Below are 109,755 nucleotides of genomic sequence, written 5' to 3'. Positions count from 1 at the left end.
AAAGCACCCTCATGACCAAAAGCCCGAAAAAATCGGTCAAGAAAAGTTTGTGCTTCTTTACGTTCCTGTCCGGTAATATATTGGTTGCAAAATTGGACGAATTTAGATAAACTCTCTGGTGTTGATGATGTCATAGGTTTTTTCTGAACAACAAGATACTCGACTTGTCAATAATTACAAAAATAACAGATCGTAGGGTGCATTAGCGAAGCGTAACGCACCTGATAATATCCTTCATGACCTCGTGGTTAATTTATCTCCTCATCAAATCCCGCGAAAAAAGCAGAATTAAGGCTTGACAATTAATTTTAAAAATGTTATCCTGGACTCGATAAGGAAGAACCATCATCAAATAATTAAGAAAACATCGTAGCGTAACGCACCTGATAATATCCTTCATGACCTCGTGGTTAATTTATCTCTTCATCAAATCCCGCGAAAAAAGTAGAATTAGGGCTTGACAATTAATTTTAAAAATGTTATCATAGAACAGACGAGGAAGAACTATCATCAAATAACTAGAAAACATCGTAGGGTGTGTTAGCGAAGCGTAACGCACCTAACTATCATTTCCTTCATGACCTCGTGGTTAATTTATCTCTTCATCAAATCCCGCGAAAAAAGTAGAATTAGGGCTTGACAATTAATTTTAAAAATGTTATCATAGAACCGATGAGGAAGAACTATCATTAAATAATTAAAAGATTGTGGTATAGGTTCATTAAACCAAAGACAAAATGCGATCGCTATTTAGGAATCGCTGTAATGAAGCTATTGGTTGTGAAGTTAAACCAATTAATAAAAGACTTAAACCCAGTAGCTAACAGAAATGGTCGTAAATATGGATTTACAAGAAACCCAACTCCAAATTTATCAACTAAAGCAACAAATGACTTTAACTTTAGATCATCCAAAATCAGTGAAATTACAAGTCAAAAATATCAGCTTAATTCAAAAACAACTACGAGCTATTAAAAAAGAGGTGAATTTAGCTATTCGAGAAATTAATCAACAAGCTACACAAACTACCCCTGATAGCATCGTCTCTGTTGCTTTAGATTTATTTGGTAAACGTAAATTAGCAGGTCAATTAAGACAAAGTACCAGAAGGGCTATTCAGTCAGAAAAAATTAGCTTGAGACAACCTTACATGGATATTAAAGATTATATTGACCAGTTGCTTTTGGAAGGAGATAAATTGAAGCTAGAAGCAGAACAATACTTATCGTAGCACCTAACCGTCATCTCCTTCATGACCTCATGGTTAATTTACCTCCTCATCAAATCCCGCAAAAAAGCAGAATTAAGGCTTGACAATTAATTTTAAAAATGTTATCATAGAACCGACGAGGAAGAACTATCATCAAATAATTAAAAAAGATCCTAGGGTGTGTTAGCAAAGCGTAACGCACCTAACTATCATGTCCTTCATTGCTTCGTGGTTAATTTACCTCCCCATCAAATCCCGCGAAAAAAGCAGAATTAGGGCTTGACAATTGATTAAAAAAATGTTATCATAAAAACGACGAGGAAGAACTATCATCAAATAATTAGAAAACATCCTAGGGTGTGTTAGCATTGCGTAACGCACCTAACCATCATCTCCTTCATCACTTCATAGTGACAGCAGTTCCCGATATTCACAAAATACAGATATTAATAATAAAACTCTTGTGGTGCGGGCATACTTCGACCAATCTCAGTACAAGTCTTGCCCGCACAAAATGTACTTCACTCAAAGCTACTTGCTGTAATTTATCTCCTCATCAAATCCCGCGAAAAAAGTAGAATTAGGGCTTGACAATTGATTAAAAAAATGTTATAATAAAAACGACGAGGAAGAACTATCATCAAATAATCAGTGAAACCGAACAAACAGTAGTCTCCCCGAGTGCGAATTACCGTACCCACTTTTTTGCCCAGGAAGATTACAATAGTTTGTGCTATTATTTGCCCTTGATGAAACAAACAACTTGTAGTTGAAATACTCCAAGTAAATTTATACAAAACCACTAAATGGAACTAAGTAAGCCGTGATGAATGCTGTATTACCTCGTTTTTTAAAGTCAGCCTACCGCAAAGAACCTATAGTTAGTGTATTGTTAACTGTAGGTGTAATAGATGCTCTAATTGGTGGGTTGGATGATAGTTGGTCACTCTTCACCTTTGGTTTAGCAACAGCAGGGTTGGCTTTTGCTTTTAAATTATGGCGTATGCAGCAGCGTCCGTCTTTACCAGAAGAGCTAGTTGTTCAACATTATTTACCACCTCAGTCTTCTACTGCTCCTTTACCTGTACTCAAGGTTTCCAAGAAAAAACCACGTCAGTAGTTAAGCGATGCGCTCCCTAGGAAGCGCTTGTGGGGAGATGTGAAGGTGCGATCGCGCCAGTCCTGACTTGTCAGTTCGCTCTCAATGGAGAAATTTTTGCAAGTTAATTTGTTAAAATTTGTTCAGGTAAACAACTACAAATGTAAAAGCAATGAAAATTAAAGCTATTATTTATCCTGCCCAAGAAGGGGGTTACTGGGCTGAAGTACCTGCACTTCCTGGTTGTATAACAGAAGGGGATACAATGGAAGAAGTAATTAATAATCTTCAAGATGCTATACAAGGTTGGCTAGAAGTAGCGAATGAAATTCAAAAACCAGATCCAATCTCACAAGTGATTGAAATTGCAGTATGAAATCAATTTCTGGGAAAAAACTATGTAAACTTGTTGAGAAAAAAGGCTGGATTCTCAAAAAAATTACAGGTAGTCACTATATTTATGAAAAACCTGATGAAAGTAAAATTATTTCTATTCCTGTACATAGAAATCAAGATTTAAAACTTGGGACTTGAAAATCAATCATGAAGATAGCTGAATTGGTAGAAGATGATTTGTAATTATTTGTAATTATTTGTAATTAATGTTTGTTCTGTAGGCTACAGCATAGGTTAGCCTTAGCTTATTCTAGATATCGCTTTTAGGAATGTGTTCAGGGCGATCATATTTTTAGAGGTATTATAGAAGATAAAATATCAAGAACCATTCATTACAGAAAACAAAAATGATATCTATCAAGCTAGAACGAGAAACGGAAACCTACAAAGAATAATGTTCAAGTGAACTGATTACAACTATTCACTGCGTGCAAGATTTTGATAACAAGATTTTGATAATTTTATTCACCTTATTCACCTTATTCACCTTATTCACCACAACTATTATTAGTTTTGTTTATTTTGTTGTTGACTTAGGAAAGCTCTTTTTAGAATTATGAGAATTATTGGCAGTCCGCTGTGGATTATCCCCACGTAATTGTTTACGACCATTAGTAATAATTTGTAACATTTCTTGAATATCCTGTTCCATATTACTCAAAACATGATCAGCATATTTATCAGCACCATCTTCAATCTCTTGAGCTTGAGCAATTGCAGTTTGGCGCATTTCTTCTAACTCTTGCTGACAAGCGCGACGCTTACGCTCAACCTCTGCGATAGTTTCTTGCATCATCGCTTCACAATCTTGTTGGACTTGTCGCCGCAGTTGGTCAGCTTCCCTTTGTGCTTGCTTGATAATATCACTTTCAGCCAAAATTTGCGCCCTTTTGGCTTGGGCCACGTCTACAACCTGTTGTCCATATTCTTCGGCTTCTAAGAGAATTTCATCCTTTTGTGCCAAAATATCTAATGCTTCCTGGAAAACCGCCGGCAAAGATATGCGGATAAAATCAAGTTGTTCGAGTAATTTATCTTCATCTACTAGGGTACGTCCCGTTAAAGGAATCCTCATGCTAGAGAGAATTATGTCCTCTAAGCGGTTGAGTTCTTGCTGAATATCTACCCCAGGTGTTGGCAGTGTCCCGTCTTGAGGGATTGCCTTTACGTACTCCCGTGGGGTAGGATTTTTTCCGTTTTGGTTGGACTCATGGGCAGAGATTGAACTTGGTTGTAGCATTGGTATATATCTCGGGCAACGTGTGAGGGAACAAGATGATCAACAGAGCCACCAAACCGGGCAATCTCTCTTACCACACTACTACTTAAAAAACTATACTCATTTGATGTCGCTAGAAAAACTGTCTCAATCTGAGTAGACAGTGTTTTATTGGTATGAGCCATTTGTAGCTCAATTTCAAAATCAGATACCGCTCTTAACCCCCGCAACAAAATTTGTGCTTGTTGCATTTGAGCATATTCTACAGTTAAACCATCAAAACTGTCTACTCCTACATTTGGTAAATGTTTTGTAGCTATACAAATTTGTTCTAATCTTTGCTCGACTGTAAATAATGGTATCTTATTTGGATTGCGAAGGACGGCAACTATCACCTGTTCAAACAGGCGACTACTACGCTGAATTAGGTCTAAGTGTCCCAAGGTGATGGGATCAAAACTACCAGGATAAATAGCAATCACAATGTTATTTTAGGTCTAAATATTAAATAAACTAACAGCTTTTTTCCATAACTTAGTTAAGTCTAACATCTCATGCTTCATGATTGGCAATTAGTGACTAAGTAGGTGAATGGAAAAAAACCGACATAAGTAACGAAAAGTAAAGTTGCCCAAAACCTCTTCCCAGTTAAGAGTTCCCTGTTCCCTTGTCATAACGACAATTTTTAACGCTAACCTACTTAAGTAAGTTAACACAATAAAACCAAACTGTGTAAAGAAAGGTAAAATCGCTGAAAACCTCTTGCAAGATTGCCTATTGCAAGATTGCTTTATTATTGTCTTTGTCTTTGTAGATTTCATATTCCTATAGATAATTTTCCATGGTAGTAGATTTTTCGATTTTGCCCTTGGGGTTTCAATTTACTTCTCCCGGTCCGATTATAGTTAAACTCGGACCAATTGTTATTCGCTGGTATGGGTTATTAATTGCCACTGCTGTCTTAATTGGTGTCACCCTTTCCCAATATCTGGCCAAACGTCGTCACGTTAACCCAGATTTACTCAATGATTTATCAATTTGGCTGGTAATTGCCTCTATTCCCGCAGCTAGGCTCTATTATGTCTTATTTCAATGGTCAGAATATTCTCAACACCCAGAAAAGATCATTGCCATTTGGGAAGGAGGTATTGCTATTCATGGGGCAATTCTTGGCGGTGTCGTCGCGGCGTTGATTTTTGCTAAACTTAATCAAATATCTTTTTGGCAATTAACTGATTTAGTCGCACCTTCTTTGATTTTAGGGCAAGCAATTGGCCGGTGGGGGAATTTTTTCAACTCGGAAGCCTTTGGCCGTCCCACTAATTTGCCTTGGAAGTTGTATATTCCCCCAGAACGTCGTCCTTTGGATTTAGTTAATTTTGAATATTTTCATCCCACTTTTCTCTATGAATCTTTGTGGAATTTCATGGTTTTTGCACTATTGCTAACTTTGTTTTTTCGGGCTTTATCTCAAAAACCACGTTTGAAAGTAGGGACTTTATTTTTAGTTTACTCGGTAGCCTACAGCTTCGGGCGGTTTTGGATTGAAGGTTTACGCATGGATAGCTTAATGCTAGGACCTTTACGAATGGCACAAATGGTCAGTTTAGGAGGAATGTTTTTAGGACTGGTTGGTTTAGCTTGGCTGTATGTACTCAAGCGTCCTTTACCTGATGTTGTTTCCTCTTTCAAAGGAGATTAACTAAAAATAAAAAATGCCCCAGAGTAATTAATCTCCAGGGCTTAACCAGGGTGCATCTACCATCTATTTCTACAACTCAAAAGTAGTGAATCCGGAAGGGTACTGAAGGATTTGCCAAAAGTTTTTTGTCGGAGTTTTTCAGAGCAAAGTTAATGAAGGAATATACGAGTAATTTAAGTGTTAATGACTACCAAAATCCCCTAAATCCAGCAGTTTATATTGTGGGGGCAGGACCGGGAGATCCCGATTTATTAACGGTTAGAGCGCAAAAGTTGTTGGCTAGGGCTGATGTGATTTTATTTGCAGATTCTTTGATTCCTGAACAGATTTTAGCTGTTTGTCGTCCAGATGCGGAAATTATCAAAACGGCAAATCGGACTCTAGAAGAAATTTTACCACTGATGATTGATGCCGTAGTAGCCCATAAATCCGTCGTGAGACTGCATTCTGGTGATCCTAGTCTCTATAGCGCTATTCATGAACAAATGCAGCTATTAGCAGCAGCTAATATTCCTTTTGAAGTTATTCCCGGTATCAGCGCTTTTCAAGCAGCCGCAGCTAAATTGAAAATTGAGTTAACTGTTCCTGGTTTGGTACAAACTATTATCCTCACTCGTATTAGTGGCCGCACTTATGTTCCTGCTAGGGAAGAATTAGCCAGTTTAGCAGCACATCAGGCCAGCTTATGTTTATATCTGAGTGTCCATCATATCACTGAAGCACAAACTCAGTTGTTAGAACATTATAATCCAGAGACTCCCGTAGCAATTTGCTATCGCTTAGGCTGGCCGGATGAAAAAATCCGCGTTGTTACTTTAGCACAAATGACCGCTTGTACTCATGAAGAAAAATTACAAAGAACTACACTTTATGTAATCAGTCCAGCACTTTTACCAGTAACCGGACGCTCCCGTTTATATCATCCTCAACATGACCATTTATTCCGTTCATCACATCGGGATTCTGGATTTTAGATTTTGTTGATTCTCTACACAAATTTGGAGGTTTGTCAAATAGCAAATTTTTATCCATCTTGCTACAGATTATTAATCATTTTTCTAGCACTTTTGCCCCAAAACTGCTGTAAATTAAGGATTTAAAAACGAACTCTGGTAGGGCTAACATCCGTCGCCAACGCCAAGGTTCTTGATATAATCTATATAGCCATTCTAAGTTATTATTTGCTAACCAGTTGGGAGCGCGTGTTTTTGTTCCTGACCAAATATCAAAACTACCACCAATACCTATCCAAATTGAGTTAGGACATAAATGGCGATTTTTAGAAATCCATAATTCTTGACGCGGAACTCCTAAACCAACAAATATTATTTGTGGCTGTAGTTGACTGAGGCTTTGCAATAATTCTTGTTCTTCTTCTGGTGAATGATAACCAGAATGTGTTCCTGATATAGTTAGTGTCGGAAGTTTTTGTTTCCATAAATCTGCTGCTTTTACGGCTACTCCTGGTGCGCCTCCATAGAAAAATATTGACGCAGATATTTGTTTTTGCGCAACTGTTTGTAACAGTTTTTCTGCTAATTCAATTCCCGGAATACGTTGTATTTTTTTCCCTAATAAATACTGTAAATACAGCACAACTCCCGCACCGTCAGGAATTACTAATTCAGCATTTTGAATAATATTTGCTAGGGTGGGATTTTTTTCTGCTTGTATGGTCATTTCTGAATTAAGGGTAACTACATGAGTTCCTTTACCTGCTTTTAAAGAATATAATAACCAGTCTGGATAATCATCCATAACATGAACTGGTAAACCTAATACTGAAAATGCTGGAGGGATTTCAAACATGGTTTCTTGAAAATTAAACGGGGTTGATATTTTCTCTAGGTTATTTTATCAAATTTTTCCCTCAATGCATAATAATATAATCATAATTTTCTCCTCTAATCATTTACTTTTTGGCTGAAACTAATCATACTCACTTTCAAGATCCTCTGGACGATCAATATCTGCTAAAGATGGCAAATAACCTATTGATAAATTCAATTTCTCCGCAATTTCTAGTGTTTTTGCAAATACTTCAGCCGTACCCCACTGGATATTTGTAAATAATTCCGCTGCTGGTTTTTGTAACCCAATTAAATAGTAACCACCGTCAATGGCTGGACCTAGAACAAGATTAAAAACTTGCAATTTCTCAAAAGCAGTTAGTAAAATTTGTGAGTTTAAATCGGGACAATCAGTACCAATGATAATTACTTGTTTTGCTGTTTGATTAAACGCATTTACAAGCGATCGCTCCATTCTTTGACCTAAATCTCCCTCACCCTGAAATTGATATAACCAGTCATTTCCTAACCAATTTCGCATTTTTTCTAAATTACCACCAGTAAAACGTATTTCTACAGATAATTTGATCAGATTTTGTAATTCTTTAACTTGCAAAATGGTCTGTTCAGTCATCTGTCTTTGCAAGTTAGCAGCGCCAATATCACCCAAAACTGGTATTAACCGGGTTTTTGTTTTTCCTGGTTCTGGATAACGAGTAAAAATAATTAGGTGTTGAATTAGATGTTGTTTTGCTGATTTCAAGGGCTTAATTCAAAATTTGCTGCTATTAAGGATATCGCAACTATGGGCGCTGTAACTGCGCGGAGAATACGACAACCCAGAGAAGTGGCTACAAATCCCGATCTTACAGCTATTTCTAGCTCTTGATCTGTCCACCCCCCTTCTGGTCCAATAGCAATAATGATCTCACTTGCAGTGTTAGCATTATTTATCACCTGCTTTAAGTGAGGATAATCACCACGGGCTTCACAGATATAACTATGACTGGCTGTATTTTCATTTATAGCAGTCTTAAAAGCTACTGGTTCTAGAATAGTAGGAATCACTGCTCTTTCTGACTGTTCAGCGGACTCTGATGCTATGCGCCGCCAACGTTCTAGCTTTTGGGGACTGGGATTTAATAAACTGCGATCGCTTAAAAGTGGAGCAATATAAGTTACACCTAATTCCGTACAACAGCGGATAACCTCATCAAATCCATTCCCTTTTGGTAAGGCCATCATTAAAGTAATAGATACAGGTAATTCCGTTTTTACCTCTAGTATTTCTACAATCTCTCCTTGTGTTCCTTGTAACTTAGTTAACCACCATTTACCCATACCATTCATAGCAATAAATTTATCACCATCTCGTAACCGCAACACCCGCAGCAAATAATGTTGCTGTTGAGGTGTTAATAAAAGTTGGTTTTCTTGAAGTTGTTGGGGATTAATGGTAATACGCTGAAGTTGTGACATGATTAAGATGAATTTTTAGACTACATTGTATGTAAAATCCGTAAAAGTAGCAATCTCTAAATAGCAATTTGAGTTAGTAGCTTAAATGTGCCTCTGTCGTACAGAATAAATAACCCCAAGGCCATTAATATAAAGGGAATAATAGCCCGACCATAGCGACTTAAAATATAACCAATAGTAACTTGACTGGTCAATAGATAAGCAATACCACAGCCAACTCCTACCATAGCTAAAAATACAGCTATAATTATGCCTAAACTAACAAAATCTTGACCCGCGAATAGAGGTATATAAACACTAATATTGTCACCGCTATTAGCAATGGTAATAGCCGCAACCTGATAAGTATTTGGGTGTAAAATGCTCAAGAAAAAAGAGAATACAGGGTTAGGGTGTAATAACCGTCGAAAATCAGGATTAACTGTCTGAACTTCCGTACTTTCTGTTTGTTGATTAATCAGTTGTTTCATACCAATAGCTATGGGTAATATTCCTAATAATCCCAACCATTCTCGCTGTATGAATAAACCGCCAAAAAATCCTGGTAAACTCAACATAATAATGGCAAAAAAACCGAGGTATTGACCAATGAAAATATGACGTTTACGAAAATTACTATCTATTTGCGAAAACAATAGTAGTAGAATCATCATATCGTCAATATTAGTCACAGTAAAAGCAATTATCCCCTCGATAAAAACATTAGCCAGCTTATTCATTATTAATTAAAGGAAATTTCCTCAGTTACCTGTATCTGTTATATGTCAATACTATAGCATTTCCCATGGTTATAATTACAGAAATCGGACATCAAACACAGATAAGTTTGTACCCCAGTTGTCATATTTATTGTAATAACTCCTGAAACCGTTTTTCATTCCGAACTTTATCAAAATCTCTATCATTTTTCGCCAATTGTTGATATTTTTTGGGGAAAAGTTCGATAGCTTTCTTGAGGTTTTCAATTGTCAGTTCTAAATTATTTTGTAAGGCATAATTGCAAGCTTTATTATAGTAAACTTGATGCAAATTAGGACGAATAGTAGTTGCTTGGTTGTAAGATGCTAAAGCCTCTTTGTAGCGCTGTAATTTTGTCAACGCAATTCCTCTATTAATCCAAGCTTCATGTTTATTGTGGTCAATAGCGATCGCTTCATCATAAGATTTTACGGCTTCTTCGTAATGTTGTAAAGCTGTTAAAGCATTACCACGATTATACCAGGCTTCATCTTTATTTGGGCGAATTGCGATGGCTTTATCATAGGATTCTACAGCTTCTGGGTACTGTTGTAAAGCAATCAAAGCATTTCCCCGATTTACCCATGTTTCCGCACTATCATTTTTAATAGCTATCACCCGATTATAGAATACTAAAGCTTCTTGATAACGACGGGCATCTAATAAACCATTAGCTTGTATTAGTAAATTTTCTGCCTTTTGACTGTCTTGTACTTCTGTAATCAGTTGATTAACATTGCTTTCTTGAACAACTTGTTTAGCATTTTCAGATGAATAATTTGCCGGGTCACTACAGCCAATTATCATCAAACTGATTAAACTAGAGGCAATTAAGCTTCGCCAAATTACCATACTGCTCCTACAAAACTCATATAATGATCCTAGAACTGATTGTAATTTAAAAGCAGTATCAAAATCAACTAATTATTATCAATTATTTTTTGATTCTGCAAATTTAAAATTAAGATTTCGATAAACTTTTCAAAAACTACCCATACAATACCATAATCATCCTCCATAAATCAATTATCTTTTTATGATTCCTCTTTCCTCTTTCTGCTTTCTGCTTTCTTCTACTGACTTGAATCCTACTTTTCACTAAAAAACTTTTTTACGCTTGCTCCAAGTATCAGCAGTTTTACAAATATCAAAGAGTGATGCTACAGAAAAATTCTCAAGGATCTGTGATCAAATCACCTATTTGTTGCTTTTGCAGCCAGGAAATTTTCTCACTAACTCATTTAGCCAAGGTCGGGAGTGTATAATACTGTTAATACAAGTGTTTTCGCGGCGTTTCAATTTATGTTTCAATTTATGTTTCAATTTATGGTGAGTTAATTGGAGGAAAAAAATATGACTATTAATGAATCTGATTCATCCCACCTACCTTCCCCACAGATAAATCAAGAAGATGAATTGGAAATTACTGAAAGTAATCAATCATTAACAAAAGTAGAACCGGAGAAAAAACAAGTATCGGCACAATCTTCCGTGAAAACAAATATTTTCAAAGAAATTTCTGCTTTTTTTAGTGACAATTCCCGTATTCAAGTCCTGATTACCCCAAGGATTTTATTATTTACTAGCTTGTCCATGGCCATAACTTTAATTAGTATTGTCATTAATAACTCATGGCTGGGGATTTTGGGAACTTTGGCAACTTTGCTGTTATCACTATTGATACTTTACCCTTGGTGGCAAGATATCATTCAACAATGGTTTTCACCTCAAGATAGAAATGTGTTTGTTGGTTTTATAGGAGTAATAGTAGCAATAATTGGCTTATTCAGATTTACTAATTTGGGTCATAGTCTACTACTTTGGGGAAAGAGAATTAATTGGGAAGCCTCTGGTACTTTAGCAGAATGGTTTGGGGCTTTAGGACAAATTGCCATTGCCATTATCGCCGTTTATGTAGCATGGCGACAATATGTAATTTCTAAAGACCTAACTATTCAACAAAACCTACTAACTGTACAGCAAAACGTCATTACCCAACAACAAACCATAGACTCCTACTTTCAAGGAGTTTCTGACCTAATATTGGACGAAGAAGGATTATTAGAAGACTGGCCGCAAGAAAGAGCGATCGCCGAAGGACGTACTGCTGCTATATTCAGTAGTGTAGATGGTAGTGGTAAAGCCAAAATTCTGCGATTTCTCTCCCGTTCTAAATTACTTACCCCCCTACAACGCGATCGCCGTTTAGGAAGAGCTATTCTAGATGGTAGTGGTGGTTATGCTGAAGATCGTTTGGAAGGAGTGCGCGTCATAGACTTAGGTGTGATGTTAGCAGGTGCCGATCTAGCCGATAATGATTTACGCTGGACAGATTTAAGTGAAGCCAATCTCGTCCGTGCTAATCTTAGTAATTGTGACTTAGTAAAAGCTAACCTTTCCCGAACAATACTATATGAAGCCAATCTCAGTAATACCGATTTAAACGGAGTTCGTCTATTTTATGGTTTAGTAGAACAAGCATCTCCCCGCAGTCGCACTCAACCACCCAACTACGAAACCGGGGAACACACTGGTGCAGTTATTGAAAATGCTGACTTCACTAATGCACAAAGAATGTCCCCAGCTACTCATTACTACTGTTGTGCTTGGTGTGGAGAAAAAACCAGAAATACCATTCCGGGAGGTTGTGAAGGAATTCCCAATAAATTAGGTAGATAAGAGGACATTGACAATTAATAGGTTGAAATCATGACTGTAACTAAACGAGTTTTTTTAATTCTTTCCTTATTAACTACCTTGGGTATTATTTCCCAAGTTAGCACCACAGCCAAAAATCCGCCCTCTAAATCAGAAATAACCATCAACGATAGCAACAATCACAAACAAATCAACCTAGAAAAAGGTAAAATTTTGATAATTAAATTATCAGCCAATCCATCAACAGGTTATAATTGGCAAATCATTAAAAATGATCCTCAAAAACTCAAACCCTTGGGAGATTCAGTATTTGAACCATTACCAACAGCAGCAGGAGAATCCAAAGTCAAATTAGTAGGATCACCTGAAAATCAAGTTTTTCGGTTTTTAGCCCAAAACTCCGGTTCAACCCAGCTAAAACTCCAATATTCACGGGCTTGGGAAAAAAATATTCCCCCCATCAAAACCTATCAAATTACAGTCAAAATCCGTTAACAGAAAAAATTGGACTTGGTAAATTGACCTATAAAAACCAAAAAATTTCTCAAACTCCTCTCTTTGGTCTTCTGCGGCTCTGCGTGAGAAAAATCATCAATTTTCTGGTAAAGTCAGAATTTCCACCCCAGACTCCGTCACAGCAATAGTATGTTCAAATTGGGCAGAAAGCAAGCGATCCTTGGTTACCGCAGTCCAACCGTCACTAAGCATTTCCGGCTCATAAGTTCCTTCATTAATCATTGGTTCAATAGTAAACACCATACCGGGTCTAAGTTTTTTACCTCTACCCCTAATGCCATAATGAGGAATATCGGGTGCTGTATGGAAAACATTACTAATTCCATGACCGACAAAATCCCGCACCACGGAAAAGCCGAAAGACTCAGCATATTCTTGAATAGCCGCCCCAATATCCCCAATTTTCGCCCCTGGTTTCACCTCTGCGATTCCCAATTCTAGACACTTTTGTGTCACTTCTACTAATTTTTGGGCTTTTGGAGAAGGACTACCAACCAGAAATGTTTTTGATGTATCACCATGATAACCGTCCAGAATGGGTGTCACGTCTATATTAATAATGTCCCCATCTTTGAGAATTTGTTTAGCATTGGGAATACCGTGACAAATTACCTCATTTACACTAGTACAAATTGACTTAGGATAACCCTTATAACCCAAAGGAGCGCTTTTTGCTCCATGCTTTTGCGTCCATCTTTCCGCCTCATCATTCAATTCTAGGGTACTTACTCCTGGTTTCACCAAAGGTTCTAAATATTGTAACAATTTAGCGGCCAAGCGGCCAGCGCGACGCATTTTTTCTATTTCCCGCTGGGATAAAATGACTATAGTTTCTGTTTTCATCAAATTTTAATTTACTCTTTTAAAAATACAGTTAACCCAGTCGTTGCTGCTCTATAAGTAGCATCTGCTACCTTGAGGGCATACAAGCTTTGTTCTGGAGTGATATATAAAGGACTAGCATCAAATAAATAGTCTAATACCATAGTTGTATCTTTGGCAAATAAACCCCGACGTGTACCCACCTCAATTAACTGCGTTCCTTGGCCTAATATTAACATTGCCGTATCACCATCGAGAATTATCCCCCCATTTTCACCATGAACCTCTAATTTACGTTCTGATTGCCACAAAGTTTCACCCTTGCCATAAACTACCTGTGCCAATAAACCACTGTCAAAGCACAACTGGGCTGAACAGAAACAGGTTTGGTAATAATTTGGTTCAATTTGCCAATATCGTTGATGACAGTTAACGCTAAAAACTTCACCAAACAAATCAATCAGACGATTTAATCGAGATAAAGCCCCAATTAAGGGAAAACCAAACATTTCATGATTATAAGTCCATTTGCGCGGCGCTGGCTGTTGGGGATTCAGGGTACTATGGCGAACATAAAACAAATCACCCAGTTGATATAAGTGTTGTTTTAACGTTTGATGCCAACCCCCCAATAATTCAATGTGTTCAACGTGCAATAGCTTATTGACTGTTTTTGCTAAAATAATTAGTTCTTCGGCTTCCTTGACATCTAAAGCCAGGGGATATTCAACAATTACGTGCTTACCCCTCTCCAAAGCAGCGCGGGCAATTTTGCCATGATCTTGATTAATAGTGCATAAGACCACCAAATCCAAATCTTCCCGTTCTACTAGCTGTTGCCAAGAACTCATAGCCTCAATTGCGTATTCTGTGGCTAAAATGGCTGTTCTTTGGGGATTACCAGCTATAGCTATTAAATCACTGCGCGGATCTTGTCGCAATGCCTCAGCCCTAAGTTTAGCAGCATAGCCGGTACCGACTAAACCCACCCGCAGACTATTTGTGGATAAAGGTGGTCTATGATTATACATGATTTATCACCAGTTTTCAATGTTTGGGTTTAATGCCATGAGTATTTTATCAACAGGTCAGCATTAGGAAATGTCTGACACCTCCATTTTATAAGTATCATAATTCCTGACTCGTCAAGTCCAGTTTGACATCTATCCAGGTCAAGACTTTATATAACAAAAACTTATTAGTCTTCTGTAAATAAATTTCATTTCTAATCGGGGTTGATTTTCCGTCATAAATTGTAACTTTTCCCTTAGTATCAGAATTGAAGCAAATTTAAACCAGCGGCTACTTCTATCAAAATAGCCCTATTGTTTGCATCAGAATAACTTATAGAGCCGATTTCACAAGAGAGGATAATTAAATGGCTACTTACAAAGTGACACTTATCAACGAACAGGAAGGTTTAAACAAAACTATTGATGTTGACGATGATGTATATATTTTAGATGCAGCAGAAGAAGCTGGTCTAGACTTACCCTACTCCTGTCGCGCTGGCGCTTGTTCAACCTGTGCGGGTAAAATCGTTTCCGGTAAAGTTGACCAATCTGATCAGTCTTTCTTAGATGATGATCAAATCGAAGCTGGATATGTTCTGACTTGTGTTGCTTATCCTGCTTCTGATGTTACTATCCAAACCCACAAAGAAGAAGACCTTTACTAAGCCTTAGCTATCTGGCTATTAGCAACAAGAATTGAGTCCGGGGATTGGGAGCTACTGAGTCAGAGTTACTACCAATTCCCCAATTTCTTGCTACCTTTAATTTTAGTCAGTTGTTAGCTATAGCAGCAACTTCATTCACAAATATCGTCTCATTCTATCAGTACCGCGCATTTTCATCAGTCCCACTCACCAAGATGTAATTTGACATCTATCTAAAACAGGATTTTAGATAATAAAAACTTATTAGTCTTCTGTAAATAAATTTCATTTCTAATCGGGTGCGATTTTCTGTTATAAATTGTAACTTTTCCCTTAGTATCAGAATTGAAGCAAATTTAAACCAGCGGCTGGTTCTATGAGAATAGCCCTATGATTTGCATCAAAATAACTTATACTGCCGATTTCACAAGAGAGGATAATTAAATGGCTACTTACAAAGTGAGACTTATCAACGAAGCCGAAGGTTTAGACACAACTATTGAAGTTCCCGAAGATGAATATATTCTAGATATTGCTGAAGATCAAGGATTAGACTTACCCTACTCCTGTCGCGCTGGCGCTTGTTCAACCTGTGCGGGTAAAATCAAATCCGGTACTGTTGACCAATCTGATCAATCTTTCTTAGATGATGATCAAATCGAAGCTGGATATGTTTTGACTTGTGTTGCTAGACCTACTTCTGATGTTGAAATCTATACCCATAAAGAAGAAGACATCTACTAAGCTTTAGCTATCAGCTATTTGCAATAATAATTCAGTCCGGGGATTGGGGATGGGCTACTGAGTCAGATTTTCTACCAATTCCCCAATTACTTATTGCCTTTAATTTTAGTGCCAGGATAATAAAATTCTAGAATCTTGGCGCTAGACCAACCTAACTTGGCTAAATTCTGAGCGCCTGTTTGACTCAAACCCACGCCATGTCCTAAGCCACCACCGATAAAAGCATATCCCCAAATATTCCTTTGTCCTTTGTTAAGAGGTTCAATATAGAAAAGCGTGCTAATGGGTGCTGCAAAAGCACTGCGAACTTCATCTTTTTGTAAAGTAAAAATACCGATATCTGTTTTCACAGCTAATTTTAAAATTCTGCCGCTGGGACTGCGTTGAACGATAGACATGGCCTGAATTGTTTGGAATTTGCTGTCAGGGCTTTTTTTAGCACGTAAAAATTTTTGCAAGTCTTTGGTAATTGTATTGATATCAGTTTCTCTGCGCCAACGGAATACATCCCATGTACTCTCATTAAATCCGTCCTTCAGGGCGATAAATTTCTGGAAATTCTGATCATCTGCTAAATTCTGATTAGACAAGTTCCAAATATTACTATTAGCAGCGTCTATAACTGGTTTTAAATACGGACGGTCTTCACCATTCCAAATATCGCTAAAGTTAGCAGTTACACCACCTGTAGTGGAAGAATACAAAGCATCAACTATTTCATTCTTATAAGTAAGAACCTGACCTCTAGTAGAGGCAATGGCTTGATCTGTATTCTTAGCAACTCCGCTGAGTCCTTGATAAACTTGACAGTGAGTATCAGCACATAACTGATAGTTATCTACTGCAAATCTGCGGACATTGCGTAAGGCATAAGTGCGAGCAATAATGGCTTGTGCTTCTAGGGCTGCTTTTGGCGCGTTTGTACCAATTTCATGGGGTAAAACTCCACGGATATAGGTTTCTAATGGTACTGTATTGACTAAGGTGTAATTCCCGTAAGCATTGGGCTGTAAAGTCATTCTTCCCCCATAGTTCAAGTTTTTTTGGGGGGTTGTTTCGGTTTGATTACCTGCCTTGACCTTAATTATATCTTTACTTGTACTTACTTCTAGATAATTTGGACTGTACTTTTTACCATTGACATTCCAAGTAATTTTTGGTACTTGTTGGCGAATATTTGTGGCTAAATAAGCATTTTGATCACCAGATGTTTTTATACTTTGTAATAGCAAACGGCGAATTAAGGGAGTGCTGTAAACGTCCCGTTTTGCCCATACTTGCCAGCGTTCTGGCTGGGCTATTTCTACTTCTATACCTTGGGAACGCCAGTAGTTGGCGCTATCTTCGGCTGTTTCAAAGGTACGGAAGTCACCCAAAACTAATACCTCCTTAATCTCCCGCTGGATCAAGGTTCTCATGACTGTTGTTAACTGGATGGGTTGGTCGGTAGTTAAGGTTTGCTGCTGATTACCGACGGCAAATTTCAATGTTAAGCGATCGCCTTTTGTGGGGGCTAATTCTAATTTGTCGGTGGGTTTAGCCCCAAATCGCTGCACAATGCCAATTTTTAATTCTACATCCTGATTCTTGCTTACTGGTTCTGATGCAGCAGTCAATCCCAATAAACACAGGGTTGTGATTAATCTGTAGGAAGAATGCCAAAAAAATATTTTCATGAAGACTAATTCTAATTACCCTTATGCTATCGGCAAGATTTTGAATAATTAACCGTTTCAAACCCTTTTGCCTATTACCTAATTATATGTTTTTATATGTTTTTCGCTTATACGCTTCTAGAATACAATTACGCCTTTTGTAAAAGTCATTATGCTCAAAGGATGCAGGTAGATGAAAAAAACTACTTGGATGCTCGGAAGTTGACTAGAAGAATAAAGTCATATAAAGGTTATAATGGCTATCAATGCCTTATCCCTTGTCATCCATGTCCCAAGCTGACTTCACCCAGAATTTGCAAAATTTAATGCAAAAGGTCGGTTTTGCCAGTTTTAAATCCTTGAGTCTGGCTGCCGGTGTTTCCCAGTGGCAAATTTTGCAGTTACGGAGGGGAAAAATTCGGCAGATGCGGGTGGAGGTATTACTAAAAATATCACAGGTTTTGCAAATATCTGGGGGTGAATTAGCAGAAACTTTTGGTGTTCAGGGTTTATCATTGAAAACAGCAAAAACTCAGCGTGAAGACTATAATATAGACTTATTACAACAAATAACAGAATTACAAAATGAGCATAAAAGAATATCGTTGTCAATGTTACAACAAAGGGAATTATTACAAGAGGAATTTCAGCGGTCAAGTTTACAAATATTAGAATCACTGCTGCTACAATGGCCAACAGCGGCCTATAGAGCTAGGGAGGATCACCAGTTAGCAGCAGTAAAAATATTACCTTTGGTAGATAAGCCTTTAGAGGCATTATTACAGGCCTGGGGTGTGAGGGCGATCGCTTCTGTGGGTGATCAAATCCCCTATAATCCGCAATTGCATCAATTACTGGAGGGAACAGCACAACCAGGAGAGATCGTTAAGGTACGTTATACAGGCTATACGCAATATGATCAGTTGCTATATCGAGCTAGGGTAAGTCCGATGTAAAGTTTATTTTCTGTTGATAAATAGATCAGAAAATATTGAAGTTTCTTGTTTTATTTTTCAGAAACTTTCATGTATTCTTAATTAAATAACACTTGATGTTTTTGTTGAATAAATAGACTAAATATTTTTTATATTATCTAAATATTTAGTATATAATAACAACATCACAATCAGAACATTCTTAAATTAAATCAAGATTAGGATATTATGAATCAGCAGGTAAAAGTGGTTGTCATCAGCGGTAACTTTAATGCTAGTACCTCATCAGAATTTCATGAAAATATTCAAGAGGTGATTGCTAGTGGCATCAAAATTGTGTTGATTGATTGTCATAGTGTCACCTTTATGGATAGTTTTGGTTTAGGGACTCTAGTTGTCACATTTAAAATGTTGGAAGCAGCTGGGATCAAGATGGTTATTTGTTCAACTAATGAGCAAGTTAAGATGCTATTTGAATTAACTGGTATGGATAATAAATTTACAATTGTTCCCAGTCAAGAAGCATTTGAAAATCTTTTAGTTTCTGCCAGTTAATTAATCAAATTTGACTTGGAGAATAGATAAATCATCCTCAAATGTCTCTTTGGAGTTTAAGTTAATTAAATAATCCAGTATATAATCAAGTTGGTTCTCAACAGAATACTGTAAGCTAATGAAAATCTGAATTAAACCTTCTAAACTCCAAAGAGTACCATCTGGTTGAGTAATTTCATAAGCACCATCACTAAAAATATAAAGGATGCTAGATTTTTCAATATAACAAGAAGCATCAACATACTTGGCTTCAGGAAACATCCCCACCGGCATTCCCGGAGTTTTTAATCTTTTTACTTCTGTGTTAATAGGGGAGTTCCCAGCAACAATAATTGCTGGTGGATGGCCAGCACTAGAGTATGTTAACTGACGACTAACTCGATTATAAACTCCATACCAAATTGTCAAATACTTATCATTTTGATAATTCATTTGAAAGGTATTGTTTAAAGCCGCTAAAACCTGGCTAGGTTGATAGTAATTTAAATCCTTGAGAGCGCGGGAACGTAATAGATTTAATACAGAAATAGAGGGTAAAGTTGCTTTCAGTCCATGGCCAGCAGCATCTAACAAATAGATGGCCAAAGAATCAGGATCAAGCCAATTATAGTCAAAACAATCCCCACCAAGTTGCCGCGATGGCAAAAATTTAAACTTGACCCGCAAAGGGTTATTTATAGGTAGAGGTAAAAGGGATTTTACATATTCTGTGGCCTCGGCTAATTCTGTTTCTAAAAGTAGCTTTTGGCTATGTAAATCCTGACTTAATTGATGTAGACGTAAACCGGCTCTGACCCTTGCTTGTAGCTCATTTTGTTCAATAGGTTTGGTGATGAAATCATCAGCACCAGCATCTAATCCCCTGACTCGATTAGCGACTGAATCTAAAGATGTTAATAAAATAAAAAATGTGGTAGATAATCTGGGATCTTTTTTAACGCGATCGCACACTTCTAAACCACTCAACCCGGGCATAATCCAATCACATATAATTAGGGATGGAGGTGAATCCAAGGTTTTTAAAATTCCTTCTTCTCCGGTACTAGCAGTAATCACTTCATAACCTTGTTTTTCTAATATTCTTTTGAGAAATATTTGTACGGAGCGATCATCATCAATTACTAATATTTCAAACATTGGATATTACTGAATAAAATTATGTATTTGTCTCACATAGGACGACACCCATGAGTTACGGAATAAACGAACCACTCCAGACACAGAGAACACAGAGAAATGGGGGTTTAGGGAGAGATATTTTGCGTAAGTCCTGTCACAGTCTAGTCCCTTCAGACACAGAGAGTAGGAATTTTAAATCTTTCCTTAACTTAAATTTAGGGTAATTTATATGGCAATAACCTGAGATATAATGACAGTTTAAATAAATATCAATTACAATAACTTTGCCTTTTTTGGAGCTGGGTTTGAGGGGAGTAAAACCCAACGCATTTCTGAGGGTGAGGCACGAAATCTCAGCTAGGAATCAAGGCTTTTTACAAGCTGAAAACATTGAATCAGACTCATGAAAGGGGATTTAACCAGAATAGCATAACTTGTTTTAATTGATTTAAATCTCGATAAACTTCTTGTTTTAACCATTGTCCTAAAGCATCAAAAGGACTGAAAGAACTTCCAGGTTGCCATTTAATATCTTGTCCTAAAGGTGTAGTATGATTTCCTGATAAAGTTTGTGTTGTTATCATATCGGGAAAGAGTTTTTGTAAAATTTTTGTTAAGTCTGCCGATTGATCTAGAGTATCTTTATTAAATCTTATTAATAAATTCCGCCGAATTTGATAACTTTCCTGTACTATTTGGTTAGTTTCTGCGGGTGTAGGTGTAAATTCAATGTCTAATTGAGAATTTAATTGAGAATTTAACTGTTCTACTAAGGGTATAGCTTCATTCGCAGTAAAGTTATTAAAGGATATTAAAATATTACCAGCACGTTGCACTGAAAAAAGACTACCAATAAGTAAATGGAGTTTACAACCCATACTATGTCCTATTCCATAGGTAGGAAGGTAAATCTTCCGTATTTCTCCTGATTCTTGTAACCTTTCTAGGGTGTGTTCAAAGTTAATTAATACATTTTTGGCGATCGCTATATGATCCAATGTGTTTACAAAAGGTGTCGCAATCACTACATATCCTTTAGCAGCGAGATGTTCCAGTAACCAACGATAGGTCAAATGTGGTAAAGTAGCTACAAATGCACCACCTAAAAAGTGGATAATCCCCACGGGGTGACGCGGAATAAGTACCCAATTACCTCTAATTTCTTGCCAGTTCATTGCCAAAATTTATTAATTGTCTAATGATTGTATTTTGATTTTAACTCTTATTCTGTAACTTTTTCATTTCCTGTTGCACATCTAAGGAAATTTGTAAAGCTTCATTTAATAATTTACCATGTTCTGTGGCTTCCTCTGTAATTTGCATTGAGGCTAAAGCTGCTAAATTATTAGCAAATAAATCAGAATTGGTAATAATAAAACTTTTATTCTCTCGCAAAATTCTCTCAGTCTTTAAAGCGCGGATTAAATCATTCCTCGTTAGTTCTAGTGCTGCTAATACTTTTTCTCTTTCTTGTATACTCACTCCTAAATTACCAGCATCCTCGATTTGGTCATTAATATCTATAGCTTTAATCACGGAATTATATCTTTCTACATCATTTAATAAAATCCGTAAAGAATTTGTCTGATGTTGTTTGAGAAACCTACTTTTTCCTTTCCATAGTAAATACAATATAGTTTGTATACTTCCCCCCGTCCATAAGGTAAATACAATCAATGGTATCCAAAATGATGATTTTACCAAGAGATATATAAAAACGCAAATAGAAAGTCCTGCAAAAACTAAAGTTGGATTTTCTGTTCCTTTAACTTTTTTTAGCAATTGTCTACTTAATTCCTGAATAATATCGGTAATAATTATTAATTTATTATTAACAGGTAAGTTAGTCAATTTTTGCAGTTCCTCATGACTAATATCCAATTCCTCTAAATCATCTCGCACAGTTACTAAATCCTTAACATACTAGTGATTTAGTTTAATATAACAATTGAATTTCTCTAATGGCTATAGATAACTCTTAATTCTGTTGATGATAACTATCTATATATCATTTCCTAGTCCACCGAATCATTTTGACCTCTATTTTAATTAAGATCTAATTAAGAAATTTGTAACAAATAGCTCATACAGTGTCCCATTAGAAAATAGACCACCAGCATTGCTACTGCGGCTAATGCCACTATCATACCAGCTAACATGAAAGAAAATTCTTTATGCTCAAAAGCTTTTTCCATCAGGTGTAGGGACCATGCTACAAGCGCCACATCAAAGATTAAAATAGGAATCAACATATTTCTTAATATTTCTTCATAGTAGTACCATTATCTTAACACTCTTTCAGAAAACTGTGTTTGATGTTCGACGGCGGTAGTTGGTCGCTATGATCTGATATCAAGCAGGAAGACGAACAGGAACATTACGTTCTTGCAAATAATTCTTAATTTGTGCTACGCTGAGTTGTCCAAAATGTAACAATGATGCTAACAGTGCGGCTTCCGCTTTACCTTGAGTTAAAGCAGTGTGAATGTGTTCACAGTTTCCAGCACCACCAGAAGCAATGATGGGAATTTCCACAGCATCAGCGATCGCTTTTGTCAAGTCCAAATCATAACCAGCTTGAGTACCATCAGCGTCCATACTTGTGACTAATAATTCTCCAGCCCCCCTTTTTGTTACTTCTTTAGCCCACTCTAAAGCATCTATACCAGTATTTTCTCTACCACCGCGAACATATACATCCCAGCCCGGATTCTCCGTATCAGGTCTGCATCTAGCGTCAATAGCTACAACAATACACTGATTTCCAAAGCGATCGCTGGCTTGATTAATTAAATCTGGGTTTCTGACCGCCGCCGAATTAATACTAACCTTGTCAGCCCCAGCTCGTAATAAATCTTTAACATTTTCTAAGGTTTGAATTCCTCCACCCACGGTCAAGGGAATGAAGACCTGTTCAGCAGTCCGGTAAACCACATCAATAATCGTGTTTCTGTCTTCATGAGTGGCTGTAATATCTAGAAATACTAACTCATCAGCACCAGCTTCATTATAAACCCTGGCCAGTTCTACCGGATCACCCGCATCCTTGAGATCAACAAAGTTAATTCCTTTGACAACTCTGCCAGCTTTGACATCTAGACAAGGTAAGATTCTTTTAGACAACATAATACTTTTTTGCTCCTGGTAATTGCTAGGAATTTTAATTGTAAAGGCAATTGGGGAATAGATGACAAGAGTGGATCAAGATCCAATGGGTTTTGTCCAGACTCAAATATACTAAAGGAGGTATGGGTGTAATTGCAAAATAGGACTGAATAATTATCAATTACTCTTTTAGTGTTCCGGGTTAAAACTGCAAATTTTCAGAATTACTAACTATCAACCCTGTAAGTAGTGATGCAAAATAAATTGTATATTTAAAATAGAGAAACCACCAATAGAGAATAAAGAAACCACCAATAGAGAACAGACAATAAATCCAGATACTTTATGATATTTTTTGTTTCTAAAATAGAGAATTAATTTGACTCAAATACTTATCTACTAAGTCAGATAAATTACCTTAAAAAGTAAATACAAATGTTTATGTAAACATTTATATTTTTTGGCATTGTCACTGGATTGAAAGTAACCGTAAATATCCTATACTGGTGTTAGATCCTGACTGCTGTAAAGGTTTAGCGGTGCTAAATCCCGATTTCTGAACTTCTGAATTAGCGAAAATTATGGCAATTATCTCCTCCAAAAAACAGCCTCCAGAACCCAACAAAGAAGTAAAACAGCCACAGAAATCAGCCAAAGTACCTGCTGCTGAAAATCTGTTACAGTCAGAAGCTGCTATTAATGAACAAGGTAAACCAGAAGAAAGTATACGTCCCCAGCGTTTTGCTGACTACATAGGACAACAGGATTTAAAGGATGTTTTAGATATAGCCATTAAAGCAGCCAAGTCGAGAAGTGAGGTCTTGGATCATTTGTTATTGTATGGACCTCCGGGTTTAGGTAAAACCACAATGGCCATGATTTTAGCATCAGAAATGGGAGTAAACTACAAAATTACCAGCGCCCCAGCTTTGGAAAGACCACGGGACATTGTGGGGTTATTGGTCAACCTCAAACCGGGAGATGTGTTATTTATAGATGAGATTCATCGTCTATCCCGGATGACAGAGGAGATCTTGTATCCAGCGATGGAAGATTACCGCCTAGATATTACCATAGGTAAGGGTTCTAGCGCCAGAATTAGAAGTATACCTTTATCTAAATTTACCTTAGTAGGTGCGACAACTCGCGTCGGAGCTTTAACTTCACCATTACGCGATCGCTTTGGCTTAATTCAAAAGTTACGCTTTTATGAAGTTGAAGAACTAACTCAGATTGTTCTCCGCACTGCTGAATTATTAGAGACCGCAGTTAGTTTAGATGGGGCTACGGAAATAGCTAAACGTTCACGGGGAACACCAAGAATTGCTAACAGACTCTTAAAAAGAGTCCGTGATTATGCGGAAGTAAAACTCTTAATAGAAATTAACGAAGCTGTAGCAGCAGAAGCATTACAGTTATTTCAAGTTGATCCTTGTGGCTTAGATTGGACAGACAGAAAAATGCTCAGTGTAATAATTGAAAACTTTAATGGTGGTCCAGTGGGTTTAGAAACCATTGCTGCTACTACCGGGGAAGACACCCAAACCATTGAAGAAGTTTATGAACCGTATCTAATGCAAATAGGTTATTTAAGCCGAACACAAAGGGGTAGAATAGCGACAAAAGCAGCTTATCAACACATGGGTTTTAAGCCATCTAAGGAGCAGTTATCATTATTGTAAGTGGATTCAAAGTAAAAATCTAAAAATCTAGATCCCTCACTTCTTAAATAATTCGGGTATATGCTATAATCACTACTTGACAAGTAACACCAGCAAAGATGAATAATCACCAGTGGCTAAAAGTTAGCGAGTATGTATGCTTAGGGTTGTCAATATTAGGAATAATAGTAGCTACAGTGACGCAACAAGTAGCTTATGGGTTTATTCCCTTGTGTTTAAGTGTGACTTTAAATTTAGTTAATCGTCCTCAGTTTCATTATTCCCAATTACAATCACTTGAGCAATTACAGACAAATTTGCAAAATACAGATGAAGAATTTGATCAACTAAATAAAACCATGAATACATATAATCAACGACTAGAACAAATCGAAACTTGGAGACAACAATTAAGTCAAATTATTGACCAGAAGATTGAAATTGCAATTAATCAAAGTTTGGGGAAAATCGAGACTTATAAACAAGAAATTAGTCAAATTATTGACGAGAAAATTCAAATCCCAATCCAAAAATTGAGTACAGAATTTAACGCAGTTAATCAAGAAATTCAAATTGTCAATAATCGTTTACAGCAATTAGATACTTCCCTAGAAAACTTGAGTTCCCATCTTGAAAAAGATGAATATTTAAACAATATTGCTGAATTGAAAACTGAATTATCATCACTTAATCAACAGATACAAGTCTTTAATTCCCGATTTACAGAAATTGAAACCTTTATGGACACTTTCCATAGTGACCATCAAAACAATTTACAGCAATTAACAGAATTAAATAATAATCAACAAAATCAAAATAGGGAACTTTCCCAGATTAATCAACAAATTGCAGTGATTGATTCCCGATTTACAGAAATTGAAACCTTTATGGACACTTTCCATAGTGACCATCAAAACAATTTACAGCAATTAACAGAATTAAATAATAATCAACAAAATCAAAATAGGGAACTTTCCCAGATTAATCAACAAATTGCAGTGATTGATTCCCGATTTACAGAAATTGAAACCTTTATGGAAAGTGACCATCAAAACAATTTACAGCAATTAACAGAATTAAATAATAATCAACAAAATCAAAATAGGGAACTTTCCCAGATTAATCAACAAATTGCAGTGATTGATTCCCGATTTACAGAAATTGACAACTCAACAGAGAAATTACATCAAACAATTTCAGAAAACAACCAAGAAATAAGTGAAATTAAACAAAAGCAAGAAATTGAAACTTCCCAAAATCATCACATCCTTGATGTGATTACCCAACAATTAACAAAATTAGATGCGTTAACAGAATTAGATAATTTATTTACAGCTTTGGTACAACCGTTACAGGTAGAAAATAAATCAAATTTACAACCAAAGCCAATCATGGAAGAAACAAGCCAAAAAATAGAGGATATTTCCCAAATTAATAACTTGGATTCCATTGAAAATTCTCTTAACAAATCCTGGGAAAAATTGGATGTATTAGGGGGATTAAATACTTTGTTCAACCCGTTACAGATAGAAAATGAATCAAATTTACAACCAAAAGATAATGATCAAGAAACAGCAGAAACACTAGAACTAACCCCTCCCAAATCTCTAATAGATGAGAAAACTGGAAAATTAGTATTTTTTAGTAATCTCAAAACACATAAAAATAAAGTTCTCTCCGTAGCCTTTAGTCCAAATGGTAAACTTTTAGCAAGTGGAAGTGATGATAAAATCATTATATTGTGGGATTTAGCAACCAAGAAACATTCTATTTTAGAAGGACATGGAGATGGAGAATATGGTTGGTCTAGGGGAATTAATTCAATAGCTTTTAGTCCAGATAGTCAGTTTTTGATCAGTGGAAGTGATGACAAAACAATTAAATTATGGGACATAAATCTAGGACTAGCAATTTTCACATTTATCGGACATGAAGAGAAAGTGTATGCTGTCGCATTTAGTCCCTTAGGAAAACTGATAGCTAGTGGTAGTAAAGATAAAACCGTAAGAATGTGGTCACTAGAAACAAGAAAAGAAATTTACTCTTTTCAAGGTCATACAGATGAAGTTTTATGTGTAGCTTTCAGTCCCGACGGTAAACTATTAGCTAGTGGTGCGGGTGGTCATGATAAAACCATCAAAATTTTAGTATTAGCTGAAAATCAAGTCAAAACATTAAGAGGACATTCTGATTGGTTTGGAGGAATTACTTCCCTTGCGTTTAGTCCAGACGGGAAAACTTTAATTAGCGGTAGTCAAGATAAAACTATTAAACTTTGGGATGTAGAAACTAGTCAAGAAATAAGAACCTTATCGGGACATTCTGATCATATTTCTTCCCTAGCTTTTAGTCCCAATGGTCAAATATTGGCTAGTGCGAGTAAAGATAAAACACTGAAAATATGGACAATAGACAGTGGAGAAGAAATTTCCAGTATCAAGTACCATGATTCAGTAATTAACTCAATTGCTTTTAGTCCAGATGGTAAAGTATTGGCTGCGGGGAGTGAAGATAGAACAATTGCTTTGTTTCCTTTAGAGTAAATTCTCAGTAATTATAAAGGAGATATTAACACCTTTTTTATTTTTTTTATAATTACATCTGGTTTATAATTACATCTGGGTACTCTCGATCTGGAGTGGTTTGTAAAAAAAAACCGCCATTTGCCACTCTTTGTTATATTATTAATATAAATATTGTTGCATATCACTTACTTAGATGATTAAATTAATTAGCATTTTCCTGAGTTTGTTAATGGTTTTTAGTTGGAATACACCCGTTATGGCACAAACTCAAACTATAACCGCAGAAGAGTTACAAATAGGAGACGAATTAGCTACTAAGGCCTTTATAGCCACAAATAAAGGTGATTTTGTCACAGCAGAAACTTATTGGACACAAATCATTGAAAAATTTCCCAGCAATGCAGGAGCATGGAGTAATCGTGGTAATTCTCGTGTTAGTCAAAATAAATTAACAGCAGCATTAGCTGATTATAATAAAGCCGTAGAACTTGCTCCCAATGTGACAGATCCTTATTTAAATCGCGGCACAGCATTGGAAGGTTTAGGGAGATGGGAAGAAGCGATCGCCGATTATAATCGTGTGTTAGAATTAGATCCCCAAGATGCCATGGGCTATAATAATCGCGGTAATGCTAAAGCAGGTTTAGGACAATGGCCAGCAGCCATTTTAGATTACCAAAAAGCCACAGAAATCAACCCCAATTTTGCCTTTGCTAGAGCCAATTACGCCCTAGCTTTATATGAAACTAATCAAATAGAAAAAGCAATTCGGGAAATGCGAAATATAGTCCGTAAATATCCCCGGTTTGCTGATATGCGAGCCGCGTTAACAGCAGCCTATTGGGTGACAGGAAATAGAGGTGAAGCCGAAAGTAATTGGGTAGCAGCCTATGGATTAGATATTCGTTATAAAGATATAAATTGGGTGACAAATATCCGCCGTTGGCCGCCAAGTATGGTATTAGCCTTAGATAAATTTTTGAAATTAAAATAAGAGCATTTCCCAAATTAAGAACCGGAAAACTGAGGTGGACTGATGACGCAAGTAGAACTGAAGCAAAGTATTATACTGCATAAATATCGCTATCCTCCTGATATGGAAGCTCTAGCAACGGAACTGGTTTTAGAACAAGCCAAAGTTTTTACTGAATTTGAGGTTTCCACACAACATTGATTACAGCATTTTGGGACATGATGTAAAATTATGATTCTAATTTGGAAATTGTCTTAATTGTTAGTTCTTGTACATTATTAAATACGATATTTGCCCCAGATTTCATCAGCATTTCTGCATAATGCTCACGTCCCGCTGCTGTTTCCTGAACGTGAGGAGGTAACACTCCCACACTCAACCAAGTCCGTGAATTATCTATAGCTTTGGCTTTGGCCACGGTATACATATCTGCTACTGTGTCTCCCACATACACAACTGTTGATTTTTGATCATTACCATTTGTTAACAGGTCAATACTAGCAAAAAGTCCCGTAGGATCTGGTTTACCGGGTGCATCTTCCATTGCAATTAATACAGGAGCTTTTAAACCCAACCGTTTTTCTAAGACATATTTAGCACTCAACCGAGTCGCACCACTAAAAAAACCCCAAGCAATACCACTTTGCGTTAATTCTTGAAAATAACTAGGCTCTACTAATAAAGACTCATGACAAATATAACCATTCCAATTTTCAGGATCTGTACCTCGATAACGGCTTTGAAAATAAGTAACAATCTCTTTATAATCTAATGATAGTTGTTCCCGCTCCTGTCCTTGACTGACAAAATGACGGCAAATTAACTCCCAGGAGGCTTCCCAATCATTATTCCAGATTCCCTCAGATTTGAGGTGGTCAATGTCCATTGCTGTGGGACGATAAGCTTGTCCGGTAAAATATTCTACCGTATCTGATAGCGCTCGACGATAGGACCCACTCACATCACGGATAACGCCATCTATATCAAATATAACGATAGTTCTTGTGTTTACGGTCATGGCAGTTACAGCAAAAGTAATATCTACAAAATTTTACAGTAGTCCAATTTGATTAGGGCGTGTTACGACTATATAATATGGTAAATCAGTGGCAAACAACATAAAAAATGGTAACTCTCGTTGTCCTGATTAACATTCTTATTTCCCTCCTACTTCTTTGTCTAGCTCAAAAATTATGGCAAGCCAAGGATGCTCTAACACTGATAGCAGATTTATTTAATGAATATGAACGCGCTAGTTATGCAGTGCTACATACAGCAGTAGATAATATTTATCTAGTTCAAGAAGATATTCAGAACCTCAACTTAAAAAATCAGATACTTCAACAGCAAATCCAACAAATACAGCAAATTATCAGCCTGATCATTCTCATTAGGCAAATTTCCGCAGGATATTGGTTAAAAAATAAAAATCATCCTAAATTCAAAAATCCGAGTAAACTGGGATAGAATCTCCAGAGTCGTCAATTATGCTTAAGCGTTCTAAATTCGAGGCAACTCAGTCTCAAATCATGCACCGTGCTGAAGAACTAATTAGTGCGGCCTCAAATCGCTACCGCATTACGGTGCGAGTTGCAAACCGTGCTAAACGCCGACGTTATGAAGATTTTGAAAATAACGAAGATTCAATAATGAAGCCCGTATTGAGAGCAATTATTGAAATGTCTGATGAATTAAATCAGCCGGAAATTATCGGTGAACTATAATTTAAACCTCATTCTCTGCTAGGGAATAACGGTTTGACCAGCCTTTCTCCGACCAGGAGAGAGGTGAGGAAGTTCACCGCAGATAAATCTGTACTTTGGTGGAGTAGGAAATGGTATAAATAAATTGAATTTCACTCAATATGGCGGATAAAAACTTAGAAACTCTAATTATCAAAATTGTCAAAAAGGTAATTAGAAAAGAGATAAAAAATCAAAATCAGGATCATCAGCCAATCATCGTTACTGGATCTAATTCTACATTAGATAATTGGCAAAATCCAGAGCCAACAGAAGAGATTATTGATGATTTAGAAATTAGTCCTTACATTAGATTACCTGAGAAAGAAGATATAGAACTGGAGCGGAAATTACGAGAACTCAAGTTTAAACAAGAATTGAGAAAAGATTGGATTTCCTTTCTGGTGAAAGATGTAATTGTCTACTCAGCAACTATGATTTTTATTTTGGTACTTGCTGGTTTTTATCTATTTCGTATTCATGATTAGTTTGAAAATCGAGATTTCACAACCCCGGACTTGTGAGAGAATTCCGGGATATTGTTGTGGAGATTTATTGAGGGTTTGTGACAGTTTAGTGTTTATTCATCCAATCCACTAAATCAGTGATTACCTCAAGATAATTAATATCATCATGTAAATTATGATAACCACCAGGGTATTCAATTCTTAACTTATCTGGATAATTCACCTTTTCATAAAAGATTTTACTTCCTGCTGGTAAAGCGATTCTATCAGCACCACCATGTAAAATTAACAGTGGTACTTGCCATTTTTCCGCGTGAGTGTGAATCCAATCTACTGTAGCAAAAAACTCTGTAGATAACCTAGCAGTAGCGAGGGTATGACGTAATTTATCTTGAGTATAGGAATCTAAAATTTTCTGATTTCGTGAACCCGCGCTAAAATCTAAGCCAATATGCAAGGAAAAACGCGGCCAGACGCGGGAAAATAACTTACCTAAAACTACGCGACTCAGTGGTACTCCTACTTGACCAATACTAGGTGAAAAACCAATCACACCCGCTAATATAGATTGATCTTTGACATAATGGAGAGTATAATCTAATGCAATTACTCCCCCCAAGCTATGTCCCAACAGGAAAATCGGGTATCCTGGTTGTTGCTGTTGAATTAACTTGAGAAAAGCTTGTAAATCATCACGAAATTCAGCCCAAGTATTAATGTAACCTCTTTGACCGGATGAACGTCCATGACCACGTAAATCGAAGGCATAAACCGCATATTCTTTGGGTAACAAATGCTCAACTATGGTTTTGTAAAGTCCGCTGTGTCCTCCCAACCCATGTACAATGGCCAATATTCCCCTGACTTCCCCCCCAGGATGCCAGCTTTGGTAATATAAGTCAAGCCCACCCACACCTGAAAATTTGCCTTCTTGGCGAGATGCAATCGCGTCGCTGTGGTAAATCATATAGTTAATTGGTTATTTCCTTGGCTAGTAAGCTACTAGCTGATTAAAATACATTGTAGAGAAAATTGCTTCTAACTGTAGAAAGAAATACAGATAATTTTTCTCAAAACTCTCATGTTTTTAAAATCCCCGATTTATTTGAGGAGTCGGGGATCTGGATATGTTAAAAGTGGTGACATAGATAACAGTATTTTATATTCCCATAGATTACCATTAAATATTTAGTTATTTAGTCATTTAGTCCTTGTTTATTGGTCATACAAATTATTAAGTTCGGTTCGGCGTTTTCTCCTTGAGAATTTATAGCAGTTCTTTTGTTAATTCCAGATATAAAAACTCGTCGGAGGAAAATATTTTCTCATGTAAGTGCATACCGTTATAGTTTTATAAGCCTTAGATAAAATTGGGATAACTCAATAAAAAACAACTAACAAACCCCAGCAATTATGAATATGAAATTTTCCCTAGCTGCAAATGCTGTACAAGCGCGTCAGACAAAAGAGCGATTTGCTAAACCAGAAGAAAAATTGTCTTATGAATTGGGTAAAGCTGTACAGGAATTACCACCACTTTACACAAGATTGTTAGCGGGAACAATTAGTGTTGTCATATTTGGCGCAATTTCCTGGGCGCATTTTTCAGAAATTGATGAAGTAGCCACAGCAACAGGAGAATTAATTGCTTCTACCCAAGTTAGACCAGTGACAGCTTTGGGCAATGGTTCTATTTTAGCAGTAAAAGTCAAAGAAGGCGATCGCGTTACTAAAGATCAAATTTTAATTCAACGTGATCCCAATTTTCAACAAACAGATGTTAACCGTTTAGCTAAATCTAGTCAATTAATCGAAGACGATTTACAACGATTACAAGCCGAACGTTCTGGAGGAAAAACTGCGGGAACAATCATCCAAGATGAACTTTTAAACTCCCGTTTATTAGACTATAAAGCCAAGCAAGCAGCAGCAGAATCAGAAGCCAAACGACAACAATCAATTATGAATCAAGCCCAAGTTAGATTAAGTCGTTTACAGGAAAATTTGGCCAATGCTAAAATCACTTTTAGCAATGTTCAAAAAAACTTAGAAAATACAAAAAGCCTACGCTCTATGTTAGATAATAATTTACAAATTGCCCAACAAAGAGAAGAAAATCTGCGGACTTTAATGCAACCAGGCGCTTTACCCAGAGTTGATTACCTAGAGGCTCAGGAAAGATTAAATCGTGCCAAGACAGAGATGATCAGAAGTGCAGATGAAATCACAAAAACTCAAAATAATCTCACAGAAGCCAAAGATAAAATTATATCTTTAGAAAAAGACATTGCTGCTCAAATTCAAGAAATTAATCAAGCAGAACAAGCCTATCAAACAGCACGTAATCAAAATATCCGTTTAACCTCAGAACGTCAAAGTGAAATTCTCACCCAAATCAACAAACGCAAAGAAGAATTAACCACTGTTGCTGGTCAATTAGAACAAGCTAGAAAACAAAAAGACGGAGAAACTATTAAAGCCCCATTTGCTGGTACAATTTACAAAATTAAAGCTACTAAAGGTCCAGTACAATCTGGAGAAGAACTATTATCAATTTTACCAGAAGGAGAAGAAATGCTCCTAGAGGTAAAAGTTCTTAACCGTGATATTGGCTTTATTAATCAGGGAATGAAAGCGAAAGTTAAAATCGCTACTTTTCCCTTTCAAGAATTTGGTGTAGTTGAAGGTCAAGTATTACAAATTAGTCCTAATGCGACAATTGATAAAGAATTAGGTTTGGTTTTTCCCACCAGAATTAAGTTAAGTAAACATTCTTTAAATGTGCGCGGAAAAGAAGTAGAATTTAATCCCGGAATGGTTGCTAACGCCGAAATTGTCACTCGCAAAAAATCGGTTTTGACCTTCATTGTTGAACCTATCACTCGACGTTTCAGCGAGGCATTTTCCGTGAGATAATCATCGCAGGGAACTTTAACTTTAGTTAGTTCCTTGCTAATAGCTTAACTTTTTCAGATTATCTATTAGAGACTGGAGAAAACTGGAAAAAATTTCAATTTTTGTTATATAATGTAGATAATAAATCAAGGTTTACAAGAGGTTTAATAATGCAAGTTTGTCTAGTTACAGGTGGTAATTCTGGTGTAGGTTTAATGACGGCTGTAGGTTTAGCCAAATTAGGTAATCATGTATTTATTGCTTGTCGTTTAGCAACTAAAGCAGCAAAAGCTATAGAATACATTCAGCAAACGACAGGGAATCAAAACGTGGAATTTTTACCCCTTGATCTAGCTTCCTTAGATTCAGTTCGCAACTGTGTTACAATATTCAATAGTAAAAACTTACCCCTGCATATATTGGTCAATAATGCCGGCATATTTAACCGCAGAGGTACAACAAAAGAAGGTTTTGAACTTATTTGGGGAACTAATTATTTAGGTCACTTCTTATTGACTTATTTATTATTAGAAAAAATGCAAAAATCAGCGCCAGGTCGCATTATTATGATATCCTCAGATTTAGCATTATCTCCAACTAGTATTAACTGGGATTTATTAGTTAAAAAAACACCATTAAATTTTCTCAACCTCTATGCCATTTCTAAACTCTGCTTATTGCTATTAACCCAAGAACTTTCTCAACGATTAAATAATTCTCAAATTACTGTTAACGCAATTCATCCAGGTTTTGTGCAATCAAATATTACTATCTGGCATCATTTTAGTAAATATTTAGGTTTAGGCATTTCCCCAGCAGCTGGAGCATATAGTACCCTAATTTGTACTACTTCTCCAGATTATCAAGATATTACCGGAAAGTTCTTAGACCGTCATAACCAAGAAATTCCATTACCCAAAATAGCGCGAAATCAAGCAATATTACAGCAATTATGGCAACGTAGTTTATTATGGACTGGTTGCAATCAACAGCAGAATTTACAAACAATTAATTATCATGAAAATGATGGTATTTGGGGACCTAGTTCCCTGAATTTAGATAACAACGAACTAGAGGAAATTACAAAACATATTTTAAATAAAGTCTTGCCCAGATTTCCAAAGAAAATATTATTTACTCAACTATTATTATCATTAATCAAATTTGATTTTGGATCTTTTTTGCTGATCATACTTCAAGGTTTTAAAAAATCTTTTTACATGGAAAGACATTTAGATTCACCCATAATCATGCAATTATGTCACAATGAAAGCTTATTAGAAAAGCTGACTGAATATTTAGGAGAAAATTTGGTATTATGGCGCTCAGAATTGTGGGTAAATTATCCTTCCCAACAATTAATTCCTTTGTGGCACCAAGATTCTTATCCCAAATTACTCAAAGGAAATGGTAAAACTATTCATGCTTATATAGCTTTGACAGAAGTTAATGAACATAATGGTTTTGAATATATACCTCATAATGATTCTCAAAAGTGTCAGATAAAAATGACAGATCCTTTTAGTGGTAATCACTTTTTTGATATCCCTCATGAAATTGAAAAAAAAGCTATTCCTGTAGTCCTAAAACCTGGAGAATTTGTCTTATTTACCGACAACCTTATACATCGTTCTATCCGTAATCAGAGCGGTAAATTACGGCTTTCTTTAACATTGAGGTTAACTCAGCTTGGGGTAGAAATTTTACCTGGTTATACGTCTAATGATCACAAACCGATAATTTTACAATCTCAAAAAAAAGGTAAGACTAACTTAACCTCACCCTTACCTTAGTGAATATTTCATAATTAGTTAAAAAGTTAAAAACCTTCCTGTTGCTATCCTCCTAATAGGATATCCAGGTACCATGAAATCCATAGGGTACACGCTGAGGAATAATTACCCGCGCTATCGGTTCGCTGGTCATATCTTCAGCATTAATAACTAAGAGTTCCGACCTTTGGGAATTTTCATCATAAACAAATGTCATCAACCATCCTGCATCTTCAGCAGTAGCATTAGGAGATGGTACAAATACTGATTCTCCACCATGACGATTTTTACCAAATTCATGGGTTTGGGATGTACCCTTTTCCAAGTCGTATTTAATGACACCCTCAAATAAAGGATTTTGAGAATATACTATTTTTCCCACGTAGCCATACTGAGTTTTTCTACCTAACAGGTTTTCATTAACACGGGGAAATTCTCCAGGTACATCATCTAATTGTTCTTCCGTGACTCTACCCGTGGAAAGGTTAAAGCGCCAACGGTGTAAAAAAGGGATACCTTCTAGGGGATCACTGTATGTATCATTAGAAATAAGGACATTAGTAGAATTCATGCGACAAGCAATAAGTACCACCTCGTCTCCAGCTTCGTAAGCGTTGAGGGTGTGGAAGACATAGCAAGAAGGACATTCAAACCAGCGAATATTGCTGTTGTCACCATGACGAGGTATGATACCAAAGCGACTGGGGCGATCTTTTTCAAACATTAACATTGGTTCTCCCCGCTGCATTCGTTCCACGCTAAATGTGAGAGGTAAATCCATGAAAATGCTATAATTTTCCGTAATGGCGAAATCGTGCATCATTACAGCCATTGGTATTTCTATTGGTACTGTTGATAATAGCTCACCTTGGGCAGAAACTATGCCATATTGTAGATAAGGCGGTCTAAAACCGTAACCAAAAAACATCATTTCCCCTGTCACTGGATCTACCTTGGGATGGGCAGTAAAAGCAGAAACTAGTTTATCATTATAAGTGTATTCTCCAATAGTCTCTAAATCAGGAATACTAATATGATGGGGCGCACCTCCTTCCCATAATGCTAAAAGTTGTTTATTATGCCATACAAGGGCTGTATTAGCAGTATTTTTACTAATACCGTGGGGGTTGTCTAATTGTGGTGGTTCTAACATTCCAGTCCATATAGCCTTACCCGCTTCATGTTCAATATTCCATCCCTTCGTTCTCACATAACGATTTTTGTAAGTAGCTTTACCATGATGAAGCTGTACACCATGCAACATTCCATCACCATCAAACCAGTGATATTGACCAATGGGATTTCGTTGGGGGTTGGGACCATTACGGACAAACATCCCTGATAATTCTGGAGGTAATTCTCCAATTACTTCTAAGGTATCAGTGGTAATTTCCGTGTTTATGGGTGCAAAATTCCCTTGTAAATAGGGATTTGCTGCTGCTAATGTGGTCATAATCAGTCCATTAAATAAGAGAACTGTAATTAATATAATTATGTTTTGCTATTTCTGCCAGAAAAAACCGTAACATCTTGACTGTTAAAGTCAGAATGAAAGATTAGTGAGTAATGGCATTTCTCATTTTTAGCGCGTAGAATGTTACAAACCTTCCCTTACTGCACTGCATAAGGTGTAAATTGCCGTTTAAAAGCAGAATGAAAACCAAGAACAATATCTGAATTTGGTACACCCATTTGCACTAATCTTTCAGCTATAGATTCCTCAGTTCCGTTGTACTGAATCCAAATTTTGCCGTCTTCAATGTCAAAGTGCATCACTGGTCCAAACACTCGTTTATCCCCTTGCCATCCGATATAATTGAGTTGGTAATGGTCATGTTCACTATCAAATATTAGTTGTGCTTTGACTGTATCATTGGTGGTACAAATCTGGGCGTGTTCTGTTAAAATTTGGGTGATAAATTGTCTATACTTTTCTATTTTATCCATTGTCGAACTTCCTCCTGTTTGGGATCATAAATTATCAGCTTGACTTGATATCGCTGTAGCATTCGTTGGATAAATGGAAGTTGAAAAAAGTCGTAATAAGTCTCAAAAGGAATGGCTAAGTAAACAATTCGGTTTGGTTCTTGTTCTTCAAGTGCTTGGCTATAGTTAAGATATTGACCTAATGCTGTATGGAAACTACTGATATCTGAATCTCCAATAAAGCTTTTAATTTCTACAGCAATTTTTTCTGAGTCCCTTTCTGCGGCTATGGTGGTTTCTGCGGCTAAATCAATTTGGAGTTTGACTGCTTCACTAATGCGAATCGTCAAGGGGTCATGGGTAATATTCCATCCTTCTTTTATTAAAGCATTTTTTACCTGTTGGTGAAAAACATCTTTTGCCATTGTTTTTGTGTGAATATGAGTTAAAAATCATTTGTATTTCAAGATTTAGTTTTTTTTCTTCTCCTAGTTTATCATAATTTTATGATACAGCACTTCCCGGTGTTATGAGGTACATATATTAATGATAAAAATCTTGTAGTGCGGGCATCTTGCCCGCACAAAGTGTACCTCACTCAAGTTAAACTTGCTGTATCATTTGAATGTGAGATATCATCAAAGATATTGTTTCAAAACCTCAACTGTGGCCAGTCCCGTTTTTTCCCAACTAAATTGATTTACTCTTTTTAAACCTTGTTCTGAAAGTTGTTCTCTAGTTTCTGAATCATTAATGATCATTTTCATTGCTGCTGTAATTTCTTCTATATGATAGGGATTAATTAAAATAGCCCCATCTCCCGCAACTTCTGGAAGCGAGGAAATATTAGAAGTAATAACCGGAGTACCACAAGCCATAGCTTCTAAAACAGGTAAACCAAAACCTTCCCAAAGTGTGGGGAAAACTAGCGCAATTGCTTGATTAATTATTATTGGTAATTCGTCGTAAGGTACATAGTTAAGGAATTTTACTAAATGATTTATGCCTAATTCTTGAGTTTGGATTTCTAACAATGGGGAATAACGTTTATCGTAGGGACCAGCTAACCATAGTTGATAGTCATTTCTCTTAGGTAATGCGGAAAAAGCGGTAATTAATCTTTGCAGGTTTTTGTAAGGATCTTGACGACCGATATATAGAAAGTAATTGCGGGTGGGAAGATTAAGAAATTGGAAATGTGAGGAATCATAAGCTAGGGGAATTGGTGTGATTTTATTACTAGGAATATGGAAAAAATCAACTAAATCTTTAGCTGTTGCGTGGGAATTACAAATAATGTGTTGTGCTTGGTTAAGAACTTGGGGAACATAGTAAAGATGATATGGTGTCAGCGGTGAAAAGCGTTTCGGAAAGCGTAATGGGATCATATCGTGGGACATGACGATAAAACGACAGTTAGTATATAAAGGTGCTTCGGGGATAGGGGAAAATAAAAGTTGCGATTTCAGCTTTTGATAGATTTTTGGGAGTTGGAATTGTGTCCAAATTAAGCGGTTTAAATGTCCTTTTGTACCCTCAGCAGGGGTAAGATTATTGGGGACTGAATAGCAGTTATAATTAGGGTATTTTTCTGATGTTAATAGTGTAGGATTGAGAGATGTTAAATGAGGTATAAGATTAAACGCATAAGTGCTAATACCTGTAGGTTTGGTCAGTAAAAATGAAAGATTAATCAGTAATTGCATTTTCTTATAATATCAACTATTATTCTTTCGGTTATTTCTAACATAATCATATATACCATAAATTTTGCCAAATGCTATTTTAGGCTGAGTTGGAAAAAGGATAATAGCAAAAAGAATCAGTCTGCTAAGTCTTAATATTATAATTTGTATATTAGTATATTTTTCTAATGTTAATAAATAACTATAGGTACTATACCTAATTTTATTAAACATATTTCTATTAGTGATTGATGATGGTTGATGTATGACACTAAACTTTTTAGTAATGCCTATTAAATGTCCTTGATTAGCATAATGTCTGCAAAAATCAAAATCCTCATAATATAGGAAATAAGCATAATCAAATAAAGGACATTCAGAAAAATTCTTTAAATTAATTATTAAACTACAACCTGAAACCCAATCACAATTAGTATAATCTGTATCTGTATTAGTTAATAAATCTACTTCTAAAATCGCGCCATTTTCAGGAATAAACTGACCACCAGCAAACCATATTTTGTTTTCAGGAGTATAAATAATTGTCCCTAAAATTGATAATTCTGGATGTGAATCGAAAAATAATTGAGCTTGTTCTAAAGTATTTCCTGGTAAATAAGCATCTGGATTAATTATCCAAACAATTGCTTGTTTATCTTGATTGTAAATCCATTGTAGACCTAAATTACAAGCACTAGCAAAACCAAGATTTTTTTCTGCTTCAATAATTATTGTTGATTGATTTTTAAGTTTATTAATTGAATTATCATCAGGTGAATTATTAATGATAATAACTTGATAGTTACTATCTGAACAAGATGGCAGAGAACCTATTAATTTAGTTATTAGATTGGTCGAGTAATAGTTAACTGTTAAAAAATATATCATAATAAGTTTCTTTTAAAATAATTATTTTAGAACAAATATTTAAACGTTGTGTAATGAGGATATTAATTACCAAGTCTTACCAAGTTTACCTATGAAGCCATGATAAGTTCCTAATAGACAAGCCCATATTTTTAATTGTTTATCTTCAGAATCATATAGCATTATTTTTAAAATAGTAAAATTCATATATTTGATTCTTTTAAAGAAACTAGTCAAACGATAATAACCTTGTGAAAATCTGGTTTCTAAATAAGTATGATTCCGACATATATAATAATGGCGTAAAGCTGAGTATTTTTGTAGATAACGTTTTTTATGAAAAAATTTTACTTCTACAGGATTGCCAAAATTATGGTACATAATTGCTTGAGTGACAATCAAATTATGAAAACCTTTTTTTGTAAGTCTTAAACCATAATCAAAATCAACACCATCAATAAACAAGTCAGCACAAGGAGGAGAAATAGTTTGAGCAGCCGCTAAAGAAATTAAAGATCCAGAAGTTATTGGTGAATCACATTCATAAAAATCAACATTACTATCATGTTTAACTCCTATGAAATGATCATAATCAAAAATTGCACCTTCTATAATTTTACAGGATCTAGCGTCACAAGGAGTAGGAGCGATAATACCAATTTTGTAATTATGTTTTTGAAATAATTGATAATAGGTTTTGAGTAAAATCTCTAAGCAATTTGGTGTAGGAATACTATCTTGATCAAATGTCCATAGAAAATCATATTTTTGATCAATAGCCCATGCTAATGCTTTTACTAAACCTTCGGAAATTCCAATATTCTGGGGATAGTGATGAATTAATAATAGATTCCTATTACTATGAAGTAGTAATGGTTTTTCAGAGTTATCTACTATATATATAGCTATAACTTTAATTGATTGGGCTTCAATAGCTTGAATACACCTATTAGCGGATTCTTGATCTTGATAACAAGTTATATAAGCGGCTACTTTTGATTGCATAGCTTTAATATGATAGTTAAATAGAAAATTCTTCTGCTTTCTGAATAAGTTCAGCTAGTAATCCACTAGAAGCAGAAAATTGAGGATAGTTTGTAGTCAGCTCCTGAGTACAAGCAGAGAAATTGATTAGATCGCGATCGCGTAGAAAGATCACAGACTTTTGTAAAAGACAATCGGGTATCAGTCTAGAATCAATCTCCAAAGAATCCTGAGCAATCATAACTAATAATTGTTCCAAGATAGCTAAAGCTTCTGCTCCTCTATTTGCGTGTATGTGTAAGATTGCTAATCCAAAGCAAAATCGCGGATATAATCGAAAATACTCGCAAAACCATGTCAGAGCTAAGGGATTATCTTTTAAACTGACAAATAAAGATGCTAAAATGGCAGTGGCTTTTTTTCCAGCGTCTATCAATAACAAAAGATTACTCTGTAGATCTTCTTTACCATCATTGAGAGTAAGATTAGTCTTATAAAATAAAAACGCGTAAAGATTAAAACTGACTTTTCGTTGTGTAAACAGTTCTAAAATAGATAGTGGGTTGGCACATTCAAGGATATCATGAGGATCAATAGAAGCTAAAGCCTGATTAACAGTAATATCAAAACATTCTTGATAAAGAAGTTCATACTTTTGTTGAATTTCCTTAGCATTTTTAAAATCACCATCATTAGTTAGTTCTCTCATCAAACGATAAGCAGTACCTAACTGAAAACGAGTGATAAGTTTGTCCCGATAATTGTGATTATTATTTTTTATAAAACCAGGTAAAATTTTATTTATAATAGTTACTAGCTGGTTTTTTGTATGATTTTTATCATTTTTAAGTAGAAGAAATAGAAATTTTAAATAACAGCTTCTAGCTTCATCATTAGTAACAAAATTAAAGTTTTTTAAATCTCTATGATGACTAAAATAAATAATTAAACTAGCATCTTCTTCAAAAATTTTATATTGAGAAATACCACATTTTTTTAATAAAAATATTATCGATTCTCGATTAAATAAACAAAGATGCTGTCCAGGATTTAGTAAAGCCATAGCTTTGATATCTGAATTATCTTTTTTATCTAAACACTCATGTAAATATTGATTATTAGGTGTAGTTAAAACAGCAATCCCTTCAGGTTGTAAATTATTACATAAAGTCTGAAGATAATCATAGGGATATGGAATATGCTCAATCACTTCTGATGAAAAAATTACAGTATATTTTTCTGGGGATGAGTTTGATGAGAAATATTCATTAATAATGTTCACATCCATCACTTTTGAACCGATTTTTCCGTATTCCCCTGGTTCGTAGCCGATAGCATTTGCGCCCATTAAACTACTAGCAAATTTGACAGAATAGCCAAAACCACAACCCACATCCAAAAAATTATCTAGGTTAGGAATAGAATTAGTAAGTAATGCAATTAAAGGACGAATCATGGATTCTATCCCCGCACCGATATCTACATAAGATTGATAGCCATAATAACCAGCAAGATCACTAGAGTGACTATCAGTATAATCTGGGACGGTGAGTGGATGGGAAAAAACTAATCCGCAAGAACTACACTTAATGTAGTCTTTATGTAATTGATTACCTGAGTAGCTGACTAAATGTTCAAAAATATGTTCATATCCACAGACTGGACATTTAAGAACAGAATTATATTGTTGTTGAATAATTGTATATAGTTCCATTATTTTTACCTCGGTTTGATTTTGACTAGGATTAGTTATATCATCCTCTACTTTACCAGAAAGTTGCCCCTAATTCCATTCATTTTCCTTAGTCTGTCAGTCTTGATTTTCCTAAAGAGATTGATATTTAATATGCAAGAGAGAGGACTGCAACAACTCTTTAGTCTGATCATTGTCAATAAATTTTTCCATAAAATACATAAAATACTTCATAGAAAGCAGTCCATCTGGATTTTTTTCAATTAGATCCCTTTTCAAAACTGGACAACCAGCTAATACAATTAATGGCCACAAACGGTGAGAAGGATTAATATCGTTAAAATCCAGTAAAAATAATTCATCAAATAACCTTTCCCTAGTTTCGCTAAATTCTGGGAGAGGTAAATCCTCAACAATAGATAAAAACCTTTCTAAATTTTCTGTTTTTAATATATCTGATAATGGATATAAACTTTTTAATTTATATCCATTTTTTAACACCATTTGTGTCAGTCCAATCTCACCATTTTCAATAGAAAATCTGCGCGAGTTAATTAAATAATAATTGTCCCAATAATTAGAAAAACATTCAGATTGGGTAACTTTTTGATTAAATTTGAGGCAATAAGATTGCAAATGATAGGCCTTTTGCCAGGATTCAGTTAAACCAATCATATCACTATTATTATCATCCACAAATTCAGCTTGAAAGTGACCATTTCGCAGGTTATTTTCAAGTAATAAAATACTATCATTAATTAAATATAACTGAGAACAGTTACTAAATAAAGCCCTTTTCTTTAAAAAGGAAATACTATCTTTCCAAGCTCCAAAATCCCGACCGAAATTTTTTCTGATGATGAGGGCTGAGAGATTTTTCTCTAGCCACAGTCTAGCTTCTGAAGATACTTTAGTGGTGACAAATATTACATCTATTCTTTGAGATTGAAAAAATAAACAAAGTTCTTTTACTTGTTCTAAAATTAAGCCATGTTTATTATAATGACAAAACAAAACACAGGAGGTAAATCCATGAGTATTTTTATCATAAATCACCTCTTCAACAATCGCTGAATCTATGGCAAAATATTGTATTTTACAGGGGATAATCAGCTTTTTTTCTAAAGTTATTAAAGCTTTTATTACTATTTTTTTTACTGTTTCCAAAAAAATACCCATAGTTTTTATAAACCTAAAAATACTGCTTAATTAAAGATTGAAGACCATCCGCTGTAATAAACTCCCGAAACTCGTCTTCCCAGTGAGGTAAAACTAGACCTGTTTCTTGTTCTAATTTTTGGGAAAGAAGCAAACAGTTGCGAGGACGTTTGACTGTAGTAGAATAACTCTCAATACTTACCGGAGAAATTGACTTGTCAGAAAGCTGTAAAGCACTAACTATAGTGTTAGCAAAATCAAACCAGGAGGAGCTACCTTTTGGTGTTAAATGATAAATACCTCTGAGAGAAAATAATTTCTGATTATTAATCAATTCTGTAATTAATTTTGCTACTAATCTACTAGGAGTAGGCGCGACTATAATATCATTTACCACTTCTAACTGCTTTTGTGTAGCTAGACGATGGAGAAAAGATGTAAAAAAGTTTTTTCGGTTCTGGGAATAAATACCAGAAATTCGGAAAATGGTTGAATGATGGGGAAAATACTGTAATAAAAGCAGGTCAGTGTGAGCTTTTGTCCAACCATAGTAATTAATCGGTGATAATTGATCCTCTTCGATATAGTAACTATTTTTCGCACCATCAAAAACATTGTCTGACGAAAAATGAATCAATTGGATAGAGTGGCGATCACAAAACTCTCCCAATATATGGGGAAGCAGACAATTGAGAAAAAAACCTTTATTTTGGTGATTAGCGATTGCGTCAATGTTGGTAAAACCAACTGCATTAATGATGATTTGTGGTTGAATTTCCCTTAATACAGTTTCTAATTCTTGTAAATAAGAATATAGGTCTAAATCAGAAGAAGATAAAGACACTAATTCCACTGTGGACAGGTGGGATAACTGCAAAGCTAAATCACTACCAATTATACCTGTACTTCCTAAAAGGCAAATTTTCATAAATAACTTCAATAACTTCATCTATAAGTAGTTAAAACTGCATTAAATCAAAATATCCACCTATTTTAAATTCCATCCCAGTATTGATAGATTTAGCACTCACATCATCATTATAATGGCGGTAAGGTATGACTCTAAAATCAAAACTTACATGAGTTGTCCCTTCTTTATTAATCTCATTACCATGAGTACATCCGGTATGATCAAAATGTAATATCTGACCATATTTAATATCCTGAGGTTGAAAATCTCCCTTAGAAGATTCTGATTCAATATATAGAGATTTTGAACCATACATATCAGTAAAAGGTACTAAAAAATTTAGTTCTTCATGGGGATGTCCATACCAACTATCTCGATGATATTCACCTACCCAGACATTATTAGGAAAACCTACCCTAAAGGTGGGTACTTTTTGATAAGCTAAATCATCACCTACATAAGGATGAATCACATTTTGAAGAAATGATAAATACATATCTTTTAAACTACTATTAAAAGCATCATAAAATTTGCGATGAAAAACTGTTAATTGATCGCTTGCACGAGTAAAAAGAGGGTATTCTTCTAACTCATGTAGTTTTTCTAAGGGTAAACCGAATATTTCCTGAATAATCTTAGCAAAGGGAAATTCAATAGTATTATAGTTTATTATGTCCAAGTGCTTTATTGCTGCCATTTTTTATACCTCAAATCGAGTATGGATTTCTTTGTAAAAAAGCGAGAAAATAGGATATAGCGTTTTCCAGTCTAATGAAGTACAAAATTATCTGCGTTTATCTGCGTCCATCTGCGTTCAATTATTACTGCTTGTACCTCACTCGAATGGGAACGGCTATAATTAAGTAAGGCGACACAATAAAATCGAGATATGTTTAGTTTTGTAAAAATCGGGAAGTACCCTGTTGTTGCACAAATTAATCTTTAATTGTTTATCTTTTCTAATCTTCACCTTGACTAAAATCAATGTACTGATAAAGTGCTTTTAAACTCATCTCAAAATCCACAGATTCCAACTTTAAAACTTCTGATTCTCCTCGATAATCAGTTAATAGCCATTTACCTTGTTCATTTTTCACAAACTGTTTAATATAATATTCAGTCTGGGAAATTAAAACATATTCTTGAAAACTGGGAATCGTCCGATAAGCATCAAATTTATCCCCTTGATCATAGTTAGCTGTGGATTTTGATAAGACTTCAATAATCACAAGCGGATTAGTAATAACATTTTGAGTTTTACCTTGATAACTCGCTTTACCTTCCACTACCATCACATCAGGATAAGTATAACGATTAGATGCTTCAATCCATAATTTTACATCTCCTATATATACTTCATAACCTTTATTACCTAAATTAAACAAAAGAAAAGCATAAATTTGTCCTGCTAATTTATTATGATTTGTTGTTCCCCCAGTCATGGCGATAATTTGCCCATTTAAGTATTCATTTTTGCTTTCAGATTCACTTTCTAACTCCAGATATTCTTCTGGGGTATAATAGGTTTTTTCTGTTTGAATAGGAGTGGCTAGAGTCATATTTTTCTCCTTAATTACTTTGTATGATAACTGGTTATTGCCTATTATGTCAAATAATTTAATCAAATCAGAAATTTCTATAGTTTCCAAATTGGTTTATCTTCCTCCTTTTTATAATCAATAATCATTTTAAAAACATCAATACAATTAAACATAGCATCTTCAAGAGTATCCTCTTCCGCAAAAGCACCTAGAATACCAGGTATTCTAGCTAAATAACCATCTTCATTGTTTTCAATAACAACGGAAATTAGTTGGGGGTTGTTTTTTCTGCAAGTTGTCCACAGACTCCATTGTGAATTTTCTCCTGTTGAGTCATATCATTGTGTTTTCTCTAATCCAGAAAATAATATCATTATTAGTGATCATTATTCATAAACTATCAGGGTCAATATTTAACTCTCTCAACTTTTGAGCTAATATAGACAGTTTAGCTTCCGCTTCATTAGCCCTTTGACGTTCTATATCAGTAGATTCACGCTGTGCTTCTAACTCCTTTCTTAATTGTACAGGAGTTAAAAACCTTTCTCCGTCAGGACGATAAATAATTAATTCTCCTTGAGATGTATCAAATTTTATTCCTAACCGGGGACTAATCCAACCATTAATCTGTTCAAGTTGTACCAAAGAGCCATTATTATTGATCCAACCTTCAATTTCATAGGATTCAGGCTCATATATGTAATACTCCTGTACTCCATATTGCTGATAAAATTCTAGCTTACGCTGCATTTCATCATCGTTGTTACTAGTTGAAAGAATTTCAAACACTACTTGGGGTGGTATATTCTCCTCTCTCCATTGACGATAAGATCTACGTTTACCTTTAGGTCTGCCAAATACTACCATAACATCTGGTGCAGTTGGTGTAATCACTTTAGAACGCACTGGATACCATAATAAATCAGCAGCTATAAAAACATTATTTACATCAGCAAACAAAATTTCTAAATTTTCCTTAATAATAACAATCCATTTATATTGTTCCGTATTATCCGCCATTGGTTTACCATCACTGTCAGGGTAGAGTACATCTTCATCTAGTTGTGCTGTAATCATTGTCATATATCCTATTTAAGTGATAATTCCTAGCAGCTGACAATTTTTATAAATGATAATTAACTATATCTATACTCTTGTAATTGGCGATCGCTCAATAATCTAACATTCTCCTCTAACCACAATAAATAATCTCGTTCATACAGTTCTTTTAAGTTTATAGCCTTAGCTTCCATCTTTAAACCTCTCCATATCTACCCTCAATAAGTCACCATTTCAGATTGTTTAACAGTTTCTAAATAGAAATCTACCACCTCCTGTGAATCACCAGCAAATTTAATATTTCCTTGACTTAAATAAATCGCTTTTTTACAGGATGTGCTGACAAACTCTAAATCATGAGAAACAACTAAAACCGTAGCATCATCATCCCAAAACTGATCCATCCTTTGCTTGCACTTGTTCTTAAAACCCTCATCTCCCACCGACAATACCTCATCTAAAATCAAAATATCCGGCTGGACATCAGTTGCAATAGCAAAACCCAAACGAGCCACCATACCCGAAGATAAACCCTTAACTGGAACTAAAGCATAATCTTCTAATTCAGCAAACTCCAAAATAGAACGCGCTCTTGCTTTCATTTCAGTCCTAGAAAAACCCAATAATACGCCATAGAGAAGTATATTGTCCATCACCGAAATATCTGGATCAAAACCTGCTCCCAGTTCAATTAAAGGTGCGACCTGACCCCTAACCCTGACATTACCAACTGTAGGCTTAAGAATACCAGAAATTATCTTTAACAGCGTGGACTTACCAGAACCATTCGCACCAATTATACCTATTTTTTCGCCCTTGTCAACTACTAGGTTAACATTATTTAACACTAACTTTTTCGCAGGTTGGCGATATTTACCCTCTACCACAGATAGGAGCGTTTTTTTCAAATCATAGGAAAATTCCTCTTGAGTCCTTCTCCACAGCGAAACACTATCTAAACGTATTACTTCCATTGACAGCAAATCCATAAACTGATGTCGCTACAGATGAAACAAGTCCATCCCAGAATATAATAATTATGCCACTAGGAGATTGTTTTCAAGATATATGATAGTGGCTACGCCAACCTGGCTATCGGCGATTATAAATCGCTAATACACAAACAAAGTCCATCTGCGTGGATTTAAAACATAGAAGATGGTTTTTGTCTGTATAGCCAGGAATTATCGTTCCCAAGACAAGTATTAAATTAAACCTTTCAAACAACCTCCTGTAGACAATCAAATTCCTCCATTAATCCTGATTATCCTACTAAATCAATCGCTAAATCATACATTGTCGTCATGGTTTATTTTGACAATGCTGAATAATTTTAATACATATTATTGATTTTTGCTTAAGTTTAATTTATACTATCAGGATCTACACCGAGCGATCGCAAATATTCTGCTAATTTATTTGCTCTTTCCCGTTCAGTCTCAGCCCTTTGTCGTTCAGTCTCAGCCCTTTGTCGTTCAGTCTCAGCCCTTTGTCGTTCAGTTTCAGCCCTTTCCCGTTCAGTTTCAGCTTTTCTCATTTCCTCTAAATTTGCTTCTTCCGGTGTGAGTACCAATTTTCCCGCAACGGTAAAATACCTCAATCTATTTTCCCAAACTCCTAAGTATAATCCCAGTTCTTGACTCCAATACCAGCCATTTTCCGATACGGGAATAATTTTATATTCACTGTCTGTTAATCTCCACCCTACCAATTCTAAGGTATTTGGTGAAAACCAAAAATACTCAGGAGTGCGGAATTGATTTTGATATAACTGTTTTTTCAATCCCTTATCTACTTTCGCAGTAGAATCAGAAAGTAGTTCAATGATCACATTAGGATATTTACCGTCTTCTTCCCAAATTACCCAAGACAGACGGGGACGTTTTTCTGTGTCTTTGACTAGAAAAAAATCAGGTCCTCTAAAGTCTCGATTTTTTAACTGTTGTCGGCTATAATAGATGCTGAGATTTGCGCCAATGAAAAAATCCTCTCTATCACGCCATAACCATTCTAAGCAAGTTACTAAGATTAATAGTTGTGTATAATGCAAAGAGCTTTCCATCTCTGGTTCGTCGCTGAGTAGTTCCGTACAATCTGGCATTAATGCTTCTATTTCTTGTGCGGTTAAAGCCATAAATTTTATGGGGATAATTTACTATCTTTTGTTAATGATAAAATATCAGGACCTACCCAGTCTAATTATCAACTCTTCACCATGTTACAGTAAATCCATAAACTGATGTCGCCACAGATGAAAACAAGTCCATCCCAAAGCTAAAATAATTATACCACTCAGCAAAGCCCCCCAAATCAAACCTAAATCAGGTGATGCACCTGATAATGTAATCTGACGTAGACTTTCAATAATTGGGGATAAGGGATTTAAACCTAAAAATGGCTTAACCTGCTTTGGTACAATAGCTGCTGGATAAAATATAGGACTACTAATCCAAATTACAAATACCACTAATTCATAAAAATAAGGTAAATCTCTAAAAAATACATACAAAGCACTAACTAAAAACCCCACCCCTGTAGAAACTAAAATCAGTGCGATAAATGGAAATATCAACGCTAGGACATTGACTAGACTTTTGGCATTAACTAAAGTCATAATTGCCAGTAACGGAAATGCTCCCACTGAAAATTGAAAGACATTAGCTGCAATCATTGATACCGGGAAAACACTAACTGGCAACTGAATTTTATTTAATAATGCACCATTACCGACTACACTACTTAAAGCCTGGGACGTGCAAGCGGAGAAAAAATTAATGACTAACAGCCCTGTCAGCGCCGCCAGCATATAGTTAAGAATAGAGTTACCATAATAAGATGCAAAGGTAGCACCAAAAATAGCAGTATATAACCCCGTCATAATCAATGGGTTCAATAGCGACCAATAAACCCCTAGAAAAGAACCCCGGTAGCGTACTTTCAGAGTTCGCACTACTAAAACATACAGCAGTTCCCAATAACGCTGTACTTGTGACCAATGTAAATTATTTTTCAGGGAAAGTGTCATTTTTCAAGCACCGTCGTTACACACAGGAAAAAACTCATTTGGCTATTTTACACCATTAATTACGATTAATTTCGAGATACAGCAGTTTCCGATATTATCAGGTATAGATATTAATGATAAAAATCTTGTGGTGCGGGCATCTTGCCCGCTACAATTGTACCTCATGAGGCACTGACCCTACATTTTTCGCGCCTCTTACCTTCAAAAACCTGGCACCTATTTTCTTTCTTATCAACCCCAACCCTTTGATTTATATAGGTTTAGAGTTTATTTAGTATCCCCTCCATATTTAGTTACTTCAAACTATCAGCGTCTATTCCCAGAGACAATAAATGCGCTGCTAAAAGTTGTACTTTGTCTTTTTCATGCGCTAATTGTTGTTCAGCTTGCAAAGCTTTTTGCTGGGATGCTTGAGCTTCTTGTTCAGCTTGCAAAGCTTTTTGCTGGGATGCTTGAGCTTCCTGTTCAGCTTGCAAAGCTTTTTGCTGGGATGCTTGAGCTTCCTGTTCAGCTTGCAGAGCTTGGTTTTTAAGTTGCAGAGCTTCTTTTTGGATTTTTGTAGCTGTTTCTTCCGGTGTTGGTACTAATTCGCCTGTAGCTGTAAAATAGCGAAGTTGACCATTTGCCACACCTAAATATAAATCTAGGACTTCACTCCAAAGTAATCCTTGTTCATTGGGAACAATTTCTTCATATTGATTGCCTACGAGCCTTAAACCTGTAAATTCTAAAGTTTCGGGACTAAACCAGAAATATTCTGGAGTACGAAAGCGGGTTTCATAGAGAGCTTTTTTTAAATTGCGGTCAATTTTGGCTGTACTATTTGACAGTAATTCAATAATCAAATCTGGATAACGGCCATCTTCTTCCCATACAACCCAAGAAGTGCGAGGAACTTTTTCCGTATTTTTCACTAAAAAGAAATCAGGTCCGCGAAATTCTCGATTTTTTAACTGTTGACGACTAAAGTAAATAGTGAGATTTGCACCAATAAAAAAATCATTTTGATCGCGCCACAACCATTCTAAACTAGTTACTAGTATTAGTAACTGCATATAATGTAAAGAACTTTCCATTTCCGGTTCATCACTTAACAAACGAGTGGCATCCGGCATTTGTTGTTCTAGCTGCTGGGCTGTAACAAACATAAGAGTATACCTACTTGCTTACTGATTTAATTTTAAACTATAGAGGGTGAAAATAGAGTGCCAGATTCCGCTACACTGAGATTGAGATTATTGGATGTTAACTAGATCATGGAAATTGGACAAAAAGTTAAAGTGATTCGTTTGCGCGACCGGGTATCCTCTACTATCGCTCAAAAACTGGGAAAAATCGGCATTATCGAAGGCTACAAAGTCACTGACGGGGCAGGAATTGGCGTGGTGGTGAAGTTTGACGATAACTTCTCTACCTGGTTTTTTGCCGATGAAATCAAACCAGCTTAATCAAAATAACTCACAGCAGAAGCTAAAAAGATTGGTTGAGTGCTAAGTTGTAATTGACAAGATAGGCGATTTGGAAATTGAGTAATGGCCTTGATACTGACATTTTTGGGCAAAAACGGCATCTATCGCAGTAAGATAGCGATCGCCGCAGCCATTAGTTTGGCAACACAAGGTAAAAGGGTACTCTTAGCAGGACTAGCAGATCCAACATTGCCAATTCTACTCAATACGGCTCTGACTCCTGACCCCCAGGAAATCTCTCCCAATCTCCAAGCAGTACAGTTTACAGCATCTGTACTGCTAGAACGCAATTGGGACGAGATGAAAAAACTAGAGGCTCAATACCTGCGTACACCGATTTTTAAAGAAGTTTACGGGCAAGAATTAGTAGCATTACCAGGTATGGATCACGCTCTCGCGCTCAATGCCCTGCGTGAATATGATGCCAGTGGCAAATATGACGCGATTATCTATGATGGCACCGGAGATGATTCCACCTTGCGAATGTTAGGAATGCCAGAATCTTTGAGTTGGTACGTGAGACGATTTCGGCAATTGTTTATTAACTCTGATTTGGGGAAAACAATTACAGAATCTCCCTTTCTTCAACCTTTAATTAGTAGTCTTTTTAATGTTAATTGGACTGCTGATAATTTCGCTCAACCTACTAACCAAGTTAATGGTTTTCTCGAACAAGGTAAAGCCGCTGTGGCTAATCCCCAGCGTGTCGCTGCTTTTCTGGTGACAACATCAGACTCAATTGATGTGGCAAATTCGCGCTATCTTTGGGGAAGCGCTCAACAAGTTGGTCTAACTATTGGTGGGTTAATTTTAGTAGCTGGAGGGGAAAATACTCATCTAACCTCGGAATTTGCACCTCTACCTGTGAGTATAGTTCCTGATGTATCTAATGGTGAATGGCAACCTCTAATTAATGCTTTACCCAATTTTGTTGAGCAAGCATTACAAGCTAATCAACCAATAGAAATTGATGTACATAATCGCCAAGTACGTCTCTTTTTACCTGGTTTTGACAAAAAACAAGTTAAACTTACTCAGTACGGTCCAGAAGTCACGGTAGAAGCCGGAGATCAAAGACGCAATATCTTCCTCCCTCCTGCTTTAAGTGGTAAACCTGTGACTGGGGCAAAGTTTCAAAACAGTTATTTGATAATTTCTTTTTAGGTTATGGGTAATAGGTAAAAGAAATTGATACAACCAATTTTGCCTATTACCAATTACCAATTACCAATTACCAATTACCATTACACCTTATGTCCGAATCAAATTCTATTAATCCAAATCCTCAAGCAAATGGGGTAGTTGGAGAATCTACAAATCAAGAAGTAACAACAACGGAAGACCGTAATGCCAAAACTCGGCAATTACTAGGAATGAAAGGTGCAAGTCCAGGGGAAACTTCTATTTGGAAAATTCGCTTACAATTGATGAAACCGATTACTTGGATTCCCCTAATTTGGGGTGTGGTCTGTGGTGCGGCTTCTGCTGGTAATTACACTTGGACTCTAGAAAATGTTCTCAAATCAGCCCTTTGTATGCTGCTTTCTGGTCCTTTATTAACCGGTTATACTCAAACTATCAATGATTATTATGACCGGGACATTGACGCTATTAATGAACCTTACAGACCTATTCCTTCCGGGGCAATTTCCGAAAAGCAAGTAATTAGCCAAATCATTGTTTTACTATTATTAGGATATGGGGTAGCTTATACTTTGGATTTATGGGCAAATCATCCATTTCCTACTGTTTTAATGTTGTCTGTTTTTGGTACTTTCATTGCTTATATCTATTCTGCACCTCCATTAAAGTTAAAACAAAATGGTTGGTTAGGAAATTATGCTTTAGGCGCTAGTTATATCGCTTTACCTTGGTGGGCCGGTCATGCTTTATTTGGTGAATTGAATTGGAAAATTGTCGTTCTGACTCTGTTCTATAGTTTGGCAGGTTTGGGTATTGCCATTGTTAATGATTTTAAAAGTGTGGAAGGCGATCGCCAATTAGGTTTACAATCATTACCAGTTATGTTTGGGGTACAAACTGCGGCCTTAATTTGTGTGGTCATGATTGATTTATTTCAAGGTTTGGTTGCTGGTTATTTGGTCAGTATTCACGAGAATTTATATGCAGCTATTCTCGTATTATTAATTATCCCCCAAATCACTTTCCAAGATATGTATTTCCTCCGTGACCCCATAGCTAATGATGTCAAATATCAAGCCAGCGCCCAACCTTTCTTAGTTTTGGGAATGTTGGTAACAGGTATTGCATTAGGTCATGCTGGAGTTTAACATTTATTAATTCCAAATCCCCCGATTTTTTCAGAAGTCGGGGATTTAACTCCTCAGTTTACCAAGTTTAGCAATTGTCATGTTAAATTTTATCTCTTTCCTCACTCACGGGATACAACCTTTCTTAGTTCCGATTTGCTTTTTCATAGCTTGGACCATGATTATTATGGTGTTTTTGAATTTATGGACAGCTACAAAGGAAACTGTTAAAATTGCCCAAGAAATGCACAAAATCCCCTGTCATAATTGCCAATTTTTCACCAATAATTACCGTCTTAAATGTACAGTAAATCCATATATTGCTAGTACAGAAGCAGCAATTGGTTGTAAAGATTATCAATCACATTCATGATTTTTTCTCCTTCTAAATCCTTATTTAATATGTAGGTTGGGTTGACATAATGTTACCCAACATTATCAAATACAGCACTTACAGCAATTCCCGATATTATCAAGTACAGATATTAATTATTAATGATAAAACTCTTGTGGTGCGGGCATCTTGCCCGCATAAAGTATACCTTACTCAAGCTGAACCTACTGGATCATAGAAATAATGAACATTATCAAATACAGCACTTACAGCAATTCCCGATATTATCAAGTACAGATATTAATTATTAATGATAAAACTCTTGTGGTGCGGGCATCTTGCCCGCATAAAGTATACCTCACTCAAGCTGAACCTACTGGATCATAGAAATAATGAACATTATCAAATACAGCACTTACAGCAATTCCCGATATTATCAAGTACAGATATTAATTATTAATGATAAAACTCTTGTGGTGCGGGCATCTTGCCCGCATAAAGTATACCTTACTCAAGCTGAACCTACTGGATCATAGAAATAATGAACATTATCAAATACAGCTACAAAATAACTGACAATTATCTATCAAATCATCTCTAACAACACTTTTAAAACCCCTTTAGTTTTAGCTTTTTCAACAGCTTCTAAACCAAGAGATAGGGGATAAATACCCTGAATTAAAGATTGTACATTTACCTTTTTGGTCCCTAATAATTCTAACGCTGGCACAAAAGGACCGCAACGAGAACCAATGAGAGTAATTTCATCTACCACCAAAGCAGAAGCATCTAAACTGAGATTTCCTGCATAGGTGCTTTTTAATATCAATGTACCACGAGGACGTAAAGCCCGTCGGGCAGTATTAAAACCTTCTGGATTTCCTGTACAATCAATAGAAACATCAAAATATCTATCCTTGACACTATTAGCCAAAGCGGTTTTAATTCCTCTCGCTGCTAAATTTAGTAATTTATCTTCATGTCTTCCCACTACTAATAAATCACAACCAGTTAAAGCTAAAGTTTGGGCTATTAATTGACCCAGTTTACCATCTCCAACTACTAATACTCGATCATCTTCACATAATGTTATTTGTTGTTGAATTTCCAAAGCTGCGGCCAGGGGTTCTGTAAAAGTTGCAGCTGCTGTAGAGACATTTTCCGGTACAATATGCAAATTTTCAATAGGTAAAGATAGATATTCTGCAAAAGCACCATTACGGTTCACAATACCTAAAACCGTCCGATTTTCGCAATGGGTAGGTTGTCCACTGCGACAAAAGCGACAATAACCACAAGCAGCATTAATTTCCCCCACTACTCTTTGATTAATTAAATGTTCTGGACCTTGTTCTACAACACCAACAAATTCATGGCCAATAATGCCAGTATAGGGATAATAACCTTTAATTAATTCCAAATCAGTATTACAAATACCCGCACACAAAACCCGCACTAAAGCCTCCCCCGCTGGTGGTTCAGGAATAGGAATATCAGTACGTAATTGTAATTGATTACTTTCTAGCCAAAGTCCTTTCATAATTTTGTTAGTTGTTATTTGTTATTTGTTATTTCTATACTTCTACTCCTTCTAAAATTCCCATAATAACAAGCTATAATATCTATTGTCCTGTAAAATTTTGATTTTAGCCATAGTAGCTACCATGATTGTACTAAATTCCAGAAATCTCCAAAAATCAAACTAGACATTTTAGAGTTTGAGATGAGAGAGAAATGGTGTAAAAATGGGGACTAAACCTAAATTACTCACAACCATGGTCGGAAAAGAGCGATCGCTATAATCCATTCCCGGCGATAATGGAAAAGACACAGAATTGAGAGATAACCATGTACCACCAGCAGCTTGAACAATTACCCAAGCAGCTGCAATATCCCATACCTTTGGTGTGGCTTCAATTCCCCCCAAAACCGCACCGGTTGCGACTGTCAGAAAGTTATAACTAGCAACCCCTAACATCCGAATTTTACAGGGAAAATCCGGTTTAATAATGCCGGTACTGCGAGAACAAAGATTAAAAAAGTGGTTTTTACTAGGAATATCTTTACTTGTATGGATAGGATGATGATTTAAAAATGCTCCCGTTGGCGTTGTTAAGCCCGATGAACCCGCCCAAAACCCGTAAAAGGCTTGATTTAATGGTGGCACATAAACATAGCCAAAAATCGGCGTTCCTCGATAAAGTAAACCCAGAGAAATTGACCAAATAGGAAGTCCTCTGGTGAAATTAGTTGTACCATCTAAAGGATCAATTACCCAACACCATTCTTTATCAGGAAAACTTTGACCTGCTTGCAGCACGTTATCACTTTCTTCGCTCAAAATGCCGTAACCTGAGAAAGTAGAAACAATAGCATCTCTAATTTCTTGATCTGCCCATTTATCGGATTTTGTCACTAAACTACCATCAGGTTTTTGTGTAGCTTGAACTTTGCCAAAATCCTGCATTAACTGTTTTCCTACTCTGATAGTAGTGGTTTCAGCAAATTCTAAAATCGTATTCCAAAAGTCGTTCATTTGTTATTAGTCAGTTGTCCGTTGTCCGTTGTCAGTTGGTTTTCAATTACCAATTACCAATTACCAATTACCCATTACCATTAATCTAAATCACTTTCGAGAACAGAAGCTAAAGCCTTTTTGGTATTAGTTTGAAATTCTGCCACATTGACACGATTCAAAAAAGCAATTGATACCAACATTCCCAAAGCTTCTAAAGCAAATACCAAACCATAAGCTAATACTAAGTTATCTGGTAACAACTTGCGCCCCACATCTAAAATAGTACCACCAATGACAATGGCAATTCCTCTAGATATAGACTGAGCAAGTCCCCAAGCACCTATAAATGTACCGGCAGCTTCAGCAATTGTCAAATCTAACATCAGACTAACTGCCGCAGTGGTGACAACACCAGTCGCTAAACCAAATAAAACTAAAGTTGATTTCAGTTCCAAGGGATTGGCAGATAATCCCGAAAAACCCAGTAATAAAGCCGCAAATGCGACTAAAACACAGCCTAATTTTATAGTTTTGCGTTTACCCAACCGAGGCACAATCAAAAAACCTGTGATACCATAGGAGATTAATATGCCCGTTCCATAAAAAACGTTGAGTTTGGTACTTTCCGCTAAAGGCATTTTAAACACTTCCCCTGCGTAAGGTTCTAGAATAGGATCTTGCATAAACAAGCTAATAGTCATCACTAATAAAAAAGTGAAAAACAAACCTGTTTGGGGACTAGCTGTTAAAATTTTCCAAGCACCACCTAAGGTAATACTATCTTCCCGGTTTTCTGGAGTAGAACGATGGAAAAAACGAGAATATTTTTTTTCTACCCCCAAAGTAGCGACAATTGCTAAACAAAAAACCATACCGGGAACAATCTGGAATAAGCGATTTATTGCAGCTTGTAAAGTTTCTATGGGTGCATTAGCGTTTAATTGGTTTAATAAGCTAGAACTGATAATAGCTCCAACTATAATCCCTACCATCAACATTGACCAAACAATACCGACAACTTGAGAACGGTTGTCGGCTTCGGAAATATCAACTAATAAAGCCGCAAAAGCCGTACCACTAGCACAAATGGCCAGTCCGTAGACTAGGAAAACTAAACCTAAAACCGCTGTCCAAGCCATTGTTTGGCTAGTCCATACCCAACTTTCGCCCATATTAGCAGAATTTAACCGCCATATTACTTGTACCGCACAAAAGGCAGCGATCGCAAATATTCCTGCTCCCAACCATACATAACTTGTGCGATGATATCCCCATAATGGTCTAGCATCGGACATTTGCCCAAATAAAATTCGGGTTGGGGCCACAAACAAAGGCAATGCTAACACAAAAGCCACCAATGTAGCCGGAATGGCAATTTCCTGAATCATGACTCGGTTGAGTACCCCCAAAGTCAAAATAGACATCATACTCAACCCCATTTGAAACAATCCTAGCCGGAACATGGTGAAAATATTCACCCGGGGTAAAACCAGAGATTGGTTTTGGTTATGATATGTATTATCGTCCATAGGTAATTTTTTCTATTCCTGACAAAATATAGCATTTTCCCAATCAAAATCTTCAACTTCGCGCCTTTGCGTCTTAGCGCGAAACATAATTCATACTGCCATTATCCAACGACTTAACTTTGATCACGGTAAACTAAAAAAGTAAAGAAATATAAATAAATTCAATTTTACCCAAATGCAAACTATCACCTTAGGAAAAAATGGTTTAGCTGTTCCCCCTCTTTGTATCGGTACTTGGGCTTGGGGTGACAAACTCTTTTGGAATTATGGTCATGAATACGGTGAAGAAGAGTTACAAGCTGCTTTTAACACCGCCTTAGATACTGGTGTCACTTTCTTTGATACTGCGGAAGTTTACGGTTTAGGACTTTCGGAAGAATTTTTAGGCAGGTTCATGAAACAAACCAACCAAAAAGTACAAATTGCTACCAAGTTTGGACCTTTACCTTGGCGTTGGCAGGGTAAATCTGTATCTGAAGCTTTAACAGCCAGTCTCCAACGTCTCCAAGTTGAGAGAATTGAATTATACCAAGTTCATTGGCCTTTTGCGTTCTTTTTGAGTCAAGAAACTCTCATGAATACCCTGGCAGATGAAGTCAAACGAGGTAGAATAGGGGCAGTTGGTGTCAGTAATTATTCAGCCGCTCAAATGCGAGAAGCACACCAGATATTAGCCGCTAAGGGTGTACCTTTGGCTGTAAATCAGGTGCGTTATTCACTAATAACGCGCCAAATAGAAGGTAACGGTATTTACCAAACAGCCCGTGAGTTAGGTGTAACTATTTTAGCTTATAGTCCCCTAGCTCAAGGATTACTCACAGGTAAGTATATATCCTCCCAAAAACCTCAAGGTGCAAGAAGCATAGATCCGCGATTTAGTCAAGATGGTTTAAATAAAATCGCTCCATTGTTATCTTTGTTACGAGAGATTGGTGAAAAGTACCATCGCACCCCTGCCCAAGTATCCTTAAACTGGTTAATAGCTCAAGGTAATGTGATTCCCATTGTTGGAGTCAAAACCGCAGCACAAGTTAAACAAAATGTTGGTGCTTTAGGTTGGCAAATGACCGCAGACGAAATTTCCGCATTAGAGAAAATTACTCGTCTTTGGTTACATTAATTGTCCTTCACATTCAAAGCGTATTGTTTAAACCTTTCTAAATCCGCTTGAATTGTGGACTCTACCACCTTTCCTAAAAACAAATTATCCATGAGTTTACCAATTAAGCCAGGAATTGCATAGGAAACCGTCATTTTCACGATGCTATTATCATAGCGATCATAAAAGCGAATTGCTCCTTGATTTGGTAAACCATCCACAGACTCCCATTGAATAATTTGATGAGGAATTATTTTAGTAATTCGGGATTTCCATGTAAATTCTAACCCACCTGTTTTCAGTTTCCATAGAGAAATTTCCGGTTTATCTGGGAGAATTTGCACAGAATCAATCCATTTCATCCATTTAGGCATTTGTTCTAAATCAGACCAAAGCCCCCATGCTAATTCTATGGGAACTTCTACCTCTACCTGTACACTATGTTCTAGCCATTCACTCATAGGATTTTAGATTGGTCTGCGGTTAGTTGTTATTACCCATTACCCATTACCCATTACCCATTACCTACTTCTTCAAACTTTCCAGAATTGCTTTGGCCGCACGTTGTCCAGAAATTGTTGCTCCTTCCATGCTATCAATATAATCCTGTTGGGTGTAACTTCCAGCTAAGAAAAAGTTAGGTATGGGTGTTTTTTGATCTGGACGGTATTCATCCATGCCCGGTGCTTCTCTATACAAAGACTGAGCTAATTTAACCACACTGTACCAAGTCATGTTTAAATCCCTTGCGGAAGGAAATAGTTCATGGACTTGTTTAAGCACGTGGTGAGCGATCGCTTCATTGCTTTGTTTAATAAAAGGATCTCCCGGTGTTAACACCAATTGTAATAATGAACCTTCCCCAGGACGATAATAATCTGCGGGGCTAGTCAAAGCCAAATCAGCAAAACAGGAAAAATCAGCATCACCAGTGTACAATAGATTGTCTATTCCCACGGCTGCGGAAAGCTGTTTACGTTTTTCCTCATCTTCTAGTTCTGTCACCCAACCATCAAAACGTAGCTGCACTGTAGCGACGGGGACAGCATCTAACTTATAAATGTTATCAAATTCTGGCCATTTCCGCCAGGCCTGGGGTAAAACTCGTTGAATTCCGGGAACATCACAAGCGCAAAGATAAGCATCAGCGGTAATCAGTTCCTCTGTATCACCTTGAGCAACTAATATACCAGTTACGCGGGTTTCTGCTTCCCCAACCACATCAGTAAACCGAATTTCTCGCACTTGACGACGAGTGTATATTTTTGTGCCTCTTTCTTCTAAATATTTAACAATAGGTTTATGTAAATATTCGGAAGGTGAACCCGCCAACATTCGCAAAATTGAAGCTTCGGTTCTGACAGCAAAAAACTGGAAAATTGTCAACATACACCGGGCAGAAATATTGTCACAATCTATAAATCCCAGTGCATAAGCAATAGGATTCCATAGGCGTTTAATACTACCTTTACTGCCTCCGTGACTATAAAACCAATCAGAAAAGCTGATTTTATCTAATTTGCGGATAGTTTTCATTGCTCCGTCAAAGTCTACTAAACCCTGTACTATTGGGCTAGTACCCAAAGCGATCGCATTTTGTAGTTTATCCTGTAAAGACAGTTGAGAAGTTGTGAAAAACGCCTTTAATCCATTTAAAGGCGCACCCGTGAAAAAGCGAAAATCTAAAGCTCCTGTTTTTCCGCCTTTATTAATAAAAGTATGACTATGTTCTTTGATGAGTAAGTTTTCTCCAGCACCAACCTTCTCCATTAATGCAAACAGATTGTAGTAGCAGCCGAAAAATACGTGCAGCCCCATTTCAATATGATTGCCATCATTATCTACCCAACTGCTGACTTTGCCACCCACAAAGGGACGAGACTCGAAAATTTCTACTTCACAGCCCCTATCTACTAAGTCTACCGCAGTTGATAACCCAGCAAGTCCCGCACCTACAATTGCAACGCGCATTCCCTCGTTCCTTGTTCAATCTCTTTACAAATTGTAACTGAATTAGTGTGGGAATTTGCTGGGAATTATTAATTGGCAATTATTAATTGTTTGCCACTTCTTCCCCTTGGGGTAAACTTCTAATTAGTTCCCGAATTACATCTGTTGCTGGTCTCCCTGTCTGTTGACAATATTTTTCTAGTTTCTCTGCTTCTTGTGTTGCTAGATTAACTGTTATCCGTTTAACGGCCCATTTTTTATTTGTCATTATCATGCACTTAGCTGTATGTTAACTTGATTTCAAGAGTCTGGGAACTCAAAACAAAAATGATACTATCAGAGTAAGTCTGAATTAACAAAGTAACAAAAAAATTAATTTTATTAAAGATATTCAATTGATATATTCACCGGGCAGAAGCCTCGGTGATTCTTGACACTTCGTAGAATAATATAACCGTTGATTTTGCTCTGTCTCTGTGTTAGAGTCGTGGCAATACCCAACATTTCCATCTAGGTCCTGTTCATTTCCACAATTCAAACACTGAAGCGACCGGATTTTTATAGCTGTAGCCAAGGTAATTAGGTTTTCTATTTAGTCAACTGTCTCCAAGGTCAACTCAGCAGCGGAAAGTACATGAGCTTCCAATAGAGCCATCATATCTCCTAATTGGGGATTACCACGAGTTGAGCCAGTCAATCCCTTAGCAATAATTAAACCACAATGACCCTGAGTATTTTGACATCGCTGATGCCATTTTCTCTTAGCCTCTATATGCACTGGGTCATCATCTAAAAATTGCCCAAACAGAAATAATTCATGATTACGTGTTTGCAATAAACCCAAGTCATAGAGATTATCATCTATCGGATCAGTAACAGTATGGAAACAAATTGCGTTCAGTCCTCCAGCCTCTTGAATATTTTTAATAATCCCCTTAGCTTTAGGACGAGAGGTTTGAATCACAATCACAGGTAAACCATCCCCCACAGGCTCAAATTCACCCCCTGCTTGGTGGTTAGCACCTTGACGTAGGTGATCTAATGTTTTCCAGGATAACACACCTAGACTCATAAACGCATCTTCTGGAATCAAATCGTCTCTTAAGGCTTCAAATATAGAATCATCTTCTTCATCTTCTTCATCTTCATCCAAACCAGCCATTTCTTCTAGTTCTGCTGTCAATTCTGGCATTGTAGAAACAGCGACAGTTAAGGATTTACGATTTCCATCGGTTTCTGGTAAGGAAATTCGATAACGTTGGCCCAGAGTGAGACCATCTTCCTGAGATAATTGACGACGGTAATCACGCACAAACCGCAGTAAACTTTCTAAAGCGACAAAAGTTAGTAGCGCTTCTTCTTCATACAAAACCGAACGTAGCCCTTCTAACGGGTGAATATTCCCGAAAGTAGGTTCAATTTCTGAATCAGGCATATCCGCCAAATCACCTAGATCATCATCGTCGTTATCATCTACAGAATCAAAAGTGAGAAATAAACAATCTTGTTTGAGGAAGGCTGCCTCTAAATTTCGATTTGTTTCATCATCATCAGCTATAACGGCAGCCCGAAACCGCTTCAGGGAATCCTCAGAACGATAAAACAAAATTCCATACTCAATTCCTAACATTCCCATGACAGAGGCATAGAGTTTGTCTACATCCCATTGATTAATTTCTATTGATAAAATTTGCTGTTCCTCTAAAAAGTTCCAAGGAGCAGCTTGCCAGACTTCTAAGGCTTTATCATGGAGGAGCTTGGCATATTTGGGCGGTAAATCAGGAGTTTGTCCGTCAACGATTTCCGCAAAAGAGCGAAAAAGTTCATCAATTATTGGTAATTCGGGTACATAGTCAATAGCAATACCTAAATCTTGCAACACACCCCGCAAGTAAAATTGAATTTCTCGATCCCGTACAACGATTCTTTGGGGTCTAGCGGGCTTGGCCGGACTTTGTGGATGTTCTATTGCCCGCATTAATGTCCGCACAATGGCTTCAGGTCCCAGACTGGGATCTACCATGTCCATGCCTCTAACTATACCTTCTGAGGCATCCACCCAGATAATACATTCTCCTTTGGACTCTGGGTCGGCTGGGCTGTGTGGTGATGACAATGGACGGCGATCGCCCTCCCATACAGAAGGAATCTGGGTTAATTTCTGCAACCGACGACTGGTAGAGCGATTAAAACTTGTCATAGAATAAATGAGTCAAAACAAAGCGACGAGAAGAGCGACTTTTGGGAATGGTTAATCATTAAACATACCTAATCCGATCCAAAAAAGCTAACTAGTGCTAACAAAAGTCTGCTTTTTCTTCCTGCTTCATCCTAGAAGTGTCGGCACTATCTAGTCCACAGGCTAACACGGTTAATCTAACCGCTTCTTGTTTCAAATTAATTGCAGCGTTTACATCTCTATCACACTCAAAACCGCATTTCTCACATTTAAACACTCTTTGAGATAATGACAGTGATGATTTTTTTTCTCCACAACTGGAGCAAGTTTTACTACTGGGATAAAATCTATCCACAACTACTAACTTACTGCCATATAGTTGAGTTTTGTATTCTAGCTGCCTCCTAAATTCATAAAAGCCCATATCAGCAATAGCTTTTGATAACTTACCATTTGCTAACATTCCAGACACATTCAAATCTTCTATCCCTATTACCGCGTGGTTTTTGCTGATATAAGTAGTGATTTTGTGTAATGTATCTTTTCTCATGTTAGCTATTTTTTGGTGTAGTCTTGCTATTTTGATTTGGGATTTTATATAATTATTAGAACCGACTTTTTTATGCCGATTTAAATATTGCATTCTTGCCAGTTTAGATTCATACTTTTTATAGCTTTTTAAGCCATCAAATACTTCTCCTGTTGATAACATTGCTAAATGATTTATACCTAAGTCAACTCCCACACACTCTTGTTTTTTAGGGTTTTGACTGGTTTCTACTTCTATTTTCCAAGATACAAACCACTTGTCAGCTTGTTTGCTAATTGTGACTGATTTGGGTTGATATCCAAAGGGGAGAACTTCATAAGTTTTTAGCCAACCAATGACAGGAACTTTTACTTTTTTCTGCTCAATGTGAATTGCACCATCTAAAGTAAAAGAATCATGTTTACCTTTTTTCTTGAATTTAGGAAATCCTGTGTTTTTCTTGAAAAAAGATTTAAAGGCCTCTGATAAATATCTTAATGCGTATTGAGGAGCGCATTTAGATACTTCATAATACCATTGACATTGACTTTTAACTGATGCTACTAGCCATTTATGTAAATCTATGGCTGTAGGAAATTTAATTTTATCTTCAGGATTAAGTTTGTTATGTATGATAACCTGTTGACACAATGCTAAACCTTGATTCCAAGCGTGTCTAGCTACTCCTGCGTGCTGTGCCAGTAGTAGTTTTTGTTGCTTGTTTACCTTGAGTTCTGTCTTGAATCCTAGTAGCATAAAGATATTTTACAACAAAATTCCAATATTGTTACCATAGAGGTGTGACTTTGCATAGAAAGCATAAGTGCTTAATTGTTATTAATTGTTAGCTTTTGAGTTACTGTTAATTAGCCTTCAATTCTAGAATAAAAATTCTGGGTTGCTCAGAAACAGGCAACGGGGAAGAGGGCAAGAATAATTGATCATCTTCTACCCATGTTCTCATGTTCCCATCTTCTGATGCTGTTTTCCTATCCTCATGTCGCTAAAATGAATACAAAAACATCCATAACCCCAGAGGTACTAAAACCCCTGCTAGAGTATTGATCAAATCAGTTCAGGAGTTAATCATCCATGACACAAGCCACTCAAACTCAACAACGCTCAATTCTGTTATCTGAAACTGCATTGCGTCAAGTTAAGTCTCTTCAAGACAAACAAGGAAAAGATTTATGTCTACGGGTGGGAGTTAGACAAGGTGGTTGTTCGGGAATGTCTTATATAATGGATTTTGAGGATATCAGCAAGATTACCCCCGATGATGAGGTTTTTGATTATGATGGCTTCAAAATTATCAGCGATCGCAAAAGTTTACTTTACCTTTATGGTCTCATGCTCGATTATAGCGATGCCATGATTGGTGGTGGTTTCCAATTCACTAACCCCAACGCTGTCCAAACTTGCGGTTGCGGTAAATCTTTCGGTGTGTAATATTTAGACAGGTTTGTCAGTTATTGGTTGCTAATAACAACTGACAACTGACAACTGACAACTGACAACTGACAACTAACAAATGACTAATACAATTGATTCCCTATTTGATACAGGTTTAGAACGGTATAAAGCTGGAGAATCTGTAGAATCTCTAATTCCTGTATTTAAAGAGGTATGCGATCGCTCTCCTAAAGCTAGTTCAGCTTGGATTTGTCTAGCTTGGTTATATCTCCTTGATAACAAGGGTTCACTGGCTTTTAAAGCCGCCAATAAAGCGGTGAAACTTAATCCCCAAGACCCACAAGCAAGAATTAATCTCGCTTTAGCTATGCTGGAAACAGGTCAAAAAGGTTTGCGGGAACACATTGAGTTTGCAAAACAGTTAATATTTGTCAATGAAGAATGGCAAGAAGAAGTTAAAAATAGTATTGAAGATGGTTTCACTAGAAAACCTGATTGGCAAAATTTAGCCAAGGTTAAATCATGGATATTTGATTAAGGACAATTAACTCTTTACCAATCACCAATCACCAATCACTAATTACCAATCACTAATTACCAATAAAAATGAAAGACAAATTATTAAACTGGCTTAACTTCATCCTTGTTGCTGATGTTTTCCTTGTGATTTTAGGTTTCGCGTGGCTTGTTATTGCTGTGATTGGTGATGCTTCGGGAATCAACCTTGGTTTGGATTTATGGCATAAACTGTGGATACCATTATTTAACCCTGCTATTGGCATCCTCATGGGAGGGGCTTTGCTGAGTGGTATTATTAGCTGGGTGTCTAAAAAATTGACAAAAAATGAATTGTCCTAATCTGCTAATCTGCCAAGTGCTATAAACTAGAAAAAAGAGATGAACTATGTTAGTGACAGAATTACCGTAACTTTAGGTCAAATTCGATCCTGGTCTGTAGCAAAAAAATCAAGTGATTTGCCATAGCAAGATTAGCAGCTAGTCATCAACTGTACTGCATTTAGTTTATATATATAATTACAGCGGGCAAGATGCCCGCACCACAACAGCTTAGGACTGTTAATAATATAACTAAGTTAACATCAGCCATTGGTAAACTTACGACTATTTAAGAATCTGTGTTAATGCTGGTTGTAAGTTAGGATACTGATACTGAAAACCTGATGCTAAAGTCCGTTGGGGTAAGACTTGCTGCCCTTCTAATACCACTTTTGCTCCATCTCCTAACATCGCTTCTAAAGCAAAAGCAGGTACAGGTAACCAGGAAGGACGATTCATCACTTGACCCATAGTTGTGCTTAATTCTGTCATCCGCACGGGATGGGGAGCAGTAGCATTATATACTCCGCTCATTGTGGGTTGGGTTAAAGCTTGGATAATTAAACTGACAATATCATCTAAATGAATCCAGGAAAACCACTGACGACCACTACCAATGGGTCCACCAGCAAAGAGTTTAAAAGGGGTAATCATTTTCCCTAAAGCACCACCATTCCCTAAAACAATGCCTAAACGCAAAATCACTAAACGGACACCAGTATCTTTAACTTTCTCAGCTTCTTTTTCCCATTCTTTGCAGACTTGGGAGAGAAAATCTTGACCAGGGGGACTATTTTCATCAAAGGTTGCTGTTTCGCTAGTTCCGTAATAACCAATAGCAGAAGCATTAACTAATACAGTTGGTCGAGGATTGATTTTAGTTATGGCTGCGACAATTTTCTCTGTACTCAGTTTGCGACTGTTGAGAAGTTCCTGTTTCCGTTCTGGTGTCCACCGTTCTTCCGCAATGGGTTCTCCGGCTAAATTCACTACTCCATCACAACCTATTATAGCATCTTGCCACGAACCTGATACGGTGGGGGTATAGGCAATAATTTCTAAATTAGGAAAAGCTGAAGCCGGAAAAACCTTTTGGGCAGATGTGACATTCCGTGTTAATACAATTACTTTATGACCTTCGGTGTATAGTCTTTCTACTAGCCGACTACCCACAAATCCTGTTGCACCACTAATCGCTATTTTCATTTTGCCTGTTTTTGATGAGAAATTACGCTAAAAACCTGGGAATTGAAGCCTCTAGAAAAGTTTGAGAATTTTGGTATCTTTTAATTTAACGTCAATTGTGACTAGGCCACAGTGGCTATCGGTTTAGAGCCAACCTCCTTAAAAAAATTGAATTAGTGACAACACTGACAGAACTAAAGGCCATTAGTGCTGCTGCACTGGACGGACCAAGATTAAAACCCCAGCTAGGTAATAGTACACCAGCAGCTAAGGGAATACCTATTGTATTATAAGCAAAAGCCCAAAATAAATTTTGGCGAATAGTATTAAAAGTCGCTCGACTGAGGTGAATGGCTTTGACAACATCAATCAGAGAATTTCGCATTAAAATAATTTCGGCGGTTTCCATAGCGACATCTGTGCCAGAATGTAAAGCGATGCCTACATCGGCCTGTGATAAAGCTGGAGCATCATTAATACCGTCTCCGACCATAGCGACGAATGATTTGCTTTTCCCAGACTGAAGAGATTGAATCATGGCAGCTTTTTGGGCTGGAGGGATACCTGCTATCACATCAGTGTTATTTATTCCTAGTTGTTTAGCGATCGCTGTGGCTGCTTCCATTCTATCACCACTAAGCAACATCACGCGCAAACCCATCTGATGTAATTTATCTACTGCGGTTTGAGCATCTGGTCTAAGGGTATCACTCACAGCAATTAATCCGGTTAAAATCCCATCTACAGCCACACCTATGACAGTTTTTCCCGCTTTGGCTAATTTATTTCCCTGTTGTTGTGCTGTTTCGTTAATATCAATTTGGTGATAATTAAACCATTCCCAGTTACCTAAAAGCACATTTTTACCCTCCACAACAGCGGACACACCCATACCAGGTTCAGTATGGAAGTCTACAGCATTGGGAATAGTTAGATATTGGCGTTTGGCCTCTTCTTGGATGGCTGTAGCTAGGGGATGATAAGTGCCGCTTTCTACCGCCGCTGCTAGTTGAATTAATGATATTTCTAAAGCTGATTCGGTAATAGATATACAATCTGTCACCGTGGGTTTACCTGTGGTCAGAGTTCCGGTTTTATCAAAAACTATAGTGTCTAATTTATGAACTTTTTCTAAAACATCACCACCTTTAATTAATAATCCCCTTTCTGCACCTACACCAGTACCCACCAGAATAGCTGTGGGGGTAGCTAGTCCTAAAGCACAGGGACAAGCAACTACCATGACAGCGATCGCTAATTTTAAACTAATTAATAGTGAATAATACTCAGTATGGGGGACTAAATGCTGGGGATGATGTCCCATATTGTGAGCCATTTCCATTGTCCCAGACATGGTAACATCTGTCCATAAGTGAGTTCCCCACAAATACCAAAATCCAAAGGTGAAAAAAGCCGCTGCTAAGACACCGTAGGTAAAATAACCAGCCACCGTATCCGCTAATTTCTGCACTGGAGCTTTACGAGTTTGGGCCGCTTCTACTAAAGCCACGATTTGGGCTAGAGTAGTATCATCACCTGTGCGGGTGGCTTGAATAGCGATCGCTCCTGACTGATTTAAAGTTCCCCCAGTGACAATATCTCCTGGTTGTTTAATTACGGGTACTGATTCCCCGGTTAACATTGATTCATCTATGGTAGTTTGTCCAAAACGAACCTCACCATCAACGGGAATTTTATCACCTGGTAGCACCTGTAACCATTCACCTACCCGCACCTGTTCCGCCGGAATTTCGATAATATTTGCACCAGCAATTAATTTTTCTGGTTCTGGGTTAATAATTAACCGGGCTGTTTGCGGAGAAAGGGCTAATAATTGGCGAAATGCTTTAGCCGCGCGGAGTCTAGCTTGTTTTTCTAAGGTTCTCCCCAAAAGAATAAAACCTAGCATCATTACTGGTTCATCAAAAAAGCATTCCCACCCCATTTGGGGAAACAATAGAGCTACTAAACTGGCAATATAAGCTGTAAGCGTTCCCAAACCAATCAGGGTATTCATATTGGGCGCACCCCGTCGCCAACCTAACCAGCCTTCCACTAAAATTGGTCTACCAGGAATAATAATTGCTATGGTAGCTAGTCCACAATGAAACCAGATGTTATTTAAAATAGGTAAAATTGCACCAATATTACCAAAATGGCCAATTCCTGATAAAAATAGTAACAAGCCAGCCACTACTAACTGTCTAATTATAGACTGCATTTCTTGGCGCTGTCTTGAGGCGGGGTTGGGGGAAACAGCAGATTGATCACCAGCACTTTTAGCTGTACGTAGTTGACTGGGAAATCCTGTGGCTGTTAACCCCTGAATCAGTGTATCTGCATCTACAGCACCAGGTTCTATTTCTACTACTGCAACTTCCGTTGTTAAGTTAACACAGACGCTTTTAACTCCTAGATGCTGAATAAGCTGTTTTTCTACTGCATTAACGCATCCACCACACTTCATCCCCCCAACGTCTAAAATAATTTTCTCGCTAGTTAGTATTTTTTGGGAGGGAGTAGATTCCAGGACCAGTAGTTCAGTTTTTGGGGTTAGTTGCATGATAGGTTTTTACATTCACTCTTCTGGGTTCGACACTTCACAACCAGTGTCTCTACCTTGAGATTAGGCGAAAATCTGCACTTCAGGCGAGGGAAAAAATATTAAGTTTTTTTATATCCTAACTTCTCGACAAAAATCCCCAAAATATCTTCATCCCAAACATCATAGTTTTGTCCTGGTAGTGTAAATTATAGCCGTTAACTGTAATGGCAACATCAAAATCAGGCTTTTCCAAAAATAATTTATTTCCCAATCTGATACTACACTAAAATACCCCATACTCATCATTAGCAGGATGAGTAAGTGCTTATGTTTATGTTTGAGAATTTGCATATCAATTTACTTGATAAAAAATCCTAAAACCAACCTTGTTTATTTACAAAGTAGGTATTAATAAATTCTTCATGAGGTTTATTTAAGTAAATCATGGCTTCAATCAAACCGACCAGTTGCATTATTATTAATGTAAATCCATAGGTAAGGGAGCCACCAACAACGGAAATTACCAACATAATAAAACCTTCTGATGTGTAACCAAGAATAAATTTATGCAAACCAAAACCACCAAAAACAATTCCCGCATAACCAGCTAACAGTTGTTTTGTAGCATAGGAAGGGTTAACATTAGTCATATTTAGCTATTCTCCTTCATGTCTAAATTATAAAATTTACGGAATTGATCATTGATAATTAGATAATTACTTTTTTAAACATGACTCCTGTATGATTCAAATAATCATAAAATATAGCAAATTTGGCAAAAAAAAAATAAATATTGCCTTATCATATCACATTTACCAATACCCGGCAATGATTAACCTTGAAAAAAGTATTGCTAGGACGATATAGATTTTTATACCTATCTATTTTTGTCAGATCCGGATGATTTTTGAACAAGCAGTTAAGGACTTAATTTCTTATTCCTTTATATCCTCAAGTGGTTAGTTTTTACCTCATCCTTAATACCAAATTAAGATGAAGTTGTACGAGTGATTATTATTCTGTGCATCTGCATATAAAATTCGTATTATCCCTGACTAAGCTGTTCTGCATTTAAGTATAATCATAGCGGGCAAGATGCCCGCACCACAAGATTTAGCCATATTAGGATTGTACAATTTAGCCGCGTCATAGCTTAGGAAGGATTATTGATAACTTCATGAATTGTCTTTACCTATTATCTGACATTCACTTAGTTATTACTACCTAGAATAAACAAACTGATTAATGTGCCGCTATTCCAAAGACTATGGAGGAACATGGAGGCTAATAAGTTGCGTGTTCTCGTGTAAACTACTCCCAATACTATTCCCAATGCTGTCAACGGTAGTATTTCTGATAAACTGAGGTGAGCAGCAGCAAATAACAGTGCGCTGGTGAAAATTGCCCCCCATACGGAAGTATAGCGCGTCATAGATGGTAATAAAAACCCGCGAAATAGAAATTCTTCAAAAACCGGTGCTGCTATAGCTGCGGTAAAGAAAAATATCCCCAATGCAGTATGATCTCGACTTTCTAGCGCCATTTGCAATAGTGGGTTACTTCCCCCCTGTCCTTGCCATAATTTTTGGTTAATTAACGATACGATAACGACAATGGGTAAAGCTGTACAATATCCACCTATTCCCCACCAAAACCAATTACTAAAGAAATTAAAGCGAAACCAGTTGGGAGGAAGGGGGAAAAAACGCTTGATAGAAAAATACAGCACTGACAAACAACCTAAAGCAACTAACACATAACTGACTAAAACTGTCAAAGCTTCAACTCTTACATTACCTGTACCACGGGGAATAGGCAAAATAGATAATAATTCTGGTATAAATAATTGCCCCATTAAAAAGAAACCAAGGACAAAAACCTGAATAATTATTTCCCAATTCCAAGGAGTTGACCAAAGTAAATCACCATTTCTAGCTAATAGGGATTCTCGACCTTTGAGTAAGCGTTGAGTCAATAAGAAAATGAGCAGAATTGTCCCTATTAAAGCTGTTAAGCTGGGAATAGTCGCAATTATTCCTAATTTGAACAACGCTTGGGTTGCAGCCTCTTGTTGGGCAATTTCTAAAGCTGATAACGCTTCTTGACGTTGTTGAAGTCTATATAATTGCACTAAGGCTGTATCCCGAAACCAACCATTGAGGTTTTGTTGAATCAGTTTTTCAGCTTTGGGGAATAAACGCGGAGGTTTACTCCACATTCCGGTTAATGTTTCAGCGGTTTCTGGATATTTGGGGTTAATATCTGAGTATTGCTGTAGATTACTCCAGGTTTTGATAGCTTTATCTGTTTCTTGTTCCTGTGCTTGCAAAATTCCCAGTCGTAAGTCTACTTCCGCTAACAATTTCTCCTCTTCCTGGATTAAGTTTTGTAAACTTTTCTCTTCTGCGGAAATAGAAGTAGTTACTGAAAATTGGAGTTTCGTTAACTTATTTTTAGTTACCTGTAAACTAGTTTTGATAGATTCACTAGCTTCTTGATATTGCTTGGTCGCGCTTTCTAAGGGATTTTCGCCAATAATAGATTCCTGAATTGTTTGAATGCTATAATCACTACTATCTTCTGGTTGCCATGCTTGGGCTTGTAAAACTATATTAGTCTGGTACAATTCTAGACGACTTTGGAATTGAGGTTTTTGCCAGCTACTTAATAAAGATAAACCTGACAACATAATCACTAATAGCGTTAGCACTATTAACAGCAACCGCTTAATTGTCATCTATTCCCCTTTGAATATGCAGGTACAAGGTGTATTATAAGCTAGTACCGCAGGGTGGAGTTAATTTTTTTTAACGAACCACAGAGAACACAGAGAACACAGAAGAAGAAAATTACTTATTAATATGTTTTTTATTAATTCTTTACAAGATCAACTAGAGGAATGGAATCATACTATTAATCGTCAGCCAAATCATCCTCATAGTTATATTCGTCGAGGTATGGTCTATTTTAAGTTAGGGAAAATTCAGGAATCAATTCAAGATTTTGATACTGCGGAAAATTTAGATTTTCACATTACTCCTTATCTTTGGCAACGGGGTTTATCTTATTATTATGCTGAACGATTTTCTCAGGGTGCTAAACAGTTTGAAATTGATTTAACTGTCAATTCTCAAGATGTGGAGGAAACCGTTTGGCGGTATCTTTGTATGGCTAGATTATCTGGAGTTACGGAAGCACGTAATTCTCTATTACCTGTGAAAAATGATTCTCGGAAAATTATGAGAGTTATATATGATTTCTTTGCTGGTAATTGTTCCAAAGATGATGTTTTGAATGTGGGAAAATTATCAGGATTAAAGGGTAACTTTTACAGTCATCTCTATTTGGGTTTATATTATGAAGCTGAGAATAATTTAGACTTAGCACGGGAATATATTCTCAAAGCTGCGGACGAGTACAAAATTGATGACTATATGTGGTATTTAGCAGTGGTTCATAAAAATTTACGGAAATGGAATTAGATAAAGTTACATTCTTTAATAAAGTTCCTACTGCTATTCATTTGCGCTTTAGCTTTAATATTGGTGCTTCGTTGTCACCACAAAACATCCCCTCCTCCGCTCTTCCTCTGCGTTCTCTGTGTTCTCTGTGGTTCGTTAAAAAAATATTTACACAAATCACAAATACCATATATTAACGTCCTAACATTTTATCTCTTAAATGCTTAATGCGATCGCGTAATTTTGCAGCCTCTTCAAATTCCATCTTCTTCGCTGCTTCTTTCATCTGTTTTTCTAATAAGATAATTAACTCAGGAATATCTTCCAAAGATAATTCATCTAAATGTTCATCAACTATTTTTAAATCACCAGCATTTAAACGCCGAGAAGCATCTAAAAATGATAAAATAGCATTACTCGACTTCTTCTTAATCGGCTGCGGTATGATTCCATGCAGTTCATTATAAGCCATTTGAATCCCCCTTCTTCTATCAGTTTCATCAATAGCTTTAATCATACTATCTGTTAATTTATCAGCATATAAAATGGCTTTTCCTTTAACATGACGTGCTGCGCGTCCAATAGTTTGAATTAAAGAACGTTCTGTTCTCAAAAATCCTTCTTTATCTGCGTCCATAATTGCAACTAGAGAAACTTCTGGTAAATCTAAACCCTCCCGTAACAAGTTTACACCAACTAAGACATCAAAAACACCATTTTGTAAATCTTGTAAAATTTCTATCCGTTGAATAGAATTAATTTCTGAATGCAAATATCTAATTTTAATTCCCCTTGCTTCTAAATATTCAGTTAAATCTTCAGCCATACGTTTAGTTAATGTTGTAATTAAGGTTCTTTCCTGACGGTCAACTCGATCTTTTATTTCTCCTAATAAATCATCAATTTGTCCCTCCGTTGGCCGCACAAATATTTCTGGATCAATTACTCCCGTCGGTCTAATTACTTGTTCGATAATCTGATCTTCAGAAATCTCTAATTCCCAATTTCCTGGAGTCGCAGAAACAAAAATACATTGATTGACTTTTTGCCAAAATTCTTCTGCCTTTAAAGGACGATTATCCGCAGCACTCGGAAGTCGAAAACCATGATCTATTAATACTTTTTTCCTCGCTTGATCTCCGTTATACATTCCCCGAATTTGGGGAACGGTAACATGAGATTCATCTATAACTAATAACCAATCTTTGGGAAAATAATCAATTAAACATTCTGGTGGTTCTCCTGCTTGTCTTCCGGCTAAATGACGAGAATAATTTTCTACTCCGTTACAATATCCCACCTCTCTTAACATTTCTAAATCATAACGGGTGCGTTGATCAATACGTTGCGCTTCAACTAATTTCCCCGTTTCTTCTAATATTAATTTTTGCTGTTTTAGTTCTCTAGCGATATCTTCACAAGCTATTTCTACTCTTTCTTTGGGAGTAACAAAGTGACGCGCAGGATAAATATTTACTACTTCTAAATTACCAATAATTTCACCGCTGACAGGATCTATATATCTGATTGCGTCAATTTCATCACCAAAAAATTCGACGCGAATAATTCTATCTTCGTAAGCCGGAGAAATTTCTAAAACATCACCTCGAACTCGGAATTTACCCCTCCCCATTTCTATGTCATTACGACTATATTGAACTGCTGTTAAATCTCGTAAAATTTGCCGGGGATCAATTTCCATTCCTATTTGTAATCGAATTGCAGCTTTTAAATATTCTGCCGGCATTCCTAAACCATAAATACAACTAATTGAAGCAACAACAATTACATCCCGACGTTCAAATAACGAACGGGTAGCAGAATGTCGTAACATATCTATTTCTTCATTAATTGCTGATGTTTTCTCTATATAAGTATCTGTAACCGGTAGATATGCTTCGGGTTGATAATAATCATAATAACTAACAAAATACTCTACTGCATTATCAGGAAAAAACTCCCGCAGTTCATTACATAATTGGGCTGCTAATGTCTTATTATGTGCTAATACTAGAGTAGGTTTATTCACTTTAGCAATAACTGCGGCTATGGAAAATGTCTTCCCGGTTCCTGTCGCACCAAGTAATGTTTGATAATGATTTCCTTTTTGAATACTAGCAGAAAGTTGAGCGATCGCTTGTGGTTGATCACCCGTAGGGACAAAGGGCGCTTGCAGATTAAAATCCATTATCTCAGTTCATCGTTACACCCAGCAATTCTACACAATTTCTCAGCTTTGCGTCGGGGGGGGGCAAATTTTTTTTTCGGGGTGGAGTTGCAACATCGCCGGCGATGTGCTATATTAATATAATGGAGTGGTGATAAAATTTTTATTAAAAGACGCACTCCCATTATCACAATATCACCCCTAGCACCGCAAGTCAATCCCCACAACAAAAAAATTTTCTTTTTTTTGATTATTTTTGATTAATTCAAGATCAAAATTCTCCAAAATTACCGCCCAATTCTTGCTGTAAGCGATACAAAATAGTGTTTTTATCAACTTGAGATAAAATCTCCTGAATGACGGTATTAGCGCCCAACTGTCCCCAAGTACAGCCTTTTTCTAGATATAACTTTGCAGCTTTACCGACGGTATAAGCACCATAACCAGCAATTCCTCCTTGAATAATGGCGCTGCTGGTAAAAGTGGTAATGTTAAATGGATTATCACCACTAGTTAGGGCTGCGGTAGTTTTACCTAAACCTAATATTAAACTACTGCTGATTTCTCCCAACAATAAACCACCGGAACTAAATAAAATGGTTTTTAATAATTTACTAGCTTCATAACTAGTCATAGGTAAACCATACAATTTAGCTAAGGTACGAATTAAGGCTAAATCAGTAATAAAACCGCCAATTATATCTAAAAAAGCAATAGGATTTAAACCAATAACTAAAGCCTTATATTGAGTAAATCGCCAAATAATATCTTCTGCTTCTTTTTCCCGCATATCAATGGTTTTTTGGGCGATATTTTCCTCAGATTCCCTAGCTTGAATTAGTGCATTTAAAGCTAAAAGAGATCGTCCTTCTCTGTTTAATATATTCAAGATTGTTTGCTTTAATTCCTCTACCTGGGGAGGTGGTGTTTCCCATTCATAATTAATAGTTCCATTTGGATATTCTACTCTCACCTCCATGGGCGCAGGTTCAGCGGCTACCATGACAATTTCATCTGGTAATAAAGGATTATTTTGGGAATTTCCCGCCCCTAATTGTTGCAGATTTTTGTAAATTGCATTTCTGTCAATTTCTGGATATAAATCAATTTTATTAAATACTAAAATTAAGGGTTTTTGAGCTTGACGTAATTCCCATAATCCTTGATATTCAGTTTTAGTAATGTCCCCAGAAACAACAAACAAAATTAAATCCGCTTGACGGGCTACATTTCGCGCCATTTCCGCCCTTGATTCTCCTGCAATTTCATCTAAACCAGGGGTATCTATTAATTCAACTAATACCTTATCCCCCGGTTTCCAGCGCACAGAACGCGGCCATTGAGTCACACCATTTAAAGGTCCTGTTTGCAGAATTTTTTCCCCTATTAAAGAGTTTAATACTGCTGACTTTCCCCGACTGACTAAACCAAAAGCCGCAATTCTAATCACATTTGCATCTAATTTACTCAATGTGTTATTTAAAGCTTCTATTTCCGGTTTGAGTAAATTTTCTAATTCTGGGTTGGCGGCTAGTTGTCCAGATTTACGGAGATATCCATACCAAGATAATGCTTGTCTAAGACTAGCACGGGCGCGGTTTAAATGGGTTTCTTGTAGGTTACGGTTACTCACTGGTTTTAGTTTTTATAGGAATAAAAAGCCTTGGCGATTATAAATCACAGCTATACAAATAAAGTCCACCTGCGTGGACTAATGAAAAATTAAGCTGCTGTTAATGATTTTCCTAAAATTTGCGGTTCAGGTATTGGTTGTCCGTCTTCTAAATAAGATGAAATCAGCATTTCTAAAACTTCTTGGGCATTTTTTAAAGCCTCTTCATAAGTGTCTCCATGAGTACAAGGCTGCATGACATCTGTAAAATCTGGTAATGAAACTACATAACATTCATCTTCCTTAGACCATTGAATAATAATTGTATATTTCATTCCTCTGATTCCTCCTTTTCTTCTGTTTCTATTTTATTCAATTCTACTATTGCTTCATTAACTTGCTTCTCTAAATATTGTTTAGCATCACTACCATCTTTACCAGCAATGATAATAGCTTTAGATAATTTTGGATGTATCCATTTGCTATGACTTCCCTTTGCCGGTTTATATGTAAAACCGGATTGCAGTAATAAATTTTTCAGTTCTCTAATTTTCTTAGGCATATCTAATATAACGTTATTGTCCCAAATATGCTTCTAAAACTTTGGTATTATTTTGGATTTCTTGAGGATTCCCCACAGCTAAATTTTTTCCTTCTGCTAATACCCAAACTCTATCACATAAAGACATAATTACATCCATATTATGCTCAATAATTAAAAATGTCATTCCCTCCTGACGATTCCATCTGATAATGCGATCGCATATTTCATCAATTAATCGAGGATTGACACCAGCAGCAGGTTCATCTAATAATATTAACTTAGGATTAGTCATTAATGCCCTGCCAATTTCTAAAAGTTTTCTTTGTCCTCCAGATAAACCACCAGCATAGTCTGAAGCCTTTTTTTCCAAGCCTACGGATTCTAACAAAAACATAGCCCGTTCCTTTAATTGCTTTTCTTCTTTAAGAATAACATGAGGTTGCAGTTGCACTTGCCAAAAGTTTTCACCAGTTTGCTTTTGCGCTCCCAAAAGCATATTTTCTAATACCGATAATTTTGATAAAACCCGTGCAACTTGAAAAGTTCTGACTAATCCTTGTTGAGCAATTTGATATGATTGTAATTGATGGATAGGTTCACCATCAAAAATGACTCTACCCTTATCTGGATGGATAAAATTAGAAAGTAAATTAAATAAAGTGGTTTTACCAGCACCATTAGGACCAATTAACCCAGTAATACTACCTTTGATAACTTCAATATTCGCTTCTTCAACTGCCTTAATTCCACCAAAATTTTTACAGAGTCCAGTTGCAGCCAATAGCGGTAATTCCGGTGATTTGATATTATTTACCATCATGATTTTATCCTGAGTGTTTAATTAACTGCCTTAGACAAGATACCCAATATTTTTTTGATATCTTTAATATAATATTCATTGAAATCAATGTAAACTACTTGATCTTGTAGTTGCAAAAATTTCCACATATTCCCTGTAGTTACAATACCATTAATTAAATTTATTTTATTTCCTTCCTTTCTTTTATTAATAGTTAAGCCAAATTTTTTCACTAATTCCGGCAGCTTAAAATCCCTATAAGCCATTTCATTCAACCCTCAAAAATCTTGATATTTCTCGTCCCCTAATTCCTGATTATTTACCAAGAGTAAGTTCCTCCTTTTTCCCTAAAATACCTTGAGGCCGCCAAATCATTAACACCATTAAAATCAAACCAATAAACATCACCCGAAAAGCACCAATTCTTTCTACATCTAAAGGAACAATTTTCGGTAAAAATTCCCTAGTTAAAGAGTCATAAGCAAAGTAAATAACCGCACCTAAAATTGTGCCAATATTATTTCCTGCACCACCTAAAATTACCATAATCCAAGCGTCAAAAGTAAGTTGAGGTTGAAAATTATCGGGATAAATTGCTCCCAATTGCCAAGCAAAGAACGCCCCCGCAATACCAGCAATCGCACCGCCCAACATTAATGATTGTAGTTTATAAGAAAAGACATTTTTACCTAATGCCTTAGGAATTTCTTCATCTTCACGAATAGATTTTAGCACCCTTCCCCAAGGAGATCGCACTAAAATTTCTAACCGCCAAAATACAAAAGCTAAAATTAACAATACCAACAACATTAAACCAGCTTTGGGATTATAATTGTATAATCCAACTGTCCCAGAAATATAAATTGCTAGAGCTAATAATCCTAAAGCAATTCCTACTATAAATCGGGAAGTTAATTCTTGTTTGAGGCTGCTGTTTCTAATGGGATTATTATTGGCAGAAATTTGAGCAGTTCGTACCCAATTCCACAAAGAAAATAACGTGATCCCTGTTAATAAAGTTAACACAGCAATCATCACCAACCGCAAAAATAAATTTGGGGTTGTTGATAACGGTATGACATAACTTTGCACACCAAAAGAGCCAGATATCCAATCTTTACCTACAGGTAATTCCTGATTATTTACTATTAATCTAATTAATTCACCTGTACCAATGGTAACAATTGACAGATAATCTTCTCGTAAGCGGAGAGTCGCAAAACCTATGACTAAACCCAATAAAGCGGCAACAATTGCTCCAACTACAGCCGAAAGTAATAATGGTACACCCTTGAAAGTTAACAAAACTGTTGTATACGCTCCTAAAGTCATAAAAGCAATATGACCAAAGTTAATTAAACCCGTAAAACCCCATTGTAAATTCAGTCCTAGCGCAAATAGCGCGAAGGTTGCGGTAGAAATAGCTAGAAAAATTAGATATTCAATCATTAGTTCGTCATTTGTCAGTGGTCGGTGGTTAGTGGACAATTGTCAATTGTCAATTGTCCGTTGTCAAGTTTCGCGTATCAGTAATTACCAAATCTCTGGATATAATAAGTATTAAAACTAACAGTAGTATCATATCGGTATCTGTGCTTTTATTAAAAACTGTATAATACAAAGCAGGGATCACCAAAACCATACATTAAACTTATGTTTGACCAACACTTTATTTGAGATTTCCCTCTTATGAATGCTCAGGCACTTTGGCAACGATACCAAGATTGGTTATATTTACACGAGGGATTAGGACTGTATTTAGATATTAGTCGGATGCGGTTTGATGATGCGTTTGTAGCTTCATTAAAACCTAAGTTTGACAAAGCGTTTGCGGATATGGTAGAACTGGAAAAAGGTGCGATCGCTAACCCCGATGAAAACCGCATGGTAGGTCATTACTGGTTGCGAAATCCAGATTTAGCCCCCACACCAGAACTAACTCAAGAAATAGTTCAAACTCTAGAACAAATCGAAGCTTTTGCAGACCAAGTACACACCGGTGCAATTCATCCTCCCAAAGAAAGCCGCTTTACAGATATTATCTCTATCGGTATTGGTGGTTCGGCCTTGGGTCCCCAATTTGTCGCTGAAGCCCTTTCCCCAGACTTACCTCCCCTACAAATTCACTTTATTGACAATTCAGACCCCGCAGGTATTGATAGAGTTCTATCCCAATTAGGAAATAAACTGGCTACCACTTTGGTATTAGTAATTTCCAAATCTGGAGGAACTCCCGAACCCCGCAATGGCATGATTGAGGTAAAACAAGCCTATACAGCCCAAAAATTAGATTTTTCTCAATATGCAGTTGCCATCACTGGACAAAATAGTAATTTAGATCAAGTCGCACAATCGGAAAACTGGTTAGCCCGATTTTCCATGTATGATTGGGTGGGTGGACGTACCTCGGAAATGTCCGCTGTAGGGCTACTACCTGCGGCATTACAGGGCATTGATATCCGTGCTATGCTATCTGGAGCAAAAGAGATGGATGATGCCACTCGCGTCCCTCATCTCAAGGATAACCCAGCCGCTTTATTAGCCCTGGCTTGGTATTTCTCTGGAAATGGCAAAGGCCAGAAGGATATGGTGGTTCTCCCCTACAAGGACAGTTTGTTGTTATTTAGCCGCTATTTGCAACAACTGGTTATGGAATCTTTGGGTAAGGAAAAGGATTTGGACGGGAAAACTGTATATCAAGGTCTTGCAGTTTATGGTAACAAAGGTTCAACAGACCAACACGCCTATGTCCAACAATTACGGGAAGGTGTACCTAATTTCTTTGCTACCTTGATTGAAGTTTTAGAAGACCGTCAAGGAAAATCCCCAGAAGTTGATCCCGGTGTCACTGCTGGTGATTATCTCTCCGGTTTCTTGTTGGGAACTCGTCAAGCATTGTATGAGAATAACCGCGATTCCATTACAGTCACTATTCCCCAAGTTAATGCCCGTACCGTAGGCGCATTAATTGCATTGTATGAGAGAGCAGTAGGTTTATATGCCAGTTTAATCAATGTCAATGCTTATCACCAACCCGGTGTAGAAGCTGGTAAAAAAGCCGCTGCTGTGATTCTCGATTTACAAAAACGAGTTTTAGAAGTGTTACAAACCCAGAAGAAAGCACTTTCTATTGCTGAATTGGCAAATATTGCCGGTGCTACTGAGGAAATTGAAGCAATTTACAAAATTCTCCGTCATTTACATAGTAATCATCGGGGTGTGGTATTAACAGGAGATCTAGCTAAACCTGGGAGTTTAACTGTTTCTCTCGGTTAATAAAATTACCTTTGTTCATCAAAATTAGCTCCCCGACTTGTTGAAGAAGTCGGGGATTTTGTTTTTTGTTTTTTGTAATTAGGGCTTCCTAAATAAACTCTAGCCCCACAGACAACTTTTATGGCTACTGAGTAAACCCTAATTAGAACAAATACCTTCCTCCCTTGCAGCTTGTTGCACCGCAGCAGCAACCGCACTAGCAACTCGTTTATCAAAGACAGAAGGAATAATATGTTGGCGGTCTAAATCAGAAATATTAACCAAAGAAGCGATCGCATTAGCCGCTTCTAAACACATATTAGTAGTAATCCTCCTCGCCCGACAATCTAAAGCTCCACGAAACACCCCTGGAAACGCCAGGACGTTATTAATTTGGTTAGGGTAGTCACTCCGTCCCGTAGCCATGACAGCGACATTTTTAGGGGCTAATTCTGGCTGGATTTCGGGAATGGGATTGGCCATAGCAAACACAATGGCATCTCTTGTCATTCCTTGAACCATTTCCGGTGTCAAAACTCCCGGCGCACTGACACCAATAAATACATCCGCCCCTTGCACTGCACCTGCTAAAGTTCCTTGGGCTTTAACGGCAAATTCCAGTTTTTCAGGGGTTAAATCGCTGCGATTTGTAGAAATAATGCCCTTAGAGTCGCACATCAAAATCGTTTCTGCACCAGCTTTGCGGAGTAACCGAGCAATGGCTACCCCAGCCGCACCAGCACCATTAATGACAATGCGGACATCTCCAATGGACTTCTGGACAAGTTTAAGAGAATTTAATAAGGCTGCTAAGGTGACAATTGCTGTCCCATGTTGATCATCATGGAAAATCGGTATATTTAATTCTGCTTGTAATCTTTGTTCAATTTCAAAACAGCGCGGTGCAGCAATATCCTCCAAATTCACACCACCAAATACAGGAGCGATATTTTTCACAGCTTTGACAATCTCATCAGCATCTTGAGTATCCAAACAGATGGGAAAAGCATCAAGTCCAGCAAATTCTTTAAATAGCATGGCCTTTCCTTCCATGACCGGTAAAGCCGCCCCAGGTCCCAAATTCCCCAAACCTAATACAGCACTCCCATCGGTGACGATCGCCACTGTATTCTGTTTAATAGTTAGATTGTACACTTCCTCTGGATTTTCGGCGATCGCTTTACAAATCCTACCGACCCCTGGAGTATAAGCCATTGCTAAATCAGAAACACTTTTAAGAGCAATTCTGCTGACAATACTGATTTTGCCACCGCGATGTAAATTAAAGGTACGGTCATAAACATCAATTATTTGAATATCTGGTAATTCTTTTACCGCTTGCACTATGGTTTCTGCGTGTTCCGTACTGGCGGCATCAACTGTAACATCACGTATAGATTCTTGACGATTTTGTTCAATTAAATCAATTTGTCCTAGATTACCACCCGTGGAGGCGATCGCTTGGGTAACAGATGCTAACATCCCCACTCGATTAGGAATTTGTAAGCGCAGGGTTACACTAAAACTAGAATTAGGAGTCAGATTTGTCATGGAGCTAATTTCGATTTTAAATTTTAGATTTTATATTGAATTGCTACGTGAAATTTTATTTTCACAAAAAACCGCATTACAACTAGTCGCAAACCATCTCTGTTTTGTTGTGGCGGGCCTTTTAATCTTAAAAATTTGCTTATTAACACTTTATTAATGAGTGTTTCCTGCCTCAGTCTTATTTATATTCTTTTCTCCCTATCCTCTGCCCCGGAAACGGTAGTATTTCACCATAAATTAGCCCAAAAACCCACAGAATCAAAACCTAAACACCATTCGGCTGACGCTTACGAGACACCCAAAAAGTTTTTAGGTTTTGGTGTCTTTTAATCTAGGTATCGAAGACAAATAAGAGATTTATCGAATGTAGAATCCCCCCTAGAAACGGAGATTATCAATCTTCCTCTCTAGGAACTTCCAGTTCGCTCTTGAGATTTTGCAACTGCTCTAGAAGAGAATCTACCTCTGCTTGCAAGTCCATAAACTTGACCTGCTGATCGTCTCGATAATAAGCCTTAGTTAACTTCTTAACTAGGTTAACGTGGGATTCGCATTCGGAAACACTGGATGACATAGTAGACATAGTTGTTGGCATTACAAACTTAACTCACACCATTAGTTATAAATATTATAATTATAATATGCCAATCATGCTAATCTCCAGCTTTGTTAAAATATTGTATAGTTTTCATCATATACTCTAATAAATTACAAATCTGGTCATCATCCTCCCCGATCTTGGTGAAGATGTCCCACAACTAAGATTATGACTTGAAACCTGGAATACTTATACTAAAAGCATTCCCCCCACAAATCCTTAATTAATAAATTTTGAATCCCGTGACTTTGAGCCTGTCTGCTGCTAAATCTCATTGCCAACCTTGGCCAGGGCTAATACAAGCCTATCGTCAATACTTGCCTGTCAGCGAAAAAACCCCCGTGGTCACTCTCTTAGAAGGTAACACGCCTTTGATTCCCGTGCCAGCCATCGCCGAACGTATTGGCAGACAGGTCAAGGTGTACGTCAAATATGATGGTCTTAACCCCACTGGTAGCTTCAAAGACCGGGGAATGACAATGGCAATTTCTAAAGCAGCAGAAGCCGGTGCTAAAGCTGTAATTTGTGCCAGCACTGGTAATACCTCCGCCGCTGCCGCTGCCTATGCTAGAAGAGGAGGGATGCGCCCCTTTGTATTAATTCCTGATGGTTACGTGGCCTTGGGCAAGTTGGCACAAGCGTTACTTTATGGGGCCGAAGTCCTAGCAATTCAAGGAAATTTTGACCGCGCTCTGGAAATTGTCCGAGAAATGGCGGATCAATATCCCATAACCTTAGTAAATTCTGTCAACCCCTACCGCCTAGAAGGGCAAAAAACCGGCGCTTTTGAAGTTGTTGATGTTTTAGGTGATGCCCCCGATTGGCTATGTATTCCCGTGGGCAATGCCGGCAACATTACAGCATATTGGATGGGTTTTTGTCAATACCATCAACATGGCAAATGCGATCGCCTCCCGAAAATGATGGGTTTTCAAGCCGCTGGGGCTGCACCCTTGGTCAATGGTCAACCAGTCACACATCCTGAAACCATAGCCACAGCCATTAGAATTGGTAATCCTGCCAGTTGGGATAAAGCCATTGCAGCACAAACAGCCAGTCAAGGCACTTTCCGGGCTGTGACTGACGAGGAAATTCTCGACGCTTACCGTTTATTAGCATCATCAGAAGGGATTTTCTGTGAACCCGCTAGTGCAGCTTCTGTAGCAGGATTGTTACAGGTAAAAGACGAAGTTCCCACCGCTGCGACTGTAGTTTGTGTCCTCACTGGTAATGGTTTAAAAGACCCAGATACCGCTATTAAACACAGTCATGCCCAATTTAAACAAGGAATTGCAGCAGATGTAAAGGCCGTTGCAGAAGCCATGGGATTTTGAACAAATTTTAGATTTTAATTAATGAAATAAGTGATCGCTTATTCTATTTTAGGAAAAGGCGATCTTTTTGCTCTCATTCAAACCCCGTTCTTAAGCTATAATTTATGGAAAATTTATGGAACGAGAATATCACTCACCTTAATCTCAATTTCTGGAAATACCGCACTTTTAATCAAATCATCACCTGTATAGGTAAACTCCTCATAAAAGCCTTCTACTAAAGATAAAACTGTAATTTTGTTCTGTACAGGGTCAACAATCCAATATTCAGCAATTCCCCTGGCTGCATATTCAGAACGCTTGAAACGATAGTCTCGTACCTCATTTTCAGTACCAGGAGATACCACCTCTATTGCTATTAATGGTGGTGGCATATCATGGGTAATTGTTCCTCTTTTCGTAGTTTCTAAAGCAGCGCGACATTCTTCACCCAAAACTAATAAATCAGGGATTCGTACCTTAGCCCTACGTCCACTTACCTCAATCATAATCTCTTTATATTTTAATAAATAAAGAGGGACTATTTTAGCCAATTCCAACAATAATCGCATTGATACATCGGAGTAAAAAATTGATTCTGGAGGCATTAAAACTAATTCTCCATCCACTAATTCATAGCGATTTCCAGTACCATCATCATAAGCATAGTAATCTGCAAAGGAAAAATAATTGACTGGTGCTTGAGTAATTTGAACCATAACATAAATATAATTCCATTCCCTTAATACATATTACTACAAAAAATGCAGTATAGTTGATCAATTGATCAATAACATCACCTAAAGCCATAGTCAGACTTTTCCGGGCTTGAGCCTGATTTTCTTGCTCAAGTTTGAATTAAATTGGTACTTTGTCGCTGAATAGCTATAGTCTTGCCACTACCTGCTTCATTATAGATTTTTATAGTATAATCACTGAGGAGGCCTGATAAACTCTGCCAGAACCCCCTTAAATATGTTCAATTTTCATTTTATCAGCTTTTTTCGTCACTTAAAATGGCGCACATTGAAAAAAACTTTTGCCAGGACAATAGAAACAAGACTGTTAGGATTAGCTGCGGAAATAGCCTTTAATACCATGTTATCCCTATTTCCGGCAATTATAGCCTTACTAACAGCAATTGGTTTATTTGCAGAATCTTTACGAAACACATTTATTCAACTAGCGACAGAACTGAGTAAAATTGTCCCCCAAGAAGCTTGGATATTAATTCGTGATTTTACTACTCATGAAATTGCTAATTCTAAAAATAGTAGTTTATTTTCTCTGAGCTTTGTAATTACCCTTTGGACAGCTTCTGGGGCAATTAATACCGCTATGACAGCTTTAGATCAAATTCAACAAATTCACCCCAAAAAAATGCGTCCTTTTTGGCAAGCAAAACTTATATCTCTTGGTTTAACAATCGGGACTATATTATTATTAATGCTGGCTTCTTTTTTAGTATTTATTAGTGATTTACTCCTGGGAATTGTCGTAAATAACAATACTTATTTAATCTTTATATCCCATCTTTGGCAATTTTTACGTTGGCCTTTAGCATTGGCTACAGTTGCAACCGCTTTTGCTTTTGTTTATCGCTATGGACCTAGCAAATGTAAAACAAATACACCACTAATACCAGGAGCAATTTTAGCAGCTATTTTTTGGGCCATAGTTTCTGCAATATTTCGCCTCTATGTTAAGAATTTCGGCAATTATAATAAAGTTTATGGTGCAGTGGGTGCTGTTATTGTTTTAATGTTATGGTTATGGATGAGTGCTTTTGTTCTTTTAGTCGGATACCAATTAAATGTAACTGTCGGTGAAGAAATGAAGAATTAAAAATTGAAAATTAAAACAGAAAAATCTGATTTTAAATTACAGTCAAGCAACAACTATATATTTCTCAAATAAATCTGAAAAATTTCAGTTAGAAAATGAGATAATAGGAAAGTCAATCACCCACCGGAAATCATGAATAATGCCTAATTCTCCTGAACACTTTTCTATCACAACTGATGGTTATGCACCTCGATTAAAACGTTTACGTCAACTTAGTAAAATACTAGATAATATAATTACCATTCCCGGAACACAAGTGGGAATCGGTTTAGATCCAATCATTGGATTACTACCTTTATGTGGTGACGCTCTAGGACTAATATTTTCCTTTTATATTATCATTGAAGCCGCACAATTAGGCCTATCTACAGCCACATTAGGAAGGATGGTCATGAATGTGATTATTGATTCCTTAGTTGGCTCTATTCCCATGTTAGGAGACTTCTTTGATTTTGCCTGGAAAGCTAATAATTATAATATCATTTTATTAGAAGAAGCCCTAAAAGATCCTCACAAAAACAAAAAAGCAAATAACTCCTTTATCCTCCTCTTGATTATCGGCTTATTTCTGATTGCTATTCTCTTAATATCCATCCCCGTGATATTAATAAGAATATTATGGCAAGTTATCACTGGTAGTTAAATTACTCCTACATAAAGTTATGAAAGATTGGTGGCAAGATAATTTTCCTCAAGGGCGGCAAAATCTCACTATTACCGATTCTCAAGGTTATCCAATTCAAATAGCCTATGGTGAAAAAGGTACGGGTAAACCCCTAATTTTATTACATGGTTTAGGCAGTTGGAGTTATAATTGGCGGCTTAGTATTAAGCCATTATCTCAACATTTTCGCGTAATTTGTTGTGATTTTAAAGGTTTTGGTTTTTCCGAAAAGCCATTATCCCGTCGAGAAAAAAATGGACATCAAATTATTGAATTAAAACGCATTATTCAGGGTTTATGTGATGAACCACCTATCATTGTGGCAGAATCAATAGGGGCATTAATTTCCTTGGGATTAGCAGGTGTCAGTCCTCATTTAATCGGACGTTTAGTAGTCATTAATGCTCCTATTTTCACGGAAACATTACCTCATTGGGCTATGGATTTGCTGGCACAAACACCAATAGAAATCATCCATGCAATTGATTATTTACGTCTAGCATATTGGTTTGCACCTTTAGTTAGACAAGTTATGGGAACAGAAAGACGCAAGGTATTATATGATCCCTCATTATTAACCGAAGAAGATATTTATTGGATTACGTACCCATTTATTGAAATTCCGGGAACTGTAGTCAAAGTTGCCGAAGAATTACAAATTGCTGCCAAAGAAATCGAGAATTTCCGCACAAATCAGCCTAATATGTTGAGTAATATTCAAAAAAATCTCAAAAACATTGAATGTCCAACTTTAATTTTATGGGGTGATCAAGATAGTTGGTTTCCTGTTAGTCATGCAGAAAAATTACATCAATATCTCCCCAATTCTCGCTTACAAATTTTGCAGAATTGTTATCATGATACCTCCACAGGTGCTGCTGATGTTGTCAATGCAGCAATTTTAGGCTTTTTAAAAGATACTAATTAGTAATTACTAATTGACAATGAATAACCAACAACTAATCACTAATCACTTACGGTAAATTCATAGTAAACCTACTTAGAGCCAAATTTGAGATTTGCTTTAAAGCTAACCACATGAAAGTTGGGATAGTTGTACTGTAGCGACTAAATAGTCTCAATGGTTCTTGAATCAAACGATATAACCACTCACAACCTAAATGACGTATCCAATACGGCGCTCTTTTATGACTTTCTGCAAAGACAGGAAATGCCCCACCCAAGCCAATCATTACAGCCTGAATTTTGTTTTTGTGTTGGTTCATCCATAACTCCTGTTTTGGACATCCTAAAGCCACTAAAACTATTCCCGCCTCACTATCATGAATCTTTTTGATAATAGCTTCATCCTCTGCGTGTGTGAGTGGACGAAATGGAAAAGGCTCCATACCAGCAATTTTTACATTTGGAAAGACACGCTCTAACTTCCTTCTCATCTTCTCTAGAGTTACTACATCAGCACCTAAGAAAAAAAGATGAATGTTTCTTAGTGGAGTTAATTTACACAAAGATAAAAGAATATCCATACCAGCAACGCGGTTTTGAGCATGTACACCCATTAGTTTCAACATCCAAACCAGCGGCATTCCGTCAGGAGTCACAATATCCGCACTCTTTAAAACAGAGCAAAACTCTGGATGCCAATAAGCCTCTACAAGCATATGAGTATTCGATACGCAAATAACTTTGCTAACTTTATTCATCGCCCATTCTAATATGATATTTATTTGTACCTCAAAAGGTAAAGCAGTAACAGGAGAGCCAATAATATCAATTTTGGCAGGCTTTCTTGAAACTTCAAATTCCATAGATGAATTTAAGTATTGAATTTCATTTTTTGTAGTTAGCATCTTTTTATTTATATTGTTGAGTTGTAAAAATTTTAGGTTATTCGGTACTTGTTATGCTAAACCGAGAAGTTGAGAGAAGGGAACTCTTAACAGGGAACAGGCATTAATTAAACCAAATTCCTATATATTATCAATAGCAATCGCACCCAAAATAGGAGTAGAAGAGAAATTTAATTGCTCTAATGATTTGGCTAAAACAGAAAGGTTTGTTTTACCTACTCTTATAGCCAAAATACTTGCGTCTGTGTATTTACTCAGCAGATTAGTATCTGCAAAACCTAATAGATGCGATGTATCATATATGATTAAATCAAAATTTTGTTTAAATTGTTCTGTCAAGCTTTGCATCTGAGGAGATGACAGCAAAATTGTGGGATTTGGGGGAATTTCTCCCGTAGTCAATATAAACAAGTTATGCTCTAAAGATGATTTTCCCATATCTTTTGCAGTCGCTTTCGTCACATCATAATTTTTTTCTCCAATACTGCTACTGTTTGTGTGTATAACATTCTCAAAATTTAGTCCTTCAGAAATCAGATTGCTTAATCCTTTTGTATTCGGTAAGTCCAACATTTTATGGATACTAGGATGACGCAAATTTGCATCTACCAACAACACCCGTTTACCCATTGCTGCTGCTGTCTGAGCTAGGTAAAAAGCAATTGTTGATTTACCATCTCCAGGAGCAGCCGAAATAACTGCTAGAGAACGGAGAGAACTATCACCATTTAAAAAAGAAATATTTGTATAAATAGAGCGGAAAGATTCCCAGAAGTTTGAGCTATTCTGTTTTCGATAAAGCTTACCATTCTTTTCAAACCTAATATGAGGAATATTCCCTAATATTGGCAATTTAATTTTATCTTTAACTTCCTCAAAGTCATAAAATACGTTGTTGAGCTTATCTATAATAAAAGCAAATCCTGTGCTTAATAATAAACCTAAAATTGTTCCTAAAATTAAATTTTCTATGGTACTTGGTGCAATATTTTTAGGCTGACTAGGAGGAGTAAGTATCTGCCAAGGTATCTGCTTTTGAGCTGAGTCTATGCGTAATCTTTCCCGTTCCGTTAAAAAGTGATTAAGATTATCAACAGAAATTTTTAATTGCCGTTCTAAATCATCTTTTTGACGAATAATAAAGGGAAAGCGTTTAATTTGTTGCCCCAAAGAACTTTCAGCTTGATTAAGAGATTGGATTTCTGTTTTTAATACCTCAATTTGTTTATTTATCTCAAGAAATTTTTGAATTTCTCGCAGACGAGCCGAATTTGGTGTAACTGAATCTAAGGAATTCATTTTTGTGTTTGACAATTTTATTCCCAAAAGTCGCCGTTTTTCTCTGCCTACTAAATCCAGTAAATTTTGTTTTTGAATCAGCAGGGTTTGAATATTTGGACTATTTTCTGTATATTCAGATGATTTTATAGCAATTGCAGTTTCTCTATCTTGGAGTTGGCTTAATAGCTTCTGGTAATCAGGAGACTCACTCAATATGGAAATAGCCTCTGCTTCATCAGTTTCCAGTCTCAACTGTTTTTGCAGACTAGTATAGAGTGTTTTAGTTCTAGCTAATTGCATTTCTGTATTTAGCCGTTTCTGTACAATTTGGTTAAATTGACTAGCAAGTTCCTGTCCTTGAACTTCAGCATTAATCAGCCCATATTTTTGCCGAAAAATTTGTAGTTGTGACTGAAGATTTTCTACTCTCGTTAGTAGTTGTGGCAATTGTTTTTCAACAAATTTAATTCCCAATTTAGTTTCTGTTTGGCGTTCATCTAAACTGTATTTTAAGTATGATTCAGATACTTGATTTAATACAAACAAAACTTTCTTAGGGTTAGGATCTTGGTAAGTAACTTCTAAAATTTGAGTATTAGGTAGGATTTTGATATTAAGTTCAGGTGCGCTGCTACCTGGGTAATACATCTGGACTTTTTGAGTGATAGGATATATCAGTTTAGGACTTTGTAAAATATTTAACTTAGTTTCATCTATTTTGTTAGAATCACCTCTGTTATACCTGTCGTCTTGGGCTACTTTATCTTCAGCTGTTATCGGTTCAGTTAAAAGTCTAAATTGAGACACATACATTGGAGGTTTATTCAAAGCTAATCCTACACTAGCAAAGGCAAAAGTGGTTGTGCCAATGGCAATTATAATGATTCTGCGACGAATAACCGCCAATAATTTGCCTAAGTTTAATCCACCTTCATTACTCTCTTCTGACTGAACTGTGTCAATGAAAGGTGTAGATTGATGCTGCTGTCTATTTATATGAGACAAATTCTGGAGAGCATAGGTAGTTTTTATCATCTCAAACCTTATATAGTTTCTAATTTATTTTTAACTCGATATTTCAATTAAATATAGGACTTGCAGAGTTAACTGATTTGTAAATTAACACTGTTTTATCAGTTGTAGTGGACAACTTGGCAAAATCTCTGTAAGCTTTCATTTTCCTAAATATATTATTGATAAATTTGTCAGTAGATAAGTTACATATTCTTAGAATATTTATAATTTAACTGTTTTTGGTCAAAAGCTGTAAAGATTGTCTAAACTTAAAGAAAAACGGGAAATTAGATATTGACTTTGATCTTTAACTATCATTTAATTGCTTTCAATCTAGTATTTCTAAATTCAGATACACCACTCGATTAGCATAGTTTTTTACAAAAGTGAGAGATTGAATTATCAAATACATCTACTCAAGTCTAGAAAAGTTGATTTTTCCGATTCATCTGCAAGCCTACAAACCTTTTGCCAATTTGTCTACAATAAACTATGCAACAATGCTAATTTAAAACATAGTCTATTTTCAAAAGAATATAGGTGTAAAAAATTCTCTTTAAATGAGCCAATCAGAAAAAATTAGATAAGAATGTGAATTAAATAAAGTACAACTCTTGATTGAGTTAATCTAATCTTAGATTGCGCTGTCTTTACAAAGAATTGTAAATTAATAAATCCACGTTCCTAAGCTAAAAAAATTAATACCTCAAACAATGTTGAATCAGGAATTGGGCTTTGATGGTCTTTTTGATCTCAGTCCTTGCCATACAACCTTCTTAGGATCTATTTTTTAGTTAATGATCAGGAGGCCAAAGTGCAGAAAAGGTGTGATCGAAATCGGAAACGTTCTAAACGCAGAGCTATCTATTGTCCAATACATAACTGCTATATAGATAGTGTTAGCCAAAAATATGGACTATTTACCGAACAAGCTGGACAACTCCAAAAACGGGGTATTTCTCGTCGAGAAGCCATGATTTTAGTTAATACTAAAACCACGGTTTCTTTACATGGTGAGTGGCTAGAGGCTTTTTGGTGTGAAGAGTGCCAAGAAACAAAATGGTATCATGTCTATAAGCATGAATCTAGATATGAATTATCTCTTGCACCGGCAGAACTTTGGCAACAAGCAACAGGTGTAATTCATCCCCATCTTAATCCTTCTGTGGGAGAGTTTACTTATAGACAATCTCGGATGCTAGGCGATAAAAGTGTTAAAGATTTCCGGGTTATAAATTGATATTTCAAATATTATGAAAGAACCGAATTTTCACCCAGAATTAATAATTGAAGCAGGGCGTACAGAAAAGCAATATTGGCAAGACATCTGGCGTTATCGAGAATTATTTTATTTCCTAGCATGGAGAGATATTTTAGTTAGATATAAACAAACTGTCATTGGTATTATTTGGGCGTTAATTCGTCCTTTTTTGACAATGGTAGTATTTACAGTTGTATTTGGACAATTGGCGAAATTACCCTCAGAAGGTGCGCCCTATCCAATTCTTGTATTTTCCGCTATGTTACCTTGGCAGTTTTTTTCCAATTCTCTTTCGGAGTGCAGTAATAGTTTAATTACTAATGCCAATTTACTTTCTAAAGTCTATTTTCCTCGGTTGGTAGTACCGACCAGTGCGATAGTAGTTAGCTTTGTAGATTTTATGATTTCGGGAATGATTTTATTGGCATTAATGGCATGGTATAACTTTGTTCCTAGTTGGCGGATTTTGACTTTACCATTGTTTATTGGTATCGCTTTTGCTGCTTCTATGGGTGCGGGTTTGTGGTTAGCTTCATTGAATGTGCAGTATCGAGATTTTCGGTTTATTGTCCCTTTTATAGTGCAGTTTGGTTTGTACATTTCACCTGTAGGATTTAGTAGCAGTATAGTTCCTGAACAGTGGAGATTTATCTATTCCTTAAATCCAATGGTAGGAGTAATAGATGGTTTTAGGTGGACAATTTTAGGAGGGGAATCAAAATTATATTTACCAGGTTTTATTCTTTCGATGATGTTAGTAGTTTTACTATTATTGAGTGGAATTTGGTATTTTCGCAAAATGGAACAGACATTTGCTGATGTGATTTAGTTGATAACCTGACGGGATAACTAAATAGTCTAAAAAGATTATCAGATAAAGATTGTAGCAGTTTTTTGTAAAAAAAGATAGATCTACTTTTCTCAATAAGGACTATCTATTGATAATAGCACCTGGATTCTACAAAATTGACGGAAACTAATTTATTTTTTTAAAGATGTCTGATACAGTGATTCGCGTTGAAAATTTAGGTAAAAAATATATTATTGGTCATCAGCAACAGGAACGCTACACAGCACTGCGAGATGTGATTACTAATAAAGTTAAATCTCTCGGTAGTTTGATTAATCCTCAAGCTAAAAAGGAAAATCCCGCTTTTGAAGAGTTTTGGGCTTTAAAGGATGTTTCATTTGAAATTAAACAAGGTGATAGAGTTGGCATTATTGGGCGCAATGGTGCAGGTAAATCAACACTATTAAAGATTTTAAGCCGCATTACAGAACCAACTCAAGGAAGCATCAAAATCAAGGGTAGAGTTGCCAGTTTATTAGAGGTAGGAACAGGGTTTCATCCAGAGTTAACAGGGAGAGAAAATATATTTCTCAATGGGGCAATTTTGGGCATGGGTAAGGAAGAGATTAAACGCAAGTTTGATGAGATAGTTGCGTTTGCGGAGGTGGAGAAGTTTCTGGATACGCCCGTAAAACGGTATTCTTCTGGGATGTATGTGCGGTTGGCGTTTGCGGTGGCGGCACATTTGGAACCAGAGATTTTAATTGTCGATGAGGTTTTGGCGGTGGGGGATGCCCAGTTTCAAAAGAAGTGTTTGGGAAAAATGGAGGATGTGGGGAAGGAGGGAAGGACGGTTTTGTTTGTGAGTCATAATATGGGGGCAATTCTAAGTTTGACAAAGAAATGTCTTTTTTTAGAAAAAGGCTGTCTTGTATTCAATGGTAATAGTGAAGCATCTACAGAGAGATATCTTACTTCTGGATATTTGGGTGGACGTTTATGGAAGAATCCAGCCAGAAAAAATACTCCAATAAGAATTATGGAATGTAGACTTTTAGATGAAAATGGTTCGGTAGATGGTGAGTTAGATGTTCGTAGAGATTTCATTATTGAAACAGTTTATGAAGTATGCAACTCAGTTCGGGCGGCAGTCATTGCATTAAATTTTCATGGAAGTGACGGTTCCCATATTATGTCATTAGAAGATTGTGATCAGGATAATGGTCTTTTAGAATATCGTGAACCAGGTATTTACAAAACTCAAGTCAGAATACCAGGGTTGTGGTTAAATAGTGGACGCTACATTTTAAGATTGGGATCTGGAATCCCTGGGGTTGAGGTATACGAAAGCGTGGAAGCATTAATTTTTAGTCTTGTTGAGACTGGAGATGTAAATACGCGAGGATATCGCAAAGGTTATTTATTACCAATGCTTCCTTGGGAAACAAGAAAAACTGAAGTAGTTGGTAAATTTTAATAATGACTGTTATAGCTTGCATTCCTGCACGTGGAGGCTCAAAAGGAGTCCCTTACAAAAACATTCGTCCTCTAGCTAATAAACCTTTAATCGCCCATTCTATCCTAGATGCACAAGAATCCCATCTAGTCGATCGCATTTACGTTACCACAGACGATGCCGAAATTGCCCAAATTTCAACAGACTATGGTGCAAGTATTATTCACCGACCCCCTGAACTTGCCAAAGATACTGCTTCTTCAGAATCGGCTCTTATTCATGCCTTAACAGAGATTGAAAAAGAGGGAATTAACCCAGAACTTATAGTCTTCCTACAATGTACATCCCCTTTACGCACCGGACTAGATATAGATCGCGCTATTGAGCAAATCAGAGCGGAAAACGCTGATTCTCTCGTTTCAGTTTCCCCAACCCATCGCTTTATTTGGCATCAAGTAGATGATGTTTCCCAGTCTATCAACTATGACTATCACCACCGTCCCCGTCGCCAAGATTTAAACCTCCAATATATGGAAAATGGTTCAATTTATATCTTTAAACCCTGGGTTTTAAAAGAATTAAATAACCGATTGGGCGGTAAAGTTTCTCTGTTTGTGATGGATGAAGCTCAAAGTTGGGAAATTGATTCGTTAGAGGATTTTCAGTATATAGAGTTTTTAATCAATTACAAACGTAAACCTTAATAGTTCTAAAAAAAACATGATTAATCTACCTGATTTTTCCAAGGCATTTGAATACGAAAATAACTTCTACCTATCCTGTGATAATAGCAGAATTGCTAAGTTATTAGCTCATTATGAATTATACAAAATGGTGGTAAACATACCAGGAGCAATAGTAGAATGTGGCGTTTTTAAAGGAACATCATTGACAAGGTTCGCCACATTTCGAGATTTATTCAGTAATTCCCACGCTAAAAAAATAATTGGTTTTGATATCTATGGTAAATTTCCTGAAACTGATTTTCAGGAAGACAAAGCACCTAGACAGCTTTTTATTGATAGTGCGGGGGAAGAAAGTATTGATGTAGATCAGCTTACAAAAGTGCTAAAAATTAAGGGAGTTGACAAGAATGTAGAATTAGTGAAGGGAGACATTTTAAAAACAGTCCCCAATTATGTGAATGACCATCCAGAATTAAAAATTTCTCTTCTCAATTTAGATACTGATATATACGAACCTGCCTCTGTAATTTTAGAATTACTGTTTCCTAGAATTGTCAGGGGGTGGGTACTAATTATAGACGATTACGGTGTTTTTCCTGGAGAAACAAAAGCTGTAGATGAGTATTTTCAGGATCAAGATGTGGTGATAAATAAATTTCCATTTTGTATGACACCTTGTTATATTGTGAAAAATTAACTTTTAAAATTTTTTAAAAATTAAAGTATTATGATCATTGACAAAAATTTATTAAAGTACATTGTTTTCGCTGAAGACGATATATTAAATGCCCTGAAAAAAATCAGCGACAACAAAAACCGCATTATTTTCTCGGTGACAGAAGCAGGTGTTTTAGAAGGTGTCCTCACAGACGGAGACTTTCGCCGTTGGTTGGTGCAACAAGAATCTATTAATCTCAATCAACCAGTCTCAAAAATTTCTAACAAAAATTATAAATTTGCTAATTACAATGATGATCCTGTAAAGATTCAATCTTACTTTTCTAATGAAGTTGAATTCATTCCCCTTTTAGACAATAACCGTCATTTAGTTGCAGTTGCTTGTCGGAAGTCAGCAGGTATTCGGATCGGAAATTTTATCATTGATGCCCAATCTCCTACTTTTGTCATTGCGGAAATTGGCAATAATCACAATGGTAGCTTGGAACTTGCTAAACAGTTAATTGATCAAGCGGTAGCGGTAGGTGCAGACTGTGCAAAGTTCCAAATGCGCGATCTCAAATCACTATATCGGAATGCTGGGAATGCTAATGATGCTAGTGAAGATTTAGGGTCACAATATACTCTAGATTTGTTAACTCGTTTCCAATTAACAACCGATGAAATGTTCACGGCCTTTGATTACTGTCAAAGACAGGGAATTTTACCCCTTTGTACACCCTGGGATATTGAGAGTTTATCTGTGCTAGAACAGTATGGAATACAGGCTTATAAAGTGGCCTCGGCTGATTTGACTAACTATGATTTACTCACGGCTTTAGCAAAAACAGGTAAGCCATTAATTTGTTCAACGGGGATGTCGGCTGAAGCTGAGATAATTGACGCAGTGGCATTACTAAATCGGTTAGGTGCGATGTATGTTTTGCTGCACTGTAACTCAACCTATCCAGCCCCCTTTAAAGATGTCAATCTAAACTATATAGACCGTCTAAAAGAAATTGGTAATTGTCCCGTTGGTTATTCCGGCCATGAACGGAGTATTCATGTAGCGATCGCCGCCGTAGCTAAGGGTGCTAAGGTAATAGAAAAACACTTCACCCTAGACAAAACAATGGAAGGTAATGACCACAAAGTGAGTTTATTACCAGATGAATTTCGGCTGATGATTGAAGGAATTCGCCAAGTAGAACAATCTCTGGGTACAAATGGAGAACGAAACCTCAGTCAAGGGGAATTAATGAACCGAGAAAACTTGGCTAAGAGTTTGGTGATTAACTGCGATTTAGAGGTAGGACAAATCATTACTGAATCCATGATTGATGTAAAAAGTCCCGGAAAAGGTTTACAACCCAATCGGAAGACAGAGTTAATTGGTAAACGTTCCAGGCGATCGCTAAAAGCAGGTGATTTTTTTTACCCTAGCGACTTAGAAGTGGAACAAGTCAAAGCAAGAGATTATCGTTTTAAACGACCTTGGGGTGTTCCAGTTCGCTACCATGACTTTAAAACTCTATTGTCACAATCAAATCCTGATTTACTAGAATTTCATCTGAGCTATAAAGATTTAGAAGTTGATATTCACCAGTATATTGATCAAGTCTATGATTTAGATGTAATTGTACACGCTCCAGAGTTGTTTGCAGGCGATCACTTATTGGATCTATCTTCCCAAGACAAAGATTACCGTCAACTATCAATTAAAGAATTACAACGAGTGATCGACATTACTCGACAATTAAAACCGTTTTTCAACCGAGCAAGTCGCCCCTGCATTGTTACCAATGTTGGTGGATTTACAAATGATACTTTATTATCTTTGTCAGTTCGCCAGCAACTATATAAAACACTTGACGATAGTCTATCTCAACTAGATGCAGATGGAGTCGAAATCATCCCTCAAACCATGCCCCCCTTTCCTTGGCATTTTGGAGGACAACGAAATCACAATCTTTTTGTAAATCCGAAAGACATTACTGATTTTTGTCGTCAACATAACTATCGTATTTGCTTAGATATCTCTCATTCCAAACTAGCTTGTACTTATCACAAAACATCATTCAAAGAATTTCTTGAACAAATTGGACCTTACACTGCTCATTTACACATTGCTGATGCTAAAGGTGTTGATGGGGAAGGTTTACAAATCGGTGAAGGTGAAATTGACTTTTATTCCCTAGCAGAAGACCTTGAAAAGTATGCTTCTCAAGCTTCTTTTATTCCTGAAATTTGGCAGGGACATAAAAATGAAGGTGAGGGTTTTTGGATTGCATTAGAGAAGTTAGAGAGACTACTATGAATCTTAAAAGTAAGGCTAAAAAAACAATCAAACAAATAGCATTCTGGACTTTACCTCCAGGATTTCAAGACATTTTCAGATCAATTAGAAATAAAACTATTTCTAACAATAGACACTCACATAAAGAGTATGCTATTACAAAACAAAATCGAGAGCTAAAAAATATTCATCAAGGAAACCGATGTTTTATTTTGGCAACTGGTCCATCAATTAATGATCAGAACTTGAAATTACTAAAAAACGAATTTTGTATTGCTGTTAGTAATTTTTATTTACATCCAGATTTTAGGTTAATTGATCCACAGTACTATTGTATTGCTCCTTGGCATCCACCCCATAACATAGAAAATTATTTACAATTATTAAAAGAAATTGGAGATATATCTAAAAAATGTAGTTTTTTCTTGGGCATAAATGAATATGCCAGAGTCAATCAGAACAATATTTTCTTAGATCATAATGTATATTATCACAATACAAGCGCAATAGAATTAGATAAAGATGTGGATTTATGTCAGCCTGTTTTATCTCCTATGTCTGTCACAATAATGGCTCTACAGTCTGCTATTTTTATGGGGTTTTCTGAGATTTATCTATTAGGATGTGATCATGATTCAATATTAAATTTTTCAGGGAAATTTGCTAATCAACATTTTTATCCAGAAGAAAAAGCAAAACTTATCACTGATATATCTACATTTAAACCTGAGTTGTTAAATTACATTAGACTTTGGAATCAGTATGAAATGCTAAATACAATAGCACAGTCAAAAAATATTAAAATATTTAATGCAACTAAACGTAGTTTGCTTGATGTATTTGATAAAGTTGATTATGAGTCCTTGTTTATTGTTTAGAGTGAAGCATGGAAAAAACTGGCTATGATCGGTAAAAGATCATACTTTCTATCAAAGTACCATTCAACTGGATAAAATTAAAATTATAAAACGACAACTTTAATCACAGTTATACCTACCCTGAACCCAAGAATATGAAACAAATCATCAAAAACATCCCATTTGCAAAAAAAATCTATCGCCTTTTTCAGTCCAAGAAATACGAGGGCAGATTTTCGGGTGAGTGCTATGGCTGCTTTCGAGGTGTATTTTCAACCGTTGAAGAAGCTATAGCATCTGCTCCAAAAACTAAATCAATAGGATATGATAATCTTGATTTGGCTCAAGAATACAAGGATAAATTGTCTACGAACATCGCTTCCTATGACTATCCAGTTTTATTTTGGCTAAGTCAAATCTTTAATCAATCCTCTAACAAACTTACTGTATTTGACTTTGGTGGCAATGTTGGCAATCATTTTTACAGTTATTCCACCATCTTAAAATATCCTGAGGGATTAAATTGGACAGTCTGTGATGTACCTGCAATTGCAAAAGCTGGAGAGAAATTAGCTCAAGACCTAAATTCTTCTCCATCTTTGTCTTTTACAACAGAATTTATAGAAGCTAATGGAAAAAATATTTTTATTGCTTCTGGTTCTTTACAATATGTTGATTCGCTTGCTTGCTTGCCTAGAACAACCACCTAATCACTTATTGATTAATCGCTTACCTTTATATGATGGAAAACAGTTTGTAAGCCTCCAAAATGGCGGAAAAGTATTTTATCCACAGTTTATTTTTAATCGGAAGCAGTTTATTGATTCACTAACTGATATTGGTTATAAGTTAGTTGATATTTGGGAAGATAGAGTTGATAGTTGTATAATCCCGTTTTACCCTGAATATTCTGTTCCTGTTTATTCTGGCTTATATTTCACATTACTGAATTGAGCAATATCTGCACTTATGATCAAAGTTTGTATTAAGGCAAACTAAAATATTAATTTATTTAATCGCAAATGAATGATAGAAAAAATTACCCATCAAAACCAGCTACTTGCATTAATCCTATCTCACCGATTCAATCAACCCGGAATTCACTTTTTCACCCCCAATGAACTTTCCCAACAACTAGCTTATATGCGCCACTCCACAGGAAAAGTCATTCAACCTCATGTTCATAATCCTGTAATTCGCCAAGTTAGCTACACACAAGAAGTCCTGTTTATCAAAAGTGGTAAACTCCGCGTAGACTTCTACAACGACCAACAAAAATATTTAGAAAGTCGCGTTCTAGAAACAGGTGATGTTATCCTCTTAGTAACTGGAGGACACGGCTTCAAAGTATTAGAAGAAATTGAAATGATTGAAGTTAAACAAGGTCCTTACGTGGGAGAACAGGACAAAACCAGATTTGTGGGTATTACCGCCGAAGAAGCAAAAGTTGTAGAATTTGTGTAGCCATAAAATGAACCCAATTCCCGTTAACCAACCATTATTAAATGGTAACGAAAAGAAATATCTGATTGAGTGTATTGACACAGGTTGGATTTCCTCAGAAGGACTTTTTGTCAAACAACTAGAACAGGAATTTGCCGCCCGTGTTGGTCGCAAATATGGTATTACTGTCAGTAATGGTTCTGTTGCCCTAGATGCTGCTATAGCTGCCCTAAATATTGGACCAGGAGATGAAGTCATTCTCCCCACATTCACCATCATTTCCTGTGCTGCGGCCATTGTCCGTGCTGGTGCTACCCCTGTAGTTGTGGACTCAGATCCCATCACCTGGAATATGGATGTCTGTGATATTGAAGCGAAAATCACCCCCCGCACAAAATCCATTATGGTGGTTCACATCTACGGCTTACCAGTGGATATGGACTCAGTGCTAAATTTAGCCGATAAATATGGATTATACATCATTGAAGATGCCGCCGAAATGCACGGGCAGACCTATAAAAACCGTCCTTGCGGTAGCTTCGGCGACATTAGCACCTTTAGTTTTTATCCCAATAAACACATTACCACTGGTGAAGGAGGAATAATTGTTACCGATAATCCTGAGTTAGCTGAACGCTGTCTATCTCTACGTAACCTCTGCTTTCAACCCCAAAAACGGTTTGTCCATGAAGAATTGGGGTGGAACATGAGAATGAGTAACCTCCAAGCAGCGGTGGGAGTAGCTCAATTAGAACGTTTAGATGAATTTGTTGCCCGTAAACGCTGGATGGGGCAACTGTATACTGAATTATTAGCAGATATACCCAATATTCAGCTACCAATACTCAAGACAGACTATGCAGAAAATATTTATTGGGTATATGGTATTGTCCTCAAAGATGAAGTTCCCTTTGATAAACAAATAGCCATGAAAAAGCTGGCTAATCACAAGATTGGGACTCGTCCTTTTTTCTGGTGTATGCACGAGCAACCCGTGTTTAAAAAAATGGGATTATTTGCGGGTATTTCCTGTCCAGTAGCGGAAAATTTGGCGCGGCGAGGTTTTTATATTCCTAGTGGATTAGCATTGACTGAAGAACAAATCATCACTGTTGCTAAAACTGTTAACCAAATCCTGACTGAGACTTATTAAGGAGATGAAATTAATCATGTTAAATTAATCATGTTAATTAATTTCAAATATTCCTCCTGATAACCAAATAAATTTCAAATTCAAAAGCATCATAATTAATTATTCCCAACAATTACAATTAATTCGTTAATATGACTGTTTTTGGTAACTATGCACCCTACTATGACCTACTCTACCGTGATAAAGATTATGTAGGGGAAGCTGAATTTATCCATAGTCTGATTCAAACCCATGCACCAGATAGTAAAAACATTCTAGAACTAGGTTGTGGTACAGGAAATCACGCTACACTGCTGGCAAAAATGGGCTACCATCTTCATGGTGTAGACTTGAGCCAAGAAATGCTACACCTTGCCCATGAACGACTCTCTCAATGTCCGCAGGAATTATCCAAAAGATTGCAATTTACCCATAGTGATATTCGTCAAGTTCGACTTGATCAAAAATTTGATGTTGTCCTGTCTCTATTTCATGTCATTAGCTATCAAACCACTAATGAAGATTTATTAGCTGCATTTACTACAGTGAAAACTCATTTAAAACCAGGGGGGATTTTTGTATTTGATATTTGGTATGGTTCAGCAGTATTAACAGAACTGCCAACGGTGAGAGTTAAACATCTAGAAGATGAATTAATTCAGGTAACTCGCATTGCCGAGCCTGTGATTTATCCGAATGAGAATTGCGTAGATGTGAATTATCATGTCTTTATTAAAGATAAAAATAGTGGTGCTGTTGACGAGCTACGAGAAACCCACACAATGCGCTATCTGTTTAAATCTGAAATAGAATTTCTGTTAAGTGGACTGCAAATGCAGTTAGTTACTTCTCAGGAGTGGCTGACTAACCAACAGCCAGGACTCAAAACCTGGAAGGTTTATTTTGTTGTGAGGAATTAAATGAAAGTCGGTTTGTTTATTAGCAATCAACTCCCAGATGTAGGAGGAGGTTATACTTTTGAAAATCAGTTATTAGAAAGTATATTAAATTTAGCTCCTAAAAGTAGGCATACATTTGTTTTATACATATCCAATCAAAAAATCCCGGATTATATATTATCTTCGCCTGTTCAATCAGTCTCTCTCCATAGCTCATTCAAACAAAGAATGCAATCTAAAATATTCCTGATAACAAAAGCTATATTTCACAAATTAAGACATCCAAGATGTAAATTTCAAATTGAAGAATGGTATGAAAAATACATATTAAATTTATTAAAATTAAATCAAATAGATGTAACTTTATCTCTTGTACCAGGATGCCCTACAGTCAATTATCCCTATATAACTACTGTTTGGGATTTACAACACAGATTACAGCCCTATTTTCCAGAAGTGAGTATATCTGAACAAGAATGGGGGCAATGGGACTGGCGAGAAAATTTTCATTCCAAAATATTGAGACGTGCTACATTTATTATTACTGGAACAGAAGTAGGCAAAGCAGAAATTGAAAAGTTTTATCAGATTCCTAGTGAAAGAATTAAAGTTATTCCTTTTTTTACCCCCAAATTCCCATCAGAAGGGAGTCTGATAGATCAAGAGATTCTAAAAAAATATAATCTACCTAGTCAATACTTATTTTACCCCGCTCAATTTTGGCCACATAAAAATCATATTGGTTTATTACTAGCGATTAAATTGTTAAAAGAAAAGTACAATTTAGAGTTTTCATTAGTCTTTGTCGGCTCTGATAAAGGCAATCAGTCTCATGTCAAAGAAATGGTGCAAGAACTTGATTTATCACAACAAGTACATTTTCTGGGTTTTGTCTCTCAAGAGGATATAGCACCCCTGTATCGTCATGCTTTTGCTCTCACCTTTATGTCATTCTTTGGTCCTGATAACTTACCACCATTAGAAGCTATGGCTTTGGGATGTCCTGTAATTGCATCTAATGTGTCAGGTGCAAAAGAACAACTAGGAGATGCTGCTTTACTGGTTAATCCTAAACAGCCAGAAGAAATTGCTGAGGCTATTAAATATTTATCGGAAGATTCTATTCTCCGTCAAAGTTTGATAGAACGTGGCTGGGAAAAAGCATACAAGTGGACACCAAAGGATTATGTGCAAGAGATTTTTTCAGTTATTGATGATTTTGAGGCAATTAGACATTGTTGGAAGTAGTTTTAGTAAGAATATTATTAGTTAGAAACTATAGATGATGTTTGTTCTCAATGCCTAAGTTATAAGAATATCCCAGGAGATATAATGCTATTACAAAAATATCCTAAGCTTTCCATAATAACGCCTTCGTTTAATCAAGCCGAATTTTTAGAAGCTACGATTCAAAGTGTTCTTTCTCAAAATTATCCCAATTTAGAATATATCATTATTGATGGAGGATCGAATGATGGTAGCGTAGAAATTATAAAAAAATATGAAAAGCAGTTAGCTTTTTGGTGTAGCGAACCTGATGATGGTCAATATCATGCAATCAACAAGGGATTTTCACATTCTACTGGTGAAATCATGGCATGGATCAACAGCGATGATATGTACTGCCCTTGGGCATTTAGGACAGTAGCAAGTATTATATCTGAGTTGCCACAAATTGAGTGGCTAACAAGCCTTCAGCCAGGAGGTTGGGATTGGCATGGCTTTTGTCAGGGATTTGCTTTATATCCTGGGTTTTCCAAAACAGCATTTTTGGATGGTTATTACATTGGCTATGGCAGGAAAAGCGCAGGATGGATACAACAGGAGTCTACCTTCTGGCAACGTAGTTTATGGGAAAAAGCCGGTGGTTATGTTAATACCGATTTAAAACTCGCTAGTGACTTTGAACTTTGGTCTCGCTTCTTCATTTATGCAGAATTATATGGAACAAATTCACCATTAGGTGGAATTCGTCATCAATCAAAACAGAAAAGTCGCAAAATCGAAGAGTACGCCAATGAAGCAGAAAAGTCATTATCTACCATGAGAGATGGATTAGGGTATTCTACCAATATATGGAGGAACATAATTTATCATTTTGATATTCATCAAACCCCAAAATTGAAAAAAGTAATGCGATCATTGATCGGCTACACAGGTAAAAAGATAGTGAGGCAAAGAGCAGATTTACAAGATTCTTATTGGTATATAAAAGAATATAAGTTTATTTGAATTTAGTAGTCGGTCAAGAGCTTGCTGCTTAATAAACGTACTTTTTTCTGTTGGGAAATATTGCAACCTCGCTCGTTTCAGGAAATCAGCAATCTTACGCTTCAATAAGTTTTTGCTGTAAAAATTGAAAATATATCTAACTTTTGAATATTTGCAAACTGAGATAATCGCTGGGAAGAAAAAAATACCCTCCCCACACAAAATAGTTTCTACCCATGCCCATTTCTTTGTAATCTGTCATGAAAGATTTTATCTATCTTGTCCAAGGTAAAGCTGAGTTGATGAAAAATTACTTGCATCTATCAGAAAACCCAAATGCTGACGTTATCTTTTTAACCTATGATCAGCCCATTGAAACAGTAATAAATCAAGCCATTGAAGAATCAATATTTTTCCCCAAATCTACCTGGGCAGAAGGAAGAAACAAGCTACTGGAAATGGCTTTGAATAAAGGAGAATATCTCTACTATATATTTTGTGATGACGATATAAAATTCATCAAAGGAAGCTGGGAAACATTTGAAAAACAGCTATTGCAATACAAACCAGCGATCGCTGTCCCGATAAATCGCAAAACATTCCAGACTCCCCTCAAAGGAATGAAATCTCAATGCTTTTTAACTAATGATGAACAACTAATGGCATTTCATCAAGATGTAGTCAAAGATTTTATTCTGTTACCCTATCAAAATCAATTCGATAGTATCTATTGGTGGATTTCTTGCGAAATTCAAGAGGTGCTAATTCAAAATTTTTATTGTTCTGATATAATTCAATTTAACAACATTTTTATATCTAACGACTCAGGCGAAAACTATGTCAGACCTGAATCAGAGTCAGATCATAAAATGCTATATCAGCTTGTTGATGATTGGCTTTCTGATCAGTTTCTCTCTAAGTATAAGCATATGCCATATCCAAAAAGGATATTTATACTTGTACGAACATTCAGTTATTATTTTCATCGTTTAATTGCGACTCCTAAATACTCAGTTAGTGTCAATAAGCTTAAAGAATTATTGTCAACCGATTCAGAACTATATAAGCAGACTATAAATTTAAGAGAGAAATTTACTCACCTGAAATAATGGCAGGGTAGTAATCAGAAGAGAGAAAAAATGTCTTTATGCAAAGTCAGAGTTCTAACCTATAAACGACCAAACTTAATCAAACGAGGATAGTCCTATAAAATTAGTGATACTAAAAAATTAATGCAATCATCCATATCTGTATGTATCCCAACATATCAAAGACCTAAGTTTCTTCAAGAAGCTTTGTATTCAGTATTTGCACAAACTCTCCAACCAATCGAGATCGTCATAGGTGATGACTCTCATGATAACATAACTGAGAACCTAGTTTTAGATATTAAGAATAAATGCAAAATTCCTATTTCTTATACTAGGCATTCTCCTTCTCTAGGTCAGGCAGGAAATATCAACTTTATATATGAGATAGCAAAAGGAGATAAAATAGTTCTTCTTCATGATGATGACTTACTACTACCAAATTCCCTAGAAGACTTAAATAGTTGCTGGGATATTCATCCCAATTTAGTCGCAGCTTATGGCAAGCAGTATTTTATTTCCGAGGAAGGTACTATTGACCATAATCTTAGCTCTAAGCTTAATCAATTCTACTTTCGTACTAGCGATAAATCTGGATTACAAAAATCTTCCATAGAGGCTGCCTTACTGCACCAGTTCCCCAACGATTGTTTTATGATTCTGGCATCTGCCGCTAAGGCTATAAAATGGCGTTCTTATGAAGAAGTAGGAAATGGAGGAGAATTTGATTTTAGTTTACGACTGGGCTTTGCATACTCGAATTTCTTTTTCTTGGACAAACATACTGCTAAGTATCGAATGACTAAAAATTCAATGTCTAGCAATATCAATGATGATTCCACTGCACAATCTTTCCATATAATTCTCAATACTGATTTTCCAGAAGAACTATCTTGCTCTAAAGACTATGAACTTAAAAAAGAAGCCTCAACTGCAATCATTCAGCTGATTAATGTGGGGAATAAGAAGCAAGCTTTAGATATTTATTTTAGCCAATACTATCCATTGTCTAAAAGATTGAGTTTAGGTGGAATTCGTAGGTTGATGAAATTATTTTTACCGCCCGCAATTGCTAAATTAATTTAGAAAACTATTAGCCAATTAGTAATATGCAGGTTCAACTATTTATTAGTATCATCATCAATAACTATAACTACGATCGCTTTCTCCCACAAGCAATCAATAGCGCCATTAACCAAACCTATCCTCATACTGAAATTATTGTTGTTGATGATGGTTCAACTGACAATTCCCGTGATACTATTGCTGGATATGGTCAACGCATCATTCCCATTTTCCAACCCAATGGCAAACAAGCTGCGGCTTTTAATAGCGGATTTGCTAAAAGTCAGGGTGATATCATTATTTTTCTTGATTCCGACGATTATTTATTTCCTCACGCCGTTGCACAAATCGTTTCTGTTTGGAAACCAGAACTTTCTAAAGTCCACTATCGTTTAACAGTTGTTGATAAGATTGGCAAATCTCTTGGCTACTCTTGTCCCCAAGGATCTGCCCCTCTTTCCACTGGAGATGTGTGGAAAGTCCTCTTAGATAAGGGTGAATATGTTAGCACTCCCACTAGTGGTAATGCCCTGAATCGGCAGGTTCTGGAAAAGCTTTTTCCCATTCCTGATGAATATAAACTCACAGCAGATGACTATTTATCTTTCCAAGTTCCTTTTTATGGTGATGTAGCAGCAATAGAAGAACCATTAGGCACTTACAGAATTCATGATACAAATCAGTGGGCATTGGCAACTGTCACCGCTGCTCGATTTCAACGCTTTGTGCGCCATGACTTACAAAACTTTTCCCTGTTAACTCAGAAAGCCAAAGCATTAGGTTATGAAGTTCCTACTGATTTAGAACAACGCTCACTTGGACGTTTATGGTCGCGGATTATTTCTTTACGCTTAGATCCTCAAAACCATCCAGTTTCGAGCGATCGCCCACTCAATTTAATTTACTACGGAATTCGCTGTCTATGGAAATACTCAGACTTTAATTGGCAAAAGCGACTTTTCTACAGCCTCTGGTTTATCTGGGTGGGATTGATGCCATTACCTCTAGCTGAACCAATAATTACATGGTTGTTTGCGCCCCAACATCGTCCAAAGTTAGTTGATTGGACTGTGACTAAAATCCGGGCGCTGATTGCCTAAAAAACTTAGTTAAATAAACTCCTAACTTGTTTCTTGAGTTGCTATTGTCTATTTTGGAGATATTTAATGTTAAAACTTAATCTTGGCTGTGGTTTTCATACTCCGAGTGGTTGGTTAGCCGACGAAGTGCTTGATCAACTTTATGTCTATGTCACCTACAATTCCCCCACAGATGGGGTCTTAAAGCGGATAATAGCACCATTCATTCAATTAGACTCTCTGGCAAACAAGACTGGATGGTTATATAGGGGATAAAAGTTATAATGACCAATTCTTCATCCATACGCATACTTTTTGTGAGTCACACCTACGTTGTCGGTATCAACCAGGGCAAATTGAATGCTATAGCTTCCCTCTCTTCAAGACGCTGTGCGAACTCCGTAGGCATTGCAGAAATTGATGATATTGAAGTAGGTCTTCTGACTCCAAGTAACTGGAAGGCTTTAGAATGGAATCGCCACATCCCCCTGGAAACACCCTACCCTCATATCCGCACCTACTCCGCTCCTGTTTTATTTAGTGGTCGTGGAGGCGCACATATCTATCCACCCTGGAAAATCTGGCAAGTGCTGAATGTTTTTCGCCCCGATATTGTCCAGGTTGAGGAGGAAGTATTTTCTCTGTGTGCTTATCAATTTGCCCTCTGGAGTAGATTTACAGGTAAACCCCTGGTTATTTTTGGTTGGGAAAATATTGATCGGCAACTATCCCTTCCCCGTCGCTGGATCTGTCAATTTGTTCTTAATACTGCTAGTGCAAT

At 36.6% G+C, this 109,755-nt stretch carries 113 protein-coding genes (1 of these 113 cut by a window edge); 55 read left to right on the top strand and 58 right to left on the bottom strand.

The genetic code is table 11. The annotated features are described in order from the left end of the window. Positions 1–829 precede the first annotated feature (829 nt). The 4 genes from H6F62_RS02750 to H6F62_RS02735 all read left to right on the top strand — a co-directional run bounded on the left by H6F62_RS02750 (position 830) and on the right by H6F62_RS02735 (position 2,843). Positions 830–1,231, top strand: coding sequence for a hypothetical protein (locus H6F62_RS02750; protein WP_242025893.1), 402 nt, complete (start codon positions 830–832; stop codon positions 1,229–1,231). A gap of 805 nt (positions 1,232–2,036) precedes the next feature. Next, positions 2,037–2,330, top strand: coding sequence for a hypothetical protein (locus H6F62_RS02745; protein WP_137909254.1), 294 nt, complete (start codon positions 2,037–2,039; stop codon positions 2,328–2,330). Between the two features lie 151 nt (positions 2,331–2,481). Then, positions 2,482–2,685, top strand: a complete 204-nt coding sequence (locus H6F62_RS02740; protein ID WP_137909230.1) for a type II toxin-antitoxin system HicB family antitoxin — start codon at positions 2,482–2,484, stop codon at positions 2,683–2,685. Beyond that, positions 2,682–2,843, top strand: coding sequence for a type II toxin-antitoxin system HicA family toxin (locus tag H6F62_RS02735; protein WP_137909231.1), 162 nt, complete (start codon positions 2,682–2,684; stop codon positions 2,841–2,843). Before H6F62_RS02740 ends, H6F62_RS02735 begins: the two co-directional genes overlap by 4 nt. A 379-nt stretch (positions 2,844–3,222) precedes the next feature. On the opposite strand, the gene H6F62_RS02730 is transcribed toward H6F62_RS02735, so the two are convergent. Both H6F62_RS02730 and coaD read right to left on the bottom strand, forming a co-directional pair. Further along, positions 3,223–3,945, bottom strand: coding sequence for a DivIVA domain-containing protein (locus H6F62_RS02730; RefSeq protein WP_190371278.1), 723 nt, complete (start codon positions 3,943–3,945; stop codon positions 3,223–3,225). Next, entirely contained in the window at positions 3,870–4,406 is a 537-nt protein-coding gene (coaD, locus tag H6F62_RS02725) for a pantetheine-phosphate adenylyltransferase (RefSeq protein ID WP_137909233.1), read from the bottom strand. Before coaD ends, H6F62_RS02730 begins: the two co-directional genes overlap by 76 nt. Before the next feature lie 359 nt (positions 4,407–4,765). Between coaD and lgt the strand changes: the two genes are divergently transcribed. Beyond that, entirely contained in the window at positions 4,766–5,626 is an 861-nt protein-coding gene (lgt, locus tag H6F62_RS02720; protein ID WP_137909234.1) for a prolipoprotein diacylglyceryl transferase, read from the top strand. Between the two features lie 152 nt (positions 5,627–5,778). Next, entirely contained in the window at positions 5,779–6,600 is an 822-nt protein-coding gene (gene cobM, locus H6F62_RS02715; RefSeq protein WP_190371277.1) for a precorrin-4 C(11)-methyltransferase, read from the top strand. Between the two features lie 76 nt (positions 6,601–6,676). Here the strand turns inward: cobM and H6F62_RS02710 are convergent, their stop codons facing one another. The 5 genes from H6F62_RS02710 to H6F62_RS02690 all read right to left on the bottom strand — a co-directional run bounded on the left by H6F62_RS02710 (position 6,677) and on the right by H6F62_RS02690 (position 10,485). Further along, positions 6,677–7,435, bottom strand: a complete 759-nt coding sequence (locus H6F62_RS02710; RefSeq protein ID WP_137909236.1) for a WecB/TagA/CpsF family glycosyltransferase — start codon at positions 7,433–7,435, stop codon at positions 6,677–6,679. Positions 7,436–7,555: 120 nt separating this feature from the next. Continuing rightward, complete coding sequence (locus tag H6F62_RS02705; RefSeq protein ID WP_190371276.1) at positions 7,556–8,179, bottom strand: TIGR04282 family arsenosugar biosynthesis glycosyltransferase; 624 nt, start codon at positions 8,177–8,179, stop codon at positions 7,556–7,558. Then, a complete protein-coding gene (locus H6F62_RS02700) occupies positions 8,176–8,895 on the bottom strand; it encodes a 16S rRNA (uracil(1498)-N(3))-methyltransferase (RefSeq protein ID WP_190371275.1) in 720 nt (239 codons plus the stop codon). The genes H6F62_RS02705 and H6F62_RS02700 overlap by 4 nt, the downstream gene beginning before the upstream one ends. A gap of 56 nt (positions 8,896–8,951) precedes the next feature. Next, a complete protein-coding gene (locus H6F62_RS02695; RefSeq protein WP_190371274.1) occupies positions 8,952–9,614 on the bottom strand; it encodes a cadmium resistance transporter in 663 nt (220 codons plus the stop codon). Between the two features lie 127 nt (positions 9,615–9,741). After that, positions 9,742–10,485: a tetratricopeptide repeat protein gene (locus H6F62_RS02690; protein WP_137909240.1), complete on the bottom strand. Its 744-nt coding sequence runs from the start codon at positions 10,483–10,485 to the stop codon at positions 9,742–9,744. 501 nt (positions 10,486–10,986) lie between these two features. Here H6F62_RS02690 and H6F62_RS02685 point away from each other — a divergent pair. Together H6F62_RS02685 and H6F62_RS02680 are read left to right on the top strand one after the other, a co-directional pair. Beyond that, entirely contained in the window at positions 10,987–12,312 is a 1,326-nt protein-coding gene (locus H6F62_RS02685; RefSeq protein ID WP_137909241.1) for a pentapeptide repeat-containing protein, read from the top strand. Between the two features lie 30 nt (positions 12,313–12,342). Next, on the top strand, positions 12,343–12,786 hold the full coding sequence (locus H6F62_RS02680; protein WP_190371273.1) for a protease inhibitor I42 family protein: 444 nt from the start codon (positions 12,343–12,345) through the stop codon (positions 12,784–12,786). 96 nt (positions 12,787–12,882) lie between these two features. Here H6F62_RS02680 and map read toward each other — a convergent pair whose 3' ends face one another. Both map and H6F62_RS02670 read right to left on the bottom strand, forming a co-directional pair. Further along, on the bottom strand, positions 12,883–13,650 hold the full coding sequence (map, locus tag H6F62_RS02675) for a type I methionyl aminopeptidase (protein WP_137909243.1): 768 nt from the start codon (positions 13,648–13,650) through the stop codon (positions 12,883–12,885). 11 nt (positions 13,651–13,661) lie between these two features. After that, entirely contained in the window at positions 13,662–14,660 is a 999-nt protein-coding gene (locus H6F62_RS02670) for a Gfo/Idh/MocA family oxidoreductase (RefSeq protein ID WP_190371272.1), read from the bottom strand. A gap of 347 nt (positions 14,661–15,007) precedes the next feature. On the opposite strand from H6F62_RS02670, the gene H6F62_RS02665 reads away from it, so the two are divergent. Beyond that, the gene (locus H6F62_RS02665) at positions 15,008–15,307 is read left to right on the top strand and encodes a ferredoxin (RefSeq protein WP_137909245.1); all 300 of its coding nucleotides are present in this window, start codon (positions 15,008–15,010) and stop codon (positions 15,305–15,307) included. A gap of 423 nt (positions 15,308–15,730) precedes the next feature. Continuing rightward, positions 15,731–16,030 carry a ferredoxin gene (locus H6F62_RS02660; protein ID WP_190371271.1) on the top strand — a complete coding sequence of 100 codons (300 nt, stop codon included), beginning with the start codon at positions 15,731–15,733 and terminating at the stop codon, positions 16,028–16,030. An 86-nt stretch (positions 16,031–16,116) separates the two neighbouring features. On the opposite strand, the gene H6F62_RS02655 is transcribed toward H6F62_RS02660, so the two are convergent. Beyond that, positions 16,117–17,706, bottom strand: coding sequence for a SpoIID/LytB domain-containing protein (locus H6F62_RS02655; protein ID WP_190371270.1), 1,590 nt, complete (start codon positions 17,704–17,706; stop codon positions 16,117–16,119). A gap of 266 nt (positions 17,707–17,972) precedes the next feature. Between H6F62_RS02655 and grpE the strand changes: the two genes are divergently transcribed. Further along, positions 17,973–18,641: a nucleotide exchange factor GrpE gene (gene grpE / locus H6F62_RS02650; protein WP_190371269.1), complete on the top strand. Its 669-nt coding sequence runs from the start codon at positions 17,973–17,975 to the stop codon at positions 18,639–18,641. Between the two features lie 207 nt (positions 18,642–18,848). Further along, positions 18,849–19,175 (top strand): STAS domain-containing protein, encoded by a 327-nt coding sequence (locus tag H6F62_RS02645; protein ID WP_137909248.1) that lies wholly within the window; start codon positions 18,849–18,851, stop codon positions 19,173–19,175. Here the strand turns inward: H6F62_RS02645 and H6F62_RS02640 are convergent, their stop codons facing one another. The 5 genes from H6F62_RS02640 to hisF all read right to left on the bottom strand — a co-directional run bounded on the left by H6F62_RS02640 (position 19,176) and on the right by hisF (position 23,420). Beyond that, positions 19,176–20,312, bottom strand: coding sequence for a SpoIIE family protein phosphatase (locus H6F62_RS02640; protein ID WP_137909249.1), 1,137 nt, complete (start codon positions 20,310–20,312; stop codon positions 19,176–19,178). A gap of 383 nt (positions 20,313–20,695) precedes the next feature. Beyond that, positions 20,696–21,469 (bottom strand): DUF1350 family protein, encoded by a 774-nt coding sequence (locus H6F62_RS02635; protein WP_137909250.1) that lies wholly within the window; start codon positions 21,467–21,469, stop codon positions 20,696–20,698. Between the two features lie 40 nt (positions 21,470–21,509). Further along, positions 21,510–22,196, bottom strand: a complete 687-nt coding sequence (locus H6F62_RS02630) for a hypothetical protein (RefSeq protein WP_137909251.1) — start codon at positions 22,194–22,196, stop codon at positions 21,510–21,512. A 158-nt stretch (positions 22,197–22,354) separates the two neighbouring features. Further along, entirely contained in the window at positions 22,355–22,546 is a 192-nt protein-coding gene (locus H6F62_RS02625) for a hypothetical protein (protein WP_028084026.1), read from the bottom strand. Between the two features lie 100 nt (positions 22,547–22,646). Continuing rightward, positions 22,647–23,420 carry an imidazole glycerol phosphate synthase subunit HisF gene (hisF, locus tag H6F62_RS02620; RefSeq protein ID WP_137909252.1) on the bottom strand — a complete coding sequence of 258 codons (774 nt, stop codon included), beginning with the start codon at positions 23,418–23,420 and terminating at the stop codon, positions 22,647–22,649. Between the two features lie 560 nt (positions 23,421–23,980). Between hisF and ruvB the strand changes: the two genes are divergently transcribed. The 4 genes from ruvB to H6F62_RS02600 all read left to right on the top strand — a co-directional run bounded on the left by ruvB (position 23,981) and on the right by H6F62_RS02600 (position 28,759). Continuing rightward, positions 23,981–25,081 carry a Holliday junction branch migration DNA helicase RuvB gene (ruvB, locus tag H6F62_RS02615; protein WP_137909253.1) on the top strand — a complete coding sequence of 367 codons (1,101 nt, stop codon included), beginning with the start codon at positions 23,981–23,983 and terminating at the stop codon, positions 25,079–25,081. Positions 25,082–25,179: 98 nt separating this feature from the next. Then, positions 25,180–27,603 (top strand): WD40 repeat domain-containing protein, encoded by a 2,424-nt coding sequence (locus tag H6F62_RS02610; RefSeq protein WP_190371268.1) that lies wholly within the window; start codon positions 25,180–25,182, stop codon positions 27,601–27,603. 175 nt (positions 27,604–27,778) lie between these two features. Further along, positions 27,779–28,579 (top strand): tetratricopeptide repeat protein, encoded by an 801-nt coding sequence (locus tag H6F62_RS02605; protein ID WP_190371267.1) that lies wholly within the window; start codon positions 27,779–27,781, stop codon positions 28,577–28,579. Between the two features lie 42 nt (positions 28,580–28,621). Beyond that, positions 28,622–28,759 carry a type I restriction enzyme endonuclease domain-containing protein gene (locus H6F62_RS02600; protein WP_190371266.1) on the top strand — a complete coding sequence of 46 codons (138 nt, stop codon included), beginning with the start codon at positions 28,622–28,624 and terminating at the stop codon, positions 28,757–28,759. A 28-nt stretch (positions 28,760–28,787) separates the two neighbouring features. On the opposite strand, the gene H6F62_RS02595 is transcribed toward H6F62_RS02600, so the two are convergent. Continuing rightward, positions 28,788–29,576, bottom strand: coding sequence for a TIGR01548 family HAD-type hydrolase (locus H6F62_RS02595; RefSeq protein ID WP_190371265.1), 789 nt, complete (start codon positions 29,574–29,576; stop codon positions 28,788–28,790). A 107-nt stretch (positions 29,577–29,683) separates the two neighbouring features. Between H6F62_RS02595 and H6F62_RS02590 the strand changes: the two genes are divergently transcribed. The 3 genes from H6F62_RS02590 to H6F62_RS02580 all read left to right on the top strand — a co-directional run bounded on the left by H6F62_RS02590 (position 29,684) and on the right by H6F62_RS02580 (position 30,788). After that, positions 29,684–30,025, top strand: coding sequence for a hypothetical protein (locus H6F62_RS02590; RefSeq protein WP_190371264.1), 342 nt, complete (start codon positions 29,684–29,686; stop codon positions 30,023–30,025). A 20-nt stretch (positions 30,026–30,045) separates the two neighbouring features. Further along, a complete protein-coding gene (locus tag H6F62_RS02585) occupies positions 30,046–30,282 on the top strand; it encodes a DNA-directed RNA polymerase subunit omega (RefSeq protein ID WP_137909147.1) in 237 nt (78 codons plus the stop codon). A gap of 140 nt (positions 30,283–30,422) precedes the next feature. After that, positions 30,423–30,788, top strand: a complete 366-nt coding sequence (locus H6F62_RS02580) for a hypothetical protein (RefSeq protein WP_137909148.1) — start codon at positions 30,423–30,425, stop codon at positions 30,786–30,788. 85 nt (positions 30,789–30,873) lie between these two features. Here the strand turns inward: H6F62_RS02580 and H6F62_RS02575 are convergent, their stop codons facing one another. Further along, entirely contained in the window at positions 30,874–31,734 is an 861-nt protein-coding gene (locus H6F62_RS02575; RefSeq protein ID WP_190371263.1) for an alpha/beta hydrolase, read from the bottom strand. A gap of 452 nt (positions 31,735–32,186) precedes the next feature. Between H6F62_RS02575 and H6F62_RS02570 the strand changes: the two genes are divergently transcribed. Together H6F62_RS02570 and H6F62_RS02565 are read left to right on the top strand one after the other, a co-directional pair. After that, complete coding sequence (locus H6F62_RS02570; protein ID WP_190371280.1) at positions 32,187–33,683, top strand: HlyD family efflux transporter periplasmic adaptor subunit; 1,497 nt, start codon at positions 32,187–32,189, stop codon at positions 33,681–33,683. A 149-nt stretch (positions 33,684–33,832) separates the two neighbouring features. Continuing rightward, entirely contained in the window at positions 33,833–35,455 is a 1,623-nt protein-coding gene (locus H6F62_RS02565) for an SDR family NAD(P)-dependent oxidoreductase (RefSeq protein ID WP_190371262.1), read from the top strand. 52 nt (positions 35,456–35,507) lie between these two features. Here H6F62_RS02565 and H6F62_RS02560 read toward each other — a convergent pair whose 3' ends face one another. The 17 genes from H6F62_RS02560 to H6F62_RS02485 all read right to left on the bottom strand — a co-directional run bounded on the left by H6F62_RS02560 (position 35,508) and on the right by H6F62_RS02485 (position 51,430). Then, the gene (locus H6F62_RS02560) at positions 35,508–36,887 is read right to left on the bottom strand and encodes a carotenoid oxygenase family protein (protein WP_190371261.1); all 1,380 of its coding nucleotides are present in this window, start codon (positions 36,885–36,887) and stop codon (positions 35,508–35,510) included. 158 nt (positions 36,888–37,045) lie between these two features. Further along, positions 37,046–37,381 carry a XisI protein gene (locus H6F62_RS02555; RefSeq protein ID WP_137909152.1) on the bottom strand — a complete coding sequence of 112 codons (336 nt, stop codon included), beginning with the start codon at positions 37,379–37,381 and terminating at the stop codon, positions 37,046–37,048. Further along, positions 37,369–37,785, bottom strand: a complete 417-nt coding sequence (locus H6F62_RS02550) for a XisH family protein (protein WP_190371260.1) — start codon at positions 37,783–37,785, stop codon at positions 37,369–37,371. Before H6F62_RS02550 ends, H6F62_RS02555 begins: the two co-directional genes overlap by 13 nt. Before the next feature lie 213 nt (positions 37,786–37,998). After that, positions 37,999–39,066 carry a glycosyltransferase family 1 protein gene (locus tag H6F62_RS02545; RefSeq protein ID WP_190371259.1) on the bottom strand — a complete coding sequence of 356 codons (1,068 nt, stop codon included), beginning with the start codon at positions 39,064–39,066 and terminating at the stop codon, positions 37,999–38,001. 12 nt (positions 39,067–39,078) lie between these two features. Beyond that, positions 39,079–39,933: a glycosyltransferase family 2 protein gene (locus H6F62_RS02540; RefSeq protein ID WP_190371258.1), complete on the bottom strand. Its 855-nt coding sequence runs from the start codon at positions 39,931–39,933 to the stop codon at positions 39,079–39,081. A 66-nt stretch (positions 39,934–39,999) separates the two neighbouring features. Further along, positions 40,000–40,917 (bottom strand): glycosyltransferase family 2 protein, encoded by a 918-nt coding sequence (locus H6F62_RS02535; RefSeq protein WP_190371257.1) that lies wholly within the window; start codon positions 40,915–40,917, stop codon positions 40,000–40,002. Between the two features lie 16 nt (positions 40,918–40,933). Beyond that, positions 40,934–42,352 (bottom strand): class I SAM-dependent methyltransferase, encoded by a 1,419-nt coding sequence (locus tag H6F62_RS02530; protein WP_190371256.1) that lies wholly within the window; start codon positions 42,350–42,352, stop codon positions 40,934–40,936. A gap of 369 nt (positions 42,353–42,721) precedes the next feature. Beyond that, complete coding sequence (locus H6F62_RS02525; RefSeq protein WP_190371255.1) at positions 42,722–43,768, bottom strand: rhamnan synthesis F family protein; 1,047 nt, start codon at positions 43,766–43,768, stop codon at positions 42,722–42,724. 13 nt (positions 43,769–43,781) lie between these two features. Further along, positions 43,782–44,675: an NAD(P)-dependent oxidoreductase gene (locus tag H6F62_RS02520; RefSeq protein WP_190371254.1), complete on the bottom strand. Its 894-nt coding sequence runs from the start codon at positions 44,673–44,675 to the stop codon at positions 43,782–43,784. Positions 44,676–44,706: 31 nt separating this feature from the next. Continuing rightward, positions 44,707–45,354, bottom strand: coding sequence for a hypothetical protein (locus H6F62_RS02515; protein WP_190371253.1), 648 nt, complete (start codon positions 45,352–45,354; stop codon positions 44,707–44,709). Between the two features lie 262 nt (positions 45,355–45,616). Beyond that, positions 45,617–46,216, bottom strand: coding sequence for a Uma2 family endonuclease (locus H6F62_RS02510; RefSeq protein ID WP_190371252.1), 600 nt, complete (start codon positions 46,214–46,216; stop codon positions 45,617–45,619). A gap of 372 nt (positions 46,217–46,588) precedes the next feature. Beyond that, entirely contained in the window at positions 46,589–47,275 is a 687-nt protein-coding gene (locus H6F62_RS02505) for a Uma2 family endonuclease (RefSeq protein WP_190371251.1), read from the bottom strand. A gap of 59 nt (positions 47,276–47,334) precedes the next feature. After that, on the bottom strand, positions 47,335–47,451 hold the full coding sequence (locus H6F62_RS20815; protein WP_137909159.1) for a DUF29 domain-containing protein: 117 nt from the start codon (positions 47,449–47,451) through the stop codon (positions 47,335–47,337). A gap of 24 nt (positions 47,452–47,475) precedes the next feature. Then, positions 47,476–48,231, bottom strand: a complete 756-nt coding sequence (locus tag H6F62_RS02500) for an ABC transporter ATP-binding protein (protein WP_137909160.1) — start codon at positions 48,229–48,231, stop codon at positions 47,476–47,478. Positions 48,232–48,620: 389 nt separating this feature from the next. Next, entirely contained in the window at positions 48,621–49,391 is a 771-nt protein-coding gene (locus H6F62_RS02495) for a Uma2 family endonuclease (RefSeq protein WP_190371250.1), read from the bottom strand. Positions 49,392–49,475: 84 nt separating this feature from the next. Continuing rightward, entirely contained in the window at positions 49,476–50,282 is an 807-nt protein-coding gene (locus tag H6F62_RS02490; protein ID WP_137909162.1) for an ABC transporter permease, read from the bottom strand. A 293-nt stretch (positions 50,283–50,575) separates the two neighbouring features. Further along, positions 50,576–51,430 carry a Uma2 family endonuclease gene (locus H6F62_RS02485; RefSeq protein ID WP_190371249.1) on the bottom strand — a complete coding sequence of 285 codons (855 nt, stop codon included), beginning with the start codon at positions 51,428–51,430 and terminating at the stop codon, positions 50,576–50,578. 108 nt (positions 51,431–51,538) lie between these two features. Between H6F62_RS02485 and H6F62_RS02480 the strand changes: the two genes are divergently transcribed. From H6F62_RS02480 to H6F62_RS02455, 6 genes are all read left to right on the top strand, one after another. Further along, on the top strand, positions 51,539–51,730 hold the full coding sequence (locus H6F62_RS02480) for a DUF2862 domain-containing protein (protein ID WP_028084001.1): 192 nt from the start codon (positions 51,539–51,541) through the stop codon (positions 51,728–51,730). Positions 51,731–51,814: 84 nt separating this feature from the next. Then, positions 51,815–52,915: an ArsA family ATPase gene (locus tag H6F62_RS02475; protein WP_137909164.1), complete on the top strand. Its 1,101-nt coding sequence runs from the start codon at positions 51,815–51,817 to the stop codon at positions 52,913–52,915. Positions 52,916–53,004: 89 nt separating this feature from the next. Then, complete coding sequence (gene chlG / locus H6F62_RS02470) at positions 53,005–54,042, top strand: chlorophyll synthase ChlG (protein ID WP_190371248.1); 1,038 nt, start codon at positions 53,005–53,007, stop codon at positions 54,040–54,042. Between the two features lie 79 nt (positions 54,043–54,121). Next, entirely contained in the window at positions 54,122–54,394 is a 273-nt protein-coding gene (locus H6F62_RS02465; protein WP_137909166.1) for a hypothetical protein, read from the top strand. Between the two features lie 204 nt (positions 54,395–54,598). Next, positions 54,599–54,742 carry a hypothetical protein gene (locus tag H6F62_RS02460; protein ID WP_162501175.1) on the top strand — a complete coding sequence of 48 codons (144 nt, stop codon included), beginning with the start codon at positions 54,599–54,601 and terminating at the stop codon, positions 54,740–54,742. 5 nt (positions 54,743–54,747) lie between these two features. Next, the gene (locus H6F62_RS02455) at positions 54,748–54,891 is read left to right on the top strand and encodes a hypothetical protein (protein WP_162501175.1); all 144 of its coding nucleotides are present in this window, start codon (positions 54,748–54,750) and stop codon (positions 54,889–54,891) included. A 50-nt stretch (positions 54,892–54,941) separates the two neighbouring features. Here H6F62_RS02455 and H6F62_RS02450 read toward each other — a convergent pair whose 3' ends face one another. The 3 genes from H6F62_RS02450 to H6F62_RS02440 form a co-directional block, all read right to left on the bottom strand. Then, the gene (locus H6F62_RS02450; protein ID WP_137907142.1) at positions 54,942–55,895 is read right to left on the bottom strand and encodes an alcohol dehydrogenase catalytic domain-containing protein; all 954 of its coding nucleotides are present in this window, start codon (positions 55,893–55,895) and stop codon (positions 54,942–54,944) included. A gap of 171 nt (positions 55,896–56,066) precedes the next feature. Beyond that, entirely contained in the window at positions 56,067–56,891 is an 825-nt protein-coding gene (locus tag H6F62_RS02445) for an inositol monophosphatase family protein (protein WP_137907143.1), read from the bottom strand. 80 nt (positions 56,892–56,971) lie between these two features. Further along, entirely contained in the window at positions 56,972–58,402 is a 1,431-nt protein-coding gene (locus tag H6F62_RS02440) for a BCD family MFS transporter (RefSeq protein WP_190371247.1), read from the bottom strand. A gap of 175 nt (positions 58,403–58,577) precedes the next feature. Between H6F62_RS02440 and H6F62_RS02435 the strand changes: the two genes are divergently transcribed. Further along, positions 58,578–59,522, top strand: coding sequence for an aldo/keto reductase (locus H6F62_RS02435; protein ID WP_190371246.1), 945 nt, complete (start codon positions 58,578–58,580; stop codon positions 59,520–59,522). Here the strand turns inward: H6F62_RS02435 and H6F62_RS02430 are convergent. The 5 genes from H6F62_RS02430 to H6F62_RS02410 all read right to left on the bottom strand — a co-directional run bounded on the left by H6F62_RS02430 (position 59,519) and on the right by H6F62_RS02410 (position 64,915). Then, positions 59,519–59,962: an SRPBCC family protein gene (locus H6F62_RS02430; RefSeq protein ID WP_168359529.1), complete on the bottom strand. Its 444-nt coding sequence runs from the start codon at positions 59,960–59,962 to the stop codon at positions 59,519–59,521. The genes H6F62_RS02435 and H6F62_RS02430 overlap by 4 nt on opposite strands. A gap of 64 nt (positions 59,963–60,026) precedes the next feature. Beyond that, positions 60,027–61,472 carry a 9,9'-di-cis-zeta-carotene desaturase gene (zds, locus tag H6F62_RS02425; RefSeq protein ID WP_137907147.1) on the bottom strand — a complete coding sequence of 482 codons (1,446 nt, stop codon included), beginning with the start codon at positions 61,470–61,472 and terminating at the stop codon, positions 60,027–60,029. Positions 61,473–61,554: 82 nt separating this feature from the next. After that, positions 61,555–61,725 carry a CopG family transcriptional regulator gene (locus tag H6F62_RS02420; protein WP_137907148.1) on the bottom strand — a complete coding sequence of 57 codons (171 nt, stop codon included), beginning with the start codon at positions 61,723–61,725 and terminating at the stop codon, positions 61,555–61,557. A 318-nt stretch (positions 61,726–62,043) separates the two neighbouring features. Further along, on the bottom strand, positions 62,044–63,651 hold the full coding sequence (locus H6F62_RS02415) for a hypothetical protein (RefSeq protein ID WP_137907149.1): 1,608 nt from the start codon (positions 63,649–63,651) through the stop codon (positions 62,044–62,046). 97 nt (positions 63,652–63,748) lie between these two features. Then, positions 63,749–64,915 (bottom strand): RNA-guided endonuclease TnpB family protein, encoded by a 1,167-nt coding sequence (locus tag H6F62_RS02410; protein WP_137907150.1) that lies wholly within the window; start codon positions 64,913–64,915, stop codon positions 63,749–63,751. 336 nt (positions 64,916–65,251) lie between these two features. Here H6F62_RS02410 and H6F62_RS02405 point away from each other — a divergent pair, with 336 nt between their 5' ends. From H6F62_RS02405 to H6F62_RS02395, 3 genes are all read left to right on the top strand, one after another. Continuing rightward, a complete protein-coding gene (locus H6F62_RS02405; protein ID WP_190371245.1) occupies positions 65,252–65,608 on the top strand; it encodes an iron-sulfur cluster assembly accessory protein in 357 nt (118 codons plus the stop codon). 82 nt (positions 65,609–65,690) lie between these two features. After that, complete coding sequence (locus H6F62_RS02400; protein WP_190371244.1) at positions 65,691–66,110, top strand: hypothetical protein; 420 nt, start codon at positions 65,691–65,693, stop codon at positions 66,108–66,110. Between the two features lie 68 nt (positions 66,111–66,178). Beyond that, positions 66,179–66,430 (top strand): hypothetical protein, encoded by a 252-nt coding sequence (locus H6F62_RS02395; RefSeq protein ID WP_028083014.1) that lies wholly within the window; start codon positions 66,179–66,181, stop codon positions 66,428–66,430. Positions 66,431–66,694: 264 nt separating this feature from the next. Here the strand turns inward: H6F62_RS02395 and H6F62_RS02390 are convergent, their stop codons facing one another. The 4 genes from H6F62_RS02390 to H6F62_RS02375 all read right to left on the bottom strand — a co-directional run bounded on the left by H6F62_RS02390 (position 66,695) and on the right by H6F62_RS02375 (position 72,876). Beyond that, positions 66,695–67,615 carry a TIGR01777 family oxidoreductase gene (locus tag H6F62_RS02390; protein ID WP_190371243.1) on the bottom strand — a complete coding sequence of 307 codons (921 nt, stop codon included), beginning with the start codon at positions 67,613–67,615 and terminating at the stop codon, positions 66,695–66,697. A 115-nt stretch (positions 67,616–67,730) separates the two neighbouring features. After that, complete coding sequence (locus tag H6F62_RS02385) at positions 67,731–70,157, bottom strand: heavy metal translocating P-type ATPase (RefSeq protein ID WP_190371242.1); 2,427 nt, start codon at positions 70,155–70,157, stop codon at positions 67,731–67,733. A 356-nt stretch (positions 70,158–70,513) separates the two neighbouring features. After that, positions 70,514–70,789, bottom strand: a complete 276-nt coding sequence (locus tag H6F62_RS02380; protein WP_137907154.1) for an NINE protein — start codon at positions 70,787–70,789, stop codon at positions 70,514–70,516. A gap of 560 nt (positions 70,790–71,349) precedes the next feature. Continuing rightward, positions 71,350–72,876 carry a type II CAAX endopeptidase family protein gene (locus H6F62_RS02375; RefSeq protein WP_190371241.1) on the bottom strand — a complete coding sequence of 509 codons (1,527 nt, stop codon included), beginning with the start codon at positions 72,874–72,876 and terminating at the stop codon, positions 71,350–71,352. Between the two features lie 124 nt (positions 72,877–73,000). Here H6F62_RS02375 and H6F62_RS02370 point away from each other — a divergent pair, with 124 nt between their 5' ends. After that, positions 73,001–73,621, top strand: a complete 621-nt coding sequence (locus H6F62_RS02370; protein ID WP_137907156.1) for a hypothetical protein — start codon at positions 73,001–73,003, stop codon at positions 73,619–73,621. Positions 73,622–73,793: 172 nt separating this feature from the next. On the opposite strand, the gene uvrB is transcribed toward H6F62_RS02370, so the two are convergent. The 7 genes from uvrB to H6F62_RS02335 all read right to left on the bottom strand — a co-directional run bounded on the left by uvrB (position 73,794) and on the right by H6F62_RS02335 (position 80,171). After that, positions 73,794–75,791, bottom strand: a complete 1,998-nt coding sequence (uvrB, locus tag H6F62_RS02365; protein WP_347238691.1) for an excinuclease ABC subunit UvrB — start codon at positions 75,789–75,791, stop codon at positions 73,794–73,796. A gap of 247 nt (positions 75,792–76,038) precedes the next feature. After that, the gene (locus H6F62_RS02360) at positions 76,039–77,400 is read right to left on the bottom strand and encodes a DUF697 domain-containing protein (protein ID WP_190371239.1); all 1,362 of its coding nucleotides are present in this window, start codon (positions 77,398–77,400) and stop codon (positions 76,039–76,041) included. A gap of 89 nt (positions 77,401–77,489) precedes the next feature. Next, complete coding sequence (locus tag H6F62_RS02355; protein ID WP_137907159.1) at positions 77,490–77,714, bottom strand: type II toxin-antitoxin system HicB family antitoxin; 225 nt, start codon at positions 77,712–77,714, stop codon at positions 77,490–77,492. Then, positions 77,711–77,941 carry a type II toxin-antitoxin system HicA family toxin gene (locus H6F62_RS02350; protein WP_027402977.1) on the bottom strand — a complete coding sequence of 77 codons (231 nt, stop codon included), beginning with the start codon at positions 77,939–77,941 and terminating at the stop codon, positions 77,711–77,713. The genes H6F62_RS02355 and H6F62_RS02350 overlap by 4 nt, the downstream gene beginning before the upstream one ends. Before the next feature lie 13 nt (positions 77,942–77,954). Then, the gene (locus H6F62_RS02345) at positions 77,955–78,740 is read right to left on the bottom strand and encodes an ABC transporter ATP-binding protein (RefSeq protein WP_137907226.1); all 786 of its coding nucleotides are present in this window, start codon (positions 78,738–78,740) and stop codon (positions 77,955–77,957) included. Between the two features lie 20 nt (positions 78,741–78,760). After that, complete coding sequence (locus tag H6F62_RS02340; protein ID WP_137907160.1) at positions 78,761–78,988, bottom strand: hypothetical protein; 228 nt, start codon at positions 78,986–78,988, stop codon at positions 78,761–78,763. Between the two features lie 49 nt (positions 78,989–79,037). Continuing rightward, positions 79,038–80,171, bottom strand: coding sequence for a branched-chain amino acid ABC transporter permease (locus H6F62_RS02335; RefSeq protein ID WP_190371238.1), 1,134 nt, complete (start codon positions 80,169–80,171; stop codon positions 79,038–79,040). A gap of 240 nt (positions 80,172–80,411) precedes the next feature. Between H6F62_RS02335 and H6F62_RS02330 the strand changes: the two genes are divergently transcribed. Next, positions 80,412–81,998: a glucose-6-phosphate isomerase gene (locus H6F62_RS02330; RefSeq protein ID WP_137907161.1), complete on the top strand. Its 1,587-nt coding sequence runs from the start codon at positions 80,412–80,414 to the stop codon at positions 81,996–81,998. 138 nt (positions 81,999–82,136) lie between these two features. Here H6F62_RS02330 and H6F62_RS02325 read toward each other — a convergent pair whose 3' ends face one another. Together H6F62_RS02325 and H6F62_RS02320 are read right to left on the bottom strand one after the other, a co-directional pair. Continuing rightward, positions 82,137–83,528, bottom strand: coding sequence for a malic enzyme-like NAD(P)-binding protein (locus tag H6F62_RS02325; RefSeq protein WP_137907162.1), 1,392 nt, complete (start codon positions 83,526–83,528; stop codon positions 82,137–82,139). Positions 83,529–83,922: 394 nt separating this feature from the next. Continuing rightward, positions 83,923–84,111, bottom strand: a complete 189-nt coding sequence (locus tag H6F62_RS02320) for a hypothetical protein (RefSeq protein WP_137907228.1) — start codon at positions 84,109–84,111, stop codon at positions 83,923–83,925. 257 nt (positions 84,112–84,368) lie between these two features. Here H6F62_RS02320 and thrC point away from each other — a divergent pair, with 257 nt between their 5' ends. After that, positions 84,369–85,460: a threonine synthase gene (gene thrC, locus H6F62_RS02315; protein ID WP_137907163.1), complete on the top strand. Its 1,092-nt coding sequence runs from the start codon at positions 84,369–84,371 to the stop codon at positions 85,458–85,460. A 113-nt stretch (positions 85,461–85,573) separates the two neighbouring features. Here thrC and H6F62_RS02310 read toward each other — a convergent pair whose 3' ends face one another. Beyond that, positions 85,574–86,158: a Uma2 family endonuclease gene (locus H6F62_RS02310; protein WP_137907164.1), complete on the bottom strand. Its 585-nt coding sequence runs from the start codon at positions 86,156–86,158 to the stop codon at positions 85,574–85,576. A 256-nt stretch (positions 86,159–86,414) separates the two neighbouring features. On the opposite strand from H6F62_RS02310, the gene H6F62_RS02305 reads away from it, so the two are divergent. The 3 genes from H6F62_RS02305 to H6F62_RS02295 all read left to right on the top strand — a co-directional run bounded on the left by H6F62_RS02305 (position 86,415) and on the right by H6F62_RS02295 (position 88,876). Continuing rightward, entirely contained in the window at positions 86,415–87,284 is an 870-nt protein-coding gene (locus H6F62_RS02305) for a YihY/virulence factor BrkB family protein (RefSeq protein WP_137907165.1), read from the top strand. A gap of 139 nt (positions 87,285–87,423) precedes the next feature. Further along, a complete protein-coding gene (locus H6F62_RS02300) occupies positions 87,424–87,927 on the top strand; it encodes a DUF4112 domain-containing protein (protein WP_137907166.1) in 504 nt (167 codons plus the stop codon). 19 nt (positions 87,928–87,946) lie between these two features. After that, on the top strand, positions 87,947–88,876 hold the full coding sequence (locus H6F62_RS02295; protein ID WP_190371237.1) for an alpha/beta hydrolase: 930 nt from the start codon (positions 87,947–87,949) through the stop codon (positions 88,874–88,876). 46 nt (positions 88,877–88,922) lie between these two features. Here the strand turns inward: H6F62_RS02295 and H6F62_RS02290 are convergent, their stop codons facing one another. Both H6F62_RS02290 and H6F62_RS02285 read right to left on the bottom strand, forming a co-directional pair. After that, on the bottom strand, positions 88,923–89,717 hold the full coding sequence (locus tag H6F62_RS02290; protein ID WP_137907229.1) for a WecB/TagA/CpsF family glycosyltransferase: 795 nt from the start codon (positions 89,715–89,717) through the stop codon (positions 88,923–88,925). A gap of 162 nt (positions 89,718–89,879) precedes the next feature. Further along, positions 89,880–92,075, bottom strand: a complete 2,196-nt coding sequence (locus H6F62_RS02285) for a tyrosine-protein kinase domain-containing protein (RefSeq protein WP_137907168.1) — start codon at positions 92,073–92,075, stop codon at positions 89,880–89,882. Between the two features lie 793 nt (positions 92,076–92,868). On the opposite strand from H6F62_RS02285, the gene H6F62_RS02280 reads away from it, so the two are divergent. The 18 genes from H6F62_RS02280 to H6F62_RS02195 form a co-directional block, all read left to right on the top strand. Beyond that, positions 92,869–93,294, top strand: coding sequence for a hypothetical protein (locus H6F62_RS02280; protein ID WP_137907169.1), 426 nt, complete (start codon positions 92,869–92,871; stop codon positions 93,292–93,294). A 13-nt stretch (positions 93,295–93,307) separates the two neighbouring features. After that, positions 93,308–94,144 carry an ABC transporter permease gene (locus tag H6F62_RS02275; protein WP_137907170.1) on the top strand — a complete coding sequence of 279 codons (837 nt, stop codon included), beginning with the start codon at positions 93,308–93,310 and terminating at the stop codon, positions 94,142–94,144. A gap of 166 nt (positions 94,145–94,310) precedes the next feature. Beyond that, positions 94,311–95,582, top strand: coding sequence for an ABC transporter ATP-binding protein (locus H6F62_RS20810; protein WP_137907171.1), 1,272 nt, complete (start codon positions 94,311–94,313; stop codon positions 95,580–95,582). Positions 95,583–95,584: 2 nt separating this feature from the next. Further along, positions 95,585–96,265, top strand: a complete 681-nt coding sequence (locus H6F62_RS02265; RefSeq protein ID WP_190371235.1) for an acylneuraminate cytidylyltransferase family protein — start codon at positions 95,585–95,587, stop codon at positions 96,263–96,265. 16 nt (positions 96,266–96,281) lie between these two features. Beyond that, positions 96,282–96,944, top strand: coding sequence for a TylF/MycF/NovP-related O-methyltransferase (locus H6F62_RS02260; RefSeq protein ID WP_190371234.1), 663 nt, complete (start codon positions 96,282–96,284; stop codon positions 96,942–96,944). A 30-nt stretch (positions 96,945–96,974) separates the two neighbouring features. Further along, the gene (locus tag H6F62_RS02255) at positions 96,975–99,221 is read left to right on the top strand and encodes an N-acetylneuraminate synthase family protein (RefSeq protein WP_190371233.1); all 2,247 of its coding nucleotides are present in this window, start codon (positions 96,975–96,977) and stop codon (positions 99,219–99,221) included. Next, positions 99,218–100,078: a 6-hydroxymethylpterin diphosphokinase MptE-like protein gene (locus tag H6F62_RS02250; protein WP_190371232.1), complete on the top strand. Its 861-nt coding sequence runs from the start codon at positions 99,218–99,220 to the stop codon at positions 100,076–100,078. Before H6F62_RS02255 ends, H6F62_RS02250 begins: the two co-directional genes overlap by 4 nt. 134 nt (positions 100,079–100,212) lie before the next feature. Then, a complete protein-coding gene (locus H6F62_RS02245; RefSeq protein ID WP_190371231.1) occupies positions 100,213–100,767 on the top strand; it encodes a methyltransferase, TIGR04325 family in 555 nt (184 codons plus the stop codon). 316 nt (positions 100,768–101,083) lie between these two features. Continuing rightward, positions 101,084–101,521, top strand: coding sequence for a hypothetical protein (locus tag H6F62_RS02240; protein ID WP_137907177.1), 438 nt, complete (start codon positions 101,084–101,086; stop codon positions 101,519–101,521). A 7-nt stretch (positions 101,522–101,528) separates the two neighbouring features. Beyond that, on the top strand, positions 101,529–102,653 hold the full coding sequence (locus H6F62_RS02235) for a DegT/DnrJ/EryC1/StrS family aminotransferase (protein ID WP_190371230.1): 1,125 nt from the start codon (positions 101,529–101,531) through the stop codon (positions 102,651–102,653). 131 nt (positions 102,654–102,784) lie between these two features. Then, entirely contained in the window at positions 102,785–103,552 is a 768-nt protein-coding gene (locus H6F62_RS02230; protein ID WP_190371229.1) for a class I SAM-dependent methyltransferase, read from the top strand. Positions 103,553–103,759: 207 nt separating this feature from the next. Then, entirely contained in the window at positions 103,760–104,779 is a 1,020-nt protein-coding gene (locus H6F62_RS02225) for a glycosyltransferase family 1 protein (protein ID WP_228036457.1), read from the top strand. 84 nt (positions 104,780–104,863) lie between these two features. Then, complete coding sequence (locus tag H6F62_RS02220) at positions 104,864–105,763, top strand: glycosyltransferase family 2 protein (RefSeq protein ID WP_137907181.1); 900 nt, start codon at positions 104,864–104,866, stop codon at positions 105,761–105,763. A gap of 239 nt (positions 105,764–106,002) precedes the next feature. Next, complete coding sequence (locus H6F62_RS02215; RefSeq protein WP_190371228.1) at positions 106,003–106,851, top strand: hypothetical protein; 849 nt, start codon at positions 106,003–106,005, stop codon at positions 106,849–106,851. 123 nt (positions 106,852–106,974) lie between these two features. Further along, the gene (locus tag H6F62_RS02210; RefSeq protein WP_137907183.1) at positions 106,975–107,916 is read left to right on the top strand and encodes a glycosyltransferase family A protein; all 942 of its coding nucleotides are present in this window, start codon (positions 106,975–106,977) and stop codon (positions 107,914–107,916) included. A 23-nt stretch (positions 107,917–107,939) separates the two neighbouring features. Further along, positions 107,940–108,995: a glycosyltransferase gene (locus H6F62_RS02205; RefSeq protein ID WP_137907184.1), complete on the top strand. Its 1,056-nt coding sequence runs from the start codon at positions 107,940–107,942 to the stop codon at positions 108,993–108,995. Between the two features lie 66 nt (positions 108,996–109,061). Further along, the gene (locus H6F62_RS02200) at positions 109,062–109,250 is read left to right on the top strand and encodes a hypothetical protein (protein ID WP_137907185.1); all 189 of its coding nucleotides are present in this window, start codon (positions 109,062–109,064) and stop codon (positions 109,248–109,250) included. 8 nt (positions 109,251–109,258) lie between these two features. After that, positions 109,259–109,755: the 5' portion of a glycosyltransferase gene (locus H6F62_RS02195; RefSeq protein WP_190371227.1), read on the top strand. The gene runs 739 nt beyond the window's last position; only the first 497 of its 1,236 coding nucleotides appear in the window; it begins with the start codon at positions 109,259–109,261; the stop codon falls past the right edge of the window.

Source organism: Anabaena sp. FACHB-1391 (assembly GCF_014696755.1).
GTDB lineage: Bacteria > Cyanobacteriota > Cyanobacteriia > Cyanobacteriales > Nostocaceae > Dolichospermum > Dolichospermum planctonicum.
Note: the sequence above shows the minus strand (reverse complement) of the source record. Positions and strands in the feature narration are given on the sequence as shown.

Excerpts from the sequence above, each read along its gene's own strand:
- H6F62_RS02370 (WP_137907156.1), top strand. The coding sequence starts at position 73,001 with ATGTTTTTTATTAATTCTTTACAAGATCAACTAGAGGAATGGAATCAT.
- H6F62_RS02625 (WP_028084026.1), bottom strand. The coding sequence starts at position 22,546 with ATGTTGATTCCTATTTTAATCTTTGATGTGGCGCTTGTAGCATGGTCC.
- H6F62_RS02680 (WP_190371273.1), top strand. The coding sequence starts at position 12,343 with ATGACTGTAACTAAACGAGTTTTTTTAATTCTTTCCTTATTAACTACC.
- H6F62_RS02465 (WP_137909166.1), top strand. The coding sequence starts at position 54,122 with ATGTTAAATTTTATCTCTTTCCTCACTCACGGGATACAACCTTTCTTA.
- H6F62_RS02440 (WP_190371247.1), bottom strand. The coding sequence starts at position 58,402 with ATGGACGATAATACATATCATAACCAAAACCAATCTCTGGTTTTACCC.
- H6F62_RS02730 (WP_190371278.1), bottom strand. The coding sequence starts at position 3,945 with ATGCTACAACCAAGTTCAATCTCTGCCCATGAGTCCAACCAAAACGGA.
- map (WP_137909243.1), bottom strand. The coding sequence starts at position 13,650 with ATGAAAACAGAAACTATAGTCATTTTATCCCAGCGGGAAATAGAAAAA.
- H6F62_RS02700 (WP_190371275.1), bottom strand. The coding sequence starts at position 8,895 with ATGTCACAACTTCAGCGTATTACCATTAATCCCCAACAACTTCAAGAA.
- H6F62_RS02510 (WP_190371252.1), bottom strand. The coding sequence starts at position 46,216 with ATGACTCTAGCCACTCCTATTCAAACAGAAAAAACCTATTATACCCCA.
- H6F62_RS02495 (WP_190371250.1), bottom strand. The coding sequence starts at position 49,391 with ATGGCTTTAACCGCACAAGAAATAGAAGCATTAATGCCAGATTGTACG.
- ruvB (WP_137909253.1), top strand. The coding sequence starts at position 23,981 with ATGGCAATTATCTCCTCCAAAAAACAGCCTCCAGAACCCAACAAAGAA.
- H6F62_RS02330 (WP_137907161.1), top strand. The coding sequence starts at position 80,412 with ATGAATGCTCAGGCACTTTGGCAACGATACCAAGATTGGTTATATTTA.
- H6F62_RS02505 (WP_190371251.1), bottom strand. The coding sequence starts at position 47,275 with ATGATTACAGCACAACTAGATGAAGATGTACTCTACCCTGACAGTGAT.
- H6F62_RS20810 (WP_137907171.1), top strand. The coding sequence starts at position 94,311 with ATGTCTGATACAGTGATTCGCGTTGAAAATTTAGGTAAAAAATATATT.
- H6F62_RS02670 (WP_190371272.1), bottom strand. The coding sequence starts at position 14,660 with ATGTATAATCATAGACCACCTTTATCCACAAATAGTCTGCGGGTGGGT.
- chlG (WP_190371248.1), top strand. The coding sequence starts at position 53,005 with ATGTCCGAATCAAATTCTATTAATCCAAATCCTCAAGCAAATGGGGTA.
- H6F62_RS02515 (WP_190371253.1), bottom strand. The coding sequence starts at position 45,354 with ATGGCAGCAATAAAGCACTTGGACATAATAAACTATAATACTATTGAA.
- H6F62_RS02460 (WP_162501175.1), top strand. The coding sequence starts at position 54,599 with ATGAACATTATCAAATACAGCACTTACAGCAATTCCCGATATTATCAA.
- H6F62_RS02750 (WP_242025893.1), top strand. The coding sequence starts at position 830 with ATGGTCGTAAATATGGATTTACAAGAAACCCAACTCCAAATTTATCAA.
- H6F62_RS02400 (WP_190371244.1), top strand. The coding sequence starts at position 65,691 with ATGACTAATACAATTGATTCCCTATTTGATACAGGTTTAGAACGGTAT.
- H6F62_RS02210 (WP_137907183.1), top strand. The coding sequence starts at position 106,975 with ATGCAATCATCCATATCTGTATGTATCCCAACATATCAAAGACCTAAG.
- H6F62_RS02500 (WP_137909160.1), bottom strand. The coding sequence starts at position 48,231 with ATGGAAGTAATACGTTTAGATAGTGTTTCGCTGTGGAGAAGGACTCAA.
- H6F62_RS02395 (WP_028083014.1), top strand. The coding sequence starts at position 66,179 with ATGAAAGACAAATTATTAAACTGGCTTAACTTCATCCTTGTTGCTGAT.
- H6F62_RS02415 (WP_137907149.1), bottom strand. The coding sequence starts at position 63,651 with ATGACAAGTTTTAATCGCTCTACCAGTCGTCGGTTGCAGAAATTAACC.
- H6F62_RS02535 (WP_190371257.1), bottom strand. The coding sequence starts at position 40,917 with ATGCAATCAAAAGTAGCCGCTTATATAACTTGTTATCAAGATCAAGAA.
- H6F62_RS02445 (WP_137907143.1), bottom strand. The coding sequence starts at position 56,891 with ATGAACGACTTTTGGAATACGATTTTAGAATTTGCTGAAACCACTACT.
- H6F62_RS02665 (WP_137909245.1), top strand. The coding sequence starts at position 15,008 with ATGGCTACTTACAAAGTGACACTTATCAACGAACAGGAAGGTTTAAAC.
- H6F62_RS02555 (WP_137909152.1), bottom strand. The coding sequence starts at position 37,381 with ATGGATAAAATAGAAAAGTATAGACAATTTATCACCCAAATTTTAACA.
- H6F62_RS02595 (WP_190371265.1), bottom strand. The coding sequence starts at position 29,576 with ATGACCGTAAACACAAGAACTATCGTTATATTTGATATAGATGGCGTT.
- H6F62_RS02435 (WP_190371246.1), top strand. The coding sequence starts at position 58,578 with ATGCAAACTATCACCTTAGGAAAAAATGGTTTAGCTGTTCCCCCTCTT.
- H6F62_RS02225 (WP_228036457.1), top strand. The coding sequence starts at position 103,760 with ATGCAATCTAAAATATTCCTGATAACAAAAGCTATATTTCACAAATTA.
- H6F62_RS02305 (WP_137907165.1), top strand. The coding sequence starts at position 86,415 with ATGTTCAATTTTCATTTTATCAGCTTTTTTCGTCACTTAAAATGGCGC.
- H6F62_RS02355 (WP_137907159.1), bottom strand. The coding sequence starts at position 77,714 with ATGAAATATACAATTATTATTCAATGGTCTAAGGAAGATGAATGTTAT.
- H6F62_RS02325 (WP_137907162.1), bottom strand. The coding sequence starts at position 83,528 with ATGACAAATCTGACTCCTAATTCTAGTTTTAGTGTAACCCTGCGCTTA.
- H6F62_RS02610 (WP_190371268.1), top strand. The coding sequence starts at position 25,180 with ATGAATAATCACCAGTGGCTAAAAGTTAGCGAGTATGTATGCTTAGGG.
- H6F62_RS02300 (WP_137907166.1), top strand. The coding sequence starts at position 87,424 with ATGCCTAATTCTCCTGAACACTTTTCTATCACAACTGATGGTTATGCA.
- H6F62_RS02265 (WP_190371235.1), top strand. The coding sequence starts at position 95,585 with ATGACTGTTATAGCTTGCATTCCTGCACGTGGAGGCTCAAAAGGAGTC.
- H6F62_RS02335 (WP_190371238.1), bottom strand. The coding sequence starts at position 80,171 with ATGATTGAATATCTAATTTTTCTAGCTATTTCTACCGCAACCTTCGCG.
- H6F62_RS02600 (WP_190371266.1), top strand. The coding sequence starts at position 28,622 with ATGACGCAAGTAGAACTGAAGCAAAGTATTATACTGCATAAATATCGC.
- H6F62_RS02220 (WP_137907181.1), top strand. The coding sequence starts at position 104,864 with ATGCTATTACAAAAATATCCTAAGCTTTCCATAATAACGCCTTCGTTT.
- H6F62_RS02455 (WP_162501175.1), top strand. The coding sequence starts at position 54,748 with ATGAACATTATCAAATACAGCACTTACAGCAATTCCCGATATTATCAA.
- H6F62_RS02260 (WP_190371234.1), top strand. The coding sequence starts at position 96,282 with ATGATTAATCTACCTGATTTTTCCAAGGCATTTGAATACGAAAATAAC.
- hisF (WP_137909252.1), bottom strand. The coding sequence starts at position 23,420 with ATGTTGTCTAAAAGAATCTTACCTTGTCTAGATGTCAAAGCTGGCAGA.
- H6F62_RS02685 (WP_137909241.1), top strand. The coding sequence starts at position 10,987 with ATGACTATTAATGAATCTGATTCATCCCACCTACCTTCCCCACAGATA.
- H6F62_RS02295 (WP_190371237.1), top strand. The coding sequence starts at position 87,947 with ATGAAAGATTGGTGGCAAGATAATTTTCCTCAAGGGCGGCAAAATCTC.
- H6F62_RS02740 (WP_137909230.1), top strand. The coding sequence starts at position 2,482 with ATGAAAATTAAAGCTATTATTTATCCTGCCCAAGAAGGGGGTTACTGG.
- H6F62_RS02390 (WP_190371243.1), bottom strand. The coding sequence starts at position 67,615 with ATGAAAATAGCGATTAGTGGTGCAACAGGATTTGTGGGTAGTCGGCTA.
- H6F62_RS02585 (WP_137909147.1), top strand. The coding sequence starts at position 30,046 with ATGCTTAAGCGTTCTAAATTCGAGGCAACTCAGTCTCAAATCATGCAC.
- H6F62_RS02205 (WP_137907184.1), top strand. The coding sequence starts at position 107,940 with ATGCAGGTTCAACTATTTATTAGTATCATCATCAATAACTATAACTAC.
- H6F62_RS02235 (WP_190371230.1), top strand. The coding sequence starts at position 101,529 with ATGAACCCAATTCCCGTTAACCAACCATTATTAAATGGTAACGAAAAG.
- H6F62_RS02485 (WP_190371249.1), bottom strand. The coding sequence starts at position 51,430 with ATGTTTGTTACAGCCCAGCAGCTAGAACAACAAATGCCGGATGCCACT.
- H6F62_RS02385 (WP_190371242.1), bottom strand. The coding sequence starts at position 70,157 with ATGCAACTAACCCCAAAAACTGAACTACTGGTCCTGGAATCTACTCCC.
- H6F62_RS02570 (WP_190371280.1), top strand. The coding sequence starts at position 32,187 with ATGAAATTTTCCCTAGCTGCAAATGCTGTACAAGCGCGTCAGACAAAA.
- H6F62_RS02475 (WP_137909164.1), top strand. The coding sequence starts at position 51,815 with ATGGCCTTGATACTGACATTTTTGGGCAAAAACGGCATCTATCGCAGT.
- H6F62_RS02640 (WP_137909249.1), bottom strand. The coding sequence starts at position 20,312 with ATGTTTGAAATATTAGTAATTGATGATGATCGCTCCGTACAAATATTT.
- H6F62_RS02580 (WP_137909148.1), top strand. The coding sequence starts at position 30,423 with ATGGCGGATAAAAACTTAGAAACTCTAATTATCAAAATTGTCAAAAAG.
- lgt (WP_137909234.1), top strand. The coding sequence starts at position 4,766 with ATGGTAGTAGATTTTTCGATTTTGCCCTTGGGGTTTCAATTTACTTCT.
- H6F62_RS02250 (WP_190371232.1), top strand. The coding sequence starts at position 99,218 with ATGAATCTTAAAAGTAAGGCTAAAAAAACAATCAAACAAATAGCATTC.
- H6F62_RS02480 (WP_028084001.1), top strand. The coding sequence starts at position 51,539 with ATGGAAATTGGACAAAAAGTTAAAGTGATTCGTTTGCGCGACCGGGTA.
- cobM (WP_190371277.1), top strand. The coding sequence starts at position 5,779 with ATGAAGGAATATACGAGTAATTTAAGTGTTAATGACTACCAAAATCCC.
- H6F62_RS02420 (WP_137907148.1), bottom strand. The coding sequence starts at position 61,725 with ATGATAATGACAAATAAAAAATGGGCCGTTAAACGGATAACAGTTAAT.
- H6F62_RS02735 (WP_137909231.1), top strand. The coding sequence starts at position 2,682 with ATGAAATCAATTTCTGGGAAAAAACTATGTAAACTTGTTGAGAAAAAA.
- H6F62_RS02340 (WP_137907160.1), bottom strand. The coding sequence starts at position 78,988 with ATGGCTTATAGGGATTTTAAGCTGCCGGAATTAGTGAAAAAATTTGGC.
- H6F62_RS02450 (WP_137907142.1), bottom strand. The coding sequence starts at position 55,895 with ATGAAAGGACTTTGGCTAGAAAGTAATCAATTACAATTACGTACTGAT.
- H6F62_RS02745 (WP_137909254.1), top strand. The coding sequence starts at position 2,037 with ATGAATGCTGTATTACCTCGTTTTTTAAAGTCAGCCTACCGCAAAGAA.
- H6F62_RS02545 (WP_190371259.1), bottom strand. The coding sequence starts at position 39,066 with ATGCAATTACTGATTAATCTTTCATTTTTACTGACCAAACCTACAGGT.
- H6F62_RS02565 (WP_190371262.1), top strand. The coding sequence starts at position 33,833 with ATGCAAGTTTGTCTAGTTACAGGTGGTAATTCTGGTGTAGGTTTAATG.
- H6F62_RS02245 (WP_190371231.1), top strand. The coding sequence starts at position 100,213 with ATGAAACAAATCATCAAAAACATCCCATTTGCAAAAAAAATCTATCGC.
- H6F62_RS02690 (WP_137909240.1), bottom strand. The coding sequence starts at position 10,485 with ATGGTAATTTGGCGAAGCTTAATTGCCTCTAGTTTAATCAGTTTGATG.
- H6F62_RS20815 (WP_137909159.1), bottom strand. The coding sequence starts at position 47,451 with ATGGAAGCTAAGGCTATAAACTTAAAAGAACTGTATGAACGAGATTAT.
- H6F62_RS02200 (WP_137907185.1), top strand. The coding sequence starts at position 109,062 with ATGTTAAAACTTAATCTTGGCTGTGGTTTTCATACTCCGAGTGGTTGG.
- H6F62_RS02695 (WP_190371274.1), bottom strand. The coding sequence starts at position 9,614 with ATGAATAAGCTGGCTAATGTTTTTATCGAGGGGATAATTGCTTTTACT.
- H6F62_RS02215 (WP_190371228.1), top strand. The coding sequence starts at position 106,003 with ATGAAAGATTTTATCTATCTTGTCCAAGGTAAAGCTGAGTTGATGAAA.
- grpE (WP_190371269.1), top strand. The coding sequence starts at position 17,973 with ATGTCCCAAGCTGACTTCACCCAGAATTTGCAAAATTTAATGCAAAAG.
- H6F62_RS02655 (WP_190371270.1), bottom strand. The coding sequence starts at position 17,706 with ATGAAAATATTTTTTTGGCATTCTTCCTACAGATTAATCACAACCCTG.
- H6F62_RS02285 (WP_137907168.1), bottom strand. The coding sequence starts at position 92,075 with ATGATAAAAACTACCTATGCTCTCCAGAATTTGTCTCATATAAATAGA.
- H6F62_RS02575 (WP_190371263.1), bottom strand. The coding sequence starts at position 31,734 with ATGATTTACCACAGCGACGCGATTGCATCTCGCCAAGAAGGCAAATTT.
- zds (WP_137907147.1), bottom strand. The coding sequence starts at position 61,472 with ATGCGCGTTGCAATTGTAGGTGCGGGACTTGCTGGGTTATCAACTGCG.
- H6F62_RS02240 (WP_137907177.1), top strand. The coding sequence starts at position 101,084 with ATGATAGAAAAAATTACCCATCAAAACCAGCTACTTGCATTAATCCTA.
- H6F62_RS02520 (WP_190371254.1), bottom strand. The coding sequence starts at position 44,675 with ATGAAAATTTGCCTTTTAGGAAGTACAGGTATAATTGGTAGTGATTTA.
- H6F62_RS02605 (WP_190371267.1), top strand. The coding sequence starts at position 27,779 with ATGATTAAATTAATTAGCATTTTCCTGAGTTTGTTAATGGTTTTTAGT.
- H6F62_RS02380 (WP_137907154.1), bottom strand. The coding sequence starts at position 70,789 with ATGACTAATGTTAACCCTTCCTATGCTACAAAACAACTGTTAGCTGGT.
- H6F62_RS02255 (WP_190371233.1), top strand. The coding sequence starts at position 96,975 with ATGATCATTGACAAAAATTTATTAAAGTACATTGTTTTCGCTGAAGAC.
- H6F62_RS02540 (WP_190371258.1), bottom strand. The coding sequence starts at position 39,933 with ATGATATATTTTTTAACAGTTAACTATTACTCGACCAATCTAATAACT.
- H6F62_RS02350 (WP_027402977.1), bottom strand. The coding sequence starts at position 77,941 with ATGCCTAAGAAAATTAGAGAACTGAAAAATTTATTACTGCAATCCGGT.
- H6F62_RS02550 (WP_190371260.1), bottom strand. The coding sequence starts at position 37,785 with ATGGCAAAAGATGTTTTTCACCAACAGGTAAAAAATGCTTTAATAAAA.
- H6F62_RS02290 (WP_137907229.1), bottom strand. The coding sequence starts at position 89,717 with ATGGAATTTGAAGTTTCAAGAAAGCCTGCCAAAATTGATATTATTGGC.
- H6F62_RS02560 (WP_190371261.1), bottom strand. The coding sequence starts at position 36,887 with ATGACCACATTAGCAGCAGCAAATCCCTATTTACAAGGGAATTTTGCA.
- H6F62_RS02525 (WP_190371255.1), bottom strand. The coding sequence starts at position 43,768 with ATGGGTATTTTTTTGGAAACAGTAAAAAAAATAGTAATAAAAGCTTTA.
- H6F62_RS02660 (WP_190371271.1), top strand. The coding sequence starts at position 15,731 with ATGGCTACTTACAAAGTGAGACTTATCAACGAAGCCGAAGGTTTAGAC.
- H6F62_RS02590 (WP_190371264.1), top strand. The coding sequence starts at position 29,684 with ATGGTAACTCTCGTTGTCCTGATTAACATTCTTATTTCCCTCCTACTT.
- H6F62_RS02635 (WP_137909250.1), bottom strand. The coding sequence starts at position 21,469 with ATGAACTGGCAAGAAATTAGAGGTAATTGGGTACTTATTCCGCGTCAC.
- H6F62_RS02430 (WP_168359529.1), bottom strand. The coding sequence starts at position 59,962 with ATGAGTGAATGGCTAGAACATAGTGTACAGGTAGAGGTAGAAGTTCCC.
- H6F62_RS02230 (WP_190371229.1), top strand. The coding sequence starts at position 102,785 with ATGACTGTTTTTGGTAACTATGCACCCTACTATGACCTACTCTACCGT.
- H6F62_RS02645 (WP_137909248.1), top strand. The coding sequence starts at position 18,849 with ATGAATCAGCAGGTAAAAGTGGTTGTCATCAGCGGTAACTTTAATGCT.
- H6F62_RS02490 (WP_137909162.1), bottom strand. The coding sequence starts at position 50,282 with ATGACACTTTCCCTGAAAAATAATTTACATTGGTCACAAGTACAGCGT.
- H6F62_RS02410 (WP_137907150.1), bottom strand. The coding sequence starts at position 64,915 with ATGCTACTAGGATTCAAGACAGAACTCAAGGTAAACAAGCAACAAAAA.
- H6F62_RS02375 (WP_190371241.1), bottom strand. The coding sequence starts at position 72,876 with ATGACAATTAAGCGGTTGCTGTTAATAGTGCTAACGCTATTAGTGATT.
- H6F62_RS02275 (WP_137907170.1), top strand. The coding sequence starts at position 93,308 with ATGAAAGAACCGAATTTTCACCCAGAATTAATAATTGAAGCAGGGCGT.
- H6F62_RS02345 (WP_137907226.1), bottom strand. The coding sequence starts at position 78,740 with ATGGTAAATAATATCAAATCACCGGAATTACCGCTATTGGCTGCAACT.
- H6F62_RS02310 (WP_137907164.1), bottom strand. The coding sequence starts at position 86,158 with ATGGTTCAAATTACTCAAGCACCAGTCAATTATTTTTCCTTTGCAGAT.
- H6F62_RS02320 (WP_137907228.1), bottom strand. The coding sequence starts at position 84,111 with ATGTCTACTATGTCATCCAGTGTTTCCGAATGCGAATCCCACGTTAAC.
- H6F62_RS02530 (WP_190371256.1), bottom strand. The coding sequence starts at position 42,352 with ATGATTCGTCCTTTAATTGCATTACTTACTAATTCTATTCCTAACCTA.
- H6F62_RS02710 (WP_137909236.1), bottom strand. The coding sequence starts at position 7,435 with ATGTTTGAAATCCCTCCAGCATTTTCAGTATTAGGTTTACCAGTTCAT.
- H6F62_RS02405 (WP_190371245.1), top strand. The coding sequence starts at position 65,252 with ATGACACAAGCCACTCAAACTCAACAACGCTCAATTCTGTTATCTGAA.